The organism is Tardiphaga sp. 862_B3_N4_1 (assembly GCF_051811085.1).
GTDB lineage: Bacteria > Pseudomonadota > Alphaproteobacteria > Rhizobiales > Xanthobacteraceae > Tardiphaga > Tardiphaga robiniae.
The window spans coordinates 568,139-683,481 of the sequence record NZ_JBPWQB010000001.1; the positions used below are offsets into that span (position 1 = coordinate 568,139).

The following is a 115,343-nucleotide window of genomic DNA, read 5'->3' on the forward strand; positions in this document are numbered from 1 at the left end:
CTCTACCGCGATCCCGTCGTCGCCGAGGTCACGTCCCGCTGCGACTGGCGGATTGCCGACCTGATCGCCGATCCGCGGCCAGCGACGCTCTACCTCGTGGTGCCGCCGTCCGATATCTCGCGGACCAAGCCGCTGATCCGCCTCGTGCTGAACCAGATCGGCCGCAGGCTTACCGAGGATCTGCACGCGAAGGGTCGCCGTCACCGCATCCTGATGCTGCTCGACGAGTTCCCAGCGCTCGGCCGGCTCGACTTCTTCGAATCCGCGCTAGCCTTCATGGCAGGTTACGGCATCAAGAGCTTCCTGATCGCGCAGTCGCTGAACCAGATCGAGAAAGCCTACGGCGCCAACAATTCGATCCTCGACAACTGCCATGTCCGCGTCAGCTTTGCCACCAACGACGAGCGCACAGCCAAGCGTGTCTCCGATGCGCTCGGCACAGCGACCGAGATGCGCGCCATGAAGAACTATGCCGGTCACAGGTTAAATCCGTGGCTTGGCCACCTCATGGTCTCGCGACAGGAGACGGCAAGACCGCTGCTCACGCCGGGCGAGGTGATGCAGCTCCCGCCCACTGACGAGATCGTCATGATTGCCGGTACGCCCCCGATCCGGGCCAAGAAAGCTCGCTATTACGAGGATCGCCGTTTCACCGAGCGGGTGCTGGCGCCACCCGATCCGGCGAAGTCGGGCCGGTCGTCACGGTCGGATGGGTGGTCGGATCTAACACCGCAGGCACCGGACGCCGTGCTGTTTAGTGAGATCCAGAAGGCGGAACAGGATGCCGCCAACAGCGGCTTGCGCCGCGAACCCGAGCTTCCCGATCACGTCGCCATCGCCAAGGAGACGACCGCCCCAAGGCCGGCGGACGAGTTTGCCATTGTAATCGACGACGAGGCGGACGATGCCGCCAGTCGGGCTCGAATTTTGCGCCAGCAGATGCGTGGCATCGCCCGCCAGGTCTCGCTTGACCCTAACGATGGCATGGAGTTGTGAGACCATGCGCGACCGGATGAATGTGTATTTCCCACCGGAGCTTCTGAAGCAGATCGCCGATCTTGCCGACCGCAAGAAGCTTTCTCGGTCGGCGATCGTGGAAGCAGCGGTCGCATCGTTTTTATCGCCGGACGGCGAGGACAGGCGTGAGGCGGCGTTTGCGCGCCGCCTCGATCGGCTGTCTCGACAAATGCAGAGGCTGGAGCGGGATGTTGGCCTGACCGCCGAAACACTAGCGTTGTTTGTGCGTTTCTGGCTGACGATCACGCCGCCCTTGCCGAACGACGTGCAGGCTGCCGCCCAGATCAAAGGCCGCGAGCGGTTTGAAGGTTTTATCGAGACCCTTGGCCGGCGCTTACAGAAGGGCCAGAATTTCTTGCGTGAGATTCCGGACGATTTCGTGAATGAAAAACCGGATGACCGGAGCTGATGGATTTCTCGGACTAGGAATCTTCGGGGCCAACGGGTTGATCGCGGAGTGTTGGTACCATTCAAGGGTCCTAAAGAGCGACGAGTGGCGATCTTTACGGCCGGGTCCAGCAAGCTACTGAGGGCATCGGTGGGCGGCAGGGATACCGCGAACTCTTGATCCCCCCACGCCCGACGTCGTCACTTTCGCGCTCGACTGGTTGAACTCCCGCGCAACAGGGCCCGAAGTCCAATGTCACCGTTGTCACCGTGCGCGTCGTTGATAGACTAGAAGTTGTCGATGTCGCACAACACCAACGAGTGTTAATCCGAACTGCGAAGCCGCGGCGATTGACAACCCCGGTCTCGCGGGTGGGAGTCTATTGCAGCTGATGGTCACGGTTGCCCCCCGCCCAACGATGGCCGGAGCCGGCACGGAGTCTTCCGAGGGATCGAATTGAGCGCTGGACCCGTCGGGACTCATTTTGAGCCCTACGCGAATAACGAACGATAAGGCAACATTATCACTCGTTTTTATTAACCATAACCTGGGGCGGTTTGGGCGGATTTTATGGCGCAAAGCGCCGCAACAAAGGCATGAGCGCGAGGTGCTGGCGCTAACAGACAACGGGAGGCGATGCGCCATTCAGGCGCAGCAGCGGGCGGTCGTCGGTCGCAGCGTATCGCGAAGCGGCGATCCGGCTTAGATCTCACTCTTTTCCGAGCATATCGAGAAGCCATGCCAAACCTGCATCCATCATCGCAGCGACAGGTACGACGGCATTAAGCCGGAAGCTGCCAAGCGGCAGCGGCGGATCGAGACTGACGACGCCGAAGCGTGGCCCATGCAGAGCGGCAAACCGCCGCGGTATGGCGGAGATCAGGTCGGTCTCAGCAACAACGGCGAGCGCGTACATGAAGTTCGGGACGGTCAGCGCGATCCGCCGCGAGCGGTTTTCGTTGGCGAGAACCTGATCGACGAAGCCATAGGGATCGCCCGCATGCGAGACGACCAGATGTTGCATCTCGCAATAACGTTTCAGGGTCGGGCCCTTCGCGAATGGGTGCCCGGCGCGCAAGGCGATCACGAAATCCTCTTCGTATAGGGTTCGCCGGTGAAAACGAGCTGGAATGTCGTCGCTGGGAACGACAGCGATGTCGATGGCGCGCGTGTCCAAATCGGCCAAAGCCTCGCGCCAGGCCCGCTCGGGCGCCGTTTCTCCCTGCACCGGCAACACCTGACGCAGGCTGATATCGATCCCGGGGGCGCTCCGCCGCAGTTCGGCCAGCAGCGACGGCAGGAAGACCGCGGAGACGCCGTCCGGCGCGCCGATCGTAAAGCGGCGCGTGGACGTTGCCGAATCGAACGGCTCGGCGGTTGAGATCACGCTGCGGACCCGCGCCAGGATGTCCGCTATCGGCGCCGCAAGCTCTGTGGCGCGATCCGTCGGGACAACGCCCTTCGGCGTCCGCACGAACAGCGGATCGTTAAGCAGGCGACGAAGCCGTCCGAGGCCATGACTGACCGCCGAAGCCGAGAGCATCAGCCGGTCCGCTGCCCTACCAACATGGCGCTCATCCATGACCGCCTCGAAGAGGACCAGGAGGTTGAGGTCGGTGCGGGACAGGTCAATTTGCTGCAGCATATCGCTGAAATCATATCATTGGATTCAGTAGGGAGAAACTGCGATCCACCTATCGAAGCGCGGCCGTAAAGGCCTTGAGTTCTGGAAAAGGATTGTCAGGAGCACACTATGCCAACCACACGACGCACACTTCTCGCCGCGGGCGGAGCCGGGTTTGCATCCCTCGCGACGGGTAGCTCAGCCCGGTCTGGAAAAAACTCGTCCGTCGACCAAGCGATAACCGACCTTGTCGAACGATCCGAAGAGGCGAACGCCGCACTCATGCGCGGTGATATCGGTAGCTACCGTGCCCTGATCACGCTTACGGACGACTTCACCCTGATGTCGCCGTTCGGAGGCAAGCCGTCGCGCGGAGTGGATATCACGGAGGCCAGCTGGGAGGCGATCGGCCGGTTCTTCAGGAACGGAACCCTGAAACAGCAACTGGTCCAAGCTTATGGGACGACCGACATGGTGGTCCTCGCCGTCATCGAGCACGGGCATGGCGAGGTCGGCGGCTTGCCGGCGCAGGATTGGCCGCTGAGGGTCACCCTGGTCTATCGCCACGATGGCACCGATTGGCGGCTGGCGCACCGCCACGCTGATCCGCTGGTCGCGCAGATTTCGCCGGCGCAGTCCGCAGCGTTGGCCAGAGGCGCCTGAACAACCGCCTCGATCGAGGCCGTGGCTTCTTGGGAGCCAGTCCGTCATATGCGATGGCGCGGCCCAGTCAGGGATTCCTAGCATTAGAGGGCCGGGGCGGGAAGGGCAGGCCCCAACGATCGCTTCAGCCGACGGCTGTTCAAACGGCTGGTGTCAGTCGGCGCCGTCCGCGAACTGACGGGGCGGTTGAGCTTCCGCCTCTACGGGCTGTAGGATGGGACGCCAACCGAAAGCCAACATCACGCTGGATACCAGGCTGACAGATTTGCCGACCGCGCTCCGCTGGCGCGAATGGATCGGCCGCGTCGAGGGGGTGATCTTCGCCGCACGCGAGCCGCTCACTCACCCGCGCCATCTGGCGAAGGTTGTCGACCCGACCGCAACCTCGATCTGATCATCGACGATATCCAGGCGAACTCCGCGGCCGGCACTATGAGCTCGTCGGCATCGCGGGAGGTGGCAGCACCGCGCGCGCACGCAGTTCGCCGATGCGATCCGCACTGCGACCGAGGCAGAGGAGCCGGGCAGCGCGCTGCCGTCGATTTAGTTATCCCGTGTTTTGCTTGCGAGACGGGTAGCTGGCCTTTGCAGTAGCTCTAAGTTGTGTCTTTGATATCAGTGCTAGGCAGGCAATTCGACACATCGCTGCAGGATTTAGAAGGGCGAGTAATTGCCGCTCTAAAATAGCGGCGTCTCGGACCGCCAGATTGGCATCATAAAAAAGATCAACGGAGGCATAATGGCCCGGTTTTCGGAGCACTTTCAACTCGGCTTAAGTCAGCATGAGTTGGACTTTGTGGATGTTAGCAACACCTTCGATACCCCTGTTTACGTAGATCCCTATGCAATTGAAATTCTAGACGACGTTTGGGCCGCAAGCGCTTCAGACAACATCCGAACATTCTTCACTGAAGTTTTAGCAGCCATTAGAGACGGCGACAGGGTTCGTGCGGTCGGGCTCATGTCGCATTTAACCGAACCGAAGGAGACTTACCTTGGTGTTTCTAGGGACAATCCTCAAGGTCGGGGAGTTGGACCAGGCCAAGCTCGGCAGCTTATCGATGCCATTTCCGGGAGCAAGGCATACAAGTCGGGGCTGTTGTCGGATCTCTCCGAGATGGCGCTATACGTGGAGGGTGTCGATCGGGACAAGATCTCAGATCTTACCACCAATATTATTCGCGACTTGTTAGTGGATTATACCCAGCAACAGTGCGAACTATATAGCATCGAAGCACAGAACTACTCCGGCCCAGCGTCATGGGATCAACGGCGTAGGAATTGGGTCGCGAGGATCGTCCAACTGCCCTACATAGACGCAGATCCAGTCCTCTTAGTGCCCAAATATATTGTGCGCAGGTCACTCTCGATAAACAGCCAAGCTTTTTACAACAAGCAGCTCACAGATTTTCTTGTTTCTGAGAATATCAGGGCGAACAGTGCCCTTGTGCAAACGGTCAAAGGCCAGCCGAGAGTTTTCAAAAAAGACGTTCGCGAACAGCATCCGAAATCCAAATCGTACATTGCTGAAATGGTGATTGCTCACCCGGAATTGCTCGCCATGTACAAAGAAGTTGCTAAGACGCAACGTGCATTGGTCAATTTCGACGATGATGACGGCGCTCCAACGATCACCGCTGTATGCGCTCAGCTAGCAGAAGCTTTCCGAAATATTCCTCCCGGACCTAAAGCCGCGTCAGAATATCACACGCTAGTATTAGGCTCCTTCACGGCGCTTTTTTACCCGTACCTCACGCAGCCTCGCAAAGAATGGCAAGTTAGCGATGGGCGGAAGCGCATCGATGTTGTGTTCATCAACTCAGCGGACACCGGCTTCTTCGCTCAACGACGAACCGACGCGAAAGTGAACGCAAACACCGTAATTGTTGAGTGCAAAAATTACTCGAAGGACATCTCAAATGAAGAGCTTGACCAACTTCTCGGCCGCTTCGACGACAATCGCGGAAAGCTAGGCATTATAACCTGCCGCTCAATTGACGACGGGAAGACTTTGCTAAAGCGATGTCGCGACGCATCTTCACGATCGCGCGGATATATAATCGTGCTCACTGACGCTGATCTCGTGGAGATGCTGCTGGCGAAGTCTCGTCTCGAGGACGAACGAATTGAGCATCTGTTGCACAGCAAATATCTAGAGCTACTTGCCTAAATCCAAAGCTCGCTGGCTATCCGGCATTTCGAAAATGACTGCGCGTGACAAGAATTCACTGTCCGTCTGGCGCCCAATTTCAAATACGGGACGAATTCCATCAGTGGACCCAGCAAATCGTCCCTGACGCACCGTCGATAGCGAAAATGGGGGCGGGGAAAGCAAGATAGCTTCTCGTCTACCGAGCGCCCGAGCTCGATTTTCGTATTCGCCCTGCAAGACTCGCATCGACACGCTTCAAGGGGCGGATGATCTCGGAACGCGATTGGCAAAGTTGTCGGACCTCTTCCTCGATCATCGCTTTGATGGCCAGAGCCGCGCGACCGAGCGGACGATCGCGATGATGGAATAGGCCGCGGGTCACGGCTAGGCCCTGCAACGGTGCTCCGACGAATTCTCCTGATCGGAGTTCCCGGTCGAAGGAAGAGGGCGGGACCACCAGAAAGCCGGCACCGGCGCGAAGTGCTTCTCGACACAGCGTCAACGAATTCGCTTCCGTCAGGACGCGGAGCCGGAACTTCCCCCGTATCTCATGTTTCTTCAGCAGCGTGTGCATGAAGCTTCCAACGATCAAAGGAAGGTCGTTCAGAACACTGGCCCTGAGGGACGCGTTGCGATCGCCGAAAGTCCAGTTCTCTGGAGTGCCAACCAACCACATGGATTCCTCGAACAGAGCTTGCGACGCGAGCTCCGGGTGCTGCGCTTCAAAGCTCATGATGCCCAAGTCTATCTTCCCGGCAAGTAAAGCATCGCGAACCGCGAGAGCGTAGTCCTCTTGCAGATAGAGCTCGATCTTGGGATATTTCGCAAGGCTCTGAGACAGCAGTCGACCCATGAAAAGATTGGCGATCGATGGCGGGAAACCCAGCCCAACCTGACCAAGAGGCTCGGCCCCCTCCGAACGCAATTCGGCCTCGACCTGCTGAAACGTTCTAAGAAGAAGCTCCCCGCGCGCGAGCAATATGTGGCCCGCTTCTGTCGGTTCGACGCCCCTGCGGTGTCGCATGAGCAATCGAACGCCCAAAGAGTCTTCCAACAACTGGATACGACGAGAGAGGGCCGGCTGGACTACGCCGAGAGAGACGGCGGCCTTCGAAATGCTGCGCTGCCGGGCCGTCTCGATGAAAAAGCGGAGCGAGATCAAATCCATATCGACATGATATGCTGAACAGGCATGGCGTGCATAGTAAATATCTATTTTAAAGATACCACAAAACGTGACCATTCTCCCTCAAGCCCCGCGAACGAGGGCATAAGCGGGCCATCTGCATGGCCCGCCGTCCAGGAGGGAGCGTGCAGATGATAAAGATGTTGGCCCTTGTCGTTGCCGGAGTTTGCATCGGCGCCACCAGCGGGGGCGCCGATCAGTATCCGAGCAGACCAATCACGATCGTCGTGCCCAGCGCAGCGGGCGGGCTGGGAGACATTCTGGCGCGCTTAGTTGGCGATAAGGCCGCGGCGAGCCTCCGAGCAACCTTCGTCGTCGAGAATCGTCCAGGCGCGAGCGGTGCGATCGGAAGCACCAACGTCATGCGGGCGGCCGCGGACGGCTACACCATTCTGCTCGCGAATGGTGCGTCTCATGGCGCGTTGCCGACCCTGAACAAGAAACTTCAATACGATCCGATCAAGGACTTCGCACCGATCGCACGCGTGGGTGAGACCCAACTCGCCCTGGTCGCATCAACCAAACTGCCGATCAAAAATGCGCAGGAATTTCTCGCCTATGCGCGCAAGAATCCGGGCAAACTCACCTATGCCACATTCGGACACGCCTCGGCCGGACACCTATTCGGGGAAGTCCTAAAGAAGGAAAATGGCGTGGATATGCTGCACGTTCCGTACAAGGGCGAAGCAGCCGCGATACAGGCGGTGATTTCCGGAGAAGCGGATCTCGCCATGATCGTTTCCGCGAAGCCCTATGTCGATCAGGGACAGGTCACGCTGATCGGGACGACGAGCCCTGACGAGACCGCCGCCTATCCGGACTGGCCGACGCTGGCGTCGCAAGGCATTCGTGGCTTTACGCAGGCCCGAGGCTTTCAGATATTCCTCGCTCCGGCCGCGACGCCCAAGCCGATCGTCGAGAAGCTCGCCAACGCCTTCGCCGATGCGATCTCGACGCCCGAAATGAAGCGAAAGCTGCTCGAACTCGGGGTCAATCCGGCAACGGAAAAGCCCGAAGAACTTCCAGCGTTTTATCGCTCACTCGTCGATCAGTGGCGCAGCATCGTCGAAGCCTCGGGTGTGACGGCTGAATAGCCTATAGCCGATGGCTTCTCTTCCCTCCGATAGGTCTTTTGCAATGATAATCGAACGTGATCTTCCCATTCCCATGGACGATGGCTTGCAGCTGCGTGCCGATGTTTATCGGCCCGACCTCGCCGGGCCGGTGCCGGTCATCATGACGATGGGCCCGTACGGGAAGGGGGTCCGGTATCAGGATCATCATTATAAGCCAAGTTGGGATTGGATGACGAGCAGGCATCCCGATCTCTTGCCGGGATCGCAGCGACGCTGGCTCACGTGGGAGACAGTTGATCCAGAGATCTGGGGTTCCTGGGGATACGCGGTCGTGCGCGTGGATTCTCGCGGAGCCGGGCGTTCTCCCGGTTTTCTTGACATTCTCTCCGAGCGCGAGACCCTCGACTACTATCACGCCATCGAGTGGGCAGGCGTGCAGCCGTGGTCTACCGGCAAGGTCGGCTTAAACGGTATCTCCTACTATGCGATCAATCAGTGGCATGTCGCCGCACTGCAGCCGCCGCATCTCACCGCGATGATACCTTGGGAGGGCGCCGCCGACACCTATCGCGACTTTTTCCGCCATGGAGGAATCCTCTCGAACAAGTTTCTCGAGAATTGGTACCCCCGTCAGGTTCTGTCAGTTCAGCATGGCAATCCGGATGCACCGCCAGATATCTGGTTGAACGAGTCGTCGTCCGGACCGGAGGAATTGTCGAAAGAGCAACTTGCGTCAAATCGTTTGGCAACGCTTGCCAACGCTCGCGCGCGAGAACTGGAGGATGAGTGGTATCGGCGCAGATCGCCGGACTGGTCCAAGGTGGTCACGCCGTTCCTGAGTGCAGCGAACTGGGCCGGTTACGGATTACACCCTCGCGGGAATTTCTCCGCATTCACGAATGCAGCGTCCGAGCAGAAGTGGCTTGAGGCGCATCCCGGACGGCATGAAGAATGGTTCTACCTCGAATACGGAATGAATCTGCAGAAGCGCTTCTTCGATTTCTTCCTGCGGGGAGAGCAGAACGGCTGGGATGGCGAGCCGCGTGTCTGGCTGCACCTTCGTCGCCCCTTCACGGAAGCCGTTCAGTTGAGGAAGGAGGAAGCCTGGCCCCTCGCTGGAACCGAGTGGACCAAGCTGTATCTGGACGCCGGAGATCGCTCTCTGGCGTGGGAGCCACCCGCCGCAAAGGGCGTGACGTCATTCGCGGCGACGGTCGATCATCTCAAATGGACGTCGCCTCCGCTCGAAAGCGAGACGGAGTTCACCGGACCGCTGTCGCTCAAGCTATTCCTGTCGTCATCGACGGTCGATGCAGACGTTTTCGTCACGCTGCAAGCATTTGCTCCGGATGGCCGTGAAGTCGAGTTTCAAGGAACGGTCGATCCTCATACGCCGCTCGCGCAGGGATGGCTGCGGGCCTCTCACCGAAAACTATGTGCCGAGCGTTCGACGCCGTATCAACCTTATCATACGCATGACGAGAAGCAGCCGCTGACCCCCGGTCAAATCTATGAACTGGATGTCGAGATCTGGCCGACGTGCATCGTGCTCCCGCAGGGATATCGCATCGCTCTCGATATTCGCGGCAGCGACTTCGCGAGAGAGAATGGCGATGCGGGCTCTCCGCATCGTGGATCTGGTCCCTGGCTGCACGACGACGTATTCGACAGGCCGGCTATGATATTCCAGGGAACAACGACATTGTATACTGGGCCTGAACATCAGTCGCACCTGCTTCTACCCATCGTTCCAAACCGATTATCTCGCGAATCCGACACCAAGGATCGGCGTTCACTGACGGAGTTGGATGTGAAAGCTGGGTGATCTCGGCCAAGCGGCAAGAAGTAGGCGGCCGAATATCACCACCTGTCGTGTCGTCGGCGGTGATCGGTTGCGCGCAGTTCAATGCCAAACGCAACGGCGTCATTCAAAGCAAATCGATGAGTAGCGATATTCCATAACATCCGGTTGGCGAATGCCCAGCGGCGGGTAACTGAGCCGAGCACGGATCACGGCACCGCCCAGCGCCGCTCCGATGGCGACGCAGGTCCGCCCCTGCGGCCAAGAGCTGTCACGCCGGCGGGTTGAGCAGCACCCAGAGGCGAACGATCCGACCAGCCTCGATCTCCGCCGCGTCGGCGCCGGTGACCGCGATAGGACCGTCCTTCGGCCCGGCGTGCCAGCGCAACACGGCGAGGCCGTGATGGCCAACGGCAGGTCCATCGGGCACAAAAGAGAAATCCGGACCGAACTGAGCCAGCAGCTTGCCAGCGACGTCCGAGATGTTGCTGCGGCCTTGCACGACGCCGGTCGGCTCGTACATCACGGGATCGGCTACGAACAGTTCGGCGATGACAGCGTCACGCCGAGCCGCATCGCGCTCGTTGAAAACGCGTTCGAGATTGTCGCGAAGCAATCGGTCGTAGTCCGGCATGGTCTCTATCGCTGTCATGGTGGATCCCTGGATGCGCAACGTTGAAACGCGCAATCTCGCCGTTCTATCTAGCGGCTGTCAAACTGCGGAGCGAAGCGGGGGGATTTACATCGAGCTTGATTCCGATGTGAATGACGTCGCGCCGACGGGCGAAGAGGTCACCACTTTGATGACGGCAAATCCGAGCGGCCTCCAAGAGTAATAAGTCGCGTTTCGAGCAAAAAAAGTGCGTTTAGCAACATAACATCCTAAGGCTCGCCGAATTACATCGCTCCCTATTGCGATTCGGAACCATTCGGTTTATATTGCTTGCATGATGGCTACCAATTCTCAACTACCCGTCGGCCGCCCCCGTGAGTTCGATCTCGACGAGGCGGTGAGGCGAGCAATGCAGGTCTTCTGGGATCGTGGCTATTACGATGCCTCGCTGCCCGACCTTCTTGCGGGAATGGAGCTTTCGAAGGGCAGCTTCTACAAGGCTTTTGGCGATAAGAAATCTGTCTTCCTGCGCGCGCTCAAACTCTATACCGATGACGGCGTGCGGAACGTCCAGGACGTTCTTCGATCGGACCCTTCGCCAAAGGCGGCCATCCGCAACGCTCTCATTCGGTATGCGGATTTGTCTTCTGGAAGCAAAGGTGTTCGCGGATGTTTCGCAGTCCTGACCGCCGCTGAGATGTTGCCGGGAGATCGAGACATCGCAGACCTGATCAAGGGTCTTTTCGCTAGGCTTCAAGACCTGTTCGCAGCGACGATCGCGAAGGGGCAAGCTGCCGGCGAGATCCGGAAGCATTGCGATGCCGGGGTCATGGCGCATTTCATCGTCTCCCATGCCCAAGGCATGAGGATTCTTGGAAAAGTCGGATCGCGTCGCGACGACATGCTGAAAAATATCGATCTCCTGATGGAGACTATTCTTTAAACTGCAATTTGGAACCGAACGGTCCTTATTGCTGATATATCGAAGGTCAGGCGACCTCAGGAGCTTCAATGTTCGACGCAACGGCGCGCATGGTTTGGGAATTGGTATGATGATCATAAAGGCAAGGCACTTCGCGCGCCTCTCAGGGATCGCTGCAATCACAGTCTTGCTGGCGGGTTGCGCCAGCCGCAGTAGCAGCTTGGCGGAGAAGGAGATCACCACAACGCCTGCCGCCTACGCCGAGCTCATCGACGGAATTCACACCATACCGGAAGTCGATACATCCGGCATTGATGCAGCCATGTTGCGGCAACGCGTGGACTATCCGACGGATGAGCCGGCCGGAACGATCGTTGTGAATACGGCTGCTCGTCACCTCTACCTGGTGGAGGGTGACGGGAAGGCCATGCGCTACGGCATTGGAGTGGGCAGGGAAGGACTCGCCTTTGCGGGCGCTGCGACCATCAAGCGGAAGGCCGAGTGGCCGCATTGGCGACCAACGCAGAACATGATGGATCGGGAGCCTGCGCGGTATCGCCATCTCGCCAGCGGGCTGGCGGGCGGCCTCGGCAATCCCCTCGGCCCCCGTGCGCTGTACCTCTATCAGGGCGACCGGGACACGATGTTCCGTATCCATGGAACGACCGAGCCGGAGACCATCGGCAACGCCGTTTCAAGTGGATGCATTCGACTGATCAACCAGGACATCGTCGATCTCTATAGCCGGGTCAAGGTCGGAAGCCGTGTCGTCGTGGTTCAGGGCGGCCGGGCGCTGAGCTCATAAGCGCGGCATCGACAGCAGAGCTTTGGTCGCAACGGGCTTGGCAAACGCCGGCAGCTGCGTCTGGTTCTGCGCCCAGCCCCATCTGAGCAAAAGGAGATAGAAAATGCAGGTCGGATTTATCGGTCTTGGCAGTATGGGCTCGGCAATGGCCCTGAACCTGGCGAAGGCCGGCCATGACGTACTGGCCTGGAACCGAAGCTGCGTCATCCAGGACAGCGCTCGCGGGGTCACGCTAGTCAAACACGCGGCGGACGCCTTCGCGGCTGACGCAGTGTTCACGATGCTGTCCGACGATGCGGCCATTCGGGAGGTGATCCTGGATGCCGGTCTGCTGGCCAGTGCGCGGCCACGGCTGACCCATGTCGTCACATCGACAATCTCGGTCGCTTTCGCGCGGGAGCTGGAGCACCTGCACGACGAAGCGGGCCTTGGCTATGTATCCGCGCCGGTGCTCGGCCGACCGAGCGTCGCGGCGCTTGGCCAGTTGAACATCCTGGCGGCGGGCAAGAGCAATGCAATGGCCGCGATCGAGCCGCTGCTCGCACCGCTCACCAAAAAGGTCTGGAAGCTCGGAGAGAGCCCCGCTCGGGCGAATACGGCAAAGCTCGCTTGCAACATGATGATCGGCATGGCGATCCAGGCGATGGCCGAGGGCGTCGTGCTGACCGAAAGCGCGGGCCTAGACCGTGCGGACTTCTTCGAACTCATCCTGGGCACCCTGTTCTCGGGCCGCGCCTATGAGAGCTACAGCGCGCAGATCACCGAACGATCGTTCGAGCCGGGTTTCAAAGCCAGGCTCGCGCTCAAGGATATGCGCCTGGCGACGGAGGCCTGCAACGAGATCGGACGCGCGCTGCCGATGCTGGAAGCCGTCCGCGACGGCCTCAGCAAAGCCGTCTCGGCGGGCCTTGGCGAGAAGGACTGGTCGATCCTGGCCGATATGACGGTTCGCGGGGGCGGTCGCGTGGCGACATCTGAAAACAACTCGGAGAAGAAGTAATGAAAACCTGGCTCATCACAGGCTGCTCAAGCGGCTTCGGTCAGCGGCTCGCGCTCGCTGCAGCGCATCGCGGCGACCGGGTGATCGCGACGGCCCGCAACGTCAAGACAATCGAGGAAATGTCTGAGCCTTTCGGTGGCCGCATGATCTCTTTGCCACTCGACGTGACCGATGCGGCGGCAGCAAAGGCAGCCGTCGCGAAGGCGGTCGAGACCTTCGGCGGATTTGACGTGCTGGTGAACAATGCCGGCTACGGACTGTTCGGCGCGATCGAGGAGGGCACGCCTGAAGAATATCGGCCGATGTTCGAGGTGAACGTCTTCGGTCTGATCGAAACCACTAGAGCCGCCTTGCCCGTCCTGCGACGTTCGGGCGGAACGATCGTCAATATGTCGTCCGGCGCGGGCATCGCGGGCGGGGGCGGCGGCGGTTATTACAACGCCGCCAAGTTCGCCGTGGAAGGAATTTCCGAAGCACTTGCCGGCGAGCTGAAGCCGTTCGGCATTCGTGTGCTGATCGTCGAACCAGGGCCGTTTCGCACCGACTTCCTTGGCCGTTCGATCACGATAGCGGCCGCCGAGATGCCGGAATACGCCGCGAGCTCGCGCAGGCACTATCGCGAAACCAACAATGGCAGTCAGGCGGGCGATCCCGATAAGGCGATCGCAGTGATCCTGCAGGCAGTCGACGCCAATGACGCCCCGCTTCATTTGCCGCTCGGCCCGGTCGCGCACGCAATCGCCGAGCGAAAGCTGGCTGCGTTCCGCAGCGATATCGACGCTTGGCGCGACCTCACAATCGCCACCGATTTCGATCGGCCATGAGCGCTGGCCACGAGCTCCCTTTGAACGTCAACACCTGACAGGAAAGCGATCATGATCGCAACTTTGCAAGGGTTCACCCAGCAACTGGTGCCGGTGAATGGCATCAAGATCAACGCCGTCACGGGAGGCTCGGGCCCGCCGATCCTCCTGCTGCACGGCTGGCCGGAAACGTGGTGGGAATGGCACCATGTGATGCCGGGACTGGCCGAGCATTTCAGTGTGGTGGCCATGGATCTGCGCGGCGCGGGCTTTTCCGACTGCCCGCTGGACGGCTATGACAAGGCGACGATGGCGCGCGACGCGCATGGCGTCATGGTTGCCCTCGGACATGAACGCTACGCCGTCTGCGGGCATGACATCGGCGGAATGGTCGCGTTGCCCCAGGCCGCCATCTATCGGGAGGCTGTTACCCACCTCGCCGTGCTCGACGTTCCGCTTCCCGGCTGGACCGGATGGGAAGCGACGGTCGCCAGGCTCTGGCACTTCAGCTTCCATATGAACCGGGATCTCCCCGAGCGCCTGATCTATGGCCGCGAATATGATTATGTGTCGGCCTTCATGGCTGAACGCTTCTACGATCACAGCACCTTCAATCCGGCTGACGTCGAGATCTATGCGAAAGCGATGGCGCTTCCCGGCCGCACCCGCGGCGGCATGGAGTGGTACCGCGCCTTCGCCGTCGACCATGCGGCCGCGCTCGAATACAAGAAGCAGCCGCTCGAGATACCGGTGCTTGGCCTCGGCGGAGACCACCGGTTCGGCGCGCAAATGGTGCCGATGCTCAAGGAGTTCGCTGTCCATGTGACAGGCGGCTCGATCGCGCGGTGCAGCCACTATGTCGCGGACGAGCGCCCGGACGAAGTCGCAGCTGCCCTGATCGAGTTCCTCAAGGCCCATTAAAAGCCGGCGCCCCGCGCTATCGGGGCGCGTGCCGATCAAATCAACAACAAAGGAGAGTGTCATGACCACACCCGTCATCCGCGGGGTCAATCACATCGGCATCACGGTGCCCGACATCGAAGCAGCAAAGTCGTTCCTGTTGGAAGCTTTCGGCGGCCAGGTGATCTACCAGTCCTTCGGGCCGCAGGATCCGCCGCGGCAGGGATCCGAATTCGAACGGGCCACTGGCGCTTTTCCCGGAACGGTCGTGCGTGCGCAGGCGATGGTCAAGATCGGAAACGGGCCGGACATCGAGTTGTTCGAAATGCACGGCCCTGAACAAGCCCAGCCGGTCCGGGCGAGCGACTTCGGCATCACACATTTCGGTGTCTACACCGACGACATCGACGCTTCGGTCGAGCGCTTTGCAAAGGCCGGAGGCACTCCGCTGACCGCGCCGCGCGCTATTCCCTATGCCACCGAGAAAGGCTCAGGAAACAAGGTCTGCTACTGCCGCATGCCATGGGGCACGACGATCGAATTCATCACCACGCCGGACCGCATGGCCTATCATGACCAGACGAATCTGCGCAGGTGGCAGGACGAGGACTGAGCAGGGCGGAAAAAGGGACCCGCGTCAGCGTCAGAATTCCATAACATTCGATGCGCGAACACCGGGTGTGTAGCAGCAAAGCAAACATTGGCAGTGGCTGAGGCCGAGGCTGTTTATGGCGGTCCCCGTGGTTGGGATAGCTCATCTGACATCTGTCTGAGGCGGAAATATTCCGGGTGGTATTGCCAGTGAAAGACCGTTCAGCCTGCATTGACAGTAGACTAGTTCGACGATCTCATTCTTGGCTTCCCTTCCAACGCCCAGACTGGCGACGCGGAACTGAAGCTCTGCTTCGATAGCGATCGCGTCGATGCTCTTTAGGGCGACGACCGGTGCTGGGTTCCTGACGATACGAGTACTCGCCTCCAGCACGGACCGCAGGACGCCCTCTACAACGTTCGGGCTTTGCGTTGCTGCAATGCGGACGCTCAGCACGATCAGGTGAGTTTCGTCGGGGCGGCTGATATTTGTCACGCCCTGCCGCGCGAGAATGCTGTTTGGCAATACGACGATATTGTTCGCGCCGGTCAGAAGATTTGTGGAGCGCCAGTTGGTCTCGGTGACACGGCCCTCGGTGCCGTCGCTCAATCGGATCCAGTCGCCGAGCATATAGGCTCTGCCGAGTGTTAGCGCGATGCCAGAGAAGACGTCTCCGAGTGTGTTCTGTAACGCGAGGCCGAAAATGACGGCGACGACGCCTGAAGTCGTCACCAGGGTGCCGAGCGGCATTCCAAACACAAAACGTACAATCGAGAGCGTTGCGCCGAGATAGATCACGGCAACGGCCATGTCCTGGATCAGATGGGCTTCGCGCGGTTTGTGGTTCAGCCTCACATATATGTCGATGAATCCGATTACTGTCCATGCAAGGTGGGTCCACCAAAGAACACCGGCCAGTTTTACGAGCAGTACGGCCCAGCCCTGAGTGTGGACATAATCGGTCCAACTCGGAGGAATCCCTGCCATAAAGAGCACAAGGCTCATGCCGGCGAAGAACAGGATCTGTACGATCAGGCGGCTTGTTGGGCGGCCACGGCCCTGCAGATGCCAGACGCAGATGCCTGCAATGCCAAGGACGTTGAGCAGGATGAGCGGCGATAGATGATCATTGCCAAGCATGGCAGGAGCTAAGCCTCGTTCGGGCCGGCCTTATTCAGGCCGGCCGCCGTTTTGCGGAGGTCGCTTGTCGAACGGTCAGTAGTCCCAGTACACGGGTACCCATCGAAAAGCATCGCCGTCGATCGCCACGCGTCCGACGGACGGAAATGGCATGTGCGTTGCCACCAGCAATTCTTCGGTGGCTGCTAGCTCTTTCAACAAGCGCGTGCGCACGCGGGCTGCCTCCTCGGGATCATGCTCGAAGCCATTGAACCAGTCGGGGTGATCAAACCCGACCGTAAACACGGCATCGCCGGCGAAGGTGAGAGCGTCGTTGCCTGAAGCCACGCGGACGATGCTGTGTCCCGGCGTATGGCCACCGGTGCGACGTACGATTACTCCCGGCGCCACCTCGTATTCGTCGTCAAATTGCCGCAGCTGGTTGTGGTACTCCTTGGCGAACCGCTTCGCAGTTGCCCGCAGCGCATCCGGGAAGCCGGGCGGCATGGAGGTGCGGGAAAAATCCGGCGCGTCCCAGAATTTGACCTCGGCCGCGGCCACGTGGATTTGTACGTCGGAGGGAAGTCGATCCTTGATGCCAGGGACGAGCAGGCCACCAATGTGATCCATGTGCATGTGCGTCAGCACAATGTCAGTGACCGATGCGAGATCGATGCCGGCGCTCTCCACTCGTTTGATCAACTGTCCGGCTCGCGGCAGGTTCAAATCAGGGTCTGACCCCAAGCCTGCGTCGATGAGGATGGTCTTGCCGCCGCTACGCACCACGACTGCATTGAGCGCCCAATCGAAAGCGTCCGGCGGCAGGAACATGTGGTGCATCCAGGCAGCACGGGCTTTCGGGTCGGCATTATGGCCTAACATGGTGGTTGGAAGCGGGAGTACTCCATCGCTGATCACCAGCACCTCAATCTCACCGATCTTCACTGCGTAGCGCGACGGGACCAGCTCTTCCGGCTCCGTTCTAACCGGGCGCGAAGCAACATCTGGGCTCATGTTTTTCTCCTGTTAATCGCCGCGCAGCTCGCGGCATCGGCGACGGTATGCCGGGCCGTATCCATGATCGATTAGGCTAGCAAATAGGATCGACAATACCTCGGCATAGGTTGCTCAATTCAGATCGCGAGGGGCTTGGAGCGCGGCATGGCGTCGCCCAACCTATCCTGGAGAACAGGTCGAACTGTTCTTAATGCCAGCCGCGCTGATCCGCAGAACGATACCTCCGCGCTGCTGACCGCATCATGTTCGGGGCGTTCACGCACTGCGTGCTTCTGCCTGCTCTCACTCAAACGGAGACGAACGAATGACCTGGAAGAGCTCGATCAGCCGTCTTGCAAGGTTATCGCGGCGCAAACTGCTCGCCACCACGCTGCTCTATGCGGCATCGATGACCGTCCGCTCGTCCGCGGCGGCTGGAAAGGAAACCGACATGCTTTCTCATACGACGGACATGGCGGATCTGACGTCTTCGATCACAACCAACGATGGCGCGCAGATCTTTTATCGAGACTGGGGCGCAAGGTCCGCGCAGCCGATCGTGTTTCATCATGGCTGGCCGCTGTCGTCCGACGACTGGGAGAACCAGATGCTCTTTTTTCTGAGCAAAGGCTATCGCGTGATCGCGCATGATCGTCGTGGTCATGGTCGTTCTAGCCAGGCTATCGACGGTCAGGACATGGATCACTACGCGGCCGACGTCGCGGCGCTCGCTTCTCATCTCGATCTTCGCAATGCCATTCATGTCGGCCATTCCACCGGCGGCGGTGAGGCGACCCGCTATGTCGCGCGATTCGGTCACGGTCGTGTTGCCAGGCTGGTGCTGATCGGTGCGGTGCCGCCGTTGATGGTGAAGACAAAAGCCAATCCGGGCGGCCTGCCGATCGAAGTGTTGGACGGCCTGCGGCAACAGCTCGCCGCAAGCCGATCCCAGTTCTATCTGGAATTCGCAAGCGGCCCTTTCTATGGCTACAACCGACCGGGCGCCAAACCGTTACAGGCCGTGATCTGGAACTGGTGGCGGCAGGGCATGATGGGCAGCGCCAAGGCGCATTACGAATGTATCAAGGCATTCTCCGAGACAGATTTCAGCGATGATCTGAGGGTCATCGAAGTCCCGACGCTGGTTCTGCACGGCGGCGACGATCAAATCGTCCCCGTCGCGAATTCCGCTTCACTCTCAGCAAAGCTGCTCAAGCACAGCGTGTTGAAGATCTATGAGGGCCTGCCGCACGGGCTTTGCACGACACATGCCGACATCGTCAATGCCGACATTCTGAAATTCATCTCCCGCTAAACATCTGCATCCCGGACATTCAGGAGCTTCCCCCATGCGAATCATCATCGTTGGCGCCGGCTTTGCCGGCATGTATGCGGCGCTTTCCGCTGCGCGGCTACGCGACATTCAGGGCGCTACCCCCGAAACACTCGAAATCGTACTCGTTGCTCCGGAGCCGACCCTCGTTGTGCGTCCGCGGCTCTACGAAACCAGACCTGAAACGCTCACGGCGCCGCTTCAGGATCTGCTGAAAGCGATAGATGTGGTGTATCTCCAAGGGAGCGTGGAGGCGGTCGACACAAAATCCCGCGCCGTTAAGGTCGCCGGGACCGAACGAACGGAGCAGACTATCTTCTATGATCGGCTCGTCATTGCGACCGGCAGCCAGCTTTTTCGTCCCGACATACCGGGACTGGCGCAATATGGATTCAGCGTCGATCAGCTGAGCGATGCGATCAAACTGGATCAGCATTTGCACGATCTGGCGAGGCAGCCGCCATCCCAAATGCGCGACACGGTCGTGGTCGCTGGCGGCGGTTTCACCGGGATCGAGGTGGCGACCGAAATGCCGGCGCGCCTGCGCGCCATTCTCGGTAGGCACGTGAATCCGCGTGTGATCATTGTGGAGCGAAACGCCGCGATTGCACCCGATATGGGAACGGGTCCGCGTCCCCATATCGAGGATTCCCTCCATGTGCTCGGTGTGGAGAAGCGAATCGGTGTCGCCGTTACGTCGCTCGACAAGTCGGGCGTTACGCTTTCCAGCGGAGAACACATCGAATGCGCAACGGTCATTTGGGCGGCCGGCATGCACGCATCACCGCTGACGGGACAGATCCCTGCTGATCGCGACACGTCGGGGCGCCTGCTCGTCGATCGCGAGCTGCATGTTGCATCGCTGAACGGTGTGTTCGCGACCGGCGACGCCGCCAAGGCGCTTTGTGACGACAAGGGAACATATGCGCTGATGTCCTGTCAGCATGCGACGCGGATGGGGGCTTTCGCCGGCAACAACGCCGCTGCGGAACTGCTTGGCGTGCCGACTAAGCCCTATCATCAGGAGGCTTACGTGACCTGCCTCGATCTCGGTGCCGCTGGTGCGTTGTTCACGCGCGGCTGGGAGAAGAGGGTGGAGATGGTTGGCGACGCGGCGAAAAAGACAAAGCACGAGATCAACACCGTGTGGATCTACCCGCCGCGCGCCAATCGCGCCGCAGCACTCGCGTCTGCCAATCCCGAGCAAGTGACCAATCTCTGATCCATATGAGGACAAGCCGCTCCTAGCGAGGAGTGGCTTAGATTTGACCTTGGCAAACAGCGGAACACCATCATCAGAATGACAAGGTGATCGTCACGGCAGGCGAGTCATCGGGGATTGGACGGGCCGCTGCGCTTCGCTTGGCTAGCCGAAGCGACAAGGTGCTCGTTACCGTCCGTTGGCCCGCTCCGCTCGAACAAATCGTCGCTCCCGCGTGAGAAATGCTGTCCTCAACCGACGAAGCCAACCAACGCTACCTAGAAGCAGGAGATATCAAAAGATGAAGCAAACGATTCAAATCACCCAGCAGGAATCCAATATGAACTTGAGCAATACCTCTCAACAGGGCCGAGCTCTCGACGAGTTGGTGCCGTCACGCTATGCGCTGCGAGTCGGCGAGATTGAAGTGCTGGTAATCAGCGATGGCGTGCTAACGCCGCCAGCCGAGTCAATGGCCACAAACGCTGACCCGGCCGCCCGGGCGGCCTGGCTGGACGACAGGTTCCTGTCGCGGGACGCGTTTGATTGGGCGCTGAACGAGGTCGTGGTGCGTAGCGGCGACCAAACCATCCTCATCGACAGCGGACTAGGAATGGAATACCCCGATTTTCCGCGGGCCGGGCAGTTGGGCCTGCGGCTGAAGAATGCCGGCATTGATCTCGGGTCGGTGACCGACATTGTGCTAACCCACATGCACTTTGACCACGTTGGCGGACTGCTCGTGGACGGGGTGAAGGAGCAGTTGCGCCCGGACTTACGAATCCACGTGGCCGCCGCCGAGGTCAAGTTCTGGGCGTCGCCTGATTTCTCCCGCACCGGCATGCCGCCGGTGCTCGCCGACCTGGCCCGGAGTGCGGCCAAGCGGTTCCTGGACGAATACCGCAACCAGTTGCTACCGTTCGAGGAAGACGGCGAGGTGGCGCCGGGCGTGGTGGTCACGCGCACGGGCGGTCACACCCCCGGCCATAGCGTGGTCCGCCTCGAGTCCAACGGCGATCGGCTGATGTTCGCCGGCGACGCGATATTCCCCGTCTCGTTCGACCACCCCGAATGGCACAACGGTTTCGAACACGATCCCGAGGAGGCGACCCGTGTCCGTCTCCGGCTCATGCGGGAGCTGTCGGAGACCGGCTCATGGCTGGTGGCTACCCACATGCCGTTCCCGTCGATCGGCCGGGTAGCGGTCGCCGGCGACCTCTATCGCTGGGTCCCGACCTGGTGGGATTACTGACGGCAGGTCGAAGCAGGGCCGCAGGCGCGGCCCTGCTCACATCAGAGCCATAAGGAGCAACGTCAATGAAACATCCAACCGTGCGCGAACCGCGACGACGTCGCGGAGGGGCTTGTTCGGCTCACCGGCGACGCTTTTGAATGAATGACGGAGTAGGTGATCGGTGTCGATGGTGGCCTGCGGCTGGCATAACCGCGATCGATCGGCGCATGGCATATCCTTCGACTTGATCGATCTCAACAGGCGTTACGCCACATGACGAGCGGCCAATATACGGGCAATGAATCGCGGTCATGCACCTTCGACACGGCGCGTCTGCGGCTTGAGCTGGCGATGGCGCTCGAAAGACAGGCTGCGACGTCCGAGATTCTCAATGTCATCGCCCGATCCACAACGGATGCGCAGCCGGTATTCGACGTCATCTCGGGAAGCGCGCAACGGCTACTCGGCGGTCGGTCGGCGCTCGTCACCCGGGTGATCGGCGATATGCTGCATTTAGCGGCATGCACAGCGGGGAGCCCCGACGGCGATGATGAGATTCGTGTATCGTTTCCCGCAGCGTTGACAGCCGACGGGATCCATAGTCGGGCCGCGGCCACGGCAACGATCGCGTTTCGATTCGATGTCGAAACCGAAAACGGTGTTCCCAAGGCGGTTAAGAGCATGGCGCGTGCGCGAGGTTATCGCAGCATTATCGTCGTGCCCATGCTGCGCGGGGGCACCGCGATAGGGACGATCGGTGTCTCGCGTGCCGAACCGGGCGCGTTCAGTGAAAGCCAGATCGAACTCCTCAAGACCTTTGCTGATCAGGCCGTGATAGCCGTGGAGAATGTCCGGCTATTCAAAGAGCTTCAGGCGCGGACAACGCAATTGTCGAAATCGCTCGACGATCTGCGCGCCGCGCAGGACCGCCTGGTGCAAACTGAAAAGCTGACCTCGCTTGGACAGCTCACTGCAGGCATTGCGCACGAAATCAAGAATCCCCTGAACTTCGTTAACAATTTTGCTTCGCTATCCGTCGAATTGACGGACGAGCTTGGCGACGTGCTGGCGGGCATTGACGTCCCCGATGGCGCTCGCGTGGATCTCGATGAACTGAGTGGCTTGCTCAAGGACAATCTGCAAAGGATTGTGCAGCACGGAAGACGCGCGGACTCCATTGTTAAAAACATGCTGCTGCATTCGCGAGGCGGCGGCGGCGAGCATCGCCTGACCGATCTCAACGCGTTGGTCGATGAAAGCCTCGCGCTGGCCTATCATGGAGCCCGCGCGGAGCGCCCTCAGCTCGCAGTAACCTTTGAGCGCGACTACGATCCTGCAGTCGGCTCGATCCATATTTTTCCGCAAGAGATCACCCGTGTGCTGCTGAATCTGATTGCGAACGGCTTTTACGCCGTGAGCGAGCGTCTTGCCGAACGCGGCTCGGGCTTCGAGCCGACTTTGAGCGCGCGGACGCGCAACCTTAGCGAATCCGTCGAAATTCGTATCCGAGATAATGGCGTCGGTATGTCACCCGACATCAAGGAGAAGATATTCGATCCCTTCTTCACGACCAAGCCTCCGGGAGAGGGGACCGGGCTCGGGCTGTCCATGACCTACGATATCGTGGTGAAGCAGCATGGCGGCCGTATCGATGTTGATACAGAGCCAGGCGCATTCACGGAATTCATAATCACATTGCCGCGCGGTAGCGAGGCCCGGAGAGATCGATCGTGACGTTAACGACACCTGCCATAGACATCGGCTTGCTTGCGGGATCCGGAGGAGCCCGCATGACCGCTACCGTTTTAATGGTCGATGATGAGCCCGATCTGGAAACGCTCGTCCTGCGAAAATTTCGCCGCCAACGCCGGGAAGGCCTGATCGACTTTCTGTTTGCCCGCGATGGCGCAGAGGCGCTCGATATGATCGATCGACATCCCCATGTCGATCTCGTTGTGCTCGACATCAACATGCCGCGTATGGACGGGCTGTCGCTGCTGGAAACGCTGCAGCAACGAGATGATCGGAAATCGGCGATCATCGTTTCGGCCTATGGCGATATGACCAATATCCGCACCGCCATGAATCGCGGAGCGTTCGACTTCCTGACGAAGCCGATCGATTTTTCCGATCTGGAGGCCACGATCCTGAAGACACTTCGGCATGTGGAAGCTCTGCGCGAGGCACAACGTCGCCAGACGGATGCGGAGCGCGCGCACGCCTCGCTCTCGCGCTATTTTTCTCCCGAGCTAGCCAAGCGTCTCGTCGATGGAAACGATGATGAAATGGCGGTTCACTGGCGCCAAATCGGGGTCATCTTCACCGACATCACCGGCTTCACGTCACTCGTCGAAATGGTCGCGCCGGAGCAACTGGCGAAGCTGCTCAATGAATATGTCGGCGGGTTGACCGATGTGGTTTTCGACCATCAGGGAACGGTGGCCAAGGTGATTGGCGACGCGATCCAGGTTCTCTTCAATGCGCCGGGAGACCAGCCGGACTACGCTGCACGTGCCATTGCCTGCGCCGAGGCATTGGATGATTGGGCCGAGTCCTTTCGTGAGCGATGGATGCGCGAGGGCGTGGATTTCGGTGCGACACGGATCGGCGTTCACGCCGGGGCAGCGCTGGTCGGCAATTTCGGCGGCGACCGTTTCTTCGACTACACGGCCTATGGCGATACGATCAATACAGCCGCCAGACTCGAGGCTGCGAATAAGTCTCTGGGCACGAGGATCTGCGTAAGCGACGTCGCGGCGAGAGCTGCCGGTGCATTTCGCGGGCGGCCGATCGGCGATCTCGTTCTACGCGGCCGGAGCGTAGCCTTGCGGGCGCATGAGCCGCTATCGCCCGGTCAGTTTGACGACCCGGCCACGGCGAAATATGCGACGGCGTTCCGCCTGCTCGAAGCGGGGGATGTCGCGGCGCTGCCAACTTTCGCAGGGCTCGTCGGCGCCCATGCCGACGATCCCCTGGCGAATTTCCATCTGCGAAGGCTGCTCAATGGTGCGAACGGCGCGACGATCAGGCTTGATTGACGGCCACCGACCGCATTCCTCACTCTGCATGGCCTTTTTTAACCTGCAACCGGGCCGCAGACCCCGTCAATCCAAAGATACTCGCGATCGTCTTGGCAATACATGGATTTCTATGGGGTGCGATAACGCGGCGGCGGGGCTAAACTTGCCGCGAAGAGCGCCACGGCCATCCCTTTTCGGGAGACCTCCAGCCAATGCACCGCTAAAGGTCAAGCGTTCTTGGGGTAGGAGCATCCGGCCATGACGGCAGAGCGTTCTCGACAATATTGGGTGCCTGCGATTGTGGGCGCTGCTATCGGCTTTCTGCTGTTTGGCCTCATGGATCGTCCGTTCGGCCTGCTCGCTCCCGTTGCGGCGATGTATCTGTATGTCTCGGGGAAGACCGTCTGGCTGCTGCGCGCCGTCTGGGGGGTGGCGCTGCTCGGATCGGCGGTCGCGGCCACGTTGTTTGCCGCTGACATGCGTGATCAACTGCTGTCTTGGACCGCGTTCTTCGTAACTGCTTTGTGCATCGGGGAGTTCGTCGAAGCAAAGACGTCAACTTTGTTCGGTGCGGACATGGTGGAAGCCATGCAGATCGTGAAGAGCATGCCGGCGTTCACTTGGTCAGCGAGCGCGGACGGTCACATCACTCACGTCAGTGCGGGGACTATTGCATTCGCCGGGATGACGCAGATTACGCAGGGTCTTTTCCATCGATTCGAAAATGCGGCCTGGCGCCGGATTATCCATCCGGACGACTACGACGGTCTGATGAGCATTCGGCGAGAGTCGTTGATCACAGGCGCAGCCTTCGATGCTGAGTTGCGTCTTCGCCGCCATGACGGTGTCTATCGATGGTTCAGGCTGTATGGCTCGCTGTCACGCGATCATAAGGGCAAGCTGGCCGGCTGGTGCGGCACGATGACCGACATCGAGGAGAGGAAGGTCGCGGAGAAAACCATTCTCCGCAGTGAGCAACAGTTGCAGCAACTCATCGATGCCGTGCCGGCGGCGATCTGGAGTACGACGTCGGATGGGAAACCTACTTATGTCAATAAGCGCTTTACCCAGATGACCGGGCTGACGATCGACGACGTCACAGCAAACGACGGGTTCTTGTCCTTGAAGCTCGTCCTTCATCCGGATGACAGCGATAAGGCGATGGCAACCTTCCGGCGCTCTCGCGAAACCGGGGAACCTTATTTCAAGCGCTACCGCCAGATCCGCTCCAACGGCGCGTACCGATGGACCGAGACTCGCGCCGAGCCGTTGCGGGACCACGCCGGTGCGATCATCAATTGGTATGGTCAAAGCATCGATATCCACGACGCGGTCATCGCCCAGCAATCGCTAGAACAGAGCGAACGGCAGCTGCAATTGTTGGTCGATGCCGTTCCAGCCATGATCTGGAGCACGACTCCCGAGGGTTATCCGGTCTTCGTTAACAAGCGCTTCATGGACGTGACCGGAACGACGCTGGCAGACGCGACGGGATCTGATGGCATGCCAACACTATGCACTATCCACCCAGACTATCGGGATCATGCGCGGAAGACGCTGATGGACGCTTTTGCGACAGGCACGCCTTGCATGATGCGTTATCCCCAATTGCGAAGCGATGGTTCTCATCGCTGGAGCGAGGTGCGGGTCGAGCCGTCACGGGACAAGAATGGCGAGGTGCTGCAATGGTACGCCGTATGCGTCGATATCGATGATCAGGTTCAGGCGCACGAGGCGTTGCTGGAGAGCGAGCGCTCGCTGCGCCAGCTGGTCGAGACACTGCCAGCAATGATCGATTGCGCGACGCCGGACGGCGAGCCGATCTATCGCAGCAAGCAATTACGCGAATTTCTTGGATACAATCTTGAGGAACTCGACGGAAAGCCCTCCCGGCTAGAGGCTACGCTGGATGCCGGCGTGCACCCCGGCGACCTGCAGGGCGTAAAAGAGCGTTACGCGCATTCGCTCGCGACCGGCGAGCCCTATGCGCGGCGACACAGGCTGCGTCGATTCGATGGGGAGTATCGATGGGTCGAAACCCGTGCCGGCCCGATGCGCGACGCAGCGGGAAACATCGTACAGTGGAACGTCATCTGCCTCGATATCGACGGCGAAATGCGGGTGCAGGAGGAGCTACGGCAAGCGCAGGAAAAAATTGCACGTGCGAGCCAGGCGGCGAGCCTGGCTGAACTGTCAGCTTCGATTGCTCACGAAGTGAATCAGCCGCTCGCCGCCATCGTCGCCAATTCGCACGCCTGCCAGCGCTGGCTCACAGCGACGCCACCAAATATAGAGCGGGCCCGGCGCACCGTCGAGCGGGTCATTCGCGACGCCAATGGTGCCGCGGACGTCGTTAGTCGAATTCGCGCCCTGTTCAAGCAGTCGGGCGACAAGCGGAATGTGTCCACGTTGAAAAACGTGATCGCTGAAGTCTGCGATCTAATCGTGGAAGAAGCGACTCGCCGCGAAACGCGCATTGTGATCGATGTCGAACCGAACCTTCCACTGGTCGCCATCGACCGCGTGCAGATCCAGCAAGTTCTTAGCAATCTCATCCGAAATGCCATCGACGCTATGGATGGCATCGTCGGGGACAAAGTCGTTCGGGTTCGGGTCAATTGCCGCGCTGACGATATGGTCCAGATCGCCGTGAGCGACATGGGACCGGGCGTCGCGTTTCCTGACAGGGTATTCCAGCCGTTCTTCTCCACAAAGGAGCAGGGGATGGGGATGGGCCTCTCCATCTGTCGAACGATCGTGGAGGCGCATGGCGGAAATCTATGGGTGGACGCCAACACGTCGCAAGGAGCAATATTTGTATTCTCGTTACCAGTTGGTCCGGGGGCGATCGCGTGATGTCTGAGGCCTTTGTTGTCTTCATTGTGGACGATGATGCGCGGATGCGCGAAGCGCTCGTTGAACTACTCGCATCCTACGGCATCGAAGCCATGGCGTTTGGATCCGCCGGTGATTACATAGGGGCGGATAAGCCCGATATTCCTGCATGTCTCGTGCTCGATGTGGAACTGCCGGACATCAACGGCCTCGATCTGCAGGGGCGCATCGTAAAGGGCGGCGGGCATCCGCCGATCGTCTTCATCACCGGTCATGGAGATATCCCGTCCTCGGTGCGGGCGATGAAGAACGGAGCCATGGATTTTCTGACGAAACCGTTCAGTGACGCCGACGTCATGAGCGCCATCCGGTCAGCAATATCGCGTGACCGCGCCGATCGTGCAGAACGCACCGAAATGTCGCTTCTCAAACAACGCTATCTCGGCCTGACACCGCGCGAGCGCGACGTCTTGCCGCTAGTCGTGAGCGGCTTACTCAACAAGCAGGCCGCGGCCGAGTTGGGGATCAGCGAAGTCACGCTGCAGGTTCACCGAAGGAACGTCATGCAGAAGATGGACGCGACTTCGCTTGCCGATCTCGTGCGTATCGCTCAGCGAATTGGGATACCGCTTTCCGATCCGAGGCGAGCGGAGGGAAAGACTCGTGCCTAACCGCAAGCCTGTGATTGCCGTTGTCGACGACGATCCGCGCGTGATCGAGTCGCTCGAAGACTTATTGGAATCCGCCGGATATGCCGTACGGTGTTTCTCGTCGGCTGAGACGTTTCTGGCCTGCGACTTGCTCGAGCTGGATCTCCTGATCACAGATGTCGGGCTGCCGAATGTCGACGGTCTGCAATTGCGGAGCGTCATGATGCAGAGACATCCTCGTCTTCCCGTCTTTCTCATTACGGGCCGCCACGAAATCGCCGACCAAGCGCGTGCAAAGGACATTACCGGCTTCTTTCGCAAGCCGTTCGATGGCGCGGCGCTACTTTCAGCCGTCGATGAAGCGGTTGGAATACAAAAAACAGAGGGCGGGGATGACGATTGATCGAGCACTTTCGCAACCGGTCTCGCGTCAGGCGTATTGCTCCGACGAACCGATCGTGATCATTGTCGACGATGATGCGTCCGTCCGGGAAGCGCTGACTGAACTCGTCGTCTCGGCCGGCCTCGACGCACTTTGTTATGCATCGACACGGGCGTTCCTAGAGGCGGGCGCGCCTGACAGGCCATGCTGCCTGATCGTCGATGTGCGGATGCCCGGTGGGAGCGGGCTTGAGCTGCAGGAGCAGCTGGGGCGCAGCGGTGATCCGAGACCCATCGTTTTTCTCACTGGTTACGGCGACATTCCGATGACGGTGCAGGCAATGAAGGCCGGCGCCGTCGACTTCCTGACCAAGCCGGTGCGCGATCAAACTCTTCTCGATGCTGTGCATACGGCGATTGCAAAGGATCGGGTTCAGCGCGAGCGAGCCACAGAGGTCAAACGCAATATCGGCCGTTATGCAACGCTGACGCCGCGCGAACGTGAAGTGCTTCAGCTAGTGATGAGCGGCCGTCTGAATAAGCAAATTGCATTTGCGCTGGGTATCAGCGAAGTGACCGTAAAACTGCATCGCAGTAATGCCATGCGCAAGATGGCGACAACGTCGATGGGGCAGATGATACGAATTTGGGAGACTCTGCCTATCAAGGTTCGCGCTTAGTCGATGTTAGTAAACGGTGCGCTGTATCTCCGCAACGAATTGAACAACGATGGACCGTACCGAGACGACCTCAATGTCGGCTGCTGGCGCAAAGCGCCGTACGGCTCTACTCTGAATTCGACCGGCCGTTCCTGATTGCTGTCTGAAGAGTGCAATGAGGAAAGCGCCCCAGCAGGCGGACTGCCTTGGTCGACGCCCTCTTGAACCGCTTCGGCCAACCGAGACGTTCTTGAGCGACCGGCCGTTGGACTGCTCGAAAGCTATGCGAGATCATGTCGACCCCGGATCGCATCGTCGGAGGCAACGTCCGCTCGTGGGCGACGGCGCAAGCCTGCCAGAATTTTCGGTTGAGCGTGACCCGTGCCAAAGCACGCACGATCATCCTGTCCCTAAAGGATGACGTCTGCGTGCTGCTCCGTGTCGAAGACACGGAGAAACGCGACTTCGAAGATCGGTGGCGTCGCCGCGGAAGCACGCTGGGACGCCACGTTGTCGGTGCTACGATCGCCTTGACCTCTATCCACTTGGTCATCGATCGCTGGACGAAATTGCAAGCAAACTTCAGTCGAAACTCAAGATGGCCGCAAGGCAAGAGAGGTGCGCATCGTGTATTTTCGCCGTTGCTGGGTATTACGCGACTGCTGGAGTCTACAAACGAGGCAGCCGGGATGTTCCGATTGTGAATGGAGGCTAGACGATGATCACTAAATTGATTCTGGGAAGCGCAGTACTTCTGAGCGGTCTGATGGCCGCGAACGGCATTTTCATGCTCGTTGCACCGCTAGATTGGTACATGGCCATACCTGGCGTCACTATGACAGGACCCTTCAACCAACACTTTCTCCGCGACATCGGATTGATCTTTCTATTCAATTCCTCCGCATTCGCTGTTGGGGCCGCGAAGCCCGAGTATCGCCGCGCATTGTGGTGTTCTGCAACGTTGTGGCTCTCGGCACACGCACTCTTTCATGTTTGGGAGGTTGCAGTCGGAATTTGTGAGCCCTCGGCGCTCGTTCGAGATTTCGCTGCCGTCTCGTCGCCGGCCCTTGTGGGCGTGTTGCTGACCCTCTGGGCTTTCAGACGCGCTGGGCCGGTGACGAAAGTGTCCCAGGGCCGCTTGCGACGAGCAACTTAGGCAGCATTCACTGGTTACGCCGGTTGCATATGCAAAGAAGCACCGGCCGTTACGCCCATCGTCAAATTCAAGGACGGGTTGGTCACAATCCCGCCCGCGAAGTGCCAGCGGCATTTGTTACGGCGCTGATCGACGTTGCGAAGGGCTAGGCGGACCGCGTCTGAACGGGTGATGTGATGCCCCTCAGTTTAGTCGAGCGTTTCTGCCACCTGTTTCAGGCGCTCCCGCAGCCATCTATGTCCTGAATCGGTTGTATGACGAGGGTGCCAGTACATTGTCTCATGTATGTCCGGAAGCGAGAACGGCGGCTCCAGGGTCCGAATGTTTGTTGTCGCCGCGAGACGCTTTGCCGCCCGTGCCAGCACGAGACTGATTAGCGGCGTACCCTGGAGAAAAAACGGCACCAGTAAAAAACTCTCAACCGTAACGTCGATGCGCCTCAGAATCCCCGATTGCACCAGGTGCTGGTCTGCGAGGTTCAACTGTCGATCCTGCCCGATGCCATAAACGAGATGAGGAAGCGCCAGGAACTGCTCTTTGGTGATCTTGCGCTTGGGTACCTCCCTATTGCCCGCATCTACCGCGCAGAGCCAGCGGTCGGTGAAGACCGGCGTGCAGGGAAATTCCGAGTCGCCGAATAGCTCGCTTGGTTCAATCACGATATCGGCCTGGTCGGTCTGTAACATGCGCGCGGCGTCTCTTGCACGCGGCAACAGATGGATAGTGATGTTGGGCGCTTCCGATGCAATCGCACGCACGAACTGAGTGAGAAGGACGAGGGACGCGTAATCAGATGCAGAAATGGAAAAGGTTCTGGCATCGACTGCGGGATCGAAGCCCGGTCGTTGGAGTAACGCCTGCTCGATCCGGCTTAAAGCGTCGCGGATTGGGACGATAAGATCTTCAGCGTTGCGTGTGAGTGCAAGCCCGCGCCCGACGCGGACAAGCAGAGGGTCGTGAAACACCTCCCTCAGTCTGGCAAGCGCTGCGCTCATCGCAGATTGACTGAGACCGATGCGTTGCGCTGCCCGGCTGACGTTTCGCTCACTTAACAGAGCATCAAGAACGACCAGAAGATTCAGGTCGACATTTCTCAGATTCATGCAGAGCTCCAAATCCAATACAGCTAGAAACGGGGTCTGATCCATTGGACAACGTACTCAACGTAGCATGCCGCGAGCGACGCGGACATATCGACGCAATCGATAGGTGGCATCCATGCCATCAATGACGATGTTCTACGCGAAAGTGCTGACGCCGGTCGCGCAGATGTCGGAGCCACGATCTCGTCAATGCCACTCTATTTCCGAGGCAGCATTGAGCATTCTCCGATAGTTGCTGATGCAGCACTGCACTGGCGCCCAGTCGTTCTTGAGCAAACATGCTTTCTTTGGATGCGTGGCAGTGCGTCATAGCGCTCACCGAAGCATCAACGGGTCTAATAAGTGGGCAGCCTCTTATCCCCGCTCAGTCCTTATCGATCGGCTGAATAGTTGGGATGTGATTTATCGATTGGACGCAGGAAATTTGCAGTCCTAGCGTCTGCATCAAGGCGTCCGAGATGAAGATGCCACTACACAATCTCGCGGCTCGCAACATGAAATGGTCGCCAGCATCACACCTCTGCGGAGTTGCGACGATGGCGTTGGATAGGGTGGAAGATGAGCGAACTGGCATCAATGCCTTCATCGAGCAACATGTCAGACCGCGACCAACGCGCAAGCGCGTGGGAGCTGAATTCCGGCAAAGACACAGATTCGTTTCGCGCGGCGATGCGACGAGTGATCAGCGGCGTCACCGTAATTACTACGCACCATCAGGATCGCCCGTGGGGAATGACGGTTAGTGCATTCACACCCGTTTGCATGGAGCCTCCGACGCTTCTGGTGTGCGTCAATAACAGCACCAAGACGGCATCCGACATTTCGCGGAACGGCGACTTTTCCGTCAACCTTTTAAGCCAAGCTCAACTGTACCTTTCACAGCTTTGCTCCCGTACCGGGCAGGACAAGTACCTCGACGACCACATTGTCCGAGAGGACGAGCTACCTGTTGCAGTAAGGGCGCCTGTACTGCGGAATTCCATTGTCACCTTCGGCTGCAAAGCCACCGACATTCTCTCGATCGGAAGCCACCTGGTGGTGATCGGAGCGATTGAATCGATTCTCGCACCAAGGGCACTTCCTCCGCTCCTCTACGGAGAAGGACGTTATCTTCACGGCGTCGCTATCGCAGCGAACGAGAGCCGCAGAGGCGCCGGATCATGAATCTCAAGGGGATCGCTGGCGTCCTATACGATGCCTACAACAGCCATGATCTCGAGACAGTAGCATCTCTCTACGAGATCGACGGTGCACATCAGGACATCGCGATGGGGCATCAGGTGGTCGGCGGAGAAGCGATCGCTGCCGGGTTGAAGAAGTTCTTTGCGTGGTTTCCGGACGCTAAGTGGGAACCTCTTCAGCACTTGTGCGGCGCTGATGGTTCAATAGTGGTCACATACAGACTGACCGGCACGCTTCAAGCACAAATGGGTCCGGTCATTCCGACAGGGCAGAAGATTTCATTGCGGGGCGTTCACGTCCTATTTCTGCGACAGGGCCGCATCGTTAGCAGTGAAGACTACTGGGACGCGGCAACGTTTCAGAAACAACTCAACAAGGCATAATGGAGTCATCAGATGAGAACTGGCAAAGAGTATCTTGAGTCGCTTCGGGATGGCAGACAGGTATACGTCGGCGGGGATTTGATCGACGATATCACGACGCACCCTGCCACCAAGGGGTACGCGCACGCGATCGCGGATTACTACGATCTCCACCTCGATCCGAAGAACGAAGATATCGCGACGTTTATTGACAAGGACGGCAAGCGGCAGTCGATGCACTGGTTCTTGCCGCGCTCGAAGGAAGATGTTGTCAAGCGTCGCAAGTACACCGACTTTCTCTGTCGTCATTTCAAGGGCGGCATCTTCACGCGTCCGCCCGCCGGGATGAACTGCGTCATGCTCACCCAGGTGGACGACCAGGAGCCGTGGGCTGAAAATTCGCGGTTCAAAGGCACTAAGCGCGATCTTTCTGGAAACATTCAGCGGCAGTGGGACGAGGTCACTTCGAACGATTACGCCATTTCCCCGATGTTTCTTGACGTGCAGTTCGATCGTGGTCGTGACACCGCCATGATGGAAACACCGATGCTGAAGATCGTCGAGGAGCGCGAAGAAGGAATCCTGGTACGTGGATGGAAGGCGATCGGTACGTCAGTCCCGTTCGTGAACCATCTGTTGATCGGCAATCTCTGGCGGCCCGGCCAGACGCCTGAGCAGACCGTCTACGCGCTGGTCCCGATCGCCACGAAGGGCGTCTCGATCGTTGCCCGAAAATCGAACGCTGAGCCGGATGCGGATCCATATGATCGCCCGTTAGCGACCATTGGCGATGAGCTCGACGCTATGGCCTATTTCGACGATGTCTTGATTCCATGGGCTCAGGTGCAGCACGTCGGAAATCCGGAACACGCGAAGTGGTATCCTCAGCGGCAGTTCGACTGGGTCCATCTGGAAACGCAGATCCGGCATTGCGTTCATGCAGAATTGATGGTGGGTTTAGGTCTCCTGCTTACCCAGTCCCTGGGCACGAGTACGGGGCCGGTAGTGCAGGCTCAGCTTGCGGAACTGGTACGCTTCCGAGAGACGTGTACGGCATTCATGATCGCCGCGGAGGAAACCGGCTTCGCCACGCCCGGCGGTCTCTTCAAGCCGAATAATATCTACATCGACTTTGGCCGAGCATATTATCTCGAGAACCAGCATAAGATGGTAAATATGCTGATCGACTTCTGCGGACGCGGCGTCGTTATTCAGCCGACAAAGAAGGAGCTCGATCACCCGTATATTGGCCCCAAGCTGGCGGAGGCGCTGCGCGGAGCGGAAATCAGCGCGCATGACAGGATCAAGATCTTCCGCCAGATCAGCGAGCGTTTCCTCACAGAATGGGGCACTCGTCACGAAATGTTCGAGAAGTTCAACGGCACGCCGCTTTACCTGATCAATCTGCTGACCATGCAGCGAACTGAGTATCAGGTAGACGGTCCACTGACCGCGCTTGCCCGCGATGTCCTTGGATTCGGCGACACGGCAGAACTCGGTAAGCGTGCTCAGGAAGCCGAGAAGACATCACATTACGCGAGCGTTCGTTTCCAACCGCAGTACGCCAAGGCGCAAGACGTGCACGAAGGCTACATCGGTAATGAGGCCAAGAAGTCGAACGGAGCACAAGCCCCAGCAAGCTAAGGCAAGGCCAAGTGAGAGTTCGGGGTGTTCTGCGCCCCGAACTCTACCTGGAAGGATCCGATCGCCGATCGCGTTGCGACGGAAGAAGGTCTCATGATATGCAACCATTCACATATGAGGCCGCGGCTGCCCGCGTCGTCTTTGGGCACGGTACGATCACGCAAGTCGGACTGGAGATTCAGCGACTGAATTGTTCTCGTGCGCTCGTGCTCGCGACGGGATTCCAGGCACCGCTTGCGGAAGACCTTGCGCAGCGATTGGGCCCGATGGCTGTTGGTATTTTCTCTGGAGCGGAGATGCACACTCCGGTCCACGTCACCGAGAGTGCGCTCGATGTCGTCCGCGCGAAGAAGGCGGACATCGTCGTGTCCATTGGAGGCGGATCGACTATAGGCCTGGGCAAAGCGATCTCATTACGAGATAACCTTCCGCACATTGCGATACCAACGACGTATGCTGGGTCCGAGGCGACGCCAATCCTCGGTGAAACGCGCGACGGCCGTAAAACCACGCTGCGATCACCTCGCGTTTCCCCTGCAACGATTATTTATGACGTTGACCTAACTATCGATATGCCTGTTTCTCTCACGGTAACGTCGGGCATCAACGCTTTCGCTCATGCGGCTGAAGCATTGTACGCCGCAAATGCCAACCCGGTGACATCGGCCATGGCGCAGACAGGAATGGCTGCGCTAGCGCGTTCGCTTCCCGTTATCGTACGTGCACCGCACGATCGTGAGGCGCGAGCCGAAGCGTTGTCTGGCGCCTGGATTTGCGGGGTTTGCTTGGGCAGCGTGGAAATGGCCCTTCACCACAAGCTTTGCCACGTTCTGGGCGGCGCTTTCGATCTGCCCCATTCCCAGATGCACACCATCCTGTTGCCCCATACGCTCGCCTACAATCAGAAGGCTGTTCCGCAGGCCATGGAGATGATCGCTGATGCGCTGGGAGCAAGCACAGGTCCGGCCGGTCTTTTCGAACTGTTGAGACGGTTGAATGCGCCGACGGCCCTGCGGGATATCGGCATGCCGTACGGCGGCCTCGACATAGCCAGTGAGTTGGCGACGAGCAATCCCTACCCGAATCCTGAGACCATCACGAGAGTGGGGCTCCGATCGCTTCTCGAACGGGCGTTCCATGGACATAGCCCGGCGTAGCATCTCGTCAGGTATCAAAAACAAACAAACCTAGAGCAAAGGGAGAAGACCATGCAGTTCGACGAACTCGACCTCACCGAAAGAGTGGTGCAGAGTTTCAGCAAGACAGCCGATGATCGGCACAAGCATCTACTGGAGGAATTGGTGCGGTCGTTGCACGATTTTGTCAGAAAAACAGATCTGTCGTTCGAGGAATGGTCCTTCGCAATCGACTTCCTGACCAAGACCGGCCAGAAATGCAGTCCCACTCGGCAGGAGTTCATCCTGCTTTCCGACGTTCTGGGCATCTCTATGCTGGTGGACGCCGTAAACCATCGGGATCGTGAGGGTGCAACGGAAACGACAGTCCTCGGACCATTCTATGTTGGCGAACACAAGCCGGTGCCGAGCAACACAAATATCGCGCCGGGAATTCCAGGCAAGCCATTGTTCGTCGATATTCGCGTGACAAGCCTCAACGGTCCCCCCGTCGCCAATGCAGTTGTGGACGTGTGGCATGCCGACGAGGAGGGGTTCTACGACACCCAAAAAGAGGCCAACCAAGCTGCGGGCCTGTCGTTGAGGGCTAGCTTCACCACCGACGCCGATGGACGTTTCTCGTTCCGGACGATCCTGCCGCACAGTTATCCAATTCCTACGGACGGGCCGGTCGGTCAGCTCATCGAAGCAACGGGGCGCCATCCCATGCGGCCCGCTCACATTCATTTTCTGGTGAATGCACCAGGATTCGAGCCGATCGTGACGCACGTGTTCATCGAAGGAGATGAGTATTTGGATTCGGATGCGGTATTTGGCGTCAAGGAAGAACTCGTGTGCACACCTGAACGATCGAACGACCGCATCATGCCAGACGGGGAAGCAACTTCGACCCCTTGGTTCAGGATGAGATACGATTTTCACGTTAAGAAAGGCGAGGGGCATATCCCTCGGCCGAGCTTATAAAATCCACGGATAACCGCAGCTATCAGGCCCTGCTGCGCTTCACGCTTTGCAGCGGGCGAGACCTTTCGGATTGTCTTCTGGATCGAATGCGACATCTGTTCCTGACGTCGGTCTACGAGGCGACTCAAAGTTCGCGGCAATTGGCCGCCACGTAGCCAAACAAGACAGCCCTATCGTCGCCTAATCAGCCTCGGGTGCACTCCCTCATCGACCTTCCTTGGCAGGAATTCTCAAGGCACCTGTAAGGCGCTGCATCTCGGTCGCCAACCACCACGGCCAAGGCCCGAAATCTACCAAATAGTGAAGCGGCAAGTGCGTAGCGAGCAAATATGCCGGTCTAGTGTACGTGGGCAAACATGGCCTTTGGTGGCGGATTTGCCTCTGCAAGTCTGGAAGAGTCGCATAACTTACAATCTGGAACAAACACCTATCTTAGGGCTGTACAGGAAGTGGGCAGTACGGTCGTCGAAACGCATCTCCCGCCACGGCGTGCGCGGCCTATGCCGGCGATCGCTCAATAGCTGTCGCCTCCGGGATCCTAGCGACTGTGACTACCAAGCCCCGTCTTATCGCCTGCGCCATGAGCGCGTCTTTCGCCCAACGGTGAGCAGGCCGTTCGATGAAGCGCCAGACGATCCAGGAGAGAAGCACAAGGCCAGAAATGATTATGGAAACTGCCCATACCGCGTCGGTGGAAGAGAACCTCATCAGGAAGACGTAGCCCAATTGCATGTGGAGAAGGTAGAGCGGATACGTTAGTCCGCCGATGGCCACGACCAAGCCTGCCGGCAGAGGAACGCGCCGAAGGCGGGTTGCAGCGAAGATGATGGCAATGGATGCAAGGCAGATCGCAACCACCACAGCGTGGTCGAACGTGCCGCCCGTGTGGGGACTAAGCCGGATCAGCTTATGCAGGGACTGGAACACTGCGGTGCCGACCGACAGCGCGAGCACGGCGTAGAGCTTGGGATCGCGGCGACCTCGGAAGAACTCGTAGATCACAAGGCCCACAGCGAAGAAGCCACTATCATCGGCGAGAAAGAGCTTCTCGAAGAGAGGGGCATCGATTGTCAGTTCGTTCGCAAATGTAATGCCGAGCCAGATCAGGATAATGTGATCAAGACGACGCGGGAAGACCTTCGCTGCCATGAGAACAGCCACCCAGGCATAAAATGACAGCTCAATGACCAACGACCAGTAGGCCCCGTCCATGTAAGAATGACCAAGCGCAGGAGCCGCAACGAAGAGGTTGGCGCACCACTGGGCAAACGAGGTGTCGAAGTGTGGCGGCCCCAGCGTCAAGATAGCAAGGAATGTCAGCGTCATGCAGAACAGAAACGTCGGGTAGATGCGACTGAAGCGGGCGATGGCAAACCCGGTGGCTGTCCGACCCTCCGCTGAATAGGCGATCACGAAGCCACTGATGATGAAGAATACGGGGACACCGAGGAAGCCGTACTGCGCGAAGCTCGCCATCCATGGAAGCGCGACCCGCGGCACGTCATGGGAGGATGGCCCCCAGAACCCGTAATGGTAGAGCACCACTGCCGCCACGGCTATGAGGCGAAGCAAGTCGAGCGCTTGCACCCGCGAAGCCCCTTGTCTGTCGCTTGCCAACATGATCTCACCGTCCGGCTGGGAACGGGCAGGGTATCGCTTGCAAGGTGAAGAAGTGCTTACCGGCCCGCCTTCATTGGCAGTGGCAGCAGGGGCATAGTGTGGGCTGGAGCAAATGACCGATACAGTGGCCAAAGGTAGCGCAGTTGAGGTCTTCCTCGTCTTCCTCAAGCTTGGGCTAACATCGTTCGGCGGTCCTGTGGCGCACTTGGGCTATTTCCGTTCCGAATTCGTTGAGCGCCGGAAGTGGCTTAGCGAGAACAGCTACGCTGACCTGGTGGGCCTCTGCCAATTCTTGCCGGGGCCTGCTTCGAGCCAAGTCGGGATCGCCATCGGTCTATCACGTGCTGGCTACGTCGGTGCGCTTGCTGCGTGGGCCGCATTCACGCTGCCATCTGCCCTTGCACTCATCCTCTTTGCTTATGGTCTGGCTGCAGTCGGGAGCGACTGGGGCGGCGGGTGGCTTCATGGGTTGAAGGTGGCTGCTGTCGCGGTAGTCGCGATGGCTATCCTTGGCATGGCACGAACGCTGACCCCGGATCGCGTCCGAGCGACAGTTGCCATCGTCGCTATGGCCGTCGCGATCATCGTGCCCACTGCATTAGGGCAGATCGGGGGTATCGTGCTTGGCGGTGTGGTTGGGCTGTTCTGCATCAAGGGCGCTCGGCCAACCGATGAGACCGTGTTGCCACTTCCCGTCAGCCGAGCAGCGGGTGTCGCTGCGCTGATCGTATTTGTCGCACTACTGGCAGGCTTGCCTGTTCTCGCAGCTGCGACCGACAACGCCGTCCTGAAGCTATTCGACACTTTCTATCGCGTGAGCTCGTTCGTCTTCGGTGGTGGCCACGTCGTGCTTCCGCTTCTCAAGGCTGAAGTTGTGCCGACGTGGGTCAGCAATGACGCCTTCCTTGCGGGCTACGGTGCCACGCAAGCCGTTCCCGGTCCTCTATTCACATTCGCCGCTTACTTGGGCACGGTCATCGGCGGATGGCAAATCGCACTGGCCTGCTTAGCTGGCATCTTTCTGCCCTCCTTCCTCCTGGTCATAGGCGTGCTTCCGTTCTGGGACGGTCTACGCCAGAAGACAGGGGCTCAGGCGGCGCTGGCTGGCGTCAACGCCGCGGTGGTTGGATTGTTGCTCGCTGCCTTCTACGACCCGGTGTGGACGGCGGGCATCACCAACCGCTTAGACTATGCTCTCTGCCTGGCCGCATTCGTGCTGCTATTCGGCTGGAAGACGCCACCATGGCTCGTAGTCGTGCTTTGCGGGGTAGCAGGTCAGCTTCTTCCCGCATAGCGCCAAGAATGAACCGACAGAAGTCACGTAATAGCCAGACCGAAAACGCAAGCTGCCTACACCGCGCAACGTTAACAGGGCGCGATCATCATAGACGGTCGGACTAGAACGGCAGGTCAATCACTTCCATGCGGCTTCGTTCTTACGCTCATAGTCGTCAAACGCTTTGCTCAAACCGCCTAAAACTTCTGCCGACGTCTCGAACATGGCCTTAAGCTGAGGCTCGTCGACCTTCACGACATCTGAGGCGGTGCGTGGCGGCTTGGCTACAACTTTTTCAGAGTCGCATAACATACATTATGACGATATGCCTCTACGAAAGTTGGCGGACGTCGTCTTTTCTGCCTGTGACTTATGCAAGTGTGGCAAGCTCAACGCCAACACCTGTCGGCGATGAAGATGCGCTTGAGAGACGCGATACTCACGCGCTCATCAAAGCCATGAATTGCTTGGGGGTAGGGGCCGTAGCAAACGCGCGAATGGCGGTTCGACCAAGACTGGCTCGATGGCTTCCTTGCGGCTGGCAGACGAGTTCGACGGTGCAATCAGGTCTCTAATCGGTCATGGTATTGGCATCCTCATCAGCCGGGCGAGGTCGTCAAAATCCCTGCGCCGCCAATCGCGGAACATGGCGAGGGCCATCTCCTCGCGTGCGGCATCGAGGGCGTCGGTTGCCGCTTTCCCGCGCGGCGTGATGATCGCGCTCCAGCGTGCCCTCCGGATCTCGTGGGCCGGGATTGATGTACTGCTCAAGAATACGCCTGGCATCTTCAAGCGCACGTAATGCAGTATCGACGTCAGGCGTATTCATCGATCCCTCACCAGCTTGGCGTGATGAGGCAGCACCGCGGGCTCACGTCCGCATTTCGGAACGTTGGTGGCGCGGCGCACGTAGTAGCTAACGAATTCCTCAAGACACGACGGTATATCCTCATAGGCGAGACCGACGCGTTCCTGGATCTCTCGAGCGACATCAACCGAGACATCGCGGGCCCAGCCTTCTGTAGTGTTGAGCGCTATTACATGCAGCGGATCACTATACTGACCGGCCATGAGGTCGGTAATGACGGCTTCCAGATTGGTGTGCTGAATGTCGGCTTCGCGCCAGACACAACCCCGGCGGCCGAAGCAGTCCACCACTAGGTAGACGGTTTCATCGAAACCATCTGGCGCGATCAACGGTGTCCAAGCCTGACCCATAGGTGGCTCCCGATGCAACTGATCACTCGGATTCAAAGCTGGTGTGCGTGATTCGTTCCGGACCCAGCGCGGAATGATGCTGCGTGATCCCTGGCCTCGTCATCGTCGGCGCATTCGTGACTGTTCGAATTTTCGCAAAGGTCTCAGTCGCCTATCGGCGTCGACGTTCCTCGTCACGCCGCAACTCCGCTCTTAGCTTGCGGACGCTGGCCAATGGAATGCCAAGGTCGTGGGCCTTCCGTTTTACTGCCAGAACAGGTCGCCTGAGGGCTGCTGCGGCACGCAGGGCAGACGCTCCGCTATTGGCTAGGTCTTTCAGCTTGGCGACGTCTTCCGTGTCCCATCGTTTCGCAAGGAGGCGCCTGACCACGGCTAATTCTCCGGCGGTCGCAGTTCGCCGTTCAACCAACCTGCGGTTCGGATCGCGGGATCTGGCTCAACAGCAGCATGGATGAAGCTGCACTTAGGGCACTCGTAGGAATGCGCAACGAAGCCGTTTTCGGGGAGGGAGCATCTGATCCAATAAGAGGCGGCTCCGCAATTTGGACAGGGTAGGGTTCGGATGCGTCGCATGGACGGTACTCGTACTAGAGCCGTTGCACGGCGGGCACAGAGTATCGTTAAAACTCTCAAGGTATTGGTTGGGTTCCCGGGAGCTCGCCGTCCGGCGCCTCTGACTTCCACATGATGAACCCGCCGCACTCGTGCATCTCGATGATGCCGTCGGAGATCAGCTTGTCACGGCCAGCGGTGTATTCCTCGACGTTCGCGGTGCCGCCGCGCAGGAACGTGCCGTTCCATTCCCCGATGGACATCCGGCCTTCGTCGATACGGAGCGTCTTGGCGATCTCAAGCAGTCGGGCTGCTGGGGCTTCAGGTTTGGCGTAGGGGCGTCTGTCTTCAACGTACTTCGTCATGGAGCAGTAGCTTCGTCTTTCTTGGTGCCGCGGGAGACGATTTTGAGTGCGCCGTCCGGGAGGGGGCGCTGCAGCCTCATCGCCTCGTCGGCTGGCGCCGTCATCCAGGCTTGCAGATCGTTAGGGGTCGTCAGGATAACGGGTATCGCTTTGGGATGGATTGCGCCGACCTCGGCGTTCGGCTCGGTGGTCAGGAAGGCGAAGAGATCGTTGGTGGTTTCACCCTCTTTGATCTTCCGGACCGATGTCCAGTTCGTCCAGATTCCCGCGAAGAATGCCAGAGGGCGCGTGTCTCATCCAACGCAAACCAGATATCGCCACCCTCAGCTTTGTTGAATTCGCTAAAGGATGTGAACGGTACAAGGCACCGTGACTCGACAGCGAGCCAGCGTCTCCAATGCTTGCTGTCGAGATTGCGGATGTTCGTAGTGCCACTGTCAGGCTCCATCCGCAGCAGTTCCTTGAAGTCGATCTGATGGCCCTTGTCAGTAAGTTTTGCTGCGCGCTTCTTGGCAGCCTGCATCTGGGCAAATTGCGAGGAGGGCATCCCCCAGCGCGCGAGCGTCAGTTCGGTCGCGTCGGCCTTGTTGCGCACGATCGGGGCTGGATAGTCGGGAAAGATGCCGGGCATCGCAGGCAAGTTTCCGGTGCTATCAATGTCGAAGGCGAACAGCTGGCGGATGGTGTCCTGGTTCTTCGTCATCGAATACAAATTGCACATGCAGCGTTCCTGTCGATTACGTGCCCGGTGCTCGCCCGGTGATGTGGCTGATATACGCCATCGTCTGTTCGTGGAATCGTGGGTTAAATGTCTTGCCGCACGGGCAGTGGATCTCGCCGCGCCGGATTTGCTCAGTATAGCCGGCATCCCATAGCGCGTATTTGTTGGCAGTCCACTGTTTCGCGCGGCGCGAGGCCTCGAACTCGGCTTCGGTGCGCTTCGGCAGAAACACGTTCCAAGCGGCATCGAAGGCGGCTCGCGCCGTTTCGAAGTCCCGTGGCGACGCCTCTGAAACATTGATCGCGATGGAGCGGGTAAAAGCCGCAAGACCATTGCCAGGCGCCAGATCGCTCCGGGTTCGGATCCCAGTCTTCCTGTGCGATGGTGCCGACGTCCACATCGCCATAGCGGATTGTCCATGTCTCATGTCGGTCGCTGGTGCGTTGACGGGTGAGTTCGGGCATCATGACCCTCCCGGAGCGTGCCGTCTCCCAAGTGCCAACTGCAGCAATGTCGCCATAGGGCGCTTTTTTGCTTTTGCACATCGCTCACAGCGCAGGCGAGTGGCGAGATCGTGGATGCAGGTCGTGTCCACATGCGGGAGTTCAGCCAAGCTGACGTCGCGTTTAATCCGACATCTTGAGCATTCAATCTCGAGCCACAGAAAGCCGCCATTCAGCGCCTGATCGACTGTCGGTGACGGGTCGATCGGCTCACCATCCGCCCACATGCGTTCGTTCCAACTTTCGCAGGACAGCCGATCGGCTTCCCGGATCAGCGCCTCACCCTTCGCGCGCAACTCCTCCGACTGGCGGGCAAGCATCAGCGTCACGCCGCGCGCCTTTGTCAGCTCTTTATTGAGGGCCTTACGGTCGCCGCCAGATAGGGGCGTGGGGTGATATTTCGGAGCCATATGGGCGTCCAAGCGTGACGGTCAAAATGCAAAATCAAAAAAACGCTACGTCGTCTCAAAGGACGGCCAGCAGCCATCCTCCTCAAGGCGTCCTGTGCGTTCTTGGCAGCCGTCGTCGAGCAGCTTCATGCCGACGTCCTTCCAGATCGCATGAGCTCCGTAGAGACGCACAGCATCGACGGTTCGGAGTTCAACGATCCGATCACAGCGGCGGCAGGATACTCGCAGGACGTGCCGGGGAATTTCTGAGAGGCGGCGCTGTTGGACTGGAACGCCGGTGCGGATCTGACCGCGCGGATCCCTAACGATGGAATCCCAATACGCCTCCGGCAGATCGTCCGCAGGCCCGGGCACCGGAATAGGCGGCTCGGGTACGCGGCTCGGCTTGGACGCCAGCTTTTCCATCTGTTTGGGCGTCGGCATGCGCCAGCTTGCGGGTCTGTCACTCATGCCCTGAATTAGAACATAAGAAGAACAAAAGTCGAGTCCGCTGAGGTTGAACTTCCGGCCTAGGGAACCGTCGCTGGCGCGGAGGCACTAGTTTTAGTAGGTCAAATCGAGCTATGCAACCTTTGGGCGTTGAGGCGGTTGTTGTAAGCCGACATCGGAGCGGCCAACAATGAACGCCTCAAATCCAATCGACATAAATCGAAAGATTAGGCTCAGTGGCGTTGCCACCGATCTAAGGCGATCCTCTACCAGCAGGCATGGAAACATCGAGGGATGGAAAATATCTCATCTGCTTCGAGACGCCCAGACGACTGCACAAGCCGATGAAGCTGAGCAGCGGTTGGAGATTTGGCGAGCGAAGCCGATCGCCGGATGATGGGAAAGATCCGGCGGCGCTGGCGCTTGGCAGCAAGGGGCCACCTGACCTCAAAGCGGTGTAATGAACTGACGCTAAGTGGTTCACTTCGCTCTTTCGGCCAGGGCGCAGAGCGTCTCCTATGACGGCTTCCAACCCTTCAGACCTTCAATGATTTGGTCGAAGGCCATTTTTACTTCCGAAACCTGCGCCAAGTTCGGCAGTACGATTTCACCGGGTAGATCACCGCTGCCGGCGCTACCATGCAACGCTAGGATGGTGTTCTCGAAGCCGCTGCTGTCCGGATTTCCGGCAAGAAACTCGTGTTGAGGGAAGGCGGCGTCCAACTCTGCAATGACCCGTTCGACAGCGGCCGAAGACGCGGCAGGGGTGAGCGTGAAGATGAATGTGGTCATGGCTCAGGGAAGCTCCGCTGTCCGCCTTGGTCAGATCCCTAAGTCACCGGGGATATCGCCCGACGCGATGAGGGCCTCAAAGTCGCGCGCCATTTTTTCATATTGCTCGGCGAGGGCCTCAAACGCCAATCGTTTCGCCGGGTTCGTGGCGAGCTTGCTGATGAGCTGGCAGTCCTCAGCATCAACGCGCAGTCTTTCCAATCTTTGTTTGACATCCTGCATGCTACTTGGCCTCGATGTCGGCTCGAATTGCCGCCTTGGATGCCCGAATGCCTATTAGCGGCTTTCCGAGTTGGCGGGCTTTGTTTTGAACCGCCGTTGCAGGCCGCCTAAGGGCGGCAGCTGCGCGCAGAACTGTCGCGCCGCTCTCGGCGAGTCCGATCAGTCGCGCGATGTCTTCCGGCGTCCAGGTCTTGTTAATCGGGCGTCTTGCCATGGCACCACTCGGCTAGTTGATCTCGCGGTATTGGTCAGAGGCTGGAGTTGGCCAAGGGGCTGCGCTCTGCGTTCGCGCTAGCATGCTCGGAATCTTGCCTGCTGCCATTTTGCACGGCGCGGACGAGGCGCGTGCCCGTCGCAAGGGATGCGGCATCTTTAATCCGGAAGCACTTGAGCTCGGCGAAGCACCTTTGAGGCAAGCCCCTTTTTGTCAAGCCATAGCAAGCCAATTGCAACCTGCCTTAAATCATTGCGGTCTGGCCCTACGGGCAGTCGCCTCGCTCGGCGCAGTAATTCGGCGGCTTGTCGCCGAACCAGTGAGTCGGGCTCGTCCGAAAGAGGCATGTCGTTGTTCGGTGCGTCCTGCTCCGCGACTTCGCCGATTATGATCGCATCCTGATTGGTCAGACGTCGCTCTACCATTTTTTCACTCCCGCATTGGGGAAAGTGAAATTCGCACGTTGTCGATAACTGGTCTGTCCGTTTTCCGACTCTGATGTGGTGGCGCTACCAAGCGGTCTTTATTCCTGCGGGAAGAATCGTCTCCAGGTTGATACGGGCAAGACGCTCAGTCGTCTCGTTGCAGATCGATATGGAGCGGGGGGACCGGTTTGCCTTCGACCAAAATCGCGGCAGCGAACAGCTCGCGCAGTGCCACCGCGGCTTCGGAGCGCGCGAGGTCCAGGCTGGCGAACTCGGCGCCATCCTCGTCGATGATTGTCTCATCGAGATATTCGATGTGAAGGAGATAGCGGGGCACGAAATCTCAATCAGCTCGCCTGATCTGGCCGACGTCGCTAAAAATTTTCGGACGGGGACGGATCAAAAATGTGCTTATGATGCATTCTGAGGTCCTCCTCACATTCGCAGGCCCAGGCTTTCACGAGGTCCACATCACTGATGTGAATCTGGCCGCGCTTGTGCTGCATCGCAGTGAGGGCACAAGCTCTCAATGAAGAGCCGATGGCGGATGTGTCAGATCTGCTTTGCAGTTATATCGCGTCTCGACGGGGTTGTCTGCCCGCTCACCCGGTTTTGGGCAAAAATGTGTAGATTGGCAAAGCCAACGAGTTTCTTGAAAGCCCCGGCGGCCACAGGGTTAGTGGCAGGGGTGGCGGCAGTTGACGAGCCAGGTCATCGGGAACAGTAGTCTGGGCCGGTCACGATGGAGCAGACGAGATGGGCAGCTGGGCGGCGAGCGACGCGGGTCCCCGAAACCCCCTGAACGATAGAAAATCTCCACTCAGAGTCCGTTGCCGAACAGACCATGTGGCGCCCGCATAATTATTATTCTGCGGCTCCTGGAGCAGTGTCGTTGCTTGCCGCTTCATCGATACCGAAGAGGTGGCAGTCTCGCGAGAGGACGGACGATGCCGATGCACATCTTCCGGCTCGGCGCCGAAAAAGCCGAAGCAGAATTCGAGAGCAATGATGCCGCGATCGCGTTTGCGCAACGCATGGCTCGCGAAATTTCCTTTTGGGATTTCAAGCCGGGATCGATCCTCAAAGTTTTCGATGATGATGGCGAAGTGCTTTTGGAAATTCCGCTGAAGCGGCAAATGCATTAGCTCATCCACAATGCCTACGTGCAGGCTTCGCGATCGTAACGCGCATTGCGCTTGATGATTGTCGCACTCGGCATCATTGCACTGCGCTATGTGCTCCGCCAGTCGAAGTACGATGAAGCGCTTCAGATCATCTCCTCCGTTCGAGCATTTGGACGCGTGTCCTTTTGTCTCACGGATGATTCTCGGTGCGCTCTACCGTCTCCCAGCTCTTTTTGAGGACGCGTAGTTTCTCGGTCGTCTCGCATTTCTCGCAGTGAAAAATCCTGATGTCGTCCGCGCCGCGAACCCGCTTTTCAAAGCCCACGAAAGATCTTCCCACCCCACATTGTGGGCATGGCACCGGATTTTCCATCCCATCTCCTCGCTTGCCGCTCTATGTCGACTGGCTGACAAAAGCTAACAAGCTCGGAGGGAGTAAAATAGTGCACGGAGGCGCGGTCAGCGGAACAAGAGTGAAATTTCGCTGTTTGGCGGCGGAGCTCGCTCTTGGTGCGAACTGCCCCGGCGGAAGTCTGGCATCCCGCCATTTTACCCGATGGCGCGCGTGCGCGCGCCTGACGAACTCGTAAGGCTTACTTCGGTCGAACGCTTTGATCGCCACCGGGACTCCCGGGCGGCGGAATCACCGGCGTATTGCTGCTATCTGAATTCGGCGTGCGTGCCCGCATCGCGGGATCGACATTGCTCGGCGGGCACAGAACGCCATCGGATTTCGCAAGTTTATCCCTCGGTTCCGGGCTCTGTCCCGTTGTCGTCCCGCTGGGAGCAATCGTTCCCTCCGGGGTCGTTTGTATCGCCGCACAATTAGCACTTGTGCGCTCGGCCGCCGGTGGCGCGGTCTGTGCGGGAGGTGTGGCAGGCGTCGGCGGCGCCTGGGCGAAGGCAGCGCTGGAACCGGCGACGATAAGAGCTGCGACGACGAGTGACTGTTTGATCTGCATCCGGAGCAAACCGTGAGCGCGAATGGAGGTTCCGGCCTCGCGCTGCAACGGTCAGGATTGAATGTAGCGGATCAGCGAAAAAATGCCCCCATCGGCATTCGTGGCCGCTAGGGTCAGGTGCCGAGCCATGGCGAGAAGGTCAAGCGGGCGGTCGCTCAGACTTCTCTAATTCTGGTTGACTGGAAAGAACCGCTACCGCTTCCGATAAGAGCGAGACCAGTTCGGGCAAGTCCAGCCGTTCGGCTCGACCGCGCAAAACGTGCAAATCGTTTTTTAGCAGAATGAGTTGCGCGCGGCGCGAAACGCCAGACATGGAAGGCTCCCAGCGTGGGAACCGCCCAGCTTAGCAACGTGGATTTTAAAGATCGAGTAATTCAGATTCGCGCTCGAGGCACCCAGGATGTCGTCAAAGCTGATATGCGAATAGCTGCGACCTAATCGCTTTCTAGTTGGTAGATCGCGCCAGGCGAGAATTGGCGTTGCAGCACAATGGAAGACAGGCTCTAACCGAGTCCTTCTCTCGTTCGGCATAGCCGGGCTGATTACAACATTCGTCGTTTTGGTCCTCCTACTGTTTTATTGGGCAGTAGGTAGTATCTGAGCGGCCGCCTCAATTGGTACTGGCCGAAATAGGCCGATCGCAATTTCAAAACAGGCCACCGTTATTTAGCGAAGAACCAGATTGCCGGGGCGCAGAGCAAGCTCACTGCAACGACCATCAATGCGAGGCGTCCCTGCTTGCCTACCCCAGTGAGTTCAGAGAATTAGCGGCTTGGCCTTTCGTGCAACCAACGGCGGATACGAGCCAGAAGCGGGGCAACTAAAGCGTTGATATCCAGCCATTCCATAGGCCACTCGCCGATTCAAAGTAAGCCACGGAGTTCGGAAACCATATTCCATTTACCTGGTGGCGCAGAGGGCGTCACGAGGGATTGGTCAGGAGGAAGGTACTCTCCACTAGCGTCCCCACCATTGCCGGATCCGCAGCAGCAGCTTGACGCCCAGGTACAGTCCGAACACGGTCATTACCGCGGCCGTGCCGAGAGCAGCCAAGAAATTAAGTGGATCGCTGTCGTAAGTGATCATACGGAATTGGCTCGGCCCCGCTGAACCGTGAGATCGACCGAACAACTGGCCCGTTGAGAACAAATTCGTCAGTTGAGACAGGCCAAACCACAGCATAAAGCCAGTACAGCAGATACCGAGAGCGACTAGCACATTCTGCTTCAACATCGGCGGCATTTCATACGAGTTTGATGCATCCCGCCATTTTTACCCGATGGCGGGGAGGGCGTCACGGGCGGATTACAACGATCACTTGTGTTTAATGCATCGGCCGGTTCAGCGAAATTTCCGCAATCGCTTTGCCGCCGTCATCGAGAACCCGCAGGCTTGCGCGTAGCATTGGGTTAGGACCGTGAGCGTCTAAAGGATCTAGAAAGTGCACTCATCCAGATGATGCAGCGGTGTTTCGCACCAGCGGCGCGTGGCGATCCACTAGCACGGCGCTCGCCTGGTTCAGGCCGATTATCTCGACCGCTATACCGTGCCGCCGCATCTTGCCGACGACTTCATCGAGCGCGGCGACGGAGGTGATGTCCCAAAGGTGAGCCGCGGTCAGGTCGATGCGGACGGCGCGGACAGTGTCGCGCAGGTCGAAGTGATCGGCAAAGATGTCGGCGCTGGCGAAGAAGATCTGGCCTGATACGGTGTAAATTCGGGTGTCCGCCGCAGCGTCATGGCTGATCTGCACTTCCATCAACCGGGTCACCTTGAAGGCGAAGAACACGCCGCTGAGCAGCACGCCAAAGCCCACGCCTATCGCTAGATCGTGGGTCGCCACCGTCACCGCGACAGTGGCCAGCATGACGATGCCCGAGACCTTTGGATGGCGGGCAAGGTCACGGATCGAGCCCCAGGAGAAAGTGCTGATCGAGACCATGATCATGATCGCCACGAGTGCGGCGACGGGTACCTGCGCCACCCACGGCCGCAGTGGCACCATGACGATCAGCAGGAAGACACCGGCCACCAGCGTCGACAGCCGGCCGCGGCCGCCATAGCGCACATTGCCGACGGTCTGGCCGATCATGCCGCAGCCGGCGATGCCGCCGAACAGGCCGGCAGCTATGTTGGCAAGGCCAAGCCCTGTGCATTCGCGGGCCTTGGAACTGGTGGTCTCCGTCAAGTCGTCGACGACGCTGGCGGTCATCATAGACTCCAGCAGCCCCACCGCGGCCATTGCCAGTGCATAGGGCGCGATGATGCTGAGCGTTGCCCATGTCAGCGGTACGCCCGGGAAGCTGAAGGTGGGCAGCGCATTCGGCAGGCGGCCGAGATCGGCGACGCTGTGGACCGGCATCGGGAAGGCGACGGCAACCACCGTCAGCACGACGATGCAGATCAGCGGCGAGGGAATGGCGGTGGTCAGGCGCGGCACCAGATAGATGATGGCGAGGCCGAGCCCGATCATCGCATAGGTGTGCCAGGTGACACCGAGCATCTGAGGCACCTGCGCCGAGAAAATCAGGATCGCCAGCGCATTGACGAAGCCGGTGCGCACAGAGCGCGACACAAAGCGCATTAACACGTTGAGTTTGAGCAGGCCGAACACGATCTGAAGCAGCCCGGCGAGCAGCGTGGCCGCCAGCAGGTATTTTAAGCCATGGCTGCCCACCAACGCCGCGGCGACAAGCGCCACTGAACCTGCGGCACCGGATATCATCGCCGGGCGCCCCCCGGCGAAGGCGATGACGATGCCAATAACGAAGGACGCAAACAATCCGACCTCCGGATCGACGCCGGCGACGAAGGAGAACGCGATGACTTCGGGGATCAAAGCAAAGGTGCCGACCATGCCGGCGAGAACGTCGCCGCGAATGCTGATGGCGCCGCCAACCCACTCGGAGTGGTAGCGGGGAAAGAACGAGGATTTCATGGATAGTTTCCGCAGTGGCGCCTAACAGTGCACCGCAGGATGCGATGGACGACTGTCGGGCCGGCGTGCGTGGTCCGGCGGATCGGCGGCCGGAAGAGCCACCCGGGGTTTCACCGGGTCCAGAGCGATGACAAACTACTAGCGACATACAATAACTAAGGCAAGCGAGCGAAGATCGCGATCATACAGCGGCAACGCTTGCCTCTGGTGCTACGGGCTAAGCGTACTCTGTTCAGCTGCGCTGAAGCTATGCCCGATAAATCTGTTCGATTCCTTCGTGGGCGAAGCCGACGCCACCTCTCCGACCGGGTTAGGTTCCAGAAACCGACAACGGCTCGTGGCAATCAACGTGTCTATCTCGTCGGCAGCCGCTCGATAGCGTAACCTCAGCGTGCGCCAGGTCTAACCTTCATCCTTGAAAGTCGGGGGTTCATCGTAACCACGCCGACTACTGAAGAAGAGCAGGGCCATCAAGCCGGCGCCGACGATAACGGAAAGAACCGCGCCGATCGTCAGTGCAATGTAACCATCGCGAGCATGGGCTCACCAGGCACAATGAGACCTTGGTAAGCGTACCATCCAGCGGCACCGAGAATGGCTACCAATGCTCCGATCAAAGTGACTTTGCCCGCGCGCATGTCTGCTTCTCACAAGGTTGACGCAGCATCAAGGGCGCTAGCTCCGACGATGAAAATCACCACCGCAACGAAGAGACCGCCGGTGAGAAGCCGGAGCAGCTTTTTCTGAATCGAGTTCCACAGGGATCAGCGCTGCAACTTATCTAATGTAATCGGCAGTTCGCGCACTCGTTTTCCGGTCGCATGGTAAATCGCGTTGGCTATCGCCGCGGCGACGCCGACGAGACCAATCTCACCCAAACCCTTGATGCCGAGCGGATTAACAATGTTATCCTGCTCCTCGACGAAGATCACCTTGATGTCGTGAACGTCGGCGTTTACCGGTATATGGTATTCGGCGATATTGGCATTCATGATGCGGCCGAATTTATGATCGATCAGCGTCTCCTCGTGCAGCGCCATTCCAATACCCCACACCACGCCGCCCATGACCTGGCTGTGCGCAGTCTTGGGGTTCAAGATTCGCCCGGCCGCAACCGCGCTTACGATACGGGTGACGCGGATGACATTGAGCTGTTCGTCCACCTTCACCTCAGCGAAGAGCGCAGAGTGCGCGTTATGCGCATGCTTTCCGTCATTGGGAAAGCTGGTGGATTTCTCTTGTTCGATGCTGTCGACTGCGCCAACCCGCATCACATCCGCGATTGATATCGCGCGCGACGTATCTATCCGACTTACGAGCCTGCCGTCCGCAAGTGCGACCTCGTCGCTTGTTGCATTTGCGAACGGCGAACCAGGCGCTCTCTTCGCCAGGCGCAGTAGCTCCTCGCGGATCGCGTTGCTTGTCGTCACGATCCCATTCGACACCGATGCCGCGATCCATGATCCACCTTCTACCGGCGATTGAGGGAGTGTGGAGTCGCCGAGCTTGATACTAATGTTGTCGAGCGGCAGTCCCAGCGCATCGGCCGCCACCTGCGCCATGATGGTGTAGGTGCCCGTGCCGATATCCGAGGTTGCGCATGCCACCTCAGCGTAACCGTTCGCTGTCAGCTGAATCCGGACAGTGATCGGCACCTGTAAGGCCTCCCAGACGCCCGTCGCCATGCCCCAGCCGACCAGCTCACTGCCGTCGCGCATCGAGCGGGGCTCGCGATTGCGCTTTTGCCAGCCAAACATTTCCGCGCCTTGGCGGTAGCATTCGCGCAAGTTCTTGCTGCTGAATGGCACGTTACCGTTGTTCTGGTCGCGATCCGAGTAACACCGCAGACGCAGCTCCAGCGGATCAAGGCTAAGTGCAACCGCGAGTTCGTCCATCGCGGATTCGAGTGCATAGACACCAGTCGTAGCGCTCGGACCGCGCATGTCGCACGATGTCGGAAGATCGAGCCGGGCGAGCTTGTGGGTGTACTGCGCATTGGCGGATTTGTAGAGCAAGCCGGACCAGGTGGTCTCGTTCCGGTAGAAATCTTCGTATTGCGACGTCACCGTAATCGCATCGTGCGTGATTGCATTGAGTATTCCGCCGGTAGTCGCGCCCAGTTCAACCCGCTGAAGCATGGCGGGGCGGTAGCCGAGCGAGTACATCTGCTGGCGCGTCAGAACAAGACGGACGGAGCGCTCCAGCGCGCGGGCCGCCAGTACGGCCAGGACCACCTGATACTGCGGGCGCAGTCCTGAGCCGAATGCCCCACCAACAAAGGGCGATACGACGCGCACATGGTCCGGTTTCATGTCGAATATGCTGCATACATAGCGCTGAACATTCTGCACGCCTTGGGTTTTGTCATAGACCGTCAGCTTGCCACCGCCGTCCCATGTCACCGTCGACGCAAACGGTTCCATGGGATTATGATGCTCGACCGGGACGAAATACTCGCCTTGGTGGCGTATGTCGGCCGCGGCAAAGGCTTCTGCTGCATTGCCCCGCGATTTTGCCGGTTCAGGCAATGCAAAGGCGGCCTCACGCTGACGATGCAGGTCCGTGACGTGTGCTTCCTGTTCGTACTCCACGCGCACCAGTGAGGCGGCTAAGCGCGCAATCTCCCACCCCTCCGCAAGCACAAGGGCAACCGGTTGTCCGTTGAATAGGATCCTGCCGTCATACAGCGGGCGGAACGGCGTGCCCTCCGGTGCCACATCGTCTTTGTAAGCTTGGTCGGTGTCGGCCATGCGCGGCCGTTTTTCGTGCGTTAGAACATCGATCACGCCCTCGACGCGAAGCGCCTCGCTCGCATCGATACGCAAGATCCGTCCTTTAGCGATGGTCGATCCGACGACGAAAGCGTGGACAAGGCCAGGCACGTTGAATTCGGCGGCGTATTTAGCCCCGCCCGTTACCTTCGCGTGTCCATCAATTCGAGAGGTCGCAGTACCGATGTAAGACGTCATTGGCTTGCTCACTTGGCTCTTGTGATCGACTGCGACTGCGAAATTAGGCACCGCGCCTGCGGCTCGTCCGGTTCCGAGCGCCCCAAGCGCAACAGCACCCTGCAGGACGCTGCGGCGGCTGGTGTCGCCTTCGCGCGGAGGACGGGGAGCAGTGAATTGGGGCATCGCGCCCTCACGCGACCTTCTTGCTCGATTGCGACTGCGGTGTGGCATTCGCAGCTTGCGTCAGCGCGCGTACTGTCGCTTGGCGCGCCAGTTCGATCTTGAAGGTGTTGTGGGCAAGGCCCTTGGCGTCTCGTAGCAGCACATCGGCGGCGCGCCTAAAAGTCTCCGGGCTCGCAACCTGACCATTCAAGGCCGCTTCGGCTGCGAAATCCCGCCACGGCTTGTGCGCGACTCCACCGAGTGCGAGTCGTGCTTGGCGAATGGTGCGGCCATCCATCTCTAGTCCGACCGCGACTGACACAAGCGCGAAGGCGTAAGAGAGGCGGTCGCGTATTTTAAGGTAAGTGTAATTTTTGGCGAAGCCTTGCGCGGGGAGTTCAATCGCAGTGATGATTTCATCACGGTCCAAATTGGTGTCGCGCTGCGGTGTGTCGCCGGGGAGCCGGTGGAAGTCCGCAATGGCAATCGCGCGTTCACCTTTGGGCCCCGCAACGTGAACCGTCGCCTCCAAGGCCACCAGCGCCACGCACATGTCGGACGGGTGCGTGGCGATGCAGGCCTCGCTTGTGCCCAGGATTGCATGCCCCCGATTAATGCCATCGATTGCGGAGCAGCCGCTGCCGGGTGTCCGCTTGTTGCACGGCGTCACCGTATCGTAGAAATAGGCGCAGCGCGTCCGTTGCAGCAAATTCCCACCGGTCGAGGCCATATTGCGCAATTGTTGCGAGGCACCGGCCCGGATAGCGCTGGAAACGACCGGGTACCGCTGCTCGATCAGAGGGTGGTAGGAGAGGTCGCTATTGGGTACGAGTGCTCCAATCCGGACACCGCCGCCAGATGTCTCCTCAACGGTCTTGAGCGGTAGGCGCGTGATGTCGATCAGCAGGGTCGGGCGCTCGACATCCTCTTTCATCAGGTCGAGCAGGTTTGTGCCGCCAGCGATAAATTTGGCGGCCGGGTCCGCCCTGATCTGCTGCAATGCGTCTGCAACGTCGCTTGCGCGCGAATAATGAAAATTGATCATGGCTTTTCAACCATCACGGAGATTGCCTGCCTGATCGCTGCAACAATGTTGGGATAGGCGGCACAGCGGCATAGATTGCCGCTCATTAGCTCGCGGATTTCGTCGTCGGTCTTCGCCTTGCCTTCGGCGATTAGCGCTGCCGCCGAGCAAATCTGTCCGGGGGTACAGTACCCGCATTGGAAGGCGTCGTGGTCGATGAAGGCCTGTTGCAGCGGATGCAGACCAACGCTGGGCGCAAGGCCTTCAATCGTGGTCACTTCTGCGCCGTCCTTCATGACCACGAGCGTCAGGCACGAATTGACGCGGCGACCATCAACCAGCACCGTGCAAGCGCCGCACTGACCATGGTCGCAACCCTTTTTCGTACCGGTTAGGTCGAGATGATCACGGAGCGCGTCAAGCAATGTCGTCCAAGGCGCAACGGTAAACTGCTGTCCGATGCCGTTGACGACCAACGCCACCGAAATGTTGTTACGGGTCTGCGCCACCGTGTTGTTTTGCGTCATCTGAACTCCCGCACGAGTCGAAGAGAGTCACGCATCGCCGGCACCGGGGTCATAAGCCCAGGCTCTAAGGCTCGGCCAATAACGCAGGGTCTCATGAAGAGCTACTTGAGGCAACCGTCCGAGATTGTGGCTTTCGGTCAGCGTTATTGACACTTGCAAGTTACGCCGCCGCCAAGTCGCGTCGGTCGGCGGACCGTCACCATGCTGCTCGTTGCGAGCGCCAGGATTTGGAGTCGGATCGGGGACGTGCCTGGGGATTTGAGCAGTGCCTAATTCTCCGCGGTGTAAAAGCCCGCGGGTGAGGGCGGGTGGGCGCGTCACCCCCTACCCAGGGCGCGCAGCCAAGGCTAACACAATGTGCGACTCTAACGCGCATCGCGAATTCGATTTCCGCGATTAGTATTTCGGGATGCGAAACACTTCGCCGCTGCCTTCGCTTGTCCAAAAGCATTCGGTTCTCATCGACGGTGCGCGTACCAGCATCAGCCTTGAATCCGCCTTTTGGCGCGCCCTCAAGCATTTAGCGGCGGAGCGCTCTATGAGCTTGGGTGAACTGGTCTCTGAGATTGGTCCGGCGGCGGGCCGCGGAAACCTGTCTTCGGCGATACGTGTTCACCTGCTCAACTACTATCAGCAAAAGGCAGACCAGATAGCGAGGGACAGGAGGCCATAGCCAGTATAGCGACGGTATGAAAACCTACGTCTTCCAACTGACCCTTTGCGGTGCAGCAACCTCCCGCCTTGGTATAAACGGCGGCATGAAGCCAACGAATTCACTGAGGAAGCAGGCCGATAAGGCTGAAGCCGTAGCTCTGCACTCGGAAGATACCGAGCATGCAGAGCGAATGCGGTATCTAGCTGAAGCATTCCGCACGAAATAGCTTCCGCCTGAGCCCCTGCTGTGCAGGCTAGTCATCAAGCTTTTCAGAGACGAGCAAGCCCGTCTTTGGATCCGCATAAAACTCCATCTTCTGACCGTTCTTTATACCTATACCTTCCCAGCGACCATCGTCGGCCTCGATCTTGGTAACTTGCGAGTAGCCGGACTGCAGGACCTTCCCCTTGCTCCATCGGCATCCAGTCCGGACCAGGCTGATCGGCTCTCGCCATAGTCGATGCGCCAAGTAACAGGGATCCACAGAGAGCAATCGCAGCAAGCCGCTTCATGGCAACCTCCCTTGTCTTGAGAGTCAAATCGCTCGGCAGGTGGTTCCTATTCCGATATCCACCTCGGTCAGCTTCACCTGATCTCTACGACCGCCGCCAAGCCCGTTTCCAGCAGCTCGCGCAGCCGACCGCCGTAGATGTCGCGGACGATCAGTCGAGCCCAGAGTGAGTACGAATCGGTAGTCGCCTAACGCACATCACAAAAACGAATGGTCGAATAAAAAACGAAACAGGCGGCCCTTACCAATTTGGTAACTGGGGCGTAGCAATATACCCCTGGTTGTTGCCGCAGGTTTTTCGCGGAACTTGTCGAAGATCGGCGGGCCGGGGGGCCATATTGCTTCATTTTCTCAAAGATAAATCACACCAATCCGCCCAAGCGCAGGCGGATGCCATCAGCCGCTCGCAGGCAGTCATTGAATTCAAACTCGACGGCACTATCGTTACAGCCAACGAGAACTTCCTGAGGACGCTTGGTTACACGCTCAAGGAAATCCGCGGCAAGCAGCACAGCATGTTCGTGGAACCGGCAGTTCGCGACAGCACTGGCTATCTCGAGTTTTGGAAAAAGCTCGGCAGAGGGGACTTCCAGTCGGCGCAATACAAGCGCGTCGGCAAGGGGGGCAAGGAGATCTGGATCCAAGCGACCTATAATCCGGTGCTGGATAAAAGCGGCAAGCCGATCGGCGTCATCAAATTTGCAACAGATATCACTGCCGAGAAAATCCGCAGCATGGAGGCGGACGGCAAGATCGCCGCCATCGATCGCGCGCAAGCCGTGATCGAGTTCAACATGGATGGCACGATCATTACCGCGAATGATAATTTTCTCGGGACGGTCGGATATGCACTGCCGGAAATTCAGGGCAAGCATCACCGGATGTTCGTGCCGCCCGCAGAGAGCGAGAGCGCCGCATATCGTGCATTCTGGGACAGTCTCAATCGCGGCGATTATCAGGCGGCCGAGTACAAGCGCATCGGCAAGGGCGGCAAGGAAATCTGGATACTCGCGACCTACAATCCGATTCTCGATGAAGGCGGCAGACCGTTCAAGATTGTCAAATTCGCGACGGATGTGACGAAACAGAAACTGGTCTCGGCCGACAATGGCGGGCAGATCGAAGCGATCGAAAAATCGCAGGCGGTCATCGAATTCCGCATGGATGGCACCATCGTCAAGGCCAACCAGAATTTCCTCGATGCCGTCGGCTATTCGTCTAGCGAGATCGTTGGCCGTCATCACAGCATGTTCGTCGAGCCCGCCGAGCGGAGCGGTGCTGCTTATGCAGACTTCTGGGCGCGGCTCAATCAGGGCCAGTATCAGTCGGCCGAATACAAGCGGGTCGGCAAGGGCGGTCGCGAGATCTGGATCCAGGCCTCCTACAATCCGATCCTCGATCTCAATGGCAAGCCGTTCAAGGTCGTGAAATATGCGACCGACACCACCGCGCTGGCGATCGGCCGGATCAAGGCGACTCGCGCCCGCGCGCTGATCGACTCGGTGGCGTCGGGCAGCGAGGAGATGAGCGCGTCGATCCGGGAGATTTCCGAGACCATGGTCAAGTCGCGTCTCACGGCGACCGTCGCCGCCGAGCGCGTTCAAACGGCTGACGCGCAGGCGCAGCGGCTGAATGACGCGGCGCTGGCAATGGGTGGCATTGTCGAGTTGATCGGCAACATCACGAGCCAGATCAATCTGCTGGCGCTCAATGCAACGATCGAGTCCGCCCGCGCGGGCGAGGCAGGCCGCGGCTTTGCCGTCGTTGCATCGGAAGTGAAGAACCTCGCCAACCAGGCGAAGCAGGCGACCGACAAGATCACCGCCGAGATCGATGGGCTTAATGGCGTCAGCGGCGACGTGGTCAGCGCCCTCGGCGCCATCAAGACGGCGATCGAGGAAGTCAACGAGTTCGTCAACTCGACAGCAGCAGCGGTCGAAGAACAGAGCACGGTGACCGCCGATATGTCGGTGAACATGCAGAAGGCTGCGGCCGAGCTGGCCTGAGCCGTTTGGCCGACCTGGCAAAGAAAAAAGGCGAAATCTGATTAGCTACTGGACGTGACGCTTTGGCCCGGCGAATGCCGGGGTAGCCGCGCTGTCTCCACAGCGCGGCTTCGACGCTTAGCCCTTACTTGGACATGCTGCCCTTATTCTGCTGGCCCATACCATCCTTGGACGCGCCGCCCTGCTGCATGTTGTTGTTCGTGCCAGTGTTGCTCATGCCGCTCGTACCGGACATCCCATCCTTCTTCATAGTGTCAGGACGATCAACAGCCGTCCCGGTTGAAGTAGTAGCGGGTTGATTGACGCCTGCGCCGGTTGAGCCGGGCTGCGGAGCACTCGGGTTGGCGCCGGCTTGAGCGAAGGACGCAGTGGCGGAAAGCCCAACAATCGCGGCAGCGATGACAAATTTCTTCATTTGAATATCCTCGTGGTTGTTTCGTACTGCAGTAATGGGCTGACGCACGCTACGTTCCGTTCGGCCGGCGAGTTATCTTTTGAAAGTTTGCCTGAGTCCGTGCGTAGCAATCATTGAGGCCGCACCCCAACGCGACTTCGAAAAGGTCCGTCGCATCGGAGTCCTCCAGTGCGGCGGGCTTTTTATTGTCAGTGGGTTTTAGTTTCTTTCCACTTCTCCAAGTCCGGCTTTGGCGTATCAGGCAGGCTCGGGTGAGTGGTATTCTGAGCGTTCTGGCTCCAGGGCTCGTTACTCTGTGATTGCTTACCCCAGTCCTGCTTATCGCGGTCGTCATCGCTTGGCGGGTTTGTTTTCTCGGCGCTCATGGCCTGTCCTTTCATTTATATGTTCGTAACCTCCGGTTTAATCGTGTGTTCCCCGTGTGCGGGGAACGAATCCAATTTGTGCCGTTTGAATAGGCATGAGAAACAATCCTGGCCAACTGGTTCACCTCGCTGTCCTCATGGAAGAGGCGATCCAAATTGCATGGGATTATCTGGAACGGGCAGGCGAGATCGAGGACGCAGAGTTCTGCTCGCACACTCTACTCCACTCGGTTGAAACCATGATCCGGCAGGGAGTAAGGAGCCGTTTGCTACTCTCAAACAGAGCCATTGCTCAATACATGGAAGCTCTCGAAGCGCGCACGCTTCAAGCGGCCTCGTAGAGAGGCCATAACGATGGTGATGGGCGGAAATCAAATATATCTAAGGCGCCAGCAGGCGGGCATTGGATGGCTCGTCGATAAGTGGCTGGCTTATTGTCAGGCTGAAAAATGTCGACGGTCGAACCGACGGCCTCAAGAGAAGTAAATGGCGACGATAATCTGGGACTTGGCGTCCTCGTCATTTTCCTGCTGGTGCTGGGCTTGCCCTTAATGCTCTTGTGATGCCTAGAGCCAGGCCACTGACAGCAAGAATACTGCGGACGCAATGAGCGCCACAGCTGTCATCGCCGCCATCATCATTGAAAGAACGCGCATGCCGTAACGAAGCGGATGCGTACCGGGTCATCAAGAGCGAATTGCCAGGATCAGATATGCAGAGCAGAATCGGTCAATGGTGGACAGACACGCACGATCAGAGGCAAGAAGCGGAACTCGCCGCCGCGCTTGCGGTCCAGCTGGCGGCGGTCGCTACGGTGAGCCTACGGTTACTGTTCGAGGCCCTGTGAGCCGACTAAGAAGATCGCTGCGTTGGTTTTAGCGAGGGGCAGAAGCTGCGGGAGTACGGTCGTTATCTAGCGGCGTGTAACCCAAGTGGGTGATGCGTCTTAAGCAGTGGCAAGGAGATCAGTTCATTAAGCTTTGACGTAGAGGCTAGCTCCAAGCGGCCTTCGTATTCGGACCGCGACTAAGACCCGCCGAATTCGTCCTCGGCGGGTTTTTTTGTGCGCTCATGCGATCGGATTTCAAGCAACCAGATCACAAGCCCCACCGCGATTCCGAACGTTAGCACGCTCGCGCCCAGCGACGCTAAGTCGAATGACGGCCAGCCTTCAGGTGCGGCAATAATGACTTGGGCTGACGTCAAGTTCGCCTCCCTGGATGCAGAGTCTGCCGTCATCCGGCACGAGCGATCACCGTAGTGAACAATGCCGCGTAAAACTTAAGCGGCGGTTGCGAGAAAAGAATACCTGGAAGGTATTCGGAGCTCCCCGAGATCCCTAGTTGGCTGGGACAGGCGTGTGATCGGTCTGTGGAGTTTCATGTGTGGCAACGGCTGTTTCTTGATCGGTTGGCATGGGACACATCCTTGTGGCCGCACATTGCCGCCATGGATGAAGAACGGCTCGCGGATCGTAACGTTCCCATTCCGCCATTTTGGCGGGCGTCACTCCCAGAGTTTGACACCTTGTCCCACAAGTAGAATGGCATGCCGATCTAGTTGGAACGATATGCTCCGATCGTTGGCAGGGAACGATGCTGAGTAGGCGATGTTTCAACCTGATCCCGTCTGTTGAGCGGGTGCTCAAGGGCGCGGAGCCAACCATGTTTGTAACTCTCTTGTCGCAATGACTGAAGCTTCCCTTCTCCGCTTCGAAGCGAGCCGGTCGTCGCATTGCGTATGCAAGTTTCTATGCTTGGCGGGACGGCCGCATGGGATGACTCATGGTCCGTGAGAAGACGAAAGCTTTTAGCCAAGCGCTCCTTGATCTCGCGGCTGGGTCAACCCGCTCAGCAGTCTAATCTGACCTCAGACGTGAAAGAAAAACGATCGGCTCTCGAACGGTAATAAGCCTCCATCAGCCATAAGCATCGTGTTTTGATTAGTGGAGCACTCCAAACAAGGAAGGAACGCACATGAAGCGCCATCCTATCGTGATTATTGACCAACTGACGCCCCCACCAATACGACGCGATTCATTGTTGCAATCAGAGCACCGGCCGCCCGAAGAACACTTTGGAGGCGGCGATATCTGCTCGCTTGAGGAGCAGCCGTCGATCGACGACGACAAGCCATTGGACTGATGCAATCATGGATGCCATCTCGCAGAGGTCGGCTGCCGAACTCGAAGGAGAGTGCCTTCGCGCGCTGCACACCAATCCGTATACGAAAGACATCCGTTCGGTCCGAATCATTCGACTCTGCCCGCGTGATAACTCTGGCCCTAACTGGACGTTCGGCGTTCTGAAGCCTGCACCAACACGTCATGGCTTCGGCAGAGCGCATGACGTTCTAGCGCCGCTGCACCTGAAGTTCGCGCTGGCAGACTAAGATCGCGCCCGAGCAATTAAGAAGCCGGCCGATTGCCCAATTTCAATCAGTTGCGCTTGGCGCACGTTTCAGAGTCACCACAGCGGTACCCCCACCGGTTGCCGGTGTCGGATTCTTATACGTGAGCTCATCGTTTCTGATCGCGATGAAACGCTTCTTATTCGTGTTGTCCCACGCGGGAAAGCTGCCACCGATAATGTGCAACGATATTGAACTGTCAGTTTCATTGACCTTATAGTCGCCAAACATCACGATCATTCCCTCCAGAGCGGCTCTGCCTTCGCCGCTCGTCGGAAAGTCGCGGTTGCCAAATTTTGGTCGTCGCGCACGGATGAGATTGATCGAGAAGTGACCTCCTGCATCGAACATGAAATATCCTTTCGGATCCGAACCAAACGCTTTGGTTGTTTTCCCGGTCTTTTCATTCTCGTTTACAAATGAAATGACGCTCCAAGTGCCTACCAGCTGCTGTCTGAGCGGTTCTGCTGCTCCCGCGGACAACGTGCCGCATGTAAGAGCCGCGACTATCGCAATTGATAAGAGTGCTTTCATGGGTGCTCCCCCGATTTTCAGGCACGTTCCATTTACGATGGGTTCTGAACTGGCCTTCCAGCTTGGTCAGAGCCTCCCAATCATTGTATTGAGAACTCAACGGTTACTGGGGCAACTCATCCCACAACACGGCACCGACGGCGAGTACAGGATTGACCCCACCAAACCGCGGGCATGCGTTCGAAAAAAGGCAAAAAGGCCGAAAGGCTACGAGCTACTCTGGAGAGTGTGCCAATGCGCTTTTTAGCCGACGCTGGGGCGGGCGTCATCCTTGCTGGAGCGGTCTGGCTCTATCTTCGCCGGACCTCTTCCACACCCAGTAGAGTCCTGGGCAGGATACCAATCCCCCCAGCAGCATTGGCCAAATCAGGATTGCCGCCGTGTGGTAGGCGGTGATATCCACCCGTCCAAGCCAAAGTTTTGAGTGGACAAACATACAGACGATCGCAAAAATCACGTCGAGAATGACGAAAAGCAGCGTTGCTGCGATCAGCAGCGCAACTCTCCTAAAAAGACTCATCGTGACGTCTCCGGTTCTCTGAGTTTGCAATCGGTCAAGGCTTGGCTCCTGCTCAGGCATAGGGTGCCCACCAGACAATATAGACTCCATGTATCAGATCGTTTTCACGTTCTTTCGAAGCGCCACCATAACTTGGACTGTATTTGCTCACTTGGTGACTTTGCACGCATTTTCGATAGATTGCCGTTCGCTTATCTTGCGCGGCAATCGCTGACCACAGGCGGCGCTCTAGATTCAGGGCGGCTAAGCGCGTCATCTTGTCTGCTAAGAGTACCAAGCAGTTGTATAGAATACCTCGATAAGCGTCTCCGCGTTTGACAAGTGGTTGTGCAGTGAAGCCCACATTATACATCTCGACACCGGGAGAAGCGCAGATTGCTTTGATGGTCTCACGGTGCAGGGACCGGTCAAGTTCCGCTCGCGCGAGCTGGCCGTCGAAGCCTGCCACGGTGAAATCAATGATGGGATCGAGCGAACGCGGCGACAGGCTGCAAGAGGCGCCAACCCTCGGTTCACAAGCGGCACTTAGCGAACCAGTCGGCGCCCGCCTGGAAAGCACTTGTAGTCCGGCCCATGCTCTTGTTTGCATGAGGTGTGCATATCGGCCACGAAGAAGGCCGCCATCAGGACTACCAAAATTAAACACGCTATGGCTATCCGCGGGTTCGCCATCGCTGCTCGCAGATTCCAAGTAAGCCACTGAGTCCGGAAGAGGCCATGTCCCATTTACTCGATAGCGGGGAGGTGGTCATGGAAGTCCTGCGCAAAGAATTTCAGGTGTGATCTCAGCCTAGTCATTACTGCTGCCGAACCTACTTTGTACAGACCAGCCTAACCCACAGCTTGCTGATTGCCGTCTCTTTCATGCTTTGCTGCATCGACGTGAATATATTTGCATTTCTCACAGCTATAGACTCTCACGACTACACCGTCGTCGGGAAAAATTGATCCAAAGACATCGGGTGCCGGCATCTCAAGCACTTCGTCTTATCTTGCATCGCAATCACGAAAATACTGGCATGCGTTTCCGATGAATGCCCTCAACGACTGGACAGTTCAACTCTGTCCGTCCGGGCAACCACGATATGTGCTCCACTAAAAGCCGACTGTCCGGTTTGTGCCAGGAAGCGTCTCGTTAGTTCAAGTGGCCCGAGGTCTACGGTGTTACTAAGGCCGAGGATTGCGAGACTGGTGCCCAGTTCGCTCGGCTCGAAAAGCTGCGAAACACCGAGAAAAACTTAGGCTGTGTTGAATCGAAGCTTGCAGCGTCTAAAGCCACCGGCGACAACTCGCGTTCGAAATCGATCGATACGAAGGCGAGATTGCTCGGCAATTCAATGGCGGCTTTGCGGAGCAGCTCGCACTTCCATAACTGAGTCTCGGGACTGTCGACTTCGAAGATGCGCAGCTTTTCCGCCAGATCCTCCCGGTAGGCGTAAGTATCCAGGCCCGCGCCGAGGATCACCAGTTGCTCTACGCTTCGCTTCGCCACCATGGCGGTCAGAGCATCTTCGGCGACGCGCGCCCTTATGGCCATCAGCCACCGCATCTTCCGCATCGCCTCATACGAGTCCGCATCGGCGTATGCTCTCGGCATCTCTTCCAACAATACGCAAGGCAAGCGAATCAATAAAGATCGCACCGTTATCAAGAACCTGATGGATGGCGCGAAGACCCGCCGTGTCTAACGCAGTCTGGCTCGGCTTTCCTGTCTGCATACGGCCAGTTCAATTGCATTCCGGTGAAGCTAGTAACAAGCTCGGCATTGTTACGTGAGCACGCGCAACTCTACGCCGCAGATCCTAACCAGGTCGGAGGCGCCGCGACCATGAACGATCTTTTGCGACCTTCGCACTGATCGCATCTGATTGCTTCGGAGAATGTTTCAACGGTAGCCGTTACCTTCCACCGCTAAAACAGATGCGCAACGTAGGCACCCAATAATTGGCAAGCGCTACGATCGCATCGACATGTGGACTGGAATTAGCAGCGCAGCCTGATCAACCACGCCCATCTGAAGCGAATAATGGAGGAGGAGCCGCCAATGGATAGTCCGTTTGCACTGCTTAACGTCTACGTTGGAGGAGACGCCAAGCATCGGTCGTTTGTGACCGCCTGCGTGCTCGCAGCGACGTTGATCTCGCCCGCAGTTGCTGGTGACCTGCCGGGCGTTACCCCGACCGAGATCAAGGTCGGCGGGATCTTCCCCTTCAGCGGACCGGCATCGTCCGTCGGTGAGGTCGGTCGCAGCCTGCTTTCTTACGTTCAATCCGTCAACGATCGCGGCGGAGTTCACGGCCGCAAGATCAACTACGTGGCCTTTGATGATGCTTATAACCCTTCGAAAGCGGTCGAGCATGCCCGTGAACTCGTCGAGCGGGACGAGGTGGCCTTCATCTTCAGTCAGCTCGGAACGTCCGGGAGCTCGGCTACGGCTAAATATTACGGATCCAAGGGCATACCGAGCATCGGCATAGTCTCGGGAGCAAGCAAATTCACGGATGTCAACAGTTACCCGCTGTCGACGACAAGCCTTGTCAGCTACGAAACAGAAGGAAAGATCTACGCCAAATATCTCGCCAAAACGCTCCCGAATGCAAAGTACGCCATACTTTATCAAAACGATGACCTCGGTAAAGATTACGTCAACGCGTTCAGAGAGTTCTTTAAAGCCGAATTCGTCAGAAAAATTGTGACCGCTTCGTATGAGGTCACCGAGCCGACAATTGAATCACAGATCGTTAACCTGAAGAACTCAGGCGCCGAGGCGCTGCTCGTCGCAGGCACTCCGAAATTCGCGGCGCAAGCGATCATAAAGGCCCACCAGTTGAACTGGAAAGCGTTGATCGTTTTGAATTACCCCTCCGCGATGGTCGGTGCCACGCTCGCACCGGCGGGCCTCGATGTGTCGACTGGCGTCGTTGCGGGATCAATGATGAAGGATCCAACCGATCCGCGTTGGCAGCAGGATGACGACGTAAAACGCTTTCTTTCTTTCGTAGAGAAATACATGCCGGGCATCAACGTTTCAGACAGCAGTTACGCGCTGGGCTACACGCAAGGGGTATTGCTGGAACGGCTCATCGAGAAATGTGGCGACGACCTCTCACGAGAGAACATCACGAAACAGGCAAAGAGCCTTCACGAGCCGCAGTTGCCACTAGTGTTGCCCGGAATTGAAGTCAACACGTCCGGCTCTGTGAATACGAATTTCGCACAGCTACGGCTGCAGCGCTGGACGGGAACTAGATGGAGCCTGATTAGCGAGGCGCTGAGCGCGTCCTCCGAACAATAGTCCTACCGTATATGTACAGGAGAGACGTCGTGAAAGGCTTGATGCAAAACCAACCGCTTCTGCTCTCATCGCTCATCAAGCATGCGGAACGGTTTCATGCGAGTACCGAGATCGTATCGCGCCGGGCGGATGGTCCAATTCATCGTTATACGTACGGCGATGCGGCGCGGCGCACTAGAAAGCTGGCTGACACGTTGCGCAGTCGAGACGTTGGGCCGGGTGATCGCGTAGCTACGCTCGCTTGGAACACGTATCGGCACTTCGAGCTGGAATATTGCGTTACAGGGCTCGGCGCGGTCTGGCATGCGATCAATCCGCGTCTTGCCCTTGCTCAGATCGCCTACACCGTAAATCATGCCGAGGACAAAGCTCTGTTCTTTGACGTCAGTTTCCTACCTATAGTCGAGGCGCTCGCACCGGAAATGCCGAGTGTCGGTCTGTTTGTGCTAATGGTTGACCGTGCACATATGCCGAAATCGACGGCTCTTCCACACCTCGTCTGCTATGAAGAGTTTCTTCAGGAGGGCTGGGACGGTTTTGAGTGGCCGGTATTCGACGAAATGTCGGCATCGTCCCTGTTCTACACGTCGGGCACAACGGGAAACCCGAAAGGCGTACTTTATTCGCATCGGTCTGACGTGCTGCATTGCCTCTCGATCACCGGTGCCTATGCAATGGGATATTCGGTGCAGGATACGATCCTGCCGATCACACCGATGTTTCATGCAAACGGGGCGTGGGGGCTTACCCATGCGGCCCCCATGATCGGCGCTAAGTTTGTGCTGCCTGGTCCGCAGGTGGATGGCCGTTCCATCGCCGAATTGATCGAAGCTGAAGGCGTGACGGTAACGGCCGGCGTGCCGACGCATTATGCCAATCTACTACGGCATTATGAAACGCTCGACACGAGGCCGCAGACGCTAAAGCGTATTGTGATCGCCGGTTCAGCGCCGACGCCGAGCCTTATCGAGGGTTTCGAGAAGATGGGTGTTGCCGTCAACCACGTCTGGGGCATGACCGAGACCAGTCCTTCAGGCACGAGCCCCCAGCCGTCCCGCCGGAAAGCCACCCTTGATGCTCTGCAGCAGCTCAAAGGTAAGATCTCGCAAGGGCAGCCAATTTACGGTGTTGATGTGAAGATTGCCGACCAGAATGGCCAGGAACTGCCTCGTGACGGGAAAACCAGCGGCCGACTCATGGTCCGGGGTCCTTGGGTGATCGCCAGCTATTTTCGAGATGACAACGAAATCCTTGAAGATGGCTGGTTCGATACCGGCGATCTGGCGATGATGGACAGCGATAACAACATCGGGCTTACAGATCGCTCCAAAGACGTCATCAAATCCGGAGGCGAATGGATCAGCTCGATCGACATTGAGAACCTGGTCGCCGGATATCCAGGCGTGTTGGAGGCCGTCGTGGTCGGCATACCGCATCCCAAATGGGACGAGCGACCGCTTCTAGTGGTGGTCCCCAAACCCGGCGCGAGCTTATCGGTTGACGACATCAAGCAGTACCTCGGCGGACGTGTAGCAAAATGGTGGATTCCTGACGACGTCGTGTTCGTCGAATCTCTAAGTTATGGCGCAACAGGCAAGGTCCAGAAGATGCTGCTGCGTCAGTTCTTCGCTGATCACTATGTGACCGAGTGAGACTGGCTCCATGGCCGTCGCGTTGGCAAGCCAATGGCAACGCGACCGGAACGCCGCCTAAGCAACCGTCGCCCCCGGGCGAACACTAAGCAATCGCGGTCGGAGGGCTCCGGCCAGGTCTGCGTCGCGGTTGCGATCCGGGAGGATCTATGGAAGTCGCGGCGGCGCTGGGATCGGAGCCATGAGATATAGCGACAGCGCGAGCAGCGACGAGATAGCCATGACCGCCACCATCGAAAGAGCCGAGCGGCCGTCAAAGAAGACTGCAACCAGACTGCTCGCGCCCGAGCCACAGATCATCTGAATGCTTCCCGCCGCGGCGCCGACGGTGCCCGCGATGTCGGGCAATGACTGCATGGTCGCATTGATAATGTTCGGCAGGCTAATCCCAAAGGCGAGCGCTACGATCATTAGCAGTGTGGCGAACGCAGCGGTGGAGGAGAACCCGGCCAGGGTCAGTGCTAGCATAGCACTCGACGAAGCGAACAGGAGACCGAGGCCGACCGTCATCGTCTTCGCGGGTAGTGCGCCCCAGCGTCCGAGGCGCCCGTCTATGATGGCGCCGCACATCACGGCCGCCGAACACGCACTGAAGATGATGGCGTACTGGCCTGGCCGCAGACCGACGACGCCGACGACGCCGACGAAGAACAGCGACGACCCGGTAACATAGGCAAACACGGTGGCGCCCCCGGCAGCTCCTACCAGAGTGAAGACGACCGAAACGCGGTCTGTTGCGAACCGGATGTAGTCCCTGATGATGGCCGACGGCAGGAGCTCACTGCCATGACAGAGCTTTGCGCTCTCAGAAAAACCAACCACCACGATCGCTAGAAGGACGACACCGGCTGACGCCTGAACGACATAAATCAGACGCCAATCGCCAATCGCGAGCACAGCGGCACCCGCGCTCGGGGCAATGACGGTCACCACGTTGATGGCGATCACTATATTAGCAATTTTTGCACGTGCGGTCATTTCATCGAACAGGTCGCGAGCGATTGCAAAAGTCAGTGTCGTGCAGGCGGCGCCCGCTCCCTGGAAGAAGCGGAAGGCGAGCAACATTTTCAGAGACTGCGAGCAAGCGCAGGCGAGGCTGGCCGCGACGAACAGCGTCAGGCCGAAAACAAGGGTAGGCTTGCGGCCGACCCGGTCGGAGACCGGTCCATATATCAACGGTGCAAGCGCGAGGCTAAGCATGAAGGCGCTGATTGTGAGGCCCACGTTCGACGGGCCTACTCTTAGTGCTGCCGCTGTTGCGGATAGCGCCGGCAGGTTGATATCGATACCGGAATATGGCACGGCTGCAAGACCGCCAAGCAGCAAGGTCAAGCTGGCCGACGCGGGCTGATTTTTCATGCATGATCATCCGACAGCGATGTTTCTCGACGTAGACGGGAAGCAGCGCTTCCCGTCTCTGCATGTTTAGCTGGATTAACGCATGCGTCGGTCTTGGTGGCCCATTATCGCGCCCGCACGTCGTGACACCTGCCAATCCGCAGCGAGGCGTCCGATTATCCGGAGGATCTCCTTTCGCGTATCGATGCCCGCGAATTCGTCGGCCATGCGTTTGGCGCGCATACGGTAGGCGGGGAGATTGAGAACCGTCCGCACGGCGTCGCGAATCGCGTCAGGCGTCGGCACGTTCGTCGCAAGATCGATGCCGACGCCTGACCAGGCGACGCGAGCGTTAACGTCGGCCTTATCCTCTGTCATCCCGGCCGTGACCAGAGGAATTCCCGAACTCAAGGCCTGATTGACGCTGCCAAAGCCGCCGTTGGTGACGAGCACATCGACATGCGGTAGTAACCATTCGAATGGCAGATAGCTTGCAAGCCGGGCATTGGACGGAATTGCTCCGGGGATGTCTTCAACCGAGCGGCCGCCTGCGGTGGCGACGACCAGGACGTCGGGCTCGTTGGAGAGTGCGGCGAGCGTGGGCCCGACCAGGAGGCCGAGATCGTGGTTGGCGACGGTGCCCTGCGTGACGAGCACGACCTTGCGTGACCCATCAAGTTCATGCGCCCACGGCGGCAGTGCTACCTGACCGGGGATGATAGGCGGCGTTCCGACGAAATAAACCGAGGATGGAAACTCGCGTGGGAATTCGAAGCTCGGCACCGACAGCTGCATATAAGCATCAGCGAGTTCGACGACCGAGTGGAAAAGCGGCACCGACATTGGGCCAATGCCGAGTGTCTTCAGCACTTTGTTCAAGCGGTCCAGCACCGGGCGATCGACGTTGGCATCATACTCACTAGCAACGAGGGCGTATTCCTGCCGTTGGACATCCGATGTCGCAGGTGGCAGGCCGAGGAAGTTTGGTGCCCCGTCTTCGCGGGCCCAGTGCAGGAAGGATGTTCCACACAGGACGATCGGCGGCCGAATCTCTCGCGATCTAAGCAGCATCGGCAGGACCCCGAACAGCATGTCGTCGCCGACAATAATGTCAGCGTCAAAGTGTTGTAACGTTTCGCATAGTCCCTGGTGTTGCGCAGGGACGGCATCGACGAAAATACGCTCGCAGATCGTACGAAGCGAATCCAGGCCCGGAGCAATGTCCTTCAATTCAGGCGCCACCGAAAGAACATCTCGCAGGTCGAAGTCCGCGCCCGCAGGAAAGGCAAAGAACTTTGCGCCGGCGGCTTCGATGCGGGCACGAAACGCGGATCCGGTCAGAAAGGCGATCTCGTGCGCCTCCGCGACGAGCAGTCGTGCGATCGCCAGCAACGGATTGAGGTGGCCGGTAGCAGGTGTCGAAGCAATAAGAATCTTCATGGGGATAGTCCTCTAATGTCGAACAAGGGCCATGGAAGCGGCCGAAGAGCAGATAGGATGGTGGCGCGCCGCTACGACGACGCTTCGGGCTTGTTCCGATTTGGTTACGGCGGAAATTCATCAAGGCGCCATTGAGGCGCGATCGTTCGCGGAATGAGTGCGTCGGATGATGAAGACGATGGGGCTGTGGAGGTTCACGCTAACAGCCGCGACAGATGATAAGCTTGCGATCAATCTCTTTGTCCAGCCGCCGCAGATCCAAGTCAGGATTTCGCAATCGAGTGATTAACGAGATGCTGTGTAGACGCCGCTGTCGATGGGTGGCGGCAACGCCGCTGAACGGACGCGAATCTTTTGTCGCGTAAGCATTACCCAGCGTAATCTCGATAGGCTCTTCGGCAGCTTTACTCTTATACGCGCCGATCGCCGGGCTAGTTGCGGAACCTAGCAGAAGCAAGCCAGCGGCAATGGGGACAAGTCGTTTCGACATTACTCTCTTTCCTATCGCAATCGTGTTCGGTCACTCGGAGGAATGACTAACTGCGGTTGATAGGAAGCGCGAGCTACACTGGAACGTCGCAACCGCACTGTCGCGTTACCGTTGAAACGGCTAGGTCAGATCGATGAATGCGGGTGACGACGAGCTATCGGCCCGGACTATCCGATGGAGGATGTCGCTCCGAGACACCGCGCAAGTGCCACGGCAAGTTCGGAAGATAACAAGGGGTGATGAACCATCTCGGCGATACCGGAAGCGGCCCAAACGTGCGCAGCGAATTCATGCGTCGAGGGGCTCGCGAGGATGATCGGCAGGTCGGGCACTGCTTGATGCAACACCGCGGCCAGTCCCAAGGAAGAACCGCCGGGGACGTGACATACCAGCGCGGCATCGAAGCGCTGGCGTGCAGCCCGGCAAGCCGCTTCAGCAGCGGTCAGCTCCGTGAATCCAACTGGTTCGTAGCCGAGCGCTGCCAAGAGTTCTTCGTCATGCAGCAGCCGTCTGCGGTCGACCTCAAGCACCAGGATGGTTTCTCCATCGCCGCGAAAAGCAAGAGGCGGTGGTTGCCGCGCCTTTGGCGGGTCGATCGACCCGCCGCAAGGCAACCAGACATCAAAGCGGGCGCCGGTGCCAGGCGCGGTCTGGACCTCCACGGCGCCTCCGTGTCGCTCGACGATCTCGCGGACCGTTGCGAGCCCAAGGCCGGTCCCCTCCGCGCGCGTGGTGAAGAACGGCTCGAAGATCTGCTCCAGCGTAGCGTCATCCATACCGTGTCCGGGGTCGGTAACCGAAATAACGGTGAAGCGGCCGGTGCCCAAATCGGTGCGACCGATGCGCAACGGCCTGATGATCTCGCGCTTCGCAACACACAGCTTGATTAAGCCGGGCTTTTCCAGCGCCTGTGCAGCATTATTGCAGAGATTGATAATGACCTGCTGCAATTGCGCCGGATCGCCTAATACGGTTGCCGTCTTGACGCTTTGAATAACCGCTAGTTTCGCATGTGAGGGTAATGATGCGGCCAGCAGACCGGTGGTCTCTGCTACCAGCACCTCGATGCGGACGAGCTCCTGTCTGCCCCCGCTGCGGCGGCCAAACGACAGAATCTGTCCTACGAGCTCCCGAGCCCGTTCACCGGCCCGGCGGATCTCATTAAGGCTCGTCGCTGACCGGCTTCCTGGCGCCGTGCCGGGCCCTGCCAGCTCGACGTAGCCTAGGATCGCCCCGACGATATTGTTGAAGTTATGAGCGATCCCGCTGGCAAACGTCCCGATCGTTTCCATCCGCCGTGCCTGTTGCAGCCTGGCGTACAACCGCTCCATCTCACGCTCGAGGCTCACCCGACGAACCGCATTGCGAATGGCGTCAAAAGCCAATCTAAAGAGCACGATTTCCGCCCAATCGCTCAGCGTTGCGACCTGCACGGCGTCGAATCCAAGAATAGCGTCTTGTTGCTGCTCGATCAGTGGCTTGATACACAACCAGCCGCGTACCCCCGCTTCATCGAGCTGGCTCATCGCGTCGTACGAATGCGACGGCCTGACTTTTCTAATATAGATGATCGCGTCCTCGCCGGCTTCCAACCACCGAGCCAGACCGAGTGCGCGCTCCGGCCAACTCTCCTCACGGCTAACGCCTTCGCGCGTCCACTGGTAGGCGTGGCAGGTTGTTGGTGCTTGCCAGGCGAAGTAGGCTCTGTCGGCACCAATACAGCCGGCAAGCGCCTCGAGCGCGCTCTCCACGTGCGTCGGGAGATCGACATGGCGGGTGTCGATGAACCGCATCGAGATGTTGGCAATGACGTGCTCGAAAGCAGCGCGTCGGCGCAGGGCCTTGGCGCGCGCTCGCAAAGATCGGCCGAAATATACCAGCCCGCCGAGCAGCAGAAGCGAGGTGAGATACTGCAGAAGCCGGTTCTGGCGCGCTGCGGCACGAGCCGCGAGCTGTCGCTTTATGATCAACGCGTGAACCGTATCCTGCTCACGGTTGCTCGCCTCGGCGACCAGCAACTTCAAAATTGAATCGACGGCTGGAAGCACATCGAGCAATAGTTTCCCGTGTGCAATGACGGCACGTACCGAAGCGGCTTCCTCCGGCGACGCATGCAAGCGCTCAAGTCCGTCGAGCCGCGACTGTACCTCGCCAGCGGCACTGCTCGACGTGTTCAACGTGAGCTGCAGCATAGCTGCCGCAAGCGCGGAGAACCCGGTTGCCAGCGGTTGGTCTTCGGAAGATGAAAGCCGCGCCCCGAACATGCCAAAATAGGCGAATGAATTTTCAAGTAGCGCGTTACTGCTCTTGAATTGCTCGATTAATTGTTCGTGCCGGCCGGCGCGCGCGGCCAGTCTCTCGACCGCCGCATTTTCTTCGGGGTCCGAAGCCGCGCTCTCGCGCAGCCCCTGTAATGCGGCTTCGTAGTCGCGTACTGCTTTCACCAGCGCGTCATAGTTCCGCGATAAACCGGCGCGCGATGTGAGCACCTCACGGCCTATGCCGCGTTCGAACCGGGTGAAATCTGCAAGTGCCTGTAACTGCCGGTCATAGCGATCGGAGTTAAGGTTCAGGCCGCTCAGAAGAAGCCATGTCGAGAGCGCCAGCTGAAGCGAGACACCGGCCAGCGCCATGGCGACTCTCATGGTCCACCTCGAACGGGCACGTCTCGATATTGTCCCGTCAGGCTGGTGAGGTACGCAACGATCGCTTTCACCTGACGATCTGTCAGCACCGCGTTCAGTTGCGCATATCCCATCTTCCGAACGGCGTCATCGAGCGTGGGCGAGCTGCCGTCGTGAAAGTAGGGCGCAGTCGTCGCCACGTTGCGCAGGCTCGGCACACGCAGGATCGTCGGGTCGAGCGAGGCCAAGGGATGAAAGATGCCGTGACGCTGAAACAGATTGCCGCCGACGTTGACGCCTTGATGACAGGAAACGCAGCCCATGGATTTGAACAGACCGTATCCGTCCAGTTCCTCGGCAGTCAACGCGCCTTCATCTCCCATAAGCCAGCGATCGAATCTGCTGCCGGGCGTGAGTAGCGTTCGCTCGAAGCTTACGAGGGCGTCCACGATGTTTTCGCCGTTCGGACCCATGCCGTAAGCCGCCATGAACCTATCGCGTATCCCCATATCGCGGTCGAGCTTTTCCGCGATGTCGGCGAGGCTGCTCCCCATGATCCGGGGATTGACCAGCGACATTGTGACTGCCGTCTCCACGTCGCGATAATTGCCTTCCCAGCCTAAGCGAAAGTTGAGTGTCGAATTGAAGACGGTGAGTGTGTTGAGCGTAAGCTCCGTGCCGTCGGGGTCCATATCACGTTCCTTCGCACCCGCACCGTTCGTGTTGATGTCATGGCATGAGGAACAGCTGCGAGCATCGTTCGCCGACAAGCGTGAATCGTTGAAAAGGCGCTCGCCGAGTTGCACCCTTAGAGGATCGATCAGCGGAGGGGCTAGGATCGGCGTAATAGGCTCCTCTTGTCGGCTCGCTATCGGCCTGTGTAGTGCCGACTGCGGTAGGGCCGAAGGCGGCGCCGGAAGCCACTCGGGCCAACCTACGAGAAACGTACAGATCGCAATAGCAGATCGCCACCGCATCAGAACGCCGATAGTTGCGTGGGCAGACCTGGACACGCGTCGCACATAAGTGTCGCCTCACGCATCAGCAACGACCGGCGCCATGAAATTGGTACCGGCACCTATCAAGCCTTGTTGATCAATGAGGCTTCGCCTCCACATCGGTCGCGTTTTCTGGCCACTTTTCGTTGAATAACGTTGATCCTGCCGCTTCCCAAGACGCGTGACACAATGTGATAGGCAGTCGCGCGACAGAATTCCATCGCGGCGACCGAGAAGTAAACAGCATCCCAAATCACGGCAGCACCTATTATTCGGCTCGGTGTTCATCTTGCGAGTGTGCGTTTTGACGTCTCGCTCCCGCGCCAAAGCGCTAATATCTTCGCGCCTGATCGCGCGGGATTCCGCCAATTCGATCGACGCGGCGCACACTTGTCGGTTCACATACCGCTCTGCGGATGGGATCTACTCTTGCGATACGCGCGCGATCCTTCCAACTCGTGGATCATGGCATCCGGCCGTCCCCCCGCCCGATCCGACGGACTAACAACGTCCGTTGACGGCGGCACTTCAAGCAAGAGCTCGGCCGGATACAACGACGCGCCGTACAGCTCTAAGCCCTTCATAACCAATCTTAAGAAGGCCAGCCACCGTCCCCCAGTATGCTCAGCTTCAGCGCCAGGATCCGTTGGCTGCCGAGGAGCGGTGGGCGCACCGGGCTCTATTGCAAAGAGCGACCTGGCGCTAGGTCGCGCCTCCTGTACTTCGTTTGAAGGAACTTGCGATTTCAGCATGATAGTATCCTCACGGCGATGTTTGCGGAGGGACTCTGCTGGTCTGTCGTTACGCGGGTGTCTCCGTGAGAGGAGAAAGGGTTACAATCGCAGCCGGCAGCCTTGGACAAGGAAGAATCGCACCGTTTTTCAGCCTAAAATGGCTCGACTGGAACCGTGAACACGTAGCCCACGCCACGCTCAGTCTGGATAACGCGCGGCGCGCTCGGGTCCATTTCGAGTTTGCGTCGCAGCCGCAATACCTGAACGTCGATGCTGCGGTCGAAGATATCCTGGTGAATGCGTGTCGCCTGAAGCAGATGCTCCCGGCTCAGTGGACGATGCGGCGCTTCGAGAAAGGCCAGCAGCAGGGCGTATTCGCCTTTGCTCAGCGCGACCGGGACGTTGCTGGCGTCGATAAGCCTGCGCCCCCGGCGTTCGAGCTTCCAGCCGTTGAATCGATATCCGCCCCGCTCGGGATCCCGGGCGCGCGCAACCCGACCCATCTCGTGCCGCCGCAGCACGGCCCTGGCTCGCGCCAGCAGTTCTCTCAGGCTGAACGGCTTGACGATGTAGTCGTCCGCGCCGAGTTCAAGGCCGACGATGCGGTCGATTTCATCGGGCCGATGCCCGGTCGTAATAATGACAGGCACGTCGGAATGCGAGCGTATCTCCCGCAGCAGGTCCAGTCCGTCCTCCTTGCCGAGGCGAAGATCGAGAATGATCAGACTAGGCTGCGATCCTTCGAGATGGCGGTGCAACTCGGCTCGGTTGGACGCTGATCTGCTCGAAATGTTCTGATCTTCCAGATATCTGACGATCATCTGCCGCAAGGTGGGATCGTCATCCACGACGATGATATGGCCGACATCTGCTAACATGTTTAGTTGCTCAGCTTTACGCGACATCTCGTCATGGCCTTGGGCGCATACAACTAATCTGCCGAGGATCGGCTAACACCAAAATTAAATGCGGCCTTTACAACGGAGAGCAGCTGGAATCGCTTCTATGTGCGACGAACTGCATTGACATGCTGGTTCGAGCAGTAACCCAGATTCCATTCGAGCGACATGTTGTGTTAGCCGAAGAGCATTCGCGGACGTCAGCCGCCGCCCGTGGCAACCAGGGCGGCGATCGCTTGCTCGAGCATTATGGTGCCCTTCCGGGACGTCGCGTCCCGCTCGGAGAAGTCGATCCAGCCCTCATTAAAGCCGTCCAGCATCTGACCCCGTGGTAGCGGATTGATCATGCCTTGCGAACGAAATAGGCGGTCCCAGTCATCGCGAGCCACGACTTGTGCGCGCACCTGACGTCCGAGCGACCTGCCAATCGCAGCCGCGATGTCGTTCGGTGACACGCGGCACGGCCCTTCGAGTTCGACGATGCGCCGGCCCGACCAGTCTTCCAGCAACAACTCTGCCGCGTTCACACCGACGTCTTCGGCGGAAACCATCGGGAAAGGTTTATCCAAAGGCTGCAGATAGCTCGAGATAGCGCCTTCCCTACGGGCCGGCTCGAGGTCCCATGCGGCATTCTCCATGAACCAAGCCGCGCGCAGATACGTTAGCGGCATTGGCAGATCGGATAATCCTTCTTCGAGCAGCTTGAGCTGATTGAGCAGGTTCGGCTGCAACGCGTCCGCGCCTATGGTGGAGAGTACCACGGCCTTCGGCGGGCGCGCCGCCAGGAGAGCCTGATGAAGCGCCTCGATCGTCTGCCGAGCTTCACGGAAGTCAGGCGACGGATCAAAGGTCGGCGGCAGCATCACGAAGGCGCCGGCGCAGCCCGACACGGCCGCCGTCATTGCTCGGATATCGTTGCTGTCCGCGATGGCGAATTCGGCCCCGAGCGCTGCCCAGCGCTCGCCTTTGGCGCTATCGCGAACGATGACACGAATGGGGTGGTTAGCTGCCAGCAAGGTGCGGGCAACTGCACCTCCGACCTTGCCGGTGGCACCGGTGATGGCGAACATGCGGCATCTCCTATGTTGGTCGCTCGAGGCGTCCTTGATCTCACTGATTGGCATTTGACTGAAATGGGATTTCGTCACACCATTGCTGACTGGATTTCACCAATGGAACCCTTATGGACGGACGACTGCTCACCGGCGTCACTGTGCTCGACGCCGTGATATCCAGCGGTGGATTCTCGCGGGCCGGAGAAGCGTTGGGGATGTCGCCCTCCGGCGTGAGCCATGCCATCGCGCGGCTCGAAGCTCGGCTCGGCGTCCGGCTTCTTGACCGCACCACCCGTGCGGTCGCACTTACGGACGAGGGACGGCGTTTCTACGAGCGCGTAAGGCCGTCGCTGGCGGAAATCGAAGAGGCGGCCGCTGATGCGTCCGGCGCAGCCGCCAGGGTGCGCGGTCGCCTGCGGGTGAATATCGATCCGTTGTTCTCGCGTCTGGTGCTTGCCGGACAGCTGGGGGGCTTCCTCGCGCAATATCCAGAGCTCGTAATGGAAACTATCACTCGTGAGCAGGTCGGCGATCTCGTGGCGGACGGCATCGATGTCGCGGTCCGGTTCGGTGAACCGCTGGCGACCTCGCTGATCGCCCGCAAACTTGCGGACATCCAGGTGATCACGGTCGCGTCGCCAGATTATCTCAATCGCCACGGCAAACCGCGCACGCCGCAAGACTTGCCGATGCACCACTGCATCGATTTTCGCGATCCTCAGACCGGTCGACCCTACGCATGGGAGTTTCACCGCGGCGGCAAAGTTGTCACGATTCCGATCGTGACCCGGCTCGTGCTGAGCGATGCCGGCACGATGCTGACGGAATGCCTTGCAGGCACGGGAATCTGTCAAGTGCTCGCCATTGCAGTGAAAGAGCCACTCGCCGACGGAAGCTTGGTGAACCTGTTCCAGGAATGGCCCGACGAGACCTTCCCGCTATACGCGTTATATCCCTCGCGGCATCTTCCCGCCGCAAAGGTGCGCGCCTTTATCGACTTCGTGTCGCGCACCTTGCGTTGATACTCGGCCGTCAAGCGCGAGCGACGCGGGCAGGCCACGCAGGGGCGCGTAGCAGAAAGGGTCGCTGAAGCCATCCTAAGCATCAGTAGCCCGATCGCGCAGCGCCGCGCTGTAATCTCTAGCCCTGTTGGCCAACAAGCTCCGGCGCAACGACCAGGGCAGCAGGGCAAACAGTGCGATGAGCGCTCTGTTACGCCATCCCGGCACCACCAAATGCTTCCCTCGTTTAAGTCCCGCCAGTGAGGCGCGGACCACGTCGCTGGCTGTCGACCACGATTCAGGCGGGGCAACCTTCGTGGGGTCCACGCCCATCGCCTGCTGAAACTCCGTATGCGTATAACCGGGGGCAAGGGTCTGCATCGTCACCTTCGAACCAGAGGCGCGTAGGTCGACGCACACTCCGTCCCCGAATGCATTCATCCACGCCTTCGTGGCCCCATAGCTGACGTTTCCAAACCAGACGAATCCTGCGACAGAGCTCACGTTGATCACGCCTCCGGAATCCTTCGCAACGAGGTTCTTCAGTGCCGCATGGCTGAGCCTGATCGGTGCCATGACGTGCAAGAGGTGCATCCTCTCCTGCTCGGCAAGGCCGGTGTTCCAGAAATATCCCTCCAGCCCGAACCCTGCGCAATTCACGAGGAGAGCCAGGTCTTTTTCACCGGCGACCCGCTCCGCAACGACCGACAGTTCGGCCTCCCTGGTCAGGTCTGCCGGCATAATCTGCACCTGAGTATCGAATTTGTTACCAAGTTCGGCAGCTATGACTTCCAGCATATCTTGGCGGCGGGCCACAAGGACGAGGTCATACTCCGACGCCAATTGGCGGGCGAACTCCAGCCCGATACCACTTGAAGCTCCTGTGATCACGGCGATTGGCCTTCCGCTGGCCAGCGATTGCTGCATGATCATAGAAATCTCCGCTGCGGGCACTAACTTATCCGCTAACGTGGGCGGCAGATCACTGTCGCTGCGGACTACAAGGACGCAGGATTAAACGCCTTGTGAGATGTGCTATGTGCGTGTTGCCGCGCTGTTTCGGCATCCTGCAATGAAGCTACATTTGTAGCGGGGAGCGTCATTCCTGGTCAGTTTGCGCCAATCGAACCTTTCAATTCACTAGGAATGCGTTGACCGGTTCCAGAAAAAAGCTCCGGCTCCTCGGAGAATGTGGAGTAGCCCGAGCCCTCAAATTCAACAAGACGAGCGTTGGCGTACCGCGAGCGATCGCACGCGCTGCCTTTGGAAGGCATGCCCAATCATGCTTGTCCACCATGACGACGGCAGGAGCGATCATGCGGTCGAGCTCGGTGCGAAGATCGCAGGAGAGAGCGATCGAGTTTCATGAAATGGCTCATCATCTCGATGTTCATCGAAGTAAGGCCGGGCAGTCGTTGGGCAAGAACGCGGTGAGAAGGTGCGGCGTAGAACGGCCAACCTTTTCGAAGAACTCACTGACCGTCTTGGTGGTGATCTGCCCCTGAAACTGTCATTCGGCCCGCAATATTGCAGGCCGAATGACACCTTTCACTCAGCATATGAAACTTCGTATCAAATGCGTTACCCGCAATGATAGGGGGTACTGCATTCAAAAATTCGAGCATCGGCCGATCACACCTGCGGCGGCGCCGATGTATGGCAATGTAGGAGACCGACCTGCAGACTTGATATTTACGAATCGATCGTGGTCGATGTTACCGATGTAAGGCGATCGGTGGAGACGACATAGCGCTTATGCGCGTCTCCTGGAAGCCCTGACCCTGCGCTCGGATGCGCTCCATGCGGGCGGCCGGCGGGGCCAGCATACACATCGCGAGCACGGCACGCATGCTTAGTGCGAGACCATCAACTGCGCCTACGAAAAGAAATCTGGCCCCGGGGGCACACCCAGAGGTGATCGCAGCCGATCTCGCACCACACGCTTGATTTTTGGACAGCACTATCGAGAGGTTGTGTCTTTCTGCAGCGCTCATCCGAACGGTGATTTATATTTTCACGCCGGATGGTAGTCAGGTCAGCCTGAGGGCGCCGCCCCGGAGCACCCGGTTGGGACGGCTGCACCGGGTCTGATGTCCGGAACTATTCGCAACAAGGCTAGCCTTTGGATTAGAGCTTTGCGGTTCTTGTGTGGACGAAATCGCCCTTTTCAATATAGGCCAATTCCTCCGGAGTCGACGGACGGTTGAGCACGGAATTGCGGTGGGGAAAGCGTCCAAAGCGCGAAATGACATCAAGGTGTCCTTGAGTTTGGCCCAGCGCGAATTGGAAAATGGACCGAAGATTCTCTGGTGCTTCCGCAAGCCGCTCTGTCGCTTTTGACACGACTAGTTCCAAACGCTGTCGGTGCGTTGGTCCTTCCGTATGCGTCAGAGGCATCAGAAAAAAGCCTTTCTCCCAGTAACTTGACAGCGCGTCGTAGTGGCCGACGCGGAGACCTTCCTCGGCGAGAAGTAGTGCGGCCGCATCGGAGCTGTAAGCTTCCGGTGTGCCGGCGAACAGACCTCGGGTAAACTGGTCAAGGACGATGATGAGCGACAGCCTCCCAGTGGCAGTCTTGCACCAGTCATCCAACAAGCCTTTTCGAGCTGATTCGACTATCGGTAAGAAGCGCGAAAGCTCCGGCGTCGCGCCGCCAGCCATCCACCAGCGAACTATCCAAGCGAGCTCATCGCTACCTGCTCCTTTAAGGTCAGGAGGGAACCAGAATTCGTGAACGTCTCGCCAGTCGTGCATCTCACTCATTATGGTTTGAAACCTTCAGATGGAACGACAGCGCCAGGCTACTGACCTTTCGGTCGTTGTGACGATCTACGAGACGAACGGACTTCTCGGCGAGTTCGCATATTGCAGTATTTTCATTACTGCTTCTATGTCGGCACTTGTCGTCTCCAATGGTGCGCCCCAAATCGCGTTTTCGAGCTTGAAAGAGTTTTGTAACGGCGATTCCACGAGCCGAGCAACGGTGCTCGCATTGCGGACGGTGGTCCGGGGCGGGGGTTCTCCTTTCAAAATAAGTCCGCCACCCGGCGCATGAGCCACCGATTCCCTTGTTCGTCACGAAGTTCGCCTTAACGTCAAAGCTGAACGCAATTCACTACGGTAGAGTTGCAAAACGAAGGATCGTCTTGCGGTGGTAACACGCGAACTTCAATTACTGGAAAATCCTGCAACTTTCTCGTGGTCGGCGGCCGGGCCGATCGGGCTGCAGGGGCTGGCGCCAACCAACGCGCAACCATAGCAGCCACAACGAAATGGCATTGCGAAGTGCCCTGCACGTCCTTAGCCAATCGGCCGACAATTTCTGACCGATCAAGTGCGCCCGCCCAAGATTGGCGGGCGTGACGATACTTCGCGCCGGATGCAGGCGCGATCAGCTCTATCTATTTGATTTTCAGATGTGGATGAGGATGATCGTTGAGCGTTATCGAAGCAGTCAAAGATCCTGCATTGCGAATGAAACGCACTTTTGCGGCTGCGTAACTGCGCTGTAACCTCCCATACTTATAGGCACGTTGAGCGGCATGCTGCGGAATCGCGTTATTTTCTAGCCCTATAAGGAAGATGGGAGAAGCACTGTGGTCTTGAGTAAAATAGCCTCTCTCGCAATACTCGTCGTGTTCACGGCAGCATTACAGGCGAGTGCCGGACAGGCGGAAAAAGCGAAGCTGACGATAGGTGTCGGTGGCAAGCCGCTATTGTATTATTTGCCACTGACAGTCGCGGAGCGGAAGGGCTTCTTCAAAGAAGAGGGGCTTGATGTTGCTGTTGATGAGTTGGGTGGTGGATCGACTTCGCTGAAGGCGTTGCTCGGTGGGTCGGTAGATGCAGTAGCAGGAGCCTACGAACATACTATTCTGATGCAGGCTAAAGGGCAGGCCATTACGGCCGTCATCGAACTTGACCGCTTCCCTGGACTTGCGCTCGTCGTGCAGAGAACACAAGCCGAAAAATTTAAGAGTGTTAAAGATCTGAAAGGCGCAAGAATAGGCGTTACGGCCCCCGGATCGTCGAGCAACATCTTTGTGAATTATCTTTTAGAAAAAAGCGGGCTTAAACCTAGTGACGTTTCCTTCATTGGTGTCGGCGGCGGGGCGGCGTCCGTCGCACAGATGGAGCACGGGGTGATTGATGCTATGGCAAATGTCGACCCAGTGATCACGAAGCTTGAGGGAGACGGGCAGGTGGTCATCCTTGCAGACACGCGTAGTGAGAGCAGCAGTATGGAAATTTTCGGAGGTCAAGATCCGGGTGGGGTCGTTTATTTAAAGGCTGATTTCATCAAAGAGAATCCGGTTACCGTGCAAAAGCTGACCAACGCGTTCTATAAATCTTTGAGATGGCTGCAGGCCGCCACTCCAGAGCAAATCGGCGACTTGGTACCGCGGGAGTACCTTCTCAACGATAGGACGCTCTACCTCGCCTCGGTACGAAATTCCAAACCGATGTATTCAGTCGACGGCGATATTCCCATGAATGGTATGCAAAATGCGCTCAATGTTTTGGTGCAGTCTAATCCGGGAATAGAGAAAACGAAGATAGACCTCACCAAAACCTTTGAAGACCGGTTTGTTAAGCATGCCGCCGGTCTCAAATGACACGCAAATGAGCCTAATCCTACTATCGGTTATGGTCGCAGCGAACAAGCTGACCTGCTCCCGTGAAACGCTCCCGATTGTGAGTTAGGGTTCTGTTCTCCACCGAGGAGAAGCACTTGTCGCTGCGTGTGCTTGGCGCGAGCGTGATGCATGAAGGCACGCGATGGGCTGTTTTCTGCTTCACCTATCATCGAGATGCAGAAACGCTGCGTAATGCGTTCATGGGTAGGTGGGTGCACACGCATCTTTGGCGACCAGAGAATTATAGAGAGACGAAATGATTTCGCGGTGGTCGCGGGACAAGCGCCGGCGCCGCCGAGAGGAAGAAGCGGCCAAGCCACATCCGCACGACGTAATAATGCTGGAGTTGATGCGCCAACTTCGACCGCACACATAGGGTGCGATCTATGACAACCCGCGCTCGGTTTCTGCTCGCGCTTTGCAAAAAGCAATCGACGATATGGCCGGCACGATCACCGGTGACGCGCAATATTTTCACGCGAAGCCTCATGGTCTTTGCGTTGGATTCCGTGAATCGCCGAAAGATTGAAATGCGAAGTAAGGCCGCCTCAGGGTAGTGGCTTGTTTCCGGCCGCAGTGATCTGGTTGGCTTCGGCGGGACGTAATTTGAAATTGACGAAGTTCCCAACCGGCGGAAAAATCTGTCCATGGGTCAAGCGGAACGACCGGCCTGTCCCCAATGCGAGGCTCATCTGATTTTGGAGCTGCCGCCGGGCGGTAAAGGGCCGCGCGCATTTCAATGCTTCAATTGCGACCGACCTGACCCGCTTAAAACAGATCAAGTGGTAGGTTGGTTAAAGGGTGAGTTGCAGCCGCCCAAGTAGTGTCTGTGCGAAAATGGTAGCAGCCCATGCGTTCCTATATCTGGAACCGGGCGACAGGTGTAAAGTCTTCCAATCATCGCCCGTTCCTCGGCAATCATCGGTGACTGAGAGTGCTCTACGCTCCCGCCTGATCTCGCGGTGAGCCATGTGTGAAAAGTGTACCGAGCTAGATTTCAAGATTGCAAACTATCGGCGGATGTCAGTAGTCCTCACGGATCAGCTTGCCCGGAACGCAATCACCGGGCTGATCGAGCAAATGACGAAAGACAAGACCGACCTACATCCTGAGCGAATGGTACAGGATGTTTCTCGCCCCTGATGGAATGGGCCGATCGATCGCGAACTCATGCCTTCGCCTTTACTTGCTCCATCGGCTCTCGCATGGCAGGCGGAACAATAGGCGCGAATTGGCGTGGGAGCACAATGGAAGACAGGCTCTACCGAGTCCTTCTCTCGTTCGGCATAGCCGGGCTGATTACAACATTCGTGGTTTTGGTCCTCCTACTGTTTTATTGGGCAGTAGGTAGTATTTGAGCGCGCCTGTTTTTGGCACAAAGTGCACAGGACTTTCCCGGGCAAGCTTATAGAGTATTCCCTCATCTGAGGGGCGGCCGTGACCGCTCCAACGAGACTGGGAATACGACGTGAAAGACTATCAGGCACGCTGCCGCAAGGCTCTTGAGTTGCATCGGTCGGGGGTTCTTTCGTCCCTGATCGCAGAACGGCTTGGGGTTAAGAGCCCTGCTGTGAACCGAATGATTAGAGACGCCATCGCCAATGAGAATGAAACGCCTCGCGAGGCTCAGGGTTAAAGGCGGAGCATGGCGTCACGGGGGATGGGCGCCGCGTTCTCGTTCGCGTTAGCTTGTCCGAAATCGCCGCGGAGTTCGCGCATAAAAAACCGCCGGCATTTTCGCACGGCGGTTACCGGAGCTACTCAAAATTGATTGGTACTAAAAAACCCTTCCCCTCCGGTAGAATGAGCAGATCACATATGTCGCGATCTACTAAATTCCGAGACCGTTTTCTCATTGGGTGAGAGCTTAGTGGGTCAGCTTTCATGACTGAGATTGGACCGCGCGTGACCTGCGAAGATTCCTGTCTTAAGCTGCCTCTGGGGACAACTTACCGGGGCCGGTAAGATGGCATGCCAACCTATCTCGTTCGAATAATCGAGACCCGCGATCTCGTCGGGGTCTTCTCTGCCGATAATATCGTTCAGCTCATCGACATCGTTGACGAATGCACCGAGCCCGATGAATGCGAGTATACGCGCATGGGCCCTGGTGGAATCATGTGGGCGAGCCCGGCCACACCGATCCCGATCGCGATCCCTGAGGACGACGATGACGGAGAGCCAGATCCTATGCCGTGGGCACCAGCGTTACTGAAACTTGGTGGGACTACTTTTACGGATACGCTGCCTATCGCTGGAACTCCTTTCCTGACGATCCGCCGAAGCCCAAACAGCCAGTGCTGCCACAGCGTCCGGGGCCGGGGCAGGCGGTGCCGCTTAAGAAGAAATGGGAATGAGGAACTTTCTTATTAGGCTGAGCATTTTTATCAGCTGTCTTATAACTTTGGAGATTGCGCAAACTCTTCAATTGTATTTTTCTTACCGTCCTCGTGCACAAGGAGGCGCGGATGCTGGAAAGAGCGACAATTGTCGAAGACGAGATCGACGTCGAACAAGTAGTTCTCAACTACCAACGTCTGATCTGCGAGGCGCTGAATCAGATAGAAGTTGCCAAGGTTCGCCAGCTCGTATTGGAGATAGAAGAAGAGCTCGATAGGTCGGGGAGCTCCGCTTCGCCTATGCGTCGCCAGGCCGCGGAAGTACTTCGGCGGGCGAGAAGACTTCCGGTAGGTCCGGACCGTAACGAGCTTCGACAGATCGCGCATGCATTGCTCTGGCTCGAACAGAAGGGCCTGAGCCTCAGAGGCCTGCGTCGTGTAGCGGACCGATCAAAGCAGGGCCAATGCAGTCCTTGACGGTACTATACTTCGCCAGGGAACTGGGCGCGCGGAATGCTGCATCGAACGGTCGAGTATGATGTCAAAGAGGTCGAGCCGGGCCTTTGGCGCTGGAACATCTATCCTGGCAACCGCACGGTGCGGGGGCCGGTGAAGTTTCGCTCGCGGGAGCTGGCCGTCGAAGCCTGCCATGGCGAAATCAACAACGGGATCGAGCGGACGCGGCGACAGGCGGCGCGACATTAGGCAAAAAGCCAGTTCTGGATAAGGCGACTTAGTTAGCTGACATTCTCAAAAGCCGGAAGCAGGTCAATACCTCCAAGTCCCAGGTAAAAGTTAAGTTTTCAAACTGGGACACTGTCTCAGACCGTAAACGGGGGCAGAACAAAGCGGTTTTTCAGGCGTCCTACATGACGTCCTACACGCCCGCCATGCGGCAGCCTTGCCTATTGATTCTATTAGCGAAATTGGTCTCTATCCGGTCGCTGGTATCCCTTACGGAGCGCCAATGATTTCAATCGCTTACGTGCCTATCATAAATTCTGTCGAATATTCGCCAAATAAGCGTGGTGACGCTTGGGCGGACGTCGGCGATCGGATCTATGCTCCTGTCGCGTTGGTAGCCGCGAACGCATAGAGTCTGCGTGCCGAATTCACACGTTGTGGGTCAGGCCTTCCGGATAACTTCATTCAGGAGTCGTGCATCGCTCGGCATCCTCGCGCCAAAGCGCCACCGCTGGCTCTCCGCCGGTGCTCCTCGACAACGCCCCACTTTTCAACATGCGGTGTTTCAGCGACATCGTGATCGGGTCGGCATCCCGTTTCCAACGTCGCATCATGTTAGGCGCTACAGTCCTTGACAGCGAGCGCCAAGTTCAAAGAAACCGGAGTGCTTCAGCTATTCATATTTTGCGCGTGTATAGCGCGGGCTTGGCAACGGAAGGCGGCTTCTTAAACGGCTGCATCTTTAGTTTTCCAGCCCCAGATTCGCCGGATACTCGAAGGCGAAGAACTACTGCCGCCCGCCATTGCGGGCACCATCAAGAAAGCAGTCGATAACGATAAGAAGCCCTTACAGACGACCATCATCGTCGGCCTGCTCCAAGCCCTCCAGGGCGACGACAAGTGGGGCAAGCTTCTGTGGGAGTGGGGATACGGCAAGGTGCCGGACAACGTGGTGGTCGGCGGAGATTCCGAGAAGCAAGTCGAGCATACATTTACACTGAGGCTCTACAACAGCCAGCTACGCCCGGCCTAAGTTCTAGATATCTGGCGTGAGAGCTGCTTTCTGTTGGTCAACTGCATAAGAAACTGCATTTTTCTATCCAATCATTGGGCGTGCAGCCGGCTGTATAAGAAAGAAACAAGAAGATATCCGAAGCGCGAACTGTATAAGAAATACGCATTTCTTATACAGTCCGCCGGCTGACTTCGAATGGCAGCTTCCGGGCGCAAAGAAATCATTGGTGTCAGTGCAAAACTCCTCGTCGTTTTCTGCCATTGTTCGCGATAAAACCCTGCGTCACTTCTTAAAGTCTTCATGGCAGGCTATGACTCTTGAGAGGGGGCTTCGTCACACTACCGATGTGTCTAGCCTTGTTTTGAATATTTCTGGCATGGAGCAGCACTTGTGATGGCGCGAGGCGTTTCTCAGATCAATCCCCGATTGTCGATACTACGCAGTCATCCATTTTTCATTGATCTCGACGCCAAGGCATTAGATCAACTATGCCAGTATGCGAGCTTCCGAAAGTTCAAACGCGGGGCGACCGTCTTTGTGAGAGGAGATCCCGGCAATAGTCTCTTCGTCGTGGTGAGCGGCGCTGTCAAGATGAGCGTCGCCTCATCTGAGGGACGTAGCGCTATCCTTAATCTTGTGACGAAAGGTGAGATATTCGGGGAGATCGCCTTGCTCGATGGGCTTTCGCGAACGGCCGATGCGATCGCTCACACCAATTGCGAGCTTATTGTGATCGACCGGCGAGACTTCTTTCCATTTATCGAATCCCAACCGACGCTGGCCATGAAGTTCATTCACTTGCTTTGCGCCCGTCTGCGCTGGACGAGTGAACAGGTCGAGCATGTCATTCTGCAGGACCTGCCTGCGCGGCTAGCGAACCTGCTGATCGGTTTGGCCTCGAAGCACGAGCCTTCCGACGTCGGCCGTCCGTTTATCGTCACTCAACAAGAGATCGGCGAGATGGTCGGAGTGACCAGAGAAAGCATCAACAAGCAACTTCGTGCCTGGTCCTTGAAAGGGTGGATCCGCCTTGAGCCCGGCAGCATCGCCATCCTCAAGCCGAAGGCGCTAGCGGCTGTTGCCGAAGCCGAGCCCGCGACCCTCGATGAACCGGGGAGCTCGCTCAAGGTGTGATGTGGTTCACATGACTTCGCTGGTGCTTGGTCCATTAGTGGCCGGGTATCAGGAGGTATTCGGCATGGCATCCGTCGACGAATTGGAGCAAACCTATCGCCGCATTTACCGACGCCTCACGCTCGGGGTGTTCATCCTCTATGGCGTCGTTGTAGTGTTGGCTGTCACGGTGCTGCTCGGCAACCCGATAAAAAGCTTCTAGACGTCGGATAGGTGGGAGCCCCCATCCCGAATGGGCGGCTCGTCTGCGTGTGGCGACAGTGAGCTCGCTAACGCGAAGAGTTGGTTTCCCCTAAAGGTGAGGCGCGCCCGCTATGGGCTCGATAGATCCGAGAAATCGTATGGGATGACGTTCACGCAGCGGACGGGCTGATTCAGCACGTGTTCGGCGGCCAGGGCAAAATCATCCGTGTGAACCGCTTCGATCTCCGCTGCGCAGGCTTCATTGGAGACAAAGACGTAGAGGACGTCCTCATCCATTCCTCCGACTTTCATACCCAGGCACAAGCGGTCGTAAACACGCGGCCCCAGCAGACTGTTGAGCATGGCTTCGATGGCAAGTTGTTGTGTTGTCGTTGGTCGCATTTGGCCTCCATAAGGCTACTATGCGAATGAATGGACGGCTGTCTGTGATCTAGTTCACTGACGCGGGGAAATGCGGCAGCTAACGTGTCGGCCATGATGGCGCTGGCCAGCGGCTGGTTGTTGCGGCTTGCAAGTCTGACAACAATCCTAGTTTTGGCGAGCTATCTTCGATGGAATATAGATAGTTCTACAACTACAAACGCTCTTGTTCTAATGCTGAGCACTCCAACCCGAGCCGAATAGGCGCACCGATGCATGGGATTCGCGAGACCAAGGATCTGGTGCTGCCGGCAGACGGCCAGGATCAACATTCATTGAAACTATTCCGGGATCAGGTGGTCGGCGACGATACGCCGGATCAGTCGGCAACCGGCATATCCGGCTCGAAGCTGACTGATCCCAATGGACTTGATCCAGGTGGCGCCAGCGCTGTGGATCGCTTCGGATGGCGCATGCGTATGTGGGGCGAGCTCGTTAAATATCGGCTGTCCTGCCATGTGCTCTCCCATCTTCGGTTGTTCAAGGCGGTCTTCGCGGTGCTGCGCGTCGTGCGGCCCATCACGATCGTCGGCAACGTCCTTGTGGCGACAAAAGCCAGCGATGTACGCGAGGTGCTCGAACGCTTCGACGACTTTGAACTGGGCGACACCATCGAGCCCGGAATGCCCTGGGGACCGTTTCTGATGACGGTCGATGGGCGAGAGCAGCATGCCCGCGAGAGGGAAATGCTGCAGAGCGTGGTCGAGAAGACTGATGCCCGGCTCATCCGGACGATCTCTTCCGAGAATTGCCAGTCCTGCATCGAGGCATTGAAGGACTCGGGCCAGATCGACGTTGTCGCCGATCTGGCGGAGCCGGTGATGGTTGCCGTCCTGGCCGAATACTTTGGCGTCCCTCCACTGAATGGAGACCGGCAGCGAATGGCAGGCGTCATGCGGAATCTGGCCGGCATCATTATGGTCAACCCGCCAGTTGGTTCGCTTCCGTGGAGCCGGTCTCGCGCCGATATCGCAGATCTGACCTGTCAACTGACGCTGCAGCTTGGATCCGGCGGCCCCACTACTGCCGCTGCATCGCACCCATCCATTCCCGCTCACAGCCTGCTGGCACGGTTGCAGCGCCGCCATGGTCAGCCGGGCAACCCGCCCTGGTTTGATGAGGAGTGGATTCGCTGCTATCTGACCGGGCTGGTTGCGACGGGCGGAGCCACCATTATCCGCGGTGTCACCCATGCCGTGGATCAGTTGCTGGAGCAGGCCGGGGCATTGGCGCATGCTCAGGCACTGTCCGCTGCACTCGAGCGTGCGATCCACACCGATCAAGGATCGGTCGCCGCTGATGCGCCGAATGGCCAGCTCGCAGCGGCGCGGGAGGCGTTACGTGGCTGCATCTATGAAGCCATGCGGTTTCGTCCGATGCTGCCTTTGCTGGTGCGAACATGCCCGCGTGATACGATCATCGCCAACGGCACCCCGCGGGCCCGGCGGGTGCCTGCCGGGACGCTTGTCTTGGCACCGCCGCTGGCGGCCATGTTCGATTCCGAAGCATTTCCAGACCCGCTCACATTTCGCGATCGTCCCATCGAGAGTTACTTTCATTTCGGTTTCGGGCGGCGCCACTGTTTCGGCAAATACATTGCTGACGTGGTCATGCTGGAGATAGTGCGCGCGCTGATGCGCCTGCCGGGTCTGGCGCGCGCGCCCGGACAGGGCGGTCAGGTCGGCTACGACGGGCCAGCACCTTGCTCGCTGCGCGTGACGTTCAATGCGAATGGATCGGAGCCCGTCCATTGAATCCGAATTTCACAACGATCATCACGCCGATCGAACCGTCCAAAGTGGAATGGTGCAGGGGCTATCTTCGCGACAATGCCGACCCGCAGTTTGGCGGTGAGGCAGCGTTTCTTGAGTGCCGCCCATTGTTTCCATTCGACAAGATTGCAGGTCTGCATTTTTGTAGTTTTGTCATCCTGGACGCTGCCGACGGGGGCGGGCCTTGTCTCGTATTCGAGGCAACGTTCGATGGCCCGAGAGCGGGTTTTCTGGATGAGCTGGTAAAGTATGCACCAATTGGTTTCGACGAGGTCTACCGCCGGTGTGTCGGCTATCCCTTGTCAGGAACAACGACCCCAAATCTGGTCCGGGAGTATTGGGAGCGCCATGACGTCGGTGCGAATACGTTCTTTAGTGGCAGTCCCGGCCGCACGGTGGCGCAGGTCAAAGGCGAGAACAGCGTTCGGAAGGGAATAGTGTCGTTTCTTTCGGCGCGATTTCTCGTCGATGCGATCTTGCCCGGTCGCCCGGCGGGGTTGCTCGATCTCGTGACACGAGAGTGCATTCGCGGCAGTGCCGACAATCGCTGGGCAGAGCAGCCGGCGCAATTGCCATGGCAGATGACGTTTCGAACCCAGATCGCTGTTGCGGCTGGTATCGTCGTTGCGCTGCTGGCATGCGCTCTGGGCGCACTCGTGTGCTGGGCTTTGGGCTATCGACTATCAGCGCTCTACGCGGTGTTGCCGCTATGGCTTGAGACGGTCGGTCACGCAACGCAGCATTTCGATACAAAGGTATCGGCATTGCCGTGGGTCTCACAGCTCACCGAAGTCATACAGCCGGCAACGCTGACCGGCTTGATGCTATTGAGCGTGATGTGGCTGGTGGTCCGGGCGGCAGAACTTCTTCTCCGGAGTGCGAGCAAAAATACCCGCGACCAGCATCTGTTCTGGCGCTTTCCGCTGCAATTGGCGGTCGTTACACGATACGCGCTGGTCGGTGTGCTCATCGGTGTTGTCACGCTCGCGGTCATCTCCGGCGTTGACAGATCACCGACATGGGCCGGGATATTGGTGGATGGTCCGAGTGGGATCCTGATGTCGCTGGGTGCGGCGCTGGTGGTCATGTTCCAGCTTGTCTGTATTGGGGGACTGTTGCTCGTCGGCTGGTATTGCACGACATCGCTGCAGTTGATGGTCGAGCTTCAGCCTCTCAGTAAGACGCGCGAGAATCTGCGGCGTATGGCATTGGATGTTATCCAGTTCGCCATGTTCCTTCTGGTCTCGGTCGGCGTCCTGCTCGTTGCAGCGCTGCTGCCGGAAACGGTCATCAGCAACGTGGCTGGAATGGCCAGATCGCTCACTTACGGCTGGCTTTTGATGGTTCTGTTGGGATGGAGCGGCGTGATGGCCGGCTATCTCGTCGGACTGCTGGCTCTGTGCGCGGTTGGGGCACTCGAGTATCGCGACAGGACGACGTTTGAACATCCCGCGGGTCTTTTAATCCGGGCTCGCGACAACGCGCGCAAATATGCGCGCGAGGAAGTCGGAATTAACCGGTACCAGAATCATCTGGCCAGCATCACCTGTGTGAAGCCGGGTGTCCTTCGATACTGGATCCTTCGACTGGCCCTGTTCGCCGTCAATGTTCTCGCGAAATTCTGGTTCAACAAGGGCGAGCTTGGCGGCATCCCAACCATCCTCTCGGCGCGCTGGGTGCTGATCGATGGTGGCCGGCGTCTGCTATTTCTCGACAATTTCGGCGGTGCCTGGGAGAGCTACCTCAACGAGTTCATCGATCTGGCCGCCGTGAAGGGGCTGAATGCGATCTGGACCAATACGTTCGTGAACGCGGCAGGGAAACGCTACGGTTTTCCGCCCACGCGTTTTCTGTTCTGGCAAGGCGCGCAGGATGCGAGGCCGTTCAAGGCCTATGTGCGGCAGAGCCAAGTGGAAACCATCGTCTGGTACGGCGCCTATCCTATGCTCGGTGTTGTCGGCATCAATGCGAACACCGATACCAGACAAGATCTGTTCGCTCCGTTGAGTTCGCCGGCTATCGATCGATTCCTCCAACGTCTTTGAAAAACCATGAACACGGAAAAAATCGAATGGCATGATGTGCAGGGGCTGCTGTTAAGCGGCTATCCGCAATTGCCGTACTCCGCCTATGTGGCCTGGCACTTTCTTCCAGGCCAGCGGGATGCTGCCAAGCGCTGGCTGCGCGATCTGGCCGAGCGATTGATGCGCGCGGACAGGATTGAGGGGGAAGATGACGGCGCGACGGATCTGCAGTTACCGCCGACGAACATCCGGGCACTTAAGGCCATGCGTGTTGGCGATCGGACGGCGATCAATCTGGCCATCACTGCCAGCGGCCTCCAGGAGCTAGATCTCGACGAGCATCAGCTGTCGGACTTCTCCGTGGAATTTCTCGAAGGCATGGCGCCGAAGCCGACGTCTGGCAGACGGATGCCCCGACGCTCCGGCCTTCTCGGCGACGCGGGAGAAAGCTCACCATGCCGATGGGAGTGGGGTGGATGGGGGCCGTCCGCCGAGGTGCACGGCATGCTGTTGCTTTATGCATCCGAAGAACATGTGTTGCAGGCCCTAGTCCAGGCGGAGCAGCGCGCGATGAACGGCGTTGCTGACGTTGTTGTGACTGGTGACCAAGGCAACGGCCGGCCCGTCATCGTCCATGGCCGCCTCTATGACGATGCCAAGGAGCATTTCGGCTTCGTCGACGGCATCTCGCAGCCGATCATCGAGGGGTCGCCCCTGGCTATCCGAAGCGAGGAAAACGCCAAGAACGAGAAAAAAGCCAAGTCCTGTCACACCCTCGCGGGCAGTGGCGAAAGAGACAAGGTCCTGAGCGCAAAAGACCGCCGCATCTCCCTGGTCAAGCCAGGCGAATTTGTGCTCGGCTATCGCAATGAACGTCGGGAGCGCATCAGCAGCCAATCCGTGAAGCCCGGCTCCAATCTGCGCGATCTGCTGCGTAACGGAACCTACCTGGTGTTCCGGCAACTGGAGCAGGACGTGGACGCCTTCGAGAAATTTGTTGCCAGCCTCGCTACCCGAATGCATGGCAAAGCCGATGTCGAGGCGACAGAGGAGGTTGCGGCACGGCTGATCGGTCGGTACCGCAACGGTGCGCCGCTGGTGCGTGCCGGCGCCGATTCACCGTCGGCACCCGAACGCAATGATTTTCTTTACGCCTACGAAGACGAGTCAGGGATGGCCTGTCCGATTGGCGCGCATATTCGCCGTGCCAATCCGCGCGATGCCATTGGCTCCGACCCGGATGTCGCACTGAAGCTGTCCAAGATGCATCGCATTATCAGGCGCGGCCGGCCCTATGGAGCCAGGCGCGGCGAGCAGGACGAGACAATCGGCAAGGGTTCTCGGCGCGGGACGGCGTTCATCGCGTTGAACGCCGATATCGCTGGCCAGTTCGAGATGATCCAGCATTCGTGGCTGAACAATCCTCAGTTCGGAGGACTGCCCGTCGGGACCGATCCGATTAGCCATGTTGCTCATGACGGAGATGAACTCGTCATTCAGCAGAGACCGTTCAATCTCCATATCGAAAAACCTCGCCCCTTTGTCACGGTGCGTGGTGGGGCGTACTTTTTCCTGCCGGGTATCAATGCCATCCGCGCCCTGGCCGATTGAGCTCGCAGCCAGGGTCTGATTCAGGCAACCAAGGTGGCAAGCGCATCGTTGCAGAGCGTCGTGTAAGGCTGCATGGAGCACTGTTCGGCGAGACCGAGCGCTTCGCGATAGTATCGTTCTGCGGTGGTCGTGTTGCTCGTATCGAGAATATGGGCAACGTCGCCCAGAAGCTTCTTGGCGTAGACTTGCTGTGGCAATTCTCCGCGCTCTTCCGCCAGTGCTAGCGCTCTTTCAGCTACGGCTTTGGCTTCCTTGCTGCGGCCGGCGGCAAGGAAAGCACGACCTTGAGCGATGAACAGAAAGCGCCAGCCGAATGCGTGTTCAGCGAGCGGAATATCCAGCTTTTCAGGCACTGCGAGGATGTTGAGCGCAGATTCGACATCGCCCAATGCGAGATAGGCTTCGCCCATCCGGGACGCGAAGACCGGGTACATCTGTTTCATCTCAAGATCGAGGCATGTCTGCCAGCTCTCATTCAGCAGCGCGAGCGCTTCGACAGGGCGCCCTTGCGCGATCCGGAGCCGACCAAAAACATGATTAATGTTGGCGCGGGAATACGAGTGGTTCGCCGCCACCGCCAACAGCCTTGCCTCTTTTGCAAGAGCCTCTGCGCGTGGGAAGTCACCGAGATCGATCAGTGAATCGGCCATGAAAGTCCGAAGCATCACGCTGGGAAGCGCGGCCCATCCAGCGCGCTTCTCGTCGATCTCCGGCGTTTCGATCGCGAGACATTTTTCGTGATACGCAAGCGATTGCGTGAAGTCGCCGGTTTCATGGTGGATGATGCCCACATTGTGGAGAGCGGCAAAGGTTAGGACGGGTTGGCCGATCTTCTCTGCGATCGACTGTGCCGTTTGGGCAGCGGTCATGGCTTCGACGTGATAGCCAAGTCTCCAGAGTGCGACTGTCAACTGACAATTCACCGCCGCAATCCGCCATGGTTCCCGGGATTCTTCGGCCAGCCGGCGCGCCTCACGCAAGACGTCGGCAATACGTTGATGCATGCCGATTGGTTCGAGCGCCGTAATCACCGTCAGATGCAGATCTATTTCAGAGATGGTTTTCTTCGATGACGGCGGCCAATGCGCCAGCGTTTCGCGACCACGCTCGTAAATGGCGATCGCATCCTGATTGGCGCCACGCTTGATTGCTCGACGGCAGCTCCGCAACTGATACGGAACTGCCTTTTGCCATAGCTCAGCGAGAAACGCGTGGTCGGCAAGTCGGTCGATATGTTCGTCGAGACGGTCGGCGAATCGAAGCTCGATAATTTCGATCGCCTTGGCGTGGAGATAGCGACGGACGCTGAGTAGCATCATGCCGTAGGCCACTTCTCTCGTGAGCTCATGTTTGAACGAATATTCGACGGTGCCGGAGGTAGTGGCCTTTCTGAGAAAATCCCCCGACTCGAGCGCCAGAAGACGAGGAGCCAGTTCGTCGGGATCAGTTCCAACCATGCCGGACAGCAGGATCAATGAGATGTCTTTGCCGATCACGGCGGACATTTGCAAAAGCGATTTCGTCGCTTGATCGAGTAGGTCGATACGCGATGCCAGAACGGAATGAATGGTCTCGGGGATTTTGATATTAGACGATCCATCGCTGACTTTGTAGCGGCCCGGATCGCCGACTAGCACCTTCGTATCTTTGAGTGCCTGGGCCAGTTCCTCTACGAAGAGTGGATTGCCTTGCGCTTTCGCGAGGACACGTCGTCTGATGTAGCCCAGACTTCCGTCATCGCCCAACAGCGATACAAGCAGTTGATCACCGTCCGGTTCGCTGAGCGGCGCGATGTCCAGGCGTTCAACCGCTCGACCGGACCAGATGCGTTCCGGGCGTTGCGTGACGACCACGAGGACCCGGGCGCTATCGAGCATCCCCATGATGCTGTTCAGAATGAGCTGGGTTTCGGCATCGACCCAGTGGATGTCCTCGATCAGGATGAGCAAGGGCGTCAACCGTTCCTGCGAGAAGACGAGCGTCTTCATGGCGTCGATGACCTTATTGCGTCTTTCGGATGGCTCAAGCTTTTTCCAGTCTTCGTCCTCGCTGTTGAGATCCAGGAGCGAGAGGATGGCCGGAAGATGTGGGGGCAGATTTGGATCGAGGCGGGCAACACGGGTGCTGGTCCGGCTGGCAGCTGAGGCGGGGCTATCCTCGGCGCGTACGCCGAAGAGCTCACGTATCAACGTGCTGACGGGATAGTAGCTGGAGTTCGCGCGTTGAGAAGCGCAGGTCGTCTGCAGGACCAGCCATTCTTCTGGAACGCTGGCGATGAACTCATGGACCAGACGCGATTTGCCGATCCCGGCAGGGCCGACAATGGTCACCGCGCGTCCGTGTCCCGCAGCGGCGTTATCCAGCAGTTTCTTGAGGGAATCTAATTCTGTCCGACGTCCGATCAGCGGACTGAGGCCGCCGGATGAGCGAGCCTGCCAGCGCGTGCGCGGCCGCATCGACACCAGTTCATAGGTCTCCACCGGCTCGGCGACCCCTTTGGCTTGTTCGGGCCCGAGCTGCAATGCGCTGATGAAGCCCTTCGCGAGTTGGAAGGTGTCGGACGACAACTTGATCGAGCCAGGGGAGGCAAGCGCTTCCATTCTGGCGGCGAGGTGAACCGTTTTTCCAACGGCGTCATAGTTCATCGCCAGATTGTTGCCGATCGAATGAATGATGACCTGTCCGGAATTCAGGCCAATTCTGATACTGATCGAGCGCTGATGCAGACGATTGAATTCGATGATCGCATTTCTCGCAGCCAGTGCTGCGCGGCAGGCCTGGACGGCGTGGTCTTCGCTCGCAATGGGGGCGCCGAAGAGCGCCATAATGCCGTCACCGCGCGTTTGATTGACCAACCCATCGTGCTCATGCACGGCGTCCATCAGCCGCTTGAGCACTGGGCCAATAACTTCCAGCGCTTCTTCTGGGTCCAACTGGTCGATGAGTTCGGTCGACCGCTGGATATCGGCAAACAGGACGGTGACACGTTTGCGCTCGCCCAGCATGGATGTGCCGGACCGCATGATACGCTCAGCGAGTTCTGGCGGGATTTGCGATTGCAGGAATGAGAGTGCATGAACGCCAAGCGCAGTTGGAGCAGCCCTTGGCCGCCCGCAGCCACCGCAAAAGCGTGCATCCAATTGCATCGTGAACCCGCAATACGCGCATTGGTTCGCGGAATCGTCCAATAGGTTGTGCCCTTCTTTGGATGCCACCTTTCACCCTTTCCGGCGGAGCAAGCAATCTATCCAATTGCGCGATCATGGCAATGTCGGGAGCTATGTCTCAGGCCAGGGTGAGCGCGGTGTGATCTGGAAAGCGTCGGCCAGTTGCGCCTAGTACCAAATCGGACGGTTCGCCCGATTTGGATGGGGACAGTGCAATAGGCGCGCCATGCTGCAAGCGTCGACGAACATATGAGTGACAGCAATTGGCGCAATGCGGACGCCCCACAGCGACGGCTCACAGGGATGCAAAATCCGGAGGGGCGATCTCGCCGGTCCGATGGCAGGCGATGAAGTGTTCCTCGGCCTCGACCTGAAGGATCGGCAATTCGTCACGGCACCGCTCCACCACGAACGGGCAGCGCTGCGCGAAGCGGCAGCCGGGCGGTGGATCCACCGGACTCGGTGGATCGCCCTTGACCAGATAGTCCTTCTTCAGCCGGTCGCGCAGCGGGCCGGGCGGTGCGGCGGCTGATATCAGCGACCAGCTATAGGGATGCAAGGGTGCCGAGAAGAACACCTGCGCCGGCGCCTGTTCGACGATGCGTCCGAGATACATCACCGCAATCTCGTCGCAGAAATGCTGGATCACGCCGAGATCGTGCGAGATGAAGATATAGGTCAGGCCGCGCTCGCGCTGTAGCTTCTTCAGCAGGTTCAGGATCTGCGCCTGGATAGCGACGTCGAGTGCCGACACCGCTTCGTCGCAGACGATCAGGTCGGGTTCTGGCGCCATCGCACGTGCAATGCACAGACGCTGGCGCTGGCCGCCGGAAAACTGATGCGGAAACAGATCAGCCGCCTGCGGCGGCAGGCCGACTTCCTCCAGAAGCTGTTTGACCCGGACCTCGCGCTCGCGTGGCGAGCCGATGCCGAGCAGGTCGAGCGGTTCGCGGATCAGATCGCCCGCGCGGCGCCGCGGATCCAGTGCCGAGAACGGATCCTGGAACACGATCTGGAATTTGCTGCGCGCCAGCCGCAGTTTCTCGCCGCGGAAGTCTGCGATGTTCTCGCCGCCGAACACGATCTGGCCGGAGGTCATCGGGATCAGCCGCATCACCGCCTGCGCAGTGGTCGATTTGCCGGAGCCGCTTTCGCCGACGATGCCGAAGGTGGTGCCGCGGCGGACGCGAAAACTCACGCCGTCGACCGCGTGGACCTTCGAGGGTGGACCGAACATGCCGCGGCGTCCGGCCGGGAAGTGCACCACGAGATCGTTGACGTCGAGCAGGACGTCTGCGGGCGCAGATATATTCAAGCCATCGCTCACGGTGTGATCTCCTGATGACGCCAGCACGATACGGCGGCACCGGCATCGATGCGATCGAACGGCGGCTGCGGCTGTGCGCGACAGATCGCGCCGGCAAAGGCACAGCGCGGCAGGAAAGCGCAGTCCGGCCCGCGTGCGCCGAGCGGCGGCACCATACCTGGGATTTCGTCGAGCTCGGCCGAGGCATGGTTGCTCATGCGGCCGAGCTGCAGATGTGGCACACAGGCCATCAGCCCGCGCGTATAGGGATGCCGCGCACGGGCGATGATCTCGTGTGCGGCGCCCTGTTCGATGCAGCGGCCGGCATAGAGCACGGCGACATCGTCGGCGAGTTCGGCGACGGCGCCGAGATCATGGGTGATCAGCACGATGGCCGTGTCGGTGTCGTCCTGCAATTCGCTGAGCAGGTCGAAGATCTGCGCCTGCACGGTGACGTCGAGCGCGGTGGTCGGCTCGTCTGCGATCAGAAGCTTCGGCTTGCAGGCCAGCGCCATGGCGATCATCACACGTTGCCGCATGCCGCCGGACAATTGATGCGGATAGGCATCGACGCGTTTGTCAGCCGCGGGGATCTGCACCGCCTTGAGAAACTGTATCGCTTGCGCATGGGCATCGCGGCGGCTCAGTCCGCGGTGCTGACGCAGCACCTCGCCGATCTGGTCACCGACCGTGTAGAGCGGGTTGAGCGCCGTCATCGGCTCCTGGAAGATCATCGACATCTTGTCGCCGCGCAGGCTGCGCAACTCCTTGGGTGATGCCGATAAAACCTCGACGCCATCCAGCAGAATGCTGCCGGAGGTGACGCGAAAGTCTTCGGGCAATAGCTGCATGATCGCGAGCGCGGTCATGCTTTTGCCGCAGCCGGACTCGCCGACCAGCGCCATGGTCTTGCCTTGCGCGACGTCGAATGACAGATGCTCAAGCACCGGCACCATGCCCTTGGTGCCGTTCATCGAGACGCTGAGATCTTTGACGGAGAGAACGGGGGGCATCGCTCAGCCTCGCTTCCGCAGGCGCGGATTGATGGCGTCATTGACGCCGTCGCCGATCAGGCTGATGGCGAGCACCGCGATGAAGATTGCAGCACCGGGAAACGCCACGGTCCACCAGGCATTGAGCACATAATTGCGGTTCTGCCCAAGCATAAGGCCCCAGCTCATGGTGTTGGGATCGCCGAGGCCGAGGAAACTCAATCCGCCTTCGAACAGGATGGCCACGCCGATCGCGAGCGTCGCTGAGACGATGATCGGCGGCAGCGCATTGGGCAGCACGACGCGCAGGATGAGGTGACCATTGCCCGCGCCGGCGGCGCGCGATGCCTTGACGAAATCGAGATTGCGCAAGCGCAGGAACTCCGCGCGGGTCAGGCGCGCGGCAGACGGCCAGCTCACCACGCCAATCGCGATGGTCACGGTGGTCAGCGTCTGCCCGAACAGAGTGACCAGTACCATGGCAAACAGCAGCGGTGGCAGGATCTGGAAGAACTCGGTGATCTTGGTCAGTGCCGTGTCGATGGGGCCGCCGAAGAAGCCGGCCAGCGAACCGATGGTGACGCCGATCACGATGGTGATGATCGCTGCCACGCCGCCGACAGTCAGCGTGGCACGGCCGCCCTGCAGCAGCCCCGCCAGGATATCGCGGCCGAGATAGTCGGTGCCGAGCCAGGTGTCCGCATCCGGCGGCGTGCAGGGCGCGCCGGCAATGTCGAGCGGATCGACGCCGTAGATCGACGGCCCGAACAAGGTGGCGAGCATCAGAAACAGCAGCACAACCGCGCCGACGACGCCCGCCGGGCTGCGGGCAAACTGGCGCAGCGCGGCCATCGTGGGCGACGCCGCGGCGCTCACGGGCAGCGCGGTCCTATCGGGCTCGATGGCGGTGGATTCGATTGTGGTCATCGGGCCCCCGAACGGATGCGCGGATCGACCAGGCGATAGACCAGATCGGTGATGATATTGGCGGCCATGACCAAGACCGCCGAGAAGAACAGCACGGCGAGCAGGGTCGGATAATCTCGGCGCAGAATGGATTCGAACACCAGCCGTCCCATGCCGGGCCAGCTGAACACCGTCTCGACCAGCACGGCGCCCGCGAACAGATGGCCGAATTGCAGCCCGGCGACAGTGACAATCGGGATCAGCGTGTTGCGCAGCGCATGTTTGCCGATCACGATAAATTCTGGCAGGCCCTTGGCGCGGGCGGTGCGCACGTAGTCAGCCGTCAGCGCATCGATCATGTTGACACGGGCGAGCCGGCTATATTGCGCGATGAAGACGAGTGCGAGCGTGGTCGCGGGCAGCACGAGATGCTGCAATATATCCACGACATGCGCGAAGCCGACCTTGGGCCGCGCGACGTCGGTCATGCCCGTCACCGGCAGGATCGGCCACACCGATCCGAACAGCAGCAGCAACATCAGCCCGGTCCAGAACACCGGCGCGGCATAGCCCGCAAGCGAGATGATGGTGACGCCCTGGCTGAGCAGCCCGTTCGGCTTGCGGGCGCTGACGACGCCGAGCAGCGTGCCGATCACCACCGAGATCGCCAGCGCCGACAGCACCAGATACAGCGTCGCCGGAATGCGCTGGGCGATCAGGCCGGTCACGGGGGCATTGAAATAATAGGAATAGCCGAAGTCGCCGGTGGCGACGCTGCCGAGATAGGTGAAGAGCTGTTCGAGCAGGCTCTTGTCGAGGCCGTATTTGACCCGCAGTGCAGCGATGACGTCGGCCGACGCACCGCCCATCTCACCCGCGATCACTAGAGCGGGATCGCCGGGCGCAGCATGGATCAGGCAGAAATTGAGGACCAGCACGGCGATAAGGAGGCCAACTGCATTGGCCACCTGACGCAGAATGTGAAGAGCGAGGTTCATGGTGCTGGACCGTCAGAGTGAGCCGAAGACCATCAGGTCTTCGGCGGCACTTCCCAATAAAGCTCGTCGAGCGGCGACATCATGCCCCAGATCGACGTCGGCAGACCGCCGAGGCCTTTGCTGAAGGCGTTGCGATAGGGCGCTCCGTTGATGAAATAGATCGGCACGTCGTTAACGACGATCTTCTGGAATTCCGAATACAATGCCTTGCGCTTCTCGGGCGACGTCTCCTGCGCGCCTGCGGCGAGCAGCTCGTCGACCTTCGGGTTGCTGTATTGCTGGGTGTTCGACCAGATGATGCCCTTGCGGATGTTGCTCGAAAGGTACGTGCGGTTGACGCCGATCACCGGATCGCCCCAGTTGAACACGTTGTCCATCGTCAGGTCAAAATCCCAATTCGAGACCCGCTGCGCCCAGGTCGGGAAGTCCGGCGCGGCACGGACTTCCAGATTGATGCCGACGCGCTTGAGCTGCGAGCGCAGATATTCGGCGACATTGCGCTGCTGTTCCTCGTCACCGGGGATGTAGTCGATGGTGAGGCTCATGCGCGTGCCGTCGGCAGCCTTCGGATAGCCGGCGTCGTCGAGTAGCTTCGCCGACTTCGCGAGATCGAGCTTGTACATCTCGACGCCGGGCTCCAGCAGCAGCGATCCCGGGGCGATCGGGCTGGTGGCGGTCTTCGCCTTGCCGCCCATCAGCTTGCCGGTGATGAATTCGCGGTTGGCGGCAAAGGCGATCGCTTGGCGCACGCGCAGGTCATCGAGCGGCTTCTTCTTGGTGTTGAAGGCGAGCCAGTTGATCGGGCCGACGCCGGCAAAGCCCTTGTCGGTGATGGTGACGTTCGGCATCTTCTCGATGCGCTCGATGTCGCGAGTGTTTGAGACGAACGGCAGCACGTTGACGTCGCCGCGCTCAAGCGAGACCACAGCGGCATTGGAATCCGATACCAGCTTGACGACGATCTTGTCGAGCTTGGGCTTGCCGGTGATGAAGAACTTGTCGAACTTCTCCAGCGTGTAATATTCGCCCTGCTTGTATTCGGTGAGGCGATAGGGGCCTGAGCCGACCGGCTTCAGATTGGCGGGATGCGCCTTGATGTCCTGGCCGTCGCCATAGACGTGTTTCGGCAGGATCGGCATCAGTGCAGGCGACATCGCCAAAAGCAGCGCCGGGTGCGGATGCTTCAGGCGGATGATAGCGGTGAGCGGGTCGGGCGTATCGACCTTATCGACGGCGGCCAGCATGCTCTGAAATGGATGGTTCGCCTTGATGGTCATGATCGAAAAGGCGACGTCCTCGGACGTGACCAGCTTGCCATCGTGGAACAGGGCATTGTCGACCAGCTTTAGCGTCACCGAGAGGCCGTCCGGCGCGACCTCCCATGACTTTGCGAGATAAGGCTGCGGATTCCAGTTGTCGTCATAGCGCAGCGGACTAGCGAAGATTTGCGTCGACGGCATCGCGGTGGCGAGGCCGGACTGCACGGCGCCGTTGAAGTGGCGCGGCACCTGCGTGGAGGCGATCACCAGCGTGCCGCCGTCGGCGGCGAGCGCCGGCTTGATGCTCGGCGCGATGGCGGTTGCGACGAGGGCAAGGCCCAGAGCGCAGGTCAGAAGAGACGCTTTCAGCGAACGGGGTCGTCGTGACCAGATCGAAGACATCTTGTCGGTCCTTCTCTCAGAGGGTGAATGCAGCGTGCCGACGGTTGAGGTCCGCCGTTGTCGGGTGTGTTTGTGAAACCTGGATCAGCGCGCCATCGAGAATGGCATCAAGCGCGCCGGCATCGGGCAGGGCGTCGGTGCCGACGCCGACCAGCATGATGTCGTTTTGAGCCGTCATATCGGCGGGAGCAGGTGTCAGCGCCCAGTCTTGCCCGACCATCTGCAGCAGCGCTGGCGACGCATCACCGGCGATCCGGCATGGTCCTTTGAGGCGCAAAAGCTGCGGCGGCAATGCGGCTAGTGCTGCTGTAAGCTGGCCACGATCGAACGTGCCGCTGCGCCGATACGACCATCGGCGGAATGCGCTTTCATGATCGGCGCGGTCGTCCACCGCGGTTGCGGCGAAGCGCGATGTCGCCTTGACCTCGCCGTCCGGCAGGACCGGCAGCGTATGTTCTGTCGTCTCGATGATCTGGATGTCCGGACGCAGCGCCGCGACCGTGGCACGGGCCGCATCGACGGCGGTGCGGCTTAGCAGGTCTACCTTGTTGAGCAGCACGAGACTGCAGCGATCGAACTGGCCGCGCACGGTGTCGCCGACGCGACTGTCGATCAGCAGTTTTGAAATGCGGGATGCATCCGCGAGCACGATCACGGCATTCAGGCGCAGGCTCGGCTCCACCAGTGCGATCTCGGCGATGCGCCAGGGATCACCGACGCCCGACGCTTCGATGATGATGTGATCGAACGGGATTGCGTCGTCGAGAATCCGGCCCAGCGTATCCAGAAAGCCGCCGCCGATGCTGCAGCAGACGCAGCCATTGGTCAGCGTCATGGTGGTGCCGTCGTGCTGGGCAATCAGGCCGGCGTCGATGTTCACCGCGCCGAAGTCGTTGACCAGCACGGCATAGCGGGCGGAGCCGGTGCGAAGGAGGTGATTCAGATAGGTCGTCTTGCCGGCGCCGAGAAAGCCGCCGACCACCGTCACGGGAATTTTCGCTGATGACGCTGCCGTCATGCCCGTGGCGCCTCCCGCACGTGGCCACCGACCACGGTACCCCAGATGGCAATATCCTTGAGCTTCTCCGGCGCGACTTCAAGCGGATCTTCATCAAGTACCGCGAAGTCCGCATATTTGCCGGCCTCGATGCTGCCGACGATGTGATCGAGCTTCAGCGTATAGGCGGCGTTGATCGTGATCGCGGCAAGCGCCTGTTCGACGGTCAGCGCTTCGGTCTCCTTGCCGAGCACACGTCCGCTCGACGACACGCGGTTGACGGCACACCAGGCGGTGAACAGCGGGCTCAGGGGCGTCACCGGGGCGTCGGAATGGATTGCGAAGGGAACGCCGACGCGCAGCGCGGTACCGGTGGCGTCGAGTCTGTTGGCGCGTTCCGGACCCATGGTCAGCTCGTAATGCGAGTCACCCCAGTAATAGATGTGATTGGAAAACAAGTTGACACACATGCCGAGCGATTTCATGCGCTTGAACTGCGCAGCATCCGCCATCTGGCAATGCTGCAGCGTATGGCGGTGATCGGGCCGCGGCTTTGCGATCTGCGCGGCCTCGACGGCATCGAGCGCCACTTCGGTGGCTTCGTCGCCATTGGTGTGGATGTGCAGCTGGATGCCCGCATTGTGGTAAGCTGCAACGATGGACGGCAGTTCTTCCGGCGCGATGTACCACAACCCGTTGGGCGCTCCGTTGTGATAGCCCGGCCAGCGCAGCCGCGCGGTAAAGCCCTGAATCGAGCCGTCGACCACCAGCTTGACGATGCCATAGTGAAGCTTGTCATTGTTCGACGCCTTCAGTGTCTTGATCTTCTCGACGCCCTGTTCCGGGCTGTGCGACACCGAGGCCATGGCCGGGACCAGGCGCACCGAGAAATCATCGCGCCGACTTGCGGCGCGATAGACCTCGATGGTCAGGTCAGCAAGATCGTTGTGCAGGTCGGTGATGGTAGTCACGCCCTGAATGCACGACGATGCCGCGTAGCGGTTGACGTCATCGGCTGTGAGATTGCCAGACAGTGGATTGGTGCCGAGCACGCGGAACACGCGAAACCGAGCGGCAATGCCCTGGACTTCGCCGGATGGTTCGCCGTCCTTGCCCATCACCACGCCGGAAATATTGGTGGTGCGATCGAGCTCGGCGCGCTGCAGCACGATAGTGTTGACGTTGCTGATGTGGAACGATGCATGCACGACCATGATCGGCCGCGTGGTCGATACGCGGTCGAGATCCTGCCGCGTCAGGGACACGCTGCCGATATGCAGGGGATCGAAGCCCCAGGCGAAGAGCGGTGCCTCGGCATCGGTCATCGCTGCCTCGGCTTCCTGCAGCCGCGCGACGATGGCATCGATATCCGGCAGGCCCTGGACGAGTTTGCCTTCGGGCGAGCGGCGGTCGAAGGCGCCGACATAAGGCAGCGACCACATCATGCCTTCCATGATGTGGCTGTGGCCTTCAACGAAGCCGGGCAGCAGCACCTTGTCCTTGAAACGGTCGTCGACCTTGGCGCCGCTGGTAGCGACGATCTCGTCGAAGCTGCCGACTGCGACGATCCGGCCGTTCTGCACTGCGACATGCGTGGCGGATGGGCGTGACGGGTTCATGGTCACGATCTTGCGGGCCGAAAAAACAATCGTATCCTGGCTCAATGGACCACCCTCAAAATTCCGTCATCGAAGCGTGAGGCCTCGCATCGCTCCGAGCCAGCGCCAGATCGGATGCACGAATGGGGCCAGTCCCGCGGTGCCGACGGTCCACCTTGGCGCGGCTTTTGCTTAGTATCCTGTTAGGCCCGAAGACGGGTGCGGCTTTGGTTTCGGGATGAGTGTGGAGGGCGCGATGGGTAATCCCGGAGGTTCAGTGAAAGCCGCCCGTGCAGACGGGCGTCCTGCAGCGTCTGGCATTGGGGATGCGCTGTTCTGGGGATCGCTGTTCCAGGGGCTGGACCGGCGCGGTCCCTTCCTGCAGCTCCAGATCCGCCAGTTGATCTGTACCGCCATCGAAGAAGGCCGTCTGGCGCTTGGTGTGCGCATGCCGTCGAGCCGCGAACTGGCCACACTGCTCGAAGTGTCGCGTAATACCGTCGTGATCGCCTATGAGCAGCTGGTCGACCAGAATTTCCTCATTTCGCGCGAACGCAGCGGCTTCTTCGTGGCCGGCCTCCCCAAGCATCTCGGCACCCAGCGCGACGACCGCGCGGCGCCCGACGAGGCCGGCGCCGCGCGCTGGGCCGGGCGCTTCGCAGTGCGGCCGTCGGCCAACCGGAACATCGTCAAGCCGCTCAACTGGCAGGACTATCCGTATCCCTTCATCTTCGGGCAGTTCGATCCAAGCCTGTTTCCGACCAATGACTGGCGCGAAAGTGCGCGCGCCGCACTTAGCGTGCCCGAGATCAACAACTGGGCCCGCGATCTGATCGACGAGGACGATCCGGCGCTGATCGAGCAGCTCCGGCTGCAGGTGTTGCCGCGCCGCGGCGTTCGCGCGCGGCCGGACGAGATCATGATGACCATCGGCGCCCAGCATGCGCTGTATCTGATCGCCCGATTGTTCGTGAAGCAGGGCACCCGGGTCGGCATGGAAGATCCCGGCTATCCCGACGCCCGCAACATTTTCGGTATGCAGACCGACAATATCGTGCCGCTCGCAGTCGACGGCGAGGGCATGGTGCCCGATGCGAACTTCGAGAGCTGCGATCTCGCTTACGTCACCGCAGGTCATCAATGCCCGACCACGGTGGCGATGCCCGAGCAGCGCCGTCTCGAAGTGCTGCGCAAGGCAGAGGAGAGCGACATCATCCTGATCGAGGACGATTATGAGAGCGAGCTGATCTCGGAGGGGCCGGCACTGCCGCCGCTAATGAGCCTCGATCGCAACGACCGCGTGCTTTATGTCGGCAGCCTGTCGAAGGCGCTCGCGCCCGGCCTACGGCTCGGCTATGTCGCCGCACCAGCGCCGGTGATCCGTGAATTGCGCGCGCTGCGGCGCCTAATGCTGCGGCATCCACCGCTCAACAACCAGCGCGTTGCGGCGCTGTTCATCGGCCTTGGCCATTACCGCTCGCATCTGCAGCGCGTCTCACGCGTGCTACTGGAGCGCGCACGCATTCTCGATCAGTTGCTGCCCAAGCATCTCGCCGGTTGCGATTTCGTGCGCGGCGTCGGCAGCACCAGCTATTGGGTGACATGTCCGGCGGCCTGCGATGCCACCGAACTTGCCACGGCCGCGTTGGCAGAAGGCGTGGTGATCGAGCCGGGCGACGTATTCTCGATGACGAAAGGTACCCATGCCAATTGCTTCCGGCTTGGCTTCTCGTCGATCCGCAATGACCGGATCGAACCGGGCATTGAACGTCTCGGTCGCATCATCGCACGCATGAGCTGACGCGGCTCAGGTCAGCTCGCTCACGCCCTTGACGGCGCTGACGAGGGCAATCGCGCCGAGGCTGATGATCGAGACCTGGCGATGCATCGCGTCGTTGCCGCGCCGGAATGCGATTTCGCCGAGTCTGGTGCCGAGCCACATCACCGGCAGGCCGAGCAACGACAGGCCGATGGTGTGAGCGTTCAACAAGCCCACGCTGACGAAAGTGATCGTTGCCGTGATCGAGGTCATCAGGAAGAACACCATCAGCGACGCGCGCGTTGCCAGGCGTGGCAGCGGAACCGACATATAGTAAGCGATCACCGGCGGTCCGGGCATCGCGGCGAGCCCGTTGAACAGGCCGGAGAAGAAACCGGCGATCGACGTCACAGGGCGTGGCGGGATCACGGGCAACGCGAAGCCGCGGCCCAGCGCGAACACCGCCAGCAGCGTGACCGAACTGATAATCAGACGCGAGATCGCCGCCGGGATTTCCGTCAGGATCAGGGTTCCCAGCGGCGATCCGATCAGTGCGCCGATCATCAGCCAGCGCAGCGACGGCCAGTCGCAGCTCCGCGATGCTGTGCGGAAATCGAGCAGGCTGCCGGCAAGCTGCAGTCCGATCGCCACCGGCACGGCCTCGGTCGGCGCCATGAACAGGCCGAGCAGTGGCACGGCCGCAAGGGCAAAACCAAAGCCGGTAAAGCCGCGCAGCACCGCGGCGACGAAGATCGAAGCAATCGACAGCAAAACCAGTTTTGGCGTTAGCGCGGCACCGAGATGGCCGATCGCGATCGTCAGGTCATGCATGTCGCGTCGGTCCGTCGCTTCGTCATGCCGCCACCATGGCGACATCCGCCAGCCCGGGGAGGGCCAGCCCGCGTCAATCTTTGGGCCAGATCGCCGGCGTGAACCGCTCGGCTCTGGACGGGTGCTTCGCCGCAACTGGCCCTAATCGCGCGGCACGGCCGCTGGCAATTTCGCGGCCATGGCTGGCCACCGTGCCGGCCGTTGTTGAAATGATCGAGAGAGTCTTGCAATGTCCGAGCAGCAGACCCAGCGCCACCAGCTTCTCGCTACGCTATTCGAGGCGTTCAACCGTCACGACGTTGACGGCGTCATGGCCTGCATGACCGCCGATATCGTGTTCGATACCGCCGCCGGGTCGGAGATGTATGGCAACCGCATCACCGGCACCGCCGATGTCAAGGAGGCCTTCGAGAAGGTCTGGGGCGGGATGCCGGATGTGAGCTGGACCTGTACATCGCACAGCGTGTTCGGCGACCGCGGCCTATCTGAATGGATTTTCCGCGGTACAGCAGCCAACGGCACGCGGATCGAGGCCGAGGGGTGCGATCTCTTCACGTTCAAGGGCGACAAGCTCTCGCGCAAGAGCGCATTCCGCAAGGACCGCCCGCCGCTACCGGCTCAGTCTTGATCGCACCGTGATAGAGGCCGCGCCGATGTCGATTGCTCCCTACGATCAGCACTACGATCCCCTGGTGTCCCCCGGTCCCGGCACCCACCGCGACTACGCCCCGACTTATTGGGCCGCCACGGCAGGAACACCGCCGGACGATGATGGCCCGATCTCCGGCGACGTCGATGCCGACGTCGCGATCGTCGGCTCGGGCTATACCGGGCTCGCTTGTGCGATTTTTCTGGCGCGCGAATTCGGCATCAAGGCCGTGGTGCTGGAAGCCAATCGCGTCGCCTGGGGCTGCAGCACACGCAATGGCGGGCAGGGCCAGAACGCGTCGGGCCGGCTGTCGCGTTCGCAGTGGATCGCGCGCTGGGGCCGCGATGTGGCGCTGCGGCTGCACGCGGAAATCCAGGACGGCTTCGAGACCTTCGAGGATCTGATCAAGACCGGAAATATCGATTGTGAACCGCAGCGCGGCGGCCACCTCTATCTCGCGCATCGCCAGCGGATGTTCGAGAAGATCGCAGCCGAGTCGAAAGTCCAGAACGAGGTGTTCGGCTACAAGACACGCGTGCTGTCCGCCGAGGACGTACGCCGCGACTATGTGAACGAGGCAGAATGTGTCGGCGCTGTTCATGAGCCGCTGGGCACTGGCGTCCATCCTGCCAAACTCGCTTTCGGCTATCTGCGCATGGTGCGCGAACTCGGCTCCAAGGTGCATCCCGGCAGTCCGGTGCTGGAGATCACGACGCGCAATAGTGTGCATCATCTGCGCACGCCCAGCGGCACCGTGCGCGCCCGCGCGGTTGGCATCGCTACCGGCGCCTATACGTCGCTCGGCCTGACGTCGATGCTGCGTGGCCGCTGCATGCCGATTATGTCCAACTCGATTGTGACGCGGCCGCTTACCGAAGCAGAGCTGGAGGCGACCGGCTTCAAGACCACCGAAGTCATCACCGACACCCGCACGCTGCGCTTCTATTATCGCCGGCTGCCCGACAACCGTGTGCAAATCGGTAGCCGCAGCGCCATCACCGGCGCGGACGCTGCAAATCCGCGGCATCTGCAGCTCCTGATCGACGGGCTGCACCGCAAGTTCCCGGCGCTCAAGGGAATCCAGATCGACTATTCCTGGTGGGGCTGGGTCGATGTCAGCCACGACATGATGCCGCGTATCTTCCGGCCCGATCCTTCGCAAACTCTGTTCTATGCGCTGGGCTACGGTGGCAATGGCGTGTCTTATTCGGCGCAGGCCGGCCGTCGCATGGCCGAGATGATCGCGGGCAAGAACTTCAAGGGGCAGGACCTACCGATCTTCACGTCGCCGCTGCCGACGCATCCGTTCTCGCCGTTCCGGCGTATCGGGCAACGCATGCTTTACAAGCTCTACCAATCGCGCGACGAAGCCGCGTAGGTCTTTCTAGCGGTCGCCCAGACATTGATTGTGAGCTCATAGATCACGGGGCACGCAGGAACAATCGATGTCCGCTTATGCCGCAAAGCGGGCGCTTCGGTCATCGATGCATAATTTGTTTGAGGAATGCACGGGTTCGATCCTGTTTCGGATCCGAAAAAAAACCGGCCGGCGGGCCTTCTTCGATGATCCGGCCGGCGTCCATGAACACCACGCGGTCGGCGACCGTGCGTGCGAAGCCCATCTCGTGGGTGACGCAGACCATGGTCATCCCTTCGCGGGCGAGGCCGACCATGACGTCGAGTACCTCCTGGATCATTTCCGGATCAAGCGCGGAGGTAGGCTCGTCGAATAGCATGATCTGCGGTTTCATGCACAGCGCACGCGCGATGGCGACGCGCTGCTGCTGGCCGCCGGAGAGCTGGCTCGGATATTTATCGGCCTGTTCGGAGATCCGTACGCGCTCAAGAAAATAGCGCGCGACCTCGTCGGCTTCCTGCCTCGTTGCGCCGCGGATCTTGCGTGGCGCGATGGTGAGGTTCTGCAGCACGGTCAGATGCGGAAACAGGTTGAACTGCTGGAATACCATGCCGACATCGCGGCGGACCACGTCGACATTGCGCGTCGAGTGATCCAGCTCGACGCCATTGACCATGATGCGGCCGTCGCGATGTTCTTCCAACCGGTTAATGCAACGGATCATGGTCGACTTGCCGGACCCCGAAGGCCCGCAGATCACGACGCGCTCGCCGCGCGCCACCGTGAAGTCGATGCCCTTGAGCACCTGGACGTCGCCATACCATTTGGTGACGCCGGACATCTGGATGATCGGCGCGGATGTATCAGCAGGCGCTTGCTCCATGGTGCTCTCCGAAACGTTACTCATGACGCCATCCAGCCGCCATCGACGAGAATGTTTTCGCCCGTCATGAAAGTTGCCTCGTCTGAGGCCAGAAATAGCGCTGCATTGGCGACGTCGTCGGGACGGCCCAGCCGCGGCATCGGCGTGCGGCTGGTGGAGTAGTCCATCCAGCGCGGCTCCGCGGCGCGGCCTAGTTTGCCGGTGACGATCTTGCCGGGCGCGACTGCATTGCAGATGATGTGATCCTTCGCGTAGTCCGCCGCGATCTGCCGCGTCATGTAGACGACCCCGGATTTGGAGGTGCCATAGGCGATGTCTTCCGGGCAGGCGATCATGCCGTGTTGCGAGGAGATGTTGACGAGGCGGCCGCGGGTCTCATTGCGAATATCCTGCGTCAGCATCTGGTTGACGGCGGCGCGCGACATCAGGAATACGCCAGTGAGATTGACCGCCAGCGTCCTGTCCCATTCGGCGAGGCTGGTGTCGGTCAGACGCTTGCCGGTGCCGATGGCGGCGTCGTTGACGAGCACGTCGAGGCGGCCGTAGCGCGCAACGGTCTGTTGGACGGCGCGGACGGTGTCGTCCTCCGAGGCGACGTCGATCTGGATGAAATCGACCTCATAACCGTCTGCACGCAGCAGCTCCAATGTCGGAGTGCCGCCTTCGCGCACGTCCATGGTGAGATCCGCGAGCATGAGCTTCGCGCCCTCGACAGCAAACCGGCGGGCGATGGCGCGGCCGATGCCCGAGGAGGCGCCGGTGATCAGAACCGACTTTCCAGCCAGACGTTTGCTCAAGCGGGTTCTCCTGCCTGCGGCAACCAGCCGAGATAGTCGCGCGCCGCATCTTCCAGATGATACTGAGGCGCGAAGCCGGCATCCGCGGCCAGTCGCGCAATGTTCAGCGGCGCACGGTCCTTCGGCAGGCCGTAGATCACGTTGCCCTCCGCCTCGATCTCCGCCATCCGCCAGCGGAAGCCGGGCATGTGCGTCGCGATGATCTCGCACCATCGTGGCAGATCGGACAACACACCGCCGCTGACGTGATAGGTGCGGTGCTTCAGCGCGTCGGAGGCGCTCACCCTCGCGACGCCGCGGGCAGCGTCGCGAGAATAGATCCAATCGCCGGCCATGCTGCGCGGGAGAATCGCTTCACGGCCGTCGAAGGCCATACGGAGCACCTGATAATGCGGACTCAGCGCATCGCGGACACCGGTCTGCAATTCCCATGGGCCAAAGACCGGCCCGAGCCGAATCACGCGCACATCGAGCTTGTGAAGGTCGGCGATCCGCAGCGCCGCCTGTTCCGATGCAAGCTTTGTGATGCCGTAGAGCGCGGCTGGCGCCGGCGGCGACAAATCCTCCTCGAACAGGCCCGACGCGGCCGGTTGCGAGAAGCCGTACACTGCGACCGAACTGAGCACGGTGACGCGCTTGATGGCGGGTCGCAATGTTACGCGTTCGAGCAGATTGACGGTGCCACCGATATTGACGTCGACGATCTGGCGCGCAGCGTCATGCTCGCGCTGGGCATTCGGCGTCATCGCGGCGGTGTGGATCACGCGGTCGATGCCGGCCGTGTTCAACGCGCGGTCGACGTCGTCGGCGCTTGTGACATCGCCGGTGACCAGCGTAGCGCCGGCAAGCTCGGCGCGCATCAGCATGTCGTGGCCGGGGGCTGAGAGGTCGAACAAGATAACGGTCTCGCCGTCAGCGATCAGGCGTTCGGCGAGCGCGAGCCCGATGAAACCGCTGCCGCCGGTGATCAGTGTGGCCATGTCAGCGGGCTTTCAGTGCTTGCCGTTCCAGCCGCGCCACCCAGCGCGCGAACGGATACAGAATGACGAAGAAGATCACCGCGGCCGCCATCAGCGGCGTCGGGTTGTAGGTTTGCTCCTGGGCGACGCGGGCTGAGCGCAGCAGTTCAGGCAGCGCGACCAAGGCGGCAATTGGTGTCGCCTTGACGAGTTCCAGCGAATTGCTGGCGAGCGGCGCCAGCACGTTGCGGATCGCCTGCGGCAGCACGATGGAGAACACCACATGCAGCGGCTTGAAACCGAGCGCCCGGGCAGCCTCGGTCTGGCCGTGGGGCACGGACAGGATGCCGGCGCGGAAGATCTCGCCATAGTAGCCGGAATTGTTGAGAACGATGGCCAGCACCGCCGCGGTGAAGCTGCCGAGCGTCACGCCGAGAAACGGCATGCCGTAGAAGATCAGGATCAGCAGTACCACCACGGGAAACGATCTGAACAGGTCGATATAAATCAGCAGCGCGATATTCACCCAGCGGTTCTTGAAGCTGTACAGCACGGCGATGGCGAGGCCGGCGAGAATGCCGAGCGGCAGCGCCACCACCGCGAGCCAGACTGTATAGAGCAGCCCCTGCAGCAGCAGCGGATAGACCCGCAACAGCGACTCCCAGTTGGCGAAATTGTCCAGGAAATCCTGCATGCGATCCGCTCAACGCCCCGTGCTGGTACGATATTCGATCCACCGGCTGGCGATCACCAGCGGCAGGAAGAAGGTGAGGTAGAACGCCGCGGCCAGCGTCAGCGGCGAGGGATTGGCGACCAGCGCCATCACGCTCTGCGCCTGTCCGAGCGTTTCCGGGAGCGACACCGCGGTGCCGAGCGCTGTGCCCTTGCTGATGGAGATGGCGCGGTTGGTCAGAAGCGGGATCGCGAGGCGAATGGCCTGCGGCAGGATGATCGTGATCAGCGTCCGTAGCCGGCTGAAGCCGAGCGCGCTCGCGGCATCCCATTGCCCGCGGGGCAGTGCCATGATCGCGGACCAGAAGATCTCGGTGGAAAAGGCCGACAGCACCATGCCGAGCGCCAGCACAGTGGTTGCGAAGGGGGACAGCGCCGGGCCCAGATAAGGCAGGCCAAAATAGATGAAGACGATCACGACGAGTTGCGGCAGCGTGCGCAGCACGTCGACATAAGCGGTGATGATGAAATTGACGGGGCGCAGGTTGGCGCAGCGCAGCAGTGCCAGCGACAGGCCGAACAGCGTGCCGCAGAAAATAATCAAAAGCGATACGATGACCGTCGTGCGAAAGCCCGCGAGCACCTGGGGGAAGGCGCCCGCGATGACTTCTGCATTGAAGTAGTATTCGACTATCCGCTCCATCGGGTGTCCATCAACCGCGGTCGGACCGGCTCGGGCCGGTCCGGTGTTCGCAGCTATCTTGTCAGAGCAAGCGTGCTACTTGCACGCCGGAACGTGCGAGGTGGGCTCGAAACCCTTGAAGCCGGGAGGACCATAGCCGAAATACACAGTGTCGATGGCCGAGCCGGCATCGGGCGTTGCGCCATACCATTTCTCGTGCAGCTTGCGCAGGCGGCCGTCCAACTTCATGCATTCGATGACTGCCTCGACCTTGTTGCGATACTCAGTATCTTCCAGGCGGAATGCATAGGCGAAGTTTCGCCCGTTGAAGTCCTTGAAACCAACCTTGATCGCCTTGTTCTGGCTGGCAGCATAGACGGTTGTCGGGATCTCATTTAGCGCTGTGAAGGCGCGGCGAGTCAGCACGGCCTGCACCGTGTCGGGGAATACATCGTAACGCTGCACTTCGAAGCCGTATTTCTCCGCATTGGCGGTGGCCCAGGTATCCGAGATGGTGCCGCGGTTGACGGCGACGGCCTTGCCCTTGAGATCCTCGAAGCCCTTCATCTCGTCGGCGGCGCGGACGATGAAGCCGTTACCGGTGGAGAATAGCGGCTCGGTATAGAGCATGCGCTCGGAGCGTTCGGCAGTGAGGTTGAGCGGGTTGACGAGGAATTCGGCGCGCTTGGCGAACAGCGCCGCGAACAGGCCGGAGAAATTGATGTCGACGATCTCGACCTTCGGGCGGCCGAGATCTTTACCGATCTCGTTGATCAGATCCGCACCGAAACCCTCGGGGCCGTTGGGGCCGCGCACCATCCACGGCGCGACGCCGAAGTCGGACGCGACCACCATCGGTTTGTCGGAGGGATGATCGGCTTCCTGCGCGCTGGCGCCGCCGGCGAATGCCGCAGTCGACAGCATCAGCGCGAACAGCCAATGCGTGGGTTTCAGTTTCATGGGAACGTCCTTTCGGGTGCGGATGTGGTGGAGATCAGGGCGTGGGGGGATGAGTGGCTTGCCAGTGACGGGCGATGTCGCCGCGCCGGCAGACCCAGGTGTTGTCGTGCTTGGCGACGTGATCGAGGAAGCGCTGTAGGCCGGCGGCGCGGCCGGGATGGCCGATCAGGCGGGTGTGGAGTCCGACCGACATCATCTTCGGCGCGGTGGCGCCTTCCGCGTAAAGCATGTCGAAGGCGTCGCGCAGATAGACGAAGAAATCATCCGCCGTTGCCATCGCGCCGCGGCTGAACTTTGCGTCGTTGTTGGCAAGACCGTAAGGCACTACGAGATGCGGCTTGCCGAGCACACGTGTCCAGTACGGCAATTCGTCGTTATAGGCGTCGGAGTCGTAGAGGAAGCCGCCTTCCTCGACCACGAGGCGCCGCGTGTTCACA

102 protein-coding genes, 4 pseudogenes and 1 other annotated feature (2 of these 107 running past the window's edge) are annotated in these 115,343 nt (G+C 59.3%); of the genes and pseudogenes, 49 read left to right on the forward strand and 57 right to left on the reverse strand.

Annotated features, from left to right (window positions below; all coding sequences use genetic code 11):
- Together AB8B02_RS02735 and AB8B02_RS02740 are read left to right on the forward strand one after the other, a co-directional pair.
- Positions 1-996, forward strand: partial view of a conjugal transfer protein TraG gene (locus AB8B02_RS02735; protein WP_439063035.1) — the final stretch only. 996 nt of this gene lie to the left of the window's left edge; only the last 996 of its 1,992 coding nucleotides appear in the window; its start codon lies beyond the left edge, outside the window; the stop codon is at positions 994-996.
- A 4-nt stretch (positions 997-1,000) separates the two neighbouring features.
- Positions 1,001-1,426, forward strand: coding sequence for a CopG family transcriptional regulator (locus tag AB8B02_RS02740; protein WP_439063036.1), 426 nt, complete (start codon positions 1,001-1,003; stop codon positions 1,424-1,426).
- 688 nt (positions 1,427-2,114) lie between these two features.
- Here the strand turns inward: AB8B02_RS02740 and AB8B02_RS02745 are convergent.
- On the reverse strand, positions 2,115-3,050 hold the full coding sequence (locus AB8B02_RS02745; protein WP_439063037.1) for a LysR family transcriptional regulator: 936 nt from the start codon (positions 3,048-3,050) through the stop codon (positions 2,115-2,117).
- A gap of 108 nt (positions 3,051-3,158) precedes the next feature.
- Here AB8B02_RS02745 and AB8B02_RS02750 point away from each other — a divergent pair, with 108 nt between their 5' ends.
- The 4 genes and pseudogenes from AB8B02_RS02750 to AB8B02_RS02765 all read left to right on the forward strand — a co-directional run bounded on the left by AB8B02_RS02750 (position 3,159) and on the right by AB8B02_RS02765 (position 5,862).
- Positions 3,159-3,692, forward strand: a complete 534-nt coding sequence (locus AB8B02_RS02750; RefSeq protein WP_439063038.1) for a YybH family protein — start codon at positions 3,159-3,161, stop codon at positions 3,690-3,692.
- Positions 3,693-3,818: 126 nt separating this feature from the next.
- Positions 3,819-3,905 (forward strand): annotated as a pseudogene (locus tag AB8B02_RS02755) (DUF1403 family protein); the annotation flags it as partial.
- 1 nt (position 3,906) lies between these two features.
- Complete coding sequence (locus AB8B02_RS02760; RefSeq protein ID WP_439063039.1) at positions 3,907-4,086, forward strand: hypothetical protein; 180 nt, start codon at positions 3,907-3,909, stop codon at positions 4,084-4,086.
- Between the two features lie 345 nt (positions 4,087-4,431).
- Positions 4,432-5,862, forward strand: coding sequence for a hypothetical protein (locus AB8B02_RS02765; RefSeq protein WP_439063040.1), 1,431 nt, complete (start codon positions 4,432-4,434; stop codon positions 5,860-5,862).
- Positions 5,863-6,040: 178 nt separating this feature from the next.
- On the opposite strand, the gene AB8B02_RS02770 is transcribed toward AB8B02_RS02765, so the two are convergent.
- Positions 6,041-7,087, reverse strand: a complete 1,047-nt coding sequence (locus tag AB8B02_RS02770) for a LysR family transcriptional regulator (protein WP_439063041.1) — start codon at positions 7,085-7,087, stop codon at positions 6,041-6,043.
- Positions 7,088-7,161: 74 nt separating this feature from the next.
- On the opposite strand from AB8B02_RS02770, the gene AB8B02_RS02775 reads away from it, so the two are divergent.
- Positions 7,162-8,124, forward strand: coding sequence for a Bug family tripartite tricarboxylate transporter substrate binding protein (locus AB8B02_RS02775; protein WP_439063042.1), 963 nt, complete (start codon positions 7,162-7,164; stop codon positions 8,122-8,124).
- A 43-nt stretch (positions 8,125-8,167) separates the two neighbouring features.
- Positions 8,168-9,931: a CocE/NonD family hydrolase gene (locus AB8B02_RS02780; protein ID WP_439063043.1), complete on the forward strand. Its 1,764-nt coding sequence runs from the start codon at positions 8,168-8,170 to the stop codon at positions 9,929-9,931.
- 247 nt (positions 9,932-10,178) lie between these two features.
- Here AB8B02_RS02780 and AB8B02_RS02785 read toward each other — a convergent pair whose 3' ends face one another.
- The gene (locus AB8B02_RS02785) at positions 10,179-10,559 is read right to left on the reverse strand and encodes a nuclear transport factor 2 family protein (protein ID WP_120287945.1); all 381 of its coding nucleotides are present in this window, start codon (positions 10,557-10,559) and stop codon (positions 10,179-10,181) included.
- A 13-nt stretch (positions 10,560-10,572) separates the two neighbouring features.
- On the opposite strand from AB8B02_RS02785, the gene AB8B02_RS02790 reads away from it, so the two are divergent.
- From AB8B02_RS02790 to AB8B02_RS02820, 7 genes are all read left to right on the forward strand, one after another.
- The gene (locus AB8B02_RS02790) at positions 10,573-10,743 is read left to right on the forward strand and encodes a hypothetical protein (RefSeq protein ID WP_439063044.1); all 171 of its coding nucleotides are present in this window, start codon (positions 10,573-10,575) and stop codon (positions 10,741-10,743) included.
- Between the two features lie 186 nt (positions 10,744-10,929).
- A complete protein-coding gene (locus AB8B02_RS02795) occupies positions 10,930-11,463 on the forward strand; it encodes a TetR/AcrR family transcriptional regulator (RefSeq protein ID WP_439063045.1) in 534 nt (177 codons plus the stop codon).
- 109 nt (positions 11,464-11,572) lie between these two features.
- Complete coding sequence (locus AB8B02_RS02800) at positions 11,573-12,247, forward strand: L,D-transpeptidase (protein WP_439064572.1); 675 nt, start codon at positions 11,573-11,575, stop codon at positions 12,245-12,247.
- A 103-nt stretch (positions 12,248-12,350) separates the two neighbouring features.
- Positions 12,351-13,247: an NAD(P)-dependent oxidoreductase gene (locus AB8B02_RS02805; protein ID WP_439063046.1), complete on the forward strand. Its 897-nt coding sequence runs from the start codon at positions 12,351-12,353 to the stop codon at positions 13,245-13,247.
- The gene (locus AB8B02_RS02810) at positions 13,247-14,071 is read left to right on the forward strand and encodes an oxidoreductase (protein WP_439063047.1); all 825 of its coding nucleotides are present in this window, start codon (positions 13,247-13,249) and stop codon (positions 14,069-14,071) included. Before AB8B02_RS02805 ends, AB8B02_RS02810 begins: the two co-directional genes overlap by 1 nt.
- A gap of 51 nt (positions 14,072-14,122) precedes the next feature.
- Positions 14,123-14,971: an alpha/beta fold hydrolase gene (locus tag AB8B02_RS02815; RefSeq protein ID WP_439063048.1), complete on the forward strand. Its 849-nt coding sequence runs from the start codon at positions 14,123-14,125 to the stop codon at positions 14,969-14,971.
- A gap of 61 nt (positions 14,972-15,032) precedes the next feature.
- Positions 15,033-15,563, forward strand: coding sequence for a VOC family protein (locus tag AB8B02_RS02820; RefSeq protein WP_439063049.1), 531 nt, complete (start codon positions 15,033-15,035; stop codon positions 15,561-15,563).
- Positions 15,564-15,704: 141 nt separating this feature from the next.
- On the opposite strand, the gene AB8B02_RS02825 is transcribed toward AB8B02_RS02820, so the two are convergent.
- Positions 15,705-16,682 carry a mechanosensitive ion channel family protein gene (locus AB8B02_RS02825; RefSeq protein WP_439063050.1) on the reverse strand — a complete coding sequence of 326 codons (978 nt, stop codon included), beginning with the start codon at positions 16,680-16,682 and terminating at the stop codon, positions 15,705-15,707.
- A gap of 75 nt (positions 16,683-16,757) precedes the next feature.
- Positions 16,758-17,675, reverse strand: coding sequence for an MBL fold metallo-hydrolase (locus AB8B02_RS02830; RefSeq protein WP_439063051.1), 918 nt, complete (start codon positions 17,673-17,675; stop codon positions 16,758-16,760).
- A gap of 454 nt (positions 17,676-18,129) precedes the next feature.
- Here AB8B02_RS02830 and AB8B02_RS02835 point away from each other — a divergent pair, with 454 nt between their 5' ends.
- From AB8B02_RS02835 to AB8B02_RS02885, 11 genes and pseudogenes are all read left to right on the forward strand, one after another.
- Positions 18,130-18,972: an alpha/beta fold hydrolase gene (locus tag AB8B02_RS02835; protein WP_439064573.1), complete on the forward strand. Its 843-nt coding sequence runs from the start codon at positions 18,130-18,132 to the stop codon at positions 18,970-18,972.
- Between the two features lie 34 nt (positions 18,973-19,006).
- Positions 19,007-20,212 carry an NAD(P)/FAD-dependent oxidoreductase gene (locus AB8B02_RS02840; RefSeq protein ID WP_439063052.1) on the forward strand — a complete coding sequence of 402 codons (1,206 nt, stop codon included), beginning with the start codon at positions 19,007-19,009 and terminating at the stop codon, positions 20,210-20,212.
- A gap of 280 nt (positions 20,213-20,492) precedes the next feature.
- Positions 20,493-21,443: an MBL fold metallo-hydrolase gene (locus AB8B02_RS02845; RefSeq protein WP_439063053.1), complete on the forward strand. Its 951-nt coding sequence runs from the start codon at positions 20,493-20,495 to the stop codon at positions 21,441-21,443.
- Positions 21,444-21,698: 255 nt separating this feature from the next.
- Complete coding sequence (locus AB8B02_RS02850; RefSeq protein ID WP_439063054.1) at positions 21,699-23,159, forward strand: sensor histidine kinase; 1,461 nt, start codon at positions 21,699-21,701, stop codon at positions 23,157-23,159.
- A gap of 56 nt (positions 23,160-23,215) precedes the next feature.
- On the forward strand, positions 23,216-24,463 hold the full coding sequence (locus AB8B02_RS02855) for an adenylate/guanylate cyclase domain-containing protein (protein WP_439063055.1): 1,248 nt from the start codon (positions 23,216-23,218) through the stop codon (positions 24,461-24,463).
- 570 nt (positions 24,464-25,033) lie between these two features.
- Positions 25,034-25,390: pseudogene (locus AB8B02_RS02860) on the forward strand (PAS domain-containing protein); the annotation flags it as partial.
- A 3-nt stretch (positions 25,391-25,393) separates the two neighbouring features.
- Positions 25,394-27,301: pseudogene (locus AB8B02_RS02865) on the forward strand (PAS domain S-box protein); the annotation flags it as partial.
- Positions 27,298-27,951: a response regulator transcription factor gene (locus tag AB8B02_RS02870; RefSeq protein ID WP_439063056.1), complete on the forward strand. Its 654-nt coding sequence runs from the start codon at positions 27,298-27,300 to the stop codon at positions 27,949-27,951. The pseudogene AB8B02_RS02865 and the gene AB8B02_RS02870, both read left to right, overlap by 4 nt.
- Positions 27,944-28,333 carry a response regulator transcription factor gene (locus AB8B02_RS02875; protein ID WP_439063057.1) on the forward strand — a complete coding sequence of 130 codons (390 nt, stop codon included), beginning with the start codon at positions 27,944-27,946 and terminating at the stop codon, positions 28,331-28,333. Before AB8B02_RS02870 ends, AB8B02_RS02875 begins: the two co-directional genes overlap by 8 nt.
- Complete coding sequence (locus AB8B02_RS02880; protein ID WP_439063058.1) at positions 28,323-28,991, forward strand: response regulator transcription factor; 669 nt, start codon at positions 28,323-28,325, stop codon at positions 28,989-28,991. The genes AB8B02_RS02875 and AB8B02_RS02880 overlap by 11 nt, the downstream gene beginning before the upstream one ends.
- Positions 28,992-29,263: 272 nt before the next feature.
- Entirely contained in the window at positions 29,264-29,674 is a 411-nt protein-coding gene (locus tag AB8B02_RS02885; protein ID WP_439063059.1) for a hypothetical protein, read from the forward strand.
- A gap of 640 nt (positions 29,675-30,314) precedes the next feature.
- On the opposite strand, the gene AB8B02_RS02890 is transcribed toward AB8B02_RS02885, so the two are convergent.
- A complete protein-coding gene (locus tag AB8B02_RS02890) occupies positions 30,315-31,229 on the reverse strand; it encodes a LysR family transcriptional regulator (protein WP_439063060.1) in 915 nt (304 codons plus the stop codon).
- Between the two features lie 558 nt (positions 31,230-31,787).
- On the opposite strand from AB8B02_RS02890, the gene AB8B02_RS02895 reads away from it, so the two are divergent.
- From AB8B02_RS02895 to AB8B02_RS02915, 5 genes are all read left to right on the forward strand, one after another.
- Positions 31,788-32,393, forward strand: coding sequence for a flavin reductase family protein (locus AB8B02_RS02895; RefSeq protein ID WP_439063061.1), 606 nt, complete (start codon positions 31,788-31,790; stop codon positions 32,391-32,393).
- Positions 32,390-32,794 carry an ester cyclase gene (locus AB8B02_RS02900; RefSeq protein ID WP_439063062.1) on the forward strand — a complete coding sequence of 135 codons (405 nt, stop codon included), beginning with the start codon at positions 32,390-32,392 and terminating at the stop codon, positions 32,792-32,794. The genes AB8B02_RS02895 and AB8B02_RS02900 overlap by 4 nt, the downstream gene beginning before the upstream one ends.
- Positions 32,795-32,806: 12 nt before the next feature.
- Positions 32,807-34,417 carry a 4-hydroxyphenylacetate 3-hydroxylase N-terminal domain-containing protein gene (locus tag AB8B02_RS02905; RefSeq protein WP_439063063.1) on the forward strand — a complete coding sequence of 537 codons (1,611 nt, stop codon included), beginning with the start codon at positions 32,807-32,809 and terminating at the stop codon, positions 34,415-34,417.
- A gap of 98 nt (positions 34,418-34,515) precedes the next feature.
- Entirely contained in the window at positions 34,516-35,574 is a 1,059-nt protein-coding gene (locus AB8B02_RS02910) for a maleylacetate reductase (RefSeq protein WP_439063064.1), read from the forward strand.
- A 51-nt stretch (positions 35,575-35,625) separates the two neighbouring features.
- Positions 35,626-36,516 carry a dioxygenase gene (locus AB8B02_RS02915; RefSeq protein ID WP_439063065.1) on the forward strand — a complete coding sequence of 297 codons (891 nt, stop codon included), beginning with the start codon at positions 35,626-35,628 and terminating at the stop codon, positions 36,514-36,516.
- A gap of 498 nt (positions 36,517-37,014) precedes the next feature.
- On the opposite strand, the gene AB8B02_RS02920 is transcribed toward AB8B02_RS02915, so the two are convergent.
- On the reverse strand, positions 37,015-38,136 hold the full coding sequence (locus AB8B02_RS02920) for an acyltransferase family protein (protein WP_439063066.1): 1,122 nt from the start codon (positions 38,134-38,136) through the stop codon (positions 37,015-37,017).
- A 112-nt stretch (positions 38,137-38,248) separates the two neighbouring features.
- On the opposite strand from AB8B02_RS02920, the gene chrA reads away from it, so the two are divergent.
- The gene (gene chrA, locus AB8B02_RS02925) at positions 38,249-39,430 is read left to right on the forward strand and encodes a chromate efflux transporter (protein ID WP_439063067.1); all 1,182 of its coding nucleotides are present in this window, start codon (positions 38,249-38,251) and stop codon (positions 39,428-39,430) included.
- Positions 39,431-40,237: 807 nt separating this feature from the next.
- Here chrA and AB8B02_RS02930 read toward each other — a convergent pair.
- From AB8B02_RS02930 to AB8B02_RS02970, 9 genes and pseudogenes are all read right to left on the reverse strand, one after another.
- Positions 40,238-40,630, reverse strand: coding sequence for a hypothetical protein (locus tag AB8B02_RS02930; RefSeq protein WP_439063068.1), 393 nt, complete (start codon positions 40,628-40,630; stop codon positions 40,238-40,240).
- 629 nt (positions 40,631-41,259) lie between these two features.
- Positions 41,260-41,547: a hypothetical protein gene (locus tag AB8B02_RS02935; RefSeq protein ID WP_439063069.1), complete on the reverse strand. Its 288-nt coding sequence runs from the start codon at positions 41,545-41,547 to the stop codon at positions 41,260-41,262.
- A pseudogene (locus tag AB8B02_RS02940) lies at positions 41,544-42,268 on the reverse strand (SOS response-associated peptidase). The gene AB8B02_RS02935 and the pseudogene AB8B02_RS02940 overlap by 4 nt, the downstream one beginning before the upstream one ends.
- A gap of 16 nt (positions 42,269-42,284) precedes the next feature.
- Positions 42,285-42,674, reverse strand: a complete 390-nt coding sequence (locus AB8B02_RS02945) for a hypothetical protein (RefSeq protein WP_439063070.1) — start codon at positions 42,672-42,674, stop codon at positions 42,285-42,287.
- A gap of 57 nt (positions 42,675-42,731) precedes the next feature.
- Positions 42,732-43,181 carry a hypothetical protein gene (locus AB8B02_RS02950; RefSeq protein WP_439063071.1) on the reverse strand — a complete coding sequence of 150 codons (450 nt, stop codon included), beginning with the start codon at positions 43,179-43,181 and terminating at the stop codon, positions 42,732-42,734.
- 45 nt (positions 43,182-43,226) lie between these two features.
- Positions 43,227-43,604, reverse strand: coding sequence for a hypothetical protein (locus AB8B02_RS02955; protein WP_439063072.1), 378 nt, complete (start codon positions 43,602-43,604; stop codon positions 43,227-43,229).
- Positions 43,605-44,126: 522 nt separating this feature from the next.
- On the reverse strand, positions 44,127-44,402 hold the full coding sequence (locus AB8B02_RS02960) for a hypothetical protein (protein ID WP_439063073.1): 276 nt from the start codon (positions 44,400-44,402) through the stop codon (positions 44,127-44,129).
- Between the two features lie 30 nt (positions 44,403-44,432).
- Positions 44,433-44,624, reverse strand: a complete 192-nt coding sequence (locus tag AB8B02_RS02965) for a hypothetical protein (protein ID WP_439063074.1) — start codon at positions 44,622-44,624, stop codon at positions 44,433-44,435.
- A gap of 784 nt (positions 44,625-45,408) precedes the next feature.
- Positions 45,409-45,600 (reverse strand): DUF6894 family protein, encoded by a 192-nt coding sequence (locus AB8B02_RS02970; protein ID WP_439063075.1) that lies wholly within the window; start codon positions 45,598-45,600, stop codon positions 45,409-45,411.
- Positions 45,601-46,210: 610 nt separating this feature from the next.
- Here AB8B02_RS02970 and AB8B02_RS02975 point away from each other — a divergent pair.
- Positions 46,211-46,408 carry a hypothetical protein gene (locus tag AB8B02_RS02975; RefSeq protein WP_439063076.1) on the forward strand — a complete coding sequence of 66 codons (198 nt, stop codon included), beginning with the start codon at positions 46,211-46,213 and terminating at the stop codon, positions 46,406-46,408.
- A 572-nt stretch (positions 46,409-46,980) separates the two neighbouring features.
- Here the strand turns inward: AB8B02_RS02975 and AB8B02_RS02980 are convergent.
- The 6 genes from AB8B02_RS02980 to AB8B02_RS03005 all read right to left on the reverse strand — a co-directional run bounded on the left by AB8B02_RS02980 (position 46,981) and on the right by AB8B02_RS03005 (position 54,951).
- A complete protein-coding gene (locus tag AB8B02_RS02980; protein ID WP_439063077.1) occupies positions 46,981-47,349 on the reverse strand; it encodes a hypothetical protein in 369 nt (122 codons plus the stop codon).
- A gap of 957 nt (positions 47,350-48,306) precedes the next feature.
- The gene (locus tag AB8B02_RS02985) at positions 48,307-48,582 is read right to left on the reverse strand and encodes a hypothetical protein (RefSeq protein ID WP_439063078.1); all 276 of its coding nucleotides are present in this window, start codon (positions 48,580-48,582) and stop codon (positions 48,307-48,309) included.
- 214 nt (positions 48,583-48,796) lie between these two features.
- Positions 48,797-50,287, reverse strand: coding sequence for a SulP family inorganic anion transporter (locus AB8B02_RS02990; RefSeq protein ID WP_439063079.1), 1,491 nt, complete (start codon positions 50,285-50,287; stop codon positions 48,797-48,799).
- 68 nt (positions 50,288-50,355) lie between these two features.
- Positions 50,356-50,411: a sequence feature (sul1 is cis-regulatory element that is thought to sense ions involved in sulfur or methionine metabolism; They are found in Alphaproteobacteria), on the reverse strand.
- A gap of 640 nt (positions 50,412-51,051) precedes the next feature.
- Positions 51,052-53,256 (reverse strand): xanthine dehydrogenase family protein molybdopterin-binding subunit, encoded by a 2,205-nt coding sequence (locus tag AB8B02_RS02995; RefSeq protein WP_439064574.1) that lies wholly within the window; start codon positions 53,254-53,256, stop codon positions 51,052-51,054.
- A 172-nt stretch (positions 53,257-53,428) separates the two neighbouring features.
- Positions 53,429-54,445 (reverse strand): FAD binding domain-containing protein, encoded by a 1,017-nt coding sequence (locus tag AB8B02_RS03000; protein WP_439063080.1) that lies wholly within the window; start codon positions 54,443-54,445, stop codon positions 53,429-53,431.
- The gene (locus tag AB8B02_RS03005) at positions 54,442-54,951 is read right to left on the reverse strand and encodes a (2Fe-2S)-binding protein (RefSeq protein ID WP_439063081.1); all 510 of its coding nucleotides are present in this window, start codon (positions 54,949-54,951) and stop codon (positions 54,442-54,444) included. Before AB8B02_RS03005 ends, AB8B02_RS03000 begins: the two co-directional genes overlap by 4 nt.
- Positions 54,952-55,360: 409 nt before the next feature.
- On the opposite strand from AB8B02_RS03005, the gene AB8B02_RS03010 reads away from it, so the two are divergent.
- Positions 55,361-55,624 (forward strand): ribbon-helix-helix domain-containing protein, encoded by a 264-nt coding sequence (locus AB8B02_RS03010; RefSeq protein ID WP_439063082.1) that lies wholly within the window; start codon positions 55,361-55,363, stop codon positions 55,622-55,624.
- A 235-nt stretch (positions 55,625-55,859) separates the two neighbouring features.
- On the opposite strand, the gene AB8B02_RS03015 is transcribed toward AB8B02_RS03010, so the two are convergent.
- On the reverse strand, positions 55,860-56,090 hold the full coding sequence (locus tag AB8B02_RS03015; RefSeq protein WP_439064575.1) for a PepSY domain-containing protein: 231 nt from the start codon (positions 56,088-56,090) through the stop codon (positions 55,860-55,862).
- A gap of 365 nt (positions 56,091-56,455) precedes the next feature.
- Between AB8B02_RS03015 and AB8B02_RS03020 the strand changes: the two genes are divergently transcribed.
- Positions 56,456-58,123, forward strand: coding sequence for a methyl-accepting chemotaxis protein (locus AB8B02_RS03020; protein ID WP_439063083.1), 1,668 nt, complete (start codon positions 56,456-56,458; stop codon positions 58,121-58,123).
- Between the two features lie 124 nt (positions 58,124-58,247).
- Here AB8B02_RS03020 and AB8B02_RS03025 read toward each other — a convergent pair whose 3' ends face one another.
- From AB8B02_RS03025 to AB8B02_RS03035, 3 genes are all read right to left on the reverse strand, one after another.
- A complete protein-coding gene (locus AB8B02_RS03025; RefSeq protein WP_439063084.1) occupies positions 58,248-58,538 on the reverse strand; it encodes a hypothetical protein in 291 nt (96 codons plus the stop codon).
- Positions 58,539-58,726: 188 nt separating this feature from the next.
- Entirely contained in the window at positions 58,727-58,903 is a 177-nt protein-coding gene (locus tag AB8B02_RS03030; protein WP_439063085.1) for a hypothetical protein, read from the reverse strand.
- 1,026 nt (positions 58,904-59,929) lie between these two features.
- Complete coding sequence (locus tag AB8B02_RS03035; RefSeq protein WP_439063086.1) at positions 59,930-60,109, reverse strand: hypothetical protein; 180 nt, start codon at positions 60,107-60,109, stop codon at positions 59,930-59,932.
- Positions 60,110-60,879: 770 nt separating this feature from the next.
- On the opposite strand from AB8B02_RS03035, the gene AB8B02_RS03040 reads away from it, so the two are divergent.
- On the forward strand, positions 60,880-61,047 hold the full coding sequence (locus tag AB8B02_RS03040; RefSeq protein WP_439063087.1) for a hypothetical protein: 168 nt from the start codon (positions 60,880-60,882) through the stop codon (positions 61,045-61,047).
- Positions 61,048-61,336: 289 nt separating this feature from the next.
- On the opposite strand, the gene AB8B02_RS03045 is transcribed toward AB8B02_RS03040, so the two are convergent.
- From AB8B02_RS03045 to AB8B02_RS03060, 4 genes are all read right to left on the reverse strand, one after another.
- Complete coding sequence (locus AB8B02_RS03045; protein WP_439063088.1) at positions 61,337-61,846, reverse strand: lipocalin-like domain-containing protein; 510 nt, start codon at positions 61,844-61,846, stop codon at positions 61,337-61,339.
- A 265-nt stretch (positions 61,847-62,111) separates the two neighbouring features.
- Positions 62,112-62,366, reverse strand: coding sequence for a hypothetical protein (locus AB8B02_RS03050; protein WP_439063089.1), 255 nt, complete (start codon positions 62,364-62,366; stop codon positions 62,112-62,114).
- A 52-nt stretch (positions 62,367-62,418) separates the two neighbouring features.
- Positions 62,419-62,814: a hypothetical protein gene (locus AB8B02_RS03055; RefSeq protein WP_439063090.1), complete on the reverse strand. Its 396-nt coding sequence runs from the start codon at positions 62,812-62,814 to the stop codon at positions 62,419-62,421.
- Between the two features lie 708 nt (positions 62,815-63,522).
- Positions 63,523-63,963 carry a class I SAM-dependent methyltransferase gene (locus AB8B02_RS03060; RefSeq protein ID WP_439064576.1) on the reverse strand — a complete coding sequence of 147 codons (441 nt, stop codon included), beginning with the start codon at positions 63,961-63,963 and terminating at the stop codon, positions 63,523-63,525.
- Between the two features lie 447 nt (positions 63,964-64,410).
- Between AB8B02_RS03060 and AB8B02_RS03065 the strand changes: the two genes are divergently transcribed.
- Entirely contained in the window at positions 64,411-65,661 is a 1,251-nt protein-coding gene (locus AB8B02_RS03065) for an ABC transporter substrate-binding protein (RefSeq protein WP_439063091.1), read from the forward strand.
- Positions 65,662-65,690: 29 nt separating this feature from the next.
- The gene (locus tag AB8B02_RS03070) at positions 65,691-67,313 is read left to right on the forward strand and encodes a long-chain-fatty-acid--CoA ligase (protein ID WP_439063092.1); all 1,623 of its coding nucleotides are present in this window, start codon (positions 65,691-65,693) and stop codon (positions 67,311-67,313) included.
- Positions 67,314-67,460: 147 nt separating this feature from the next.
- Here the strand turns inward: AB8B02_RS03070 and AB8B02_RS03075 are convergent, their stop codons facing one another.
- From AB8B02_RS03075 to AB8B02_RS03105, 7 genes are all read right to left on the reverse strand, one after another.
- Entirely contained in the window at positions 67,461-68,672 is a 1,212-nt protein-coding gene (locus AB8B02_RS03075) for an MFS transporter (protein ID WP_439063093.1), read from the reverse strand.
- A gap of 75 nt (positions 68,673-68,747) precedes the next feature.
- Positions 68,748-70,091: a nucleotide disphospho-sugar-binding domain-containing protein gene (locus AB8B02_RS03080; RefSeq protein ID WP_439063094.1), complete on the reverse strand. Its 1,344-nt coding sequence runs from the start codon at positions 70,089-70,091 to the stop codon at positions 68,748-68,750.
- Positions 70,092-70,290: 199 nt separating this feature from the next.
- Complete coding sequence (locus AB8B02_RS03085) at positions 70,291-70,581, reverse strand: hypothetical protein (protein ID WP_439063095.1); 291 nt, start codon at positions 70,579-70,581, stop codon at positions 70,291-70,293.
- A gap of 167 nt (positions 70,582-70,748) precedes the next feature.
- The gene (locus AB8B02_RS03090) at positions 70,749-73,214 is read right to left on the reverse strand and encodes a two-component system VirA-like sensor kinase (protein ID WP_439063096.1); all 2,466 of its coding nucleotides are present in this window, start codon (positions 73,212-73,214) and stop codon (positions 70,749-70,751) included.
- Positions 73,215-73,222: 8 nt separating this feature from the next.
- Positions 73,223-74,011 (reverse strand): cytochrome-c peroxidase, encoded by a 789-nt coding sequence (locus tag AB8B02_RS03095; protein ID WP_439063097.1) that lies wholly within the window; start codon positions 74,009-74,011, stop codon positions 73,223-73,225.
- 1,078 nt (positions 74,012-75,089) lie between these two features.
- Entirely contained in the window at positions 75,090-75,815 is a 726-nt protein-coding gene (locus tag AB8B02_RS03100) for a response regulator (RefSeq protein ID WP_439063098.1), read from the reverse strand.
- A 221-nt stretch (positions 75,816-76,036) separates the two neighbouring features.
- Complete coding sequence (locus AB8B02_RS03105) at positions 76,037-76,906, reverse strand: NmrA family NAD(P)-binding protein (protein WP_439063099.1); 870 nt, start codon at positions 76,904-76,906, stop codon at positions 76,037-76,039.
- 113 nt (positions 76,907-77,019) lie between these two features.
- Here AB8B02_RS03105 and AB8B02_RS03110 point away from each other — a divergent pair, with 113 nt between their 5' ends.
- Positions 77,020-77,913: a LysR family transcriptional regulator gene (locus tag AB8B02_RS03110; RefSeq protein ID WP_439063100.1), complete on the forward strand. Its 894-nt coding sequence runs from the start codon at positions 77,020-77,022 to the stop codon at positions 77,911-77,913.
- A gap of 75 nt (positions 77,914-77,988) precedes the next feature.
- Here AB8B02_RS03110 and AB8B02_RS03115 read toward each other — a convergent pair whose 3' ends face one another.
- Together AB8B02_RS03115 and AB8B02_RS03120 are read right to left on the reverse strand one after the other, a co-directional pair.
- A complete protein-coding gene (locus tag AB8B02_RS03115) occupies positions 77,989-78,825 on the reverse strand; it encodes an SDR family NAD(P)-dependent oxidoreductase (protein ID WP_439063101.1) in 837 nt (278 codons plus the stop codon).
- 1,194 nt (positions 78,826-80,019) lie between these two features.
- Complete coding sequence (locus AB8B02_RS03120; protein WP_439063102.1) at positions 80,020-80,655, reverse strand: DUF924 family protein; 636 nt, start codon at positions 80,653-80,655, stop codon at positions 80,020-80,022.
- An 833-nt stretch (positions 80,656-81,488) separates the two neighbouring features.
- Here AB8B02_RS03120 and AB8B02_RS03125 point away from each other — a divergent pair.
- Positions 81,489-82,508 (forward strand): ABC transporter substrate-binding protein, encoded by a 1,020-nt coding sequence (locus AB8B02_RS03125; RefSeq protein ID WP_439063103.1) that lies wholly within the window; start codon positions 81,489-81,491, stop codon positions 82,506-82,508.
- 2,417 nt (positions 82,509-84,925) lie between these two features.
- Here AB8B02_RS03125 and AB8B02_RS03130 read toward each other — a convergent pair.
- Positions 84,926-85,255, reverse strand: a complete 330-nt coding sequence (locus AB8B02_RS03130) for a hypothetical protein (RefSeq protein ID WP_068738654.1) — start codon at positions 85,253-85,255, stop codon at positions 84,926-84,928.
- 126 nt (positions 85,256-85,381) lie between these two features.
- On the opposite strand from AB8B02_RS03130, the gene AB8B02_RS03135 reads away from it, so the two are divergent.
- The 3 genes from AB8B02_RS03135 (at position 85,382) to AB8B02_RS03145 (ending at position 87,903) form a co-directional block, all read left to right on the forward strand.
- Positions 85,382-85,573, forward strand: a complete 192-nt coding sequence (locus AB8B02_RS03135; protein WP_439063104.1) for a hypothetical protein — start codon at positions 85,382-85,384, stop codon at positions 85,571-85,573.
- Positions 85,574-86,960: 1,387 nt separating this feature from the next.
- Positions 86,961-87,701, forward strand: a complete 741-nt coding sequence (locus AB8B02_RS03140; RefSeq protein WP_120288710.1) for a Crp/Fnr family transcriptional regulator — start codon at positions 86,961-86,963, stop codon at positions 87,699-87,701.
- Positions 87,702-87,711: 10 nt separating this feature from the next.
- Positions 87,712-87,903 carry a hypothetical protein gene (locus AB8B02_RS03145; RefSeq protein WP_120288711.1) on the forward strand — a complete coding sequence of 64 codons (192 nt, stop codon included), beginning with the start codon at positions 87,712-87,714 and terminating at the stop codon, positions 87,901-87,903.
- Positions 87,904-88,013: 110 nt separating this feature from the next.
- Here the strand turns inward: AB8B02_RS03145 and AB8B02_RS03150 are convergent, their stop codons facing one another.
- The gene (locus AB8B02_RS03150) at positions 88,014-88,286 is read right to left on the reverse strand and encodes a hypothetical protein (RefSeq protein WP_147421613.1); all 273 of its coding nucleotides are present in this window, start codon (positions 88,284-88,286) and stop codon (positions 88,014-88,016) included.
- A gap of 281 nt (positions 88,287-88,567) precedes the next feature.
- Here AB8B02_RS03150 and AB8B02_RS03155 point away from each other — a divergent pair, with 281 nt between their 5' ends.
- The 3 genes from AB8B02_RS03155 to AB8B02_RS03165 are packed head-to-tail and all read left to right on the forward strand — an operon-like array spanning position 88,568 to position 93,732.
- Positions 88,568-90,079, forward strand: coding sequence for a cytochrome P450 (locus AB8B02_RS03155; protein WP_439063105.1), 1,512 nt, complete (start codon positions 88,568-88,570; stop codon positions 90,077-90,079).
- The gene (locus AB8B02_RS03160; RefSeq protein ID WP_120288713.1) at positions 90,076-92,142 is read left to right on the forward strand and encodes a hypothetical protein; all 2,067 of its coding nucleotides are present in this window, start codon (positions 90,076-90,078) and stop codon (positions 92,140-92,142) included. The genes AB8B02_RS03155 and AB8B02_RS03160 overlap by 4 nt, the downstream gene beginning before the upstream one ends.
- A 6-nt stretch (positions 92,143-92,148) precedes the next feature.
- On the forward strand, positions 92,149-93,732 hold the full coding sequence (locus AB8B02_RS03165) for a peroxidase (protein ID WP_120288714.1): 1,584 nt from the start codon (positions 92,149-92,151) through the stop codon (positions 93,730-93,732).
- Between the two features lie 20 nt (positions 93,733-93,752).
- On the opposite strand, the gene AB8B02_RS03170 is transcribed toward AB8B02_RS03165, so the two are convergent.
- The 8 genes from AB8B02_RS03170 to AB8B02_RS03205 form a co-directional block, all read right to left on the reverse strand.
- A complete protein-coding gene (locus AB8B02_RS03170; protein ID WP_439063106.1) occupies positions 93,753-96,947 on the reverse strand; it encodes an ATP-binding protein in 3,195 nt (1,064 codons plus the stop codon).
- A gap of 247 nt (positions 96,948-97,194) precedes the next feature.
- Complete coding sequence (locus AB8B02_RS03175) at positions 97,195-98,226, reverse strand: ABC transporter ATP-binding protein (protein WP_231077851.1); 1,032 nt, start codon at positions 98,224-98,226, stop codon at positions 97,195-97,197.
- On the reverse strand, positions 98,223-99,218 hold the full coding sequence (locus AB8B02_RS03180; RefSeq protein ID WP_120288716.1) for an ABC transporter ATP-binding protein: 996 nt from the start codon (positions 99,216-99,218) through the stop codon (positions 98,223-98,225). Before AB8B02_RS03180 ends, AB8B02_RS03175 begins: the two co-directional genes overlap by 4 nt.
- Positions 99,219-99,221: 3 nt before the next feature.
- Positions 99,222-100,124, reverse strand: a complete 903-nt coding sequence (locus AB8B02_RS03185; protein ID WP_120288717.1) for an ABC transporter permease — start codon at positions 100,122-100,124, stop codon at positions 99,222-99,224.
- On the reverse strand, positions 100,121-101,101 hold the full coding sequence (locus AB8B02_RS03190) for an ABC transporter permease (protein WP_120288718.1): 981 nt from the start codon (positions 101,099-101,101) through the stop codon (positions 100,121-100,123). Before AB8B02_RS03190 ends, AB8B02_RS03185 begins: the two co-directional genes overlap by 4 nt.
- 32 nt (positions 101,102-101,133) lie before the next feature.
- Positions 101,134-102,762, reverse strand: a complete 1,629-nt coding sequence (locus AB8B02_RS03195; protein ID WP_120288719.1) for an ABC transporter substrate-binding protein — start codon at positions 102,760-102,762, stop codon at positions 101,134-101,136.
- A gap of 16 nt (positions 102,763-102,778) precedes the next feature.
- Positions 102,779-103,780, reverse strand: a complete 1,002-nt coding sequence (locus tag AB8B02_RS03200; protein ID WP_439063107.1) for a CobW family GTP-binding protein — start codon at positions 103,778-103,780, stop codon at positions 102,779-102,781.
- Positions 103,777-105,378 carry an amidohydrolase gene (locus AB8B02_RS03205; RefSeq protein ID WP_439063108.1) on the reverse strand — a complete coding sequence of 534 codons (1,602 nt, stop codon included), beginning with the start codon at positions 105,376-105,378 and terminating at the stop codon, positions 103,777-103,779. Before AB8B02_RS03205 ends, AB8B02_RS03200 begins: the two co-directional genes overlap by 4 nt.
- A gap of 235 nt (positions 105,379-105,613) precedes the next feature.
- On the opposite strand from AB8B02_RS03205, the gene AB8B02_RS03210 reads away from it, so the two are divergent.
- Positions 105,614-107,158, forward strand: a complete 1,545-nt coding sequence (locus AB8B02_RS03210; RefSeq protein ID WP_120288722.1) for a PLP-dependent aminotransferase family protein — start codon at positions 105,614-105,616, stop codon at positions 107,156-107,158.
- 6 nt (positions 107,159-107,164) lie between these two features.
- On the opposite strand, the gene AB8B02_RS03215 is transcribed toward AB8B02_RS03210, so the two are convergent.
- Positions 107,165-107,947, reverse strand: coding sequence for a sulfite exporter TauE/SafE family protein (locus AB8B02_RS03215; protein WP_120289185.1), 783 nt, complete (start codon positions 107,945-107,947; stop codon positions 107,165-107,167).
- Positions 107,948-108,176: 229 nt separating this feature from the next.
- Between AB8B02_RS03215 and AB8B02_RS03220 the strand changes: the two genes are divergently transcribed.
- Entirely contained in the window at positions 108,177-108,575 is a 399-nt protein-coding gene (locus AB8B02_RS03220; RefSeq protein WP_120288723.1) for a nuclear transport factor 2 family protein, read from the forward strand.
- 25 nt (positions 108,576-108,600) lie between these two features.
- Positions 108,601-109,974, forward strand: coding sequence for an NAD(P)/FAD-dependent oxidoreductase (locus AB8B02_RS03225; protein WP_120288724.1), 1,374 nt, complete (start codon positions 108,601-108,603; stop codon positions 109,972-109,974).
- Positions 109,975-110,074: 100 nt separating this feature from the next.
- On the opposite strand, the gene AB8B02_RS03230 is transcribed toward AB8B02_RS03225, so the two are convergent.
- The 7 genes from AB8B02_RS03230 to AB8B02_RS03260 form a co-directional block, all read right to left on the reverse strand.
- The gene (locus tag AB8B02_RS03230) at positions 110,075-110,860 is read right to left on the reverse strand and encodes an amino acid ABC transporter ATP-binding protein (protein WP_199712029.1); all 786 of its coding nucleotides are present in this window, start codon (positions 110,858-110,860) and stop codon (positions 110,075-110,077) included.
- Positions 110,857-111,633: an SDR family NAD(P)-dependent oxidoreductase gene (locus AB8B02_RS03235; RefSeq protein ID WP_439063109.1), complete on the reverse strand. Its 777-nt coding sequence runs from the start codon at positions 111,631-111,633 to the stop codon at positions 110,857-110,859. Before AB8B02_RS03235 ends, AB8B02_RS03230 begins: the two co-directional genes overlap by 4 nt.
- Complete coding sequence (locus AB8B02_RS03240) at positions 111,630-112,613, reverse strand: NAD-dependent epimerase/dehydratase family protein (RefSeq protein WP_120288726.1); 984 nt, start codon at positions 112,611-112,613, stop codon at positions 111,630-111,632. Before AB8B02_RS03240 ends, AB8B02_RS03235 begins: the two co-directional genes overlap by 4 nt.
- A 1-nt stretch (position 112,614) precedes the next feature.
- Positions 112,615-113,286, reverse strand: coding sequence for an amino acid ABC transporter permease (locus AB8B02_RS03245; RefSeq protein WP_120288727.1), 672 nt, complete (start codon positions 113,284-113,286; stop codon positions 112,615-112,617).
- A gap of 9 nt (positions 113,287-113,295) precedes the next feature.
- Positions 113,296-113,967: an amino acid ABC transporter permease gene (locus tag AB8B02_RS03250; RefSeq protein WP_120288728.1), complete on the reverse strand. Its 672-nt coding sequence runs from the start codon at positions 113,965-113,967 to the stop codon at positions 113,296-113,298.
- Between the two features lie 75 nt (positions 113,968-114,042).
- The gene (locus AB8B02_RS03255; protein WP_120288729.1) at positions 114,043-114,906 is read right to left on the reverse strand and encodes an ABC transporter substrate-binding protein; all 864 of its coding nucleotides are present in this window, start codon (positions 114,904-114,906) and stop codon (positions 114,043-114,045) included.
- Positions 114,907-114,940: 34 nt separating this feature from the next.
- On the reverse strand, positions 114,941-115,343 hold the 3' portion of the coding sequence (locus AB8B02_RS03260; RefSeq protein WP_199712030.1) for an allantoinase PuuE. 509 nt of this gene lie beyond the right edge of the window; 403 of the gene's 912 nt are visible here — the last part of the coding sequence; the start codon falls outside the window, past its right edge — the gene reads right to left on this strand; it ends in the stop codon at positions 114,941-114,943.

Bases quoted from the DNA above. Each gene is read 5' to 3' on its own strand.
- AB8B02_RS02740 (WP_439063036.1), top strand. From the start codon at position 1,001: ATGCGCGACCGGATGAATGTGTATTTCCCACCGGAGCTTCTGAAGCAG.
- AB8B02_RS02745 (WP_439063037.1), bottom strand. From the start codon at position 3,050: ATGCTGCAGCAAATTGACCTGTCCCGCACCGACCTCAACCTCCTGGTC.
- AB8B02_RS02750 (WP_439063038.1), top strand. From the start codon at position 3,159: ATGCCAACCACACGACGCACACTTCTCGCCGCGGGCGGAGCCGGGTTT.
- AB8B02_RS02760 (WP_439063039.1), top strand. From the start codon at position 3,907: ATGGGACGCCAACCGAAAGCCAACATCACGCTGGATACCAGGCTGACA.
- AB8B02_RS02765 (WP_439063040.1), top strand. From the start codon at position 4,432: ATGGCCCGGTTTTCGGAGCACTTTCAACTCGGCTTAAGTCAGCATGAG.
- AB8B02_RS02770 (WP_439063041.1), bottom strand. From the start codon at position 7,087: ATGGTCACGTTTTGTGGTATCTTTAAAATAGATATTTACTATGCACGC.
- AB8B02_RS02775 (WP_439063042.1), top strand. From the start codon at position 7,162: ATGATAAAGATGTTGGCCCTTGTCGTTGCCGGAGTTTGCATCGGCGCC.
- AB8B02_RS02780 (WP_439063043.1), top strand. From the start codon at position 8,168: ATGATAATCGAACGTGATCTTCCCATTCCCATGGACGATGGCTTGCAG.
- AB8B02_RS02785 (WP_120287945.1), bottom strand. From the start codon at position 10,559: ATGACAGCGATAGAGACCATGCCGGACTACGACCGATTGCTTCGCGAC.
- AB8B02_RS02790 (WP_439063044.1), top strand. From the start codon at position 10,573: ATGCGCAACGTTGAAACGCGCAATCTCGCCGTTCTATCTAGCGGCTGT.
- AB8B02_RS02795 (WP_439063045.1), top strand. From the start codon at position 10,930: ATGCAGGTCTTCTGGGATCGTGGCTATTACGATGCCTCGCTGCCCGAC.
- AB8B02_RS02800 (WP_439064572.1), top strand. From the start codon at position 11,573: ATGATCATAAAGGCAAGGCACTTCGCGCGCCTCTCAGGGATCGCTGCA.
- AB8B02_RS02805 (WP_439063046.1), top strand. From the start codon at position 12,351: ATGCAGGTCGGATTTATCGGTCTTGGCAGTATGGGCTCGGCAATGGCC.
- AB8B02_RS02810 (WP_439063047.1), top strand. From the start codon at position 13,247: ATGAAAACCTGGCTCATCACAGGCTGCTCAAGCGGCTTCGGTCAGCGG.
- AB8B02_RS02815 (WP_439063048.1), top strand. From the start codon at position 14,123: ATGATCGCAACTTTGCAAGGGTTCACCCAGCAACTGGTGCCGGTGAAT.
- AB8B02_RS02820 (WP_439063049.1), top strand. From the start codon at position 15,033: ATGACCACACCCGTCATCCGCGGGGTCAATCACATCGGCATCACGGTG.
- AB8B02_RS02825 (WP_439063050.1), bottom strand. From the start codon at position 16,682: ATGCTTGGCAATGATCATCTATCGCCGCTCATCCTGCTCAACGTCCTT.
- AB8B02_RS02830 (WP_439063051.1), bottom strand. From the start codon at position 17,675: ATGAGCCCAGATGTTGCTTCGCGCCCGGTTAGAACGGAGCCGGAAGAG.
- AB8B02_RS02835 (WP_439064573.1), top strand. From the start codon at position 18,130: ATGGCGGATCTGACGTCTTCGATCACAACCAACGATGGCGCGCAGATC.
- AB8B02_RS02840 (WP_439063052.1), top strand. From the start codon at position 19,007: ATGCGAATCATCATCGTTGGCGCCGGCTTTGCCGGCATGTATGCGGCG.
- AB8B02_RS02845 (WP_439063053.1), top strand. From the start codon at position 20,493: ATGAAGCAAACGATTCAAATCACCCAGCAGGAATCCAATATGAACTTG.
- AB8B02_RS02850 (WP_439063054.1), top strand. From the start codon at position 21,699: ATGACGAGCGGCCAATATACGGGCAATGAATCGCGGTCATGCACCTTC.
- AB8B02_RS02855 (WP_439063055.1), top strand. From the start codon at position 23,216: ATGACCGCTACCGTTTTAATGGTCGATGATGAGCCCGATCTGGAAACG.
- AB8B02_RS02880 (WP_439063058.1), top strand. From the start codon at position 28,323: ATGACGATTGATCGAGCACTTTCGCAACCGGTCTCGCGTCAGGCGTAT.
- AB8B02_RS02885 (WP_439063059.1), top strand. From the start codon at position 29,264: ATGTCGACCCCGGATCGCATCGTCGGAGGCAACGTCCGCTCGTGGGCG.
- AB8B02_RS02890 (WP_439063060.1), bottom strand. From the start codon at position 31,229: ATGAATCTGAGAAATGTCGACCTGAATCTTCTGGTCGTTCTTGATGCT.
- AB8B02_RS02895 (WP_439063061.1), top strand. From the start codon at position 31,788: ATGAGCGAACTGGCATCAATGCCTTCATCGAGCAACATGTCAGACCGC.
- AB8B02_RS02900 (WP_439063062.1), top strand. From the start codon at position 32,390: ATGAATCTCAAGGGGATCGCTGGCGTCCTATACGATGCCTACAACAGC.
- AB8B02_RS02905 (WP_439063063.1), top strand. From the start codon at position 32,807: ATGAGAACTGGCAAAGAGTATCTTGAGTCGCTTCGGGATGGCAGACAG.
- AB8B02_RS02910 (WP_439063064.1), top strand. From the start codon at position 34,516: ATGCAACCATTCACATATGAGGCCGCGGCTGCCCGCGTCGTCTTTGGG.
- AB8B02_RS02915 (WP_439063065.1), top strand. From the start codon at position 35,626: ATGCAGTTCGACGAACTCGACCTCACCGAAAGAGTGGTGCAGAGTTTC.
- AB8B02_RS02920 (WP_439063066.1), bottom strand. From the start codon at position 38,136: ATGTTGGCAAGCGACAGACAAGGGGCTTCGCGGGTGCAAGCGCTCGAC.
- chrA (WP_439063067.1), top strand. From the start codon at position 38,249: ATGACCGATACAGTGGCCAAAGGTAGCGCAGTTGAGGTCTTCCTCGTC.
- AB8B02_RS02930 (WP_439063068.1), bottom strand. From the start codon at position 40,630: ATGGGTCAGGCTTGGACACCGTTGATCGCGCCAGATGGTTTCGATGAA.
- AB8B02_RS02935 (WP_439063069.1), bottom strand. From the start codon at position 41,547: ATGACGAAGTACGTTGAAGACAGACGCCCCTACGCCAAACCTGAAGCC.
- AB8B02_RS02945 (WP_439063070.1), bottom strand. From the start codon at position 42,674: ATGGCGATGTGGACGTCGGCACCATCGCACAGGAAGACTGGGATCCGA.
- AB8B02_RS02950 (WP_439063071.1), bottom strand. From the start codon at position 43,181: ATGGCTCCGAAATATCACCCCACGCCCCTATCTGGCGGCGACCGTAAG.
- AB8B02_RS02955 (WP_439063072.1), bottom strand. From the start codon at position 43,604: ATGCCGACGCCCAAACAGATGGAAAAGCTGGCGTCCAAGCCGAGCCGC.
- AB8B02_RS02960 (WP_439063073.1), bottom strand. From the start codon at position 44,402: ATGACCACATTCATCTTCACGCTCACCCCTGCCGCGTCTTCGGCCGCT.
- AB8B02_RS02965 (WP_439063074.1), bottom strand. From the start codon at position 44,624: ATGCAGGATGTCAAACAAAGATTGGAAAGACTGCGCGTTGATGCTGAG.
- AB8B02_RS02975 (WP_439063076.1), top strand. From the start codon at position 46,211: ATGCCGATGCACATCTTCCGGCTCGGCGCCGAAAAAGCCGAAGCAGAA.
- AB8B02_RS02980 (WP_439063077.1), bottom strand. From the start codon at position 47,349: ATGCAGATCAAACAGTCACTCGTCGTCGCAGCTCTTATCGTCGCCGGT.
- AB8B02_RS02985 (WP_439063078.1), bottom strand. From the start codon at position 48,582: ATGTTGAAGCAGAATGTGCTAGTCGCTCTCGGTATCTGCTGTACTGGC.
- AB8B02_RS02990 (WP_439063079.1), bottom strand. From the start codon at position 50,287: ATGAAATCCTCGTTCTTTCCCCGCTACCACTCCGAGTGGGTTGGCGGC.
- AB8B02_RS02995 (WP_439064574.1), bottom strand. From the start codon at position 53,256: ATGACGTCTTACATCGGTACTGCGACCTCTCGAATTGATGGACACGCG.
- AB8B02_RS03000 (WP_439063080.1), bottom strand. From the start codon at position 54,445: ATGATCAATTTTCATTATTCGCGCGCAAGCGACGTTGCAGACGCATTG.
- AB8B02_RS03005 (WP_439063081.1), bottom strand. From the start codon at position 54,951: ATGACGCAAAACAACACGGTGGCGCAGACCCGTAACAACATTTCGGTG.
- AB8B02_RS03010 (WP_439063082.1), top strand. From the start codon at position 55,361: ATGCGAAACACTTCGCCGCTGCCTTCGCTTGTCCAAAAGCATTCGGTT.
- AB8B02_RS03025 (WP_439063084.1), bottom strand. From the start codon at position 58,538: ATGAAGAAATTTGTCATCGCTGCCGCGATTGTTGGGCTTTCCGCCACT.
- AB8B02_RS03030 (WP_439063085.1), bottom strand. From the start codon at position 58,903: ATGAGCGCCGAGAAAACAAACCCGCCAAGCGATGACGACCGCGATAAG.
- AB8B02_RS03040 (WP_439063087.1), top strand. From the start codon at position 60,880: ATGAAGCGCCATCCTATCGTGATTATTGACCAACTGACGCCCCCACCA.
- AB8B02_RS03045 (WP_439063088.1), bottom strand. From the start codon at position 61,846: ATGAAAGCACTCTTATCAATTGCGATAGTCGCGGCTCTTACATGCGGC.
- AB8B02_RS03050 (WP_439063089.1), bottom strand. From the start codon at position 62,366: ATGAGTCTTTTTAGGAGAGTTGCGCTGCTGATCGCAGCAACGCTGCTT.
- AB8B02_RS03060 (WP_439064576.1), bottom strand. From the start codon at position 63,963: ATGCCGAGAGCATACGCCGATGCGGACTCGTATGAGGCGATGCGGAAG.
- AB8B02_RS03065 (WP_439063091.1), top strand. From the start codon at position 64,411: ATGGATAGTCCGTTTGCACTGCTTAACGTCTACGTTGGAGGAGACGCC.
- AB8B02_RS03075 (WP_439063093.1), bottom strand. From the start codon at position 68,672: ATGAAAAATCAGCCCGCGTCGGCCAGCTTGACCTTGCTGCTTGGCGGT.
- AB8B02_RS03080 (WP_439063094.1), bottom strand. From the start codon at position 70,091: ATGAAGATTCTTATTGCTTCGACACCTGCTACCGGCCACCTCAATCCG.
- AB8B02_RS03085 (WP_439063095.1), bottom strand. From the start codon at position 70,581: ATGTCGAAACGACTTGTCCCCATTGCCGCTGGCTTGCTTCTGCTAGGT.
- AB8B02_RS03090 (WP_439063096.1), bottom strand. From the start codon at position 73,214: ATGGCGCTGGCCGGTGTCTCGCTTCAGCTGGCGCTCTCGACATGGCTT.
- AB8B02_RS03100 (WP_439063098.1), bottom strand. From the start codon at position 75,815: ATGTTAGCAGATGTCGGCCATATCATCGTCGTGGATGACGATCCCACC.
- AB8B02_RS03105 (WP_439063099.1), bottom strand. From the start codon at position 76,906: ATGTTCGCCATCACCGGTGCCACCGGCAAGGTCGGAGGTGCAGTTGCC.
- AB8B02_RS03110 (WP_439063100.1), top strand. From the start codon at position 77,020: ATGGACGGACGACTGCTCACCGGCGTCACTGTGCTCGACGCCGTGATA.
- AB8B02_RS03115 (WP_439063101.1), bottom strand. From the start codon at position 78,825: ATGATCATGCAGCAATCGCTGGCCAGCGGAAGGCCAATCGCCGTGATC.
- AB8B02_RS03120 (WP_439063102.1), bottom strand. From the start codon at position 80,655: ATGAGTGAGATGCACGACTGGCGAGACGTTCACGAATTCTGGTTCCCT.
- AB8B02_RS03130 (WP_068738654.1), bottom strand. From the start codon at position 85,255: ATGCGCGATCTGTCGAAGCTCGTTACGGTCCGGACCTACCGGAAGTCT.
- AB8B02_RS03135 (WP_439063104.1), top strand. From the start codon at position 85,382: ATGCTGCATCGAACGGTCGAGTATGATGTCAAAGAGGTCGAGCCGGGC.
- AB8B02_RS03140 (WP_120288710.1), top strand. From the start codon at position 86,961: ATGGCGCGAGGCGTTTCTCAGATCAATCCCCGATTGTCGATACTACGC.
- AB8B02_RS03145 (WP_120288711.1), top strand. From the start codon at position 87,712: ATGACTTCGCTGGTGCTTGGTCCATTAGTGGCCGGGTATCAGGAGGTA.
- AB8B02_RS03150 (WP_147421613.1), bottom strand. From the start codon at position 88,286: ATGCGACCAACGACAACACAACAACTTGCCATCGAAGCCATGCTCAAC.
- AB8B02_RS03165 (WP_120288714.1), top strand. From the start codon at position 92,149: ATGAACACGGAAAAAATCGAATGGCATGATGTGCAGGGGCTGCTGTTA.
- AB8B02_RS03180 (WP_120288716.1), bottom strand. From the start codon at position 99,218: ATGCCCCCCGTTCTCTCCGTCAAAGATCTCAGCGTCTCGATGAACGGC.
- AB8B02_RS03185 (WP_120288717.1), bottom strand. From the start codon at position 100,124: ATGACCACAATCGAATCCACCGCCATCGAGCCCGATAGGACCGCGCTG.
- AB8B02_RS03190 (WP_120288718.1), bottom strand. From the start codon at position 101,101: ATGAACCTCGCTCTTCACATTCTGCGTCAGGTGGCCAATGCAGTTGGC.
- AB8B02_RS03195 (WP_120288719.1), bottom strand. From the start codon at position 102,762: ATGTCTTCGATCTGGTCACGACGACCCCGTTCGCTGAAAGCGTCTCTT.
- AB8B02_RS03200 (WP_439063107.1), bottom strand. From the start codon at position 103,780: ATGACGGCAGCGTCATCAGCGAAAATTCCCGTGACGGTGGTCGGCGGC.
- AB8B02_RS03205 (WP_439063108.1), bottom strand. From the start codon at position 105,378: ATGAACCCGTCACGCCCATCCGCCACGCATGTCGCAGTGCAGAACGGC.
- AB8B02_RS03210 (WP_120288722.1), top strand. From the start codon at position 105,614: ATGGGTAATCCCGGAGGTTCAGTGAAAGCCGCCCGTGCAGACGGGCGT.
- AB8B02_RS03215 (WP_120289185.1), bottom strand. From the start codon at position 107,947: ATGCATGACCTGACGATCGCGATCGGCCATCTCGGTGCCGCGCTAACG.
- AB8B02_RS03220 (WP_120288723.1), top strand. From the start codon at position 108,177: ATGTCCGAGCAGCAGACCCAGCGCCACCAGCTTCTCGCTACGCTATTC.
- AB8B02_RS03225 (WP_120288724.1), top strand. From the start codon at position 108,601: ATGTCGATTGCTCCCTACGATCAGCACTACGATCCCCTGGTGTCCCCC.
- AB8B02_RS03230 (WP_199712029.1), bottom strand. From the start codon at position 110,860: ATGAGTAACGTTTCGGAGAGCACCATGGAGCAAGCGCCTGCTGATACA.
- AB8B02_RS03240 (WP_120288726.1), bottom strand. From the start codon at position 112,613: ATGGCCACACTGATCACCGGCGGCAGCGGTTTCATCGGGCTCGCGCTC.
- AB8B02_RS03245 (WP_120288727.1), bottom strand. From the start codon at position 113,286: ATGCAGGATTTCCTGGACAATTTCGCCAACTGGGAGTCGCTGTTGCGG.
- AB8B02_RS03250 (WP_120288728.1), bottom strand. From the start codon at position 113,967: ATGGAGCGGATAGTCGAATACTACTTCAATGCAGAAGTCATCGCGGGC.
- AB8B02_RS03255 (WP_120288729.1), bottom strand. From the start codon at position 114,906: ATGAAACTGAAACCCACGCATTGGCTGTTCGCGCTGATGCTGTCGACT.